At 57.0% G+C, this 115,343-nt stretch carries 94 protein-coding genes, 1 other RNA gene and 2 pseudogenes (1 of these 97 only partly in view); 56 read left to right on the forward strand and 41 right to left on the reverse strand.

Translation table 11 applies throughout. The features are described from left to right. Nucleotides 1–159: 159 nt before the first annotated feature. Nucleotides 160–1,089, forward strand: a complete 930-nt coding sequence (locus tag MUN82_RS13835; protein WP_245091327.1) for a ribose-phosphate pyrophosphokinase — start codon at nt 160–162, stop codon at nt 1,087–1,089. Between the two features lie 123 nt (nt 1,090–1,212). Here MUN82_RS13835 and MUN82_RS13840 read toward each other — a convergent pair whose 3' ends face one another. Next, nucleotides 1,213–3,084, reverse strand: coding sequence for a CocE/NonD family hydrolase (locus tag MUN82_RS13840; protein WP_375374075.1), 1,872 nt, complete (start codon nt 3,082–3,084; stop codon nt 1,213–1,215). A 255-nt stretch (nt 3,085–3,339) separates the two neighbouring features. On the opposite strand from MUN82_RS13840, the gene MUN82_RS13845 reads away from it, so the two are divergent. After that, nucleotides 3,340–3,912, forward strand: a complete 573-nt coding sequence (locus MUN82_RS13845) for a 50S ribosomal protein L25/general stress protein Ctc (RefSeq protein ID WP_245091328.1) — start codon at nt 3,340–3,342, stop codon at nt 3,910–3,912. A 175-nt stretch (nt 3,913–4,087) separates the two neighbouring features. Next, nucleotides 4,088–4,651, forward strand: coding sequence for an aminoacyl-tRNA hydrolase (gene pth, locus MUN82_RS13850; RefSeq protein WP_245091330.1), 564 nt, complete (start codon nt 4,088–4,090; stop codon nt 4,649–4,651). Nucleotides 4,652–4,833: 182 nt separating this feature from the next. On the opposite strand, the gene metG is transcribed toward pth, so the two are convergent. Next, complete coding sequence (gene metG / locus MUN82_RS13855) at nt 4,834–6,882, reverse strand: methionine--tRNA ligase (RefSeq protein WP_245091331.1); 2,049 nt, start codon at nt 6,880–6,882, stop codon at nt 4,834–4,836. A gap of 215 nt (nt 6,883–7,097) precedes the next feature. On the opposite strand from metG, the gene MUN82_RS13860 reads away from it, so the two are divergent. Continuing rightward, the gene (locus MUN82_RS13860) at nt 7,098–7,655 is read left to right on the forward strand and encodes a hypothetical protein (protein WP_245091332.1); all 558 of its coding nucleotides are present in this window, start codon (nt 7,098–7,100) and stop codon (nt 7,653–7,655) included. Between the two features lie 9 nt (nt 7,656–7,664). On the opposite strand, the gene MUN82_RS13865 is transcribed toward MUN82_RS13860, so the two are convergent. From MUN82_RS13865 to msrB, 3 genes are all read right to left on the reverse strand, one after another. After that, nucleotides 7,665–8,015, reverse strand: coding sequence for a hypothetical protein (locus MUN82_RS13865; protein WP_245091333.1), 351 nt, complete (start codon nt 8,013–8,015; stop codon nt 7,665–7,667). A gap of 75 nt (nt 8,016–8,090) precedes the next feature. Then, a complete protein-coding gene (locus tag MUN82_RS13870; protein ID WP_245091334.1) occupies nt 8,091–8,882 on the reverse strand; it encodes a DUF3050 domain-containing protein in 792 nt (263 codons plus the stop codon). Between the two features lie 67 nt (nt 8,883–8,949). Continuing rightward, nucleotides 8,950–9,513 (reverse strand): peptide-methionine (R)-S-oxide reductase MsrB, encoded by a 564-nt coding sequence (gene msrB, locus MUN82_RS13875; protein ID WP_245091335.1) that lies wholly within the window; start codon nt 9,511–9,513, stop codon nt 8,950–8,952. A gap of 189 nt (nt 9,514–9,702) precedes the next feature. On the opposite strand from msrB, the gene typA reads away from it, so the two are divergent. Beyond that, nucleotides 9,703–11,511, forward strand: coding sequence for a translational GTPase TypA (typA, locus tag MUN82_RS13880; RefSeq protein WP_245091336.1), 1,809 nt, complete (start codon nt 9,703–9,705; stop codon nt 11,509–11,511). Between the two features lie 88 nt (nt 11,512–11,599). Here the strand turns inward: typA and MUN82_RS13885 are convergent, their stop codons facing one another. Further along, nucleotides 11,600–11,875, reverse strand: coding sequence for an acylphosphatase (locus tag MUN82_RS13885; protein ID WP_245091337.1), 276 nt, complete (start codon nt 11,873–11,875; stop codon nt 11,600–11,602). A gap of 126 nt (nt 11,876–12,001) precedes the next feature. On the opposite strand from MUN82_RS13885, the gene nagA reads away from it, so the two are divergent. Continuing rightward, nucleotides 12,002–13,129, forward strand: a complete 1,128-nt coding sequence (gene nagA, locus MUN82_RS13890) for an N-acetylglucosamine-6-phosphate deacetylase (RefSeq protein WP_245091338.1) — start codon at nt 12,002–12,004, stop codon at nt 13,127–13,129. Between the two features lie 153 nt (nt 13,130–13,282). On the opposite strand, the gene MUN82_RS13895 is transcribed toward nagA, so the two are convergent. Further along, nucleotides 13,283–14,098: a TrmH family RNA methyltransferase gene (locus MUN82_RS13895; RefSeq protein WP_245091339.1), complete on the reverse strand. Its 816-nt coding sequence runs from the start codon at nt 14,096–14,098 to the stop codon at nt 13,283–13,285. 400 nt (nt 14,099–14,498) lie between these two features. On the opposite strand from MUN82_RS13895, the gene MUN82_RS13900 reads away from it, so the two are divergent. From MUN82_RS13900 to MUN82_RS13930, 7 genes are all read left to right on the forward strand, one after another. After that, nucleotides 14,499–15,272 carry a hypothetical protein gene (locus MUN82_RS13900; protein ID WP_245091341.1) on the forward strand — a complete coding sequence of 258 codons (774 nt, stop codon included), beginning with the start codon at nt 14,499–14,501 and terminating at the stop codon, nt 15,270–15,272. A gap of 47 nt (nt 15,273–15,319) precedes the next feature. Next, complete coding sequence (locus tag MUN82_RS13905; RefSeq protein ID WP_245091343.1) at nt 15,320–16,060, forward strand: endonuclease III domain-containing protein; 741 nt, start codon at nt 15,320–15,322, stop codon at nt 16,058–16,060. 112 nt (nt 16,061–16,172) lie between these two features. After that, entirely contained in the window at nt 16,173–16,373 is a 201-nt protein-coding gene (locus tag MUN82_RS13910) for a hypothetical protein (RefSeq protein WP_187319850.1), read from the forward strand. Nucleotides 16,374–16,383: 10 nt separating this feature from the next. Beyond that, the gene (locus MUN82_RS13915) at nt 16,384–16,656 is read left to right on the forward strand and encodes a DUF167 domain-containing protein (RefSeq protein ID WP_245091345.1); all 273 of its coding nucleotides are present in this window, start codon (nt 16,384–16,386) and stop codon (nt 16,654–16,656) included. A gap of 56 nt (nt 16,657–16,712) precedes the next feature. After that, the gene (locus MUN82_RS13920; protein WP_245091347.1) at nt 16,713–18,077 is read left to right on the forward strand and encodes an ATP-binding protein; all 1,365 of its coding nucleotides are present in this window, start codon (nt 16,713–16,715) and stop codon (nt 18,075–18,077) included. Between the two features lie 16 nt (nt 18,078–18,093). Continuing rightward, nucleotides 18,094–19,311: a tetratricopeptide repeat protein gene (locus MUN82_RS13925; RefSeq protein WP_245091349.1), complete on the forward strand. Its 1,218-nt coding sequence runs from the start codon at nt 18,094–18,096 to the stop codon at nt 19,309–19,311. 24 nt (nt 19,312–19,335) lie between these two features. Beyond that, complete coding sequence (locus MUN82_RS13930; protein ID WP_245091350.1) at nt 19,336–20,541, forward strand: tetratricopeptide repeat protein; 1,206 nt, start codon at nt 19,336–19,338, stop codon at nt 20,539–20,541. Nucleotides 20,542–20,722: 181 nt separating this feature from the next. On the opposite strand, the gene MUN82_RS13935 is transcribed toward MUN82_RS13930, so the two are convergent. The 3 genes from MUN82_RS13935 to MUN82_RS13945 all read right to left on the reverse strand — a co-directional run bounded on the left by MUN82_RS13935 (nt 20,723) and on the right by MUN82_RS13945 (nt 24,680). After that, nucleotides 20,723–22,129 (reverse strand): ammonium transporter, encoded by a 1,407-nt coding sequence (locus MUN82_RS13935; protein ID WP_375374076.1) that lies wholly within the window; start codon nt 22,127–22,129, stop codon nt 20,723–20,725. Between the two features lie 204 nt (nt 22,130–22,333). Continuing rightward, a complete protein-coding gene (locus tag MUN82_RS13940) occupies nt 22,334–23,536 on the reverse strand; it encodes a threonine synthase (RefSeq protein WP_245091351.1) in 1,203 nt (400 codons plus the stop codon). A 247-nt stretch (nt 23,537–23,783) separates the two neighbouring features. After that, nucleotides 23,784–24,680 (reverse strand): LysR family transcriptional regulator, encoded by an 897-nt coding sequence (locus tag MUN82_RS13945; protein ID WP_245091352.1) that lies wholly within the window; start codon nt 24,678–24,680, stop codon nt 23,784–23,786. A gap of 459 nt (nt 24,681–25,139) precedes the next feature. On the opposite strand from MUN82_RS13945, the gene MUN82_RS13950 reads away from it, so the two are divergent. The 10 genes from MUN82_RS13950 (at nt 25,140) to MUN82_RS13995 (ending at nt 38,162) form a co-directional block, all read left to right on the forward strand. After that, nucleotides 25,140–26,675: a SulP family inorganic anion transporter gene (locus MUN82_RS13950; protein WP_245091353.1), complete on the forward strand. Its 1,536-nt coding sequence runs from the start codon at nt 25,140–25,142 to the stop codon at nt 26,673–26,675. Nucleotides 26,676–26,759: 84 nt separating this feature from the next. Further along, a complete protein-coding gene (locus tag MUN82_RS13955) occupies nt 26,760–27,089 on the forward strand; it encodes a DMT family transporter (protein ID WP_245091354.1) in 330 nt (109 codons plus the stop codon). Nucleotides 27,090–27,200: 111 nt separating this feature from the next. After that, nucleotides 27,201–28,289 (forward strand): glutamate 5-kinase, encoded by a 1,089-nt coding sequence (proB, locus tag MUN82_RS13960; RefSeq protein WP_245091355.1) that lies wholly within the window; start codon nt 27,201–27,203, stop codon nt 28,287–28,289. A 352-nt stretch (nt 28,290–28,641) separates the two neighbouring features. Next, the gene (locus MUN82_RS13965) at nt 28,642–29,703 is read left to right on the forward strand and encodes an IS110 family RNA-guided transposase (protein WP_245091357.1); all 1,062 of its coding nucleotides are present in this window, start codon (nt 28,642–28,644) and stop codon (nt 29,701–29,703) included. 137 nt (nt 29,704–29,840) lie between these two features. Further along, on the forward strand, nt 29,841–31,088 hold the full coding sequence (locus MUN82_RS13970) for a glutamate-5-semialdehyde dehydrogenase (protein WP_245091359.1): 1,248 nt from the start codon (nt 29,841–29,843) through the stop codon (nt 31,086–31,088). A 74-nt stretch (nt 31,089–31,162) separates the two neighbouring features. Beyond that, on the forward strand, nt 31,163–33,160 hold the full coding sequence (locus MUN82_RS13975) for a beta-L-arabinofuranosidase domain-containing protein (RefSeq protein WP_245091361.1): 1,998 nt from the start codon (nt 31,163–31,165) through the stop codon (nt 33,158–33,160). A gap of 137 nt (nt 33,161–33,297) precedes the next feature. Then, a complete protein-coding gene (locus MUN82_RS13980; RefSeq protein ID WP_245091363.1) occupies nt 33,298–34,353 on the forward strand; it encodes a sensor histidine kinase in 1,056 nt (351 codons plus the stop codon). 29 nt (nt 34,354–34,382) lie between these two features. Next, nucleotides 34,383–35,168: a LytR/AlgR family response regulator transcription factor gene (locus tag MUN82_RS13985; protein WP_245091365.1), complete on the forward strand. Its 786-nt coding sequence runs from the start codon at nt 34,383–34,385 to the stop codon at nt 35,166–35,168. Nucleotides 35,169–35,370: 202 nt separating this feature from the next. Next, complete coding sequence (locus tag MUN82_RS13990) at nt 35,371–36,495, forward strand: alpha/beta hydrolase (RefSeq protein WP_245091367.1); 1,125 nt, start codon at nt 35,371–35,373, stop codon at nt 36,493–36,495. A 440-nt stretch (nt 36,496–36,935) separates the two neighbouring features. After that, nucleotides 36,936–38,162: a multidrug effflux MFS transporter gene (locus MUN82_RS13995; protein WP_245091369.1), complete on the forward strand. Its 1,227-nt coding sequence runs from the start codon at nt 36,936–36,938 to the stop codon at nt 38,160–38,162. Between the two features lie 309 nt (nt 38,163–38,471). Here the strand turns inward: MUN82_RS13995 and MUN82_RS14000 are convergent, their stop codons facing one another. The 5 genes and pseudogenes from MUN82_RS14000 to MUN82_RS14020 form a co-directional block, all read right to left on the reverse strand. Further along, nucleotides 38,472–39,338: a M28 family peptidase gene (locus tag MUN82_RS14000; protein WP_245091371.1), complete on the reverse strand. Its 867-nt coding sequence runs from the start codon at nt 39,336–39,338 to the stop codon at nt 38,472–38,474. Nucleotides 39,339–39,459: 121 nt separating this feature from the next. Beyond that, nucleotides 39,460–39,987: an RBBP9/YdeN family alpha/beta hydrolase gene (locus tag MUN82_RS14005; protein WP_245091373.1), complete on the reverse strand. Its 528-nt coding sequence runs from the start codon at nt 39,985–39,987 to the stop codon at nt 39,460–39,462. 148 nt (nt 39,988–40,135) lie between these two features. After that, nucleotides 40,136–40,881: pseudogene (locus tag MUN82_RS14010) on the reverse strand (IS5 family transposase). 122 nt (nt 40,882–41,003) lie between these two features. After that, a complete protein-coding gene (locus tag MUN82_RS14015; protein WP_245091375.1) occupies nt 41,004–41,453 on the reverse strand; it encodes a hypothetical protein in 450 nt (149 codons plus the stop codon). 1 nt (nt 41,454) lies between these two features. Continuing rightward, nucleotides 41,455–41,913 carry a hypothetical protein gene (locus MUN82_RS14020; RefSeq protein WP_245091376.1) on the reverse strand — a complete coding sequence of 153 codons (459 nt, stop codon included), beginning with the start codon at nt 41,911–41,913 and terminating at the stop codon, nt 41,455–41,457. A gap of 99 nt (nt 41,914–42,012) precedes the next feature. On the opposite strand from MUN82_RS14020, the gene MUN82_RS14025 reads away from it, so the two are divergent. Continuing rightward, nucleotides 42,013–47,556 (forward strand): alpha-2-macroglobulin family protein, encoded by a 5,544-nt coding sequence (locus tag MUN82_RS14025; RefSeq protein ID WP_245091377.1) that lies wholly within the window; start codon nt 42,013–42,015, stop codon nt 47,554–47,556. Here the strand turns inward: MUN82_RS14025 and MUN82_RS14030 are convergent. Next, on the reverse strand, nt 47,517–49,004 hold the full coding sequence (locus MUN82_RS14030; RefSeq protein WP_245091378.1) for a glycosyltransferase family protein: 1,488 nt from the start codon (nt 49,002–49,004) through the stop codon (nt 47,517–47,519). The genes MUN82_RS14025 and MUN82_RS14030 overlap by 40 nt on opposite strands. A gap of 126 nt (nt 49,005–49,130) precedes the next feature. Here MUN82_RS14030 and MUN82_RS14035 point away from each other — a divergent pair, with 126 nt between their 5' ends. Together MUN82_RS14035 and MUN82_RS14040 are read left to right on the forward strand one after the other, a co-directional pair. Continuing rightward, nucleotides 49,131–49,394, forward strand: coding sequence for an alpha-2-macroglobulin family protein (locus tag MUN82_RS14035; protein WP_245091379.1), 264 nt, complete (start codon nt 49,131–49,133; stop codon nt 49,392–49,394). Nucleotides 49,395–49,498: 104 nt separating this feature from the next. Further along, nucleotides 49,499–50,296: an FkbM family methyltransferase gene (locus tag MUN82_RS14040; protein WP_245091380.1), complete on the forward strand. Its 798-nt coding sequence runs from the start codon at nt 49,499–49,501 to the stop codon at nt 50,294–50,296. Nucleotides 50,297–50,553: 257 nt separating this feature from the next. On the opposite strand, the gene MUN82_RS14045 is transcribed toward MUN82_RS14040, so the two are convergent. After that, on the reverse strand, nt 50,554–51,150 hold the full coding sequence (locus MUN82_RS14045) for a Uma2 family endonuclease (RefSeq protein WP_245091381.1): 597 nt from the start codon (nt 51,148–51,150) through the stop codon (nt 50,554–50,556). A gap of 79 nt (nt 51,151–51,229) precedes the next feature. Between MUN82_RS14045 and pbpC the strand changes: the two genes are divergently transcribed. The 7 genes from pbpC (at nt 51,230) to MUN82_RS14080 (ending at nt 62,119) form a co-directional block, all read left to right on the forward strand. Next, on the forward strand, nt 51,230–53,545 hold the full coding sequence (pbpC, locus tag MUN82_RS14050; RefSeq protein ID WP_245091383.1) for a penicillin-binding protein 1C: 2,316 nt from the start codon (nt 51,230–51,232) through the stop codon (nt 53,543–53,545). Between the two features lie 220 nt (nt 53,546–53,765). Next, nucleotides 53,766–55,184, forward strand: coding sequence for a TolC family protein (locus tag MUN82_RS14055; RefSeq protein ID WP_245091385.1), 1,419 nt, complete (start codon nt 53,766–53,768; stop codon nt 55,182–55,184). 12 nt (nt 55,185–55,196) lie between these two features. Then, on the forward strand, nt 55,197–56,372 hold the full coding sequence (locus MUN82_RS14060) for an efflux RND transporter periplasmic adaptor subunit (protein ID WP_245091387.1): 1,176 nt from the start codon (nt 55,197–55,199) through the stop codon (nt 56,370–56,372). Between the two features lie 150 nt (nt 56,373–56,522). Then, nucleotides 56,523–59,819, forward strand: a complete 3,297-nt coding sequence (locus MUN82_RS14065; protein WP_245091389.1) for an efflux RND transporter permease subunit — start codon at nt 56,523–56,525, stop codon at nt 59,817–59,819. Nucleotides 59,820–59,962: 143 nt separating this feature from the next. Further along, nucleotides 59,963–60,883 (forward strand): alpha/beta hydrolase, encoded by a 921-nt coding sequence (locus MUN82_RS14070; protein ID WP_245091391.1) that lies wholly within the window; start codon nt 59,963–59,965, stop codon nt 60,881–60,883. 202 nt (nt 60,884–61,085) lie between these two features. Continuing rightward, nucleotides 61,086–61,583, forward strand: coding sequence for a YMGG-like glycine zipper-containing protein (locus tag MUN82_RS14075; protein WP_245091393.1), 498 nt, complete (start codon nt 61,086–61,088; stop codon nt 61,581–61,583). 80 nt (nt 61,584–61,663) lie between these two features. Further along, a complete protein-coding gene (locus tag MUN82_RS14080) occupies nt 61,664–62,119 on the forward strand; it encodes a YybH family protein (protein ID WP_245091395.1) in 456 nt (151 codons plus the stop codon). Nucleotides 62,120–62,210: 91 nt separating this feature from the next. Here the strand turns inward: MUN82_RS14080 and MUN82_RS14085 are convergent, their stop codons facing one another. The 4 genes from MUN82_RS14085 to MUN82_RS14100 all read right to left on the reverse strand — a co-directional run bounded on the left by MUN82_RS14085 (nt 62,211) and on the right by MUN82_RS14100 (nt 65,735). Continuing rightward, complete coding sequence (locus tag MUN82_RS14085) at nt 62,211–63,080, reverse strand: manganese catalase (protein WP_245091397.1); 870 nt, start codon at nt 63,078–63,080, stop codon at nt 62,211–62,213. A gap of 164 nt (nt 63,081–63,244) precedes the next feature. Continuing rightward, the gene (locus MUN82_RS14090) at nt 63,245–63,649 is read right to left on the reverse strand and encodes a DUF779 domain-containing protein (RefSeq protein WP_245091399.1); all 405 of its coding nucleotides are present in this window, start codon (nt 63,647–63,649) and stop codon (nt 63,245–63,247) included. A gap of 27 nt (nt 63,650–63,676) precedes the next feature. Then, entirely contained in the window at nt 63,677–64,024 is a 348-nt protein-coding gene (locus tag MUN82_RS14095; protein ID WP_245091401.1) for a hypothetical protein, read from the reverse strand. A gap of 184 nt (nt 64,025–64,208) precedes the next feature. Next, complete coding sequence (locus MUN82_RS14100; protein WP_245091403.1) at nt 64,209–65,735, reverse strand: aldehyde dehydrogenase family protein; 1,527 nt, start codon at nt 65,733–65,735, stop codon at nt 64,209–64,211. A gap of 178 nt (nt 65,736–65,913) precedes the next feature. Here MUN82_RS14100 and MUN82_RS14105 point away from each other — a divergent pair, with 178 nt between their 5' ends. From MUN82_RS14105 to MUN82_RS14125, 5 genes are all read left to right on the forward strand, one after another. Next, on the forward strand, nt 65,914–66,831 hold the full coding sequence (locus MUN82_RS14105) for an AraC family transcriptional regulator (protein ID WP_245091405.1): 918 nt from the start codon (nt 65,914–65,916) through the stop codon (nt 66,829–66,831). Between the two features lie 81 nt (nt 66,832–66,912). Continuing rightward, a complete protein-coding gene (locus MUN82_RS14110) occupies nt 66,913–68,133 on the forward strand; it encodes an MFS transporter (protein ID WP_245091407.1) in 1,221 nt (406 codons plus the stop codon). Between the two features lie 334 nt (nt 68,134–68,467). Further along, entirely contained in the window at nt 68,468–68,635 is a 168-nt protein-coding gene (locus MUN82_RS14115) for a hypothetical protein (RefSeq protein ID WP_245091409.1), read from the forward strand. Nucleotides 68,636–68,749: 114 nt separating this feature from the next. Further along, entirely contained in the window at nt 68,750–70,414 is a 1,665-nt protein-coding gene (locus MUN82_RS14120; protein ID WP_245091411.1) for a BCCT family transporter, read from the forward strand. After that, complete coding sequence (locus MUN82_RS14125) at nt 70,411–71,286, forward strand: universal stress protein (protein ID WP_245091413.1); 876 nt, start codon at nt 70,411–70,413, stop codon at nt 71,284–71,286. The genes MUN82_RS14120 and MUN82_RS14125 overlap by 4 nt, the downstream gene beginning before the upstream one ends. 6 nt (nt 71,287–71,292) lie before the next feature. On the opposite strand, the gene MUN82_RS14130 is transcribed toward MUN82_RS14125, so the two are convergent. The 8 genes from MUN82_RS14130 to MUN82_RS14165 form a co-directional block, all read right to left on the reverse strand. Then, nucleotides 71,293–71,913 carry a MarC family protein gene (locus tag MUN82_RS14130; protein WP_262922820.1) on the reverse strand — a complete coding sequence of 207 codons (621 nt, stop codon included), beginning with the start codon at nt 71,911–71,913 and terminating at the stop codon, nt 71,293–71,295. A 90-nt stretch (nt 71,914–72,003) separates the two neighbouring features. After that, entirely contained in the window at nt 72,004–72,684 is a 681-nt protein-coding gene (locus MUN82_RS14135) for a site-2 protease family protein (RefSeq protein WP_245091417.1), read from the reverse strand. Between the two features lie 104 nt (nt 72,685–72,788). Then, nucleotides 72,789–73,583, reverse strand: coding sequence for an alpha/beta fold hydrolase (locus tag MUN82_RS14140; RefSeq protein ID WP_245091419.1), 795 nt, complete (start codon nt 73,581–73,583; stop codon nt 72,789–72,791). A 62-nt stretch (nt 73,584–73,645) separates the two neighbouring features. Next, nucleotides 73,646–74,245, reverse strand: coding sequence for a DUF502 domain-containing protein (locus MUN82_RS14145; RefSeq protein ID WP_245091421.1), 600 nt, complete (start codon nt 74,243–74,245; stop codon nt 73,646–73,648). A gap of 131 nt (nt 74,246–74,376) precedes the next feature. Continuing rightward, a complete protein-coding gene (locus MUN82_RS14150; RefSeq protein ID WP_245091423.1) occupies nt 74,377–75,258 on the reverse strand; it encodes a 4-hydroxy-3-methylbut-2-enyl diphosphate reductase in 882 nt (293 codons plus the stop codon). A gap of 66 nt (nt 75,259–75,324) precedes the next feature. Beyond that, entirely contained in the window at nt 75,325–76,038 is a 714-nt protein-coding gene (gene cmk, locus MUN82_RS14155) for a (d)CMP kinase (RefSeq protein ID WP_245097575.1), read from the reverse strand. A 32-nt stretch (nt 76,039–76,070) separates the two neighbouring features. Continuing rightward, a complete protein-coding gene (locus tag MUN82_RS14160) occupies nt 76,071–76,466 on the reverse strand; it encodes a hypothetical protein (protein ID WP_245091425.1) in 396 nt (131 codons plus the stop codon). A 50-nt stretch (nt 76,467–76,516) separates the two neighbouring features. After that, complete coding sequence (locus MUN82_RS14165; RefSeq protein ID WP_245091427.1) at nt 76,517–77,122, reverse strand: hypothetical protein; 606 nt, start codon at nt 77,120–77,122, stop codon at nt 76,517–76,519. Between the two features lie 420 nt (nt 77,123–77,542). Here MUN82_RS14165 and ade point away from each other — a divergent pair, with 420 nt between their 5' ends. Next, complete coding sequence (gene ade, locus MUN82_RS14170; RefSeq protein ID WP_245091429.1) at nt 77,543–79,195, forward strand: adenine deaminase; 1,653 nt, start codon at nt 77,543–77,545, stop codon at nt 79,193–79,195. 155 nt (nt 79,196–79,350) lie between these two features. Here the strand turns inward: ade and MUN82_RS14175 are convergent, their stop codons facing one another. Together MUN82_RS14175 and MUN82_RS14180 are read right to left on the reverse strand one after the other, a co-directional pair. Continuing rightward, nucleotides 79,351–79,752, reverse strand: a complete 402-nt coding sequence (locus MUN82_RS14175; protein ID WP_245091431.1) for a response regulator — start codon at nt 79,750–79,752, stop codon at nt 79,351–79,353. A gap of 60 nt (nt 79,753–79,812) precedes the next feature. Then, a pseudogene (locus tag MUN82_RS14180) lies at nt 79,813–80,787 on the reverse strand (PLP-dependent cysteine synthase family protein); the annotation flags it as partial. A 225-nt stretch (nt 80,788–81,012) separates the two neighbouring features. Here MUN82_RS14180 and sucD point away from each other — a divergent pair. Continuing rightward, a complete protein-coding gene (sucD, locus tag MUN82_RS14185) occupies nt 81,013–81,906 on the forward strand; it encodes a succinate--CoA ligase subunit alpha (RefSeq protein WP_185282589.1) in 894 nt (297 codons plus the stop codon). 117 nt (nt 81,907–82,023) lie between these two features. Next, the gene (locus tag MUN82_RS14190) at nt 82,024–83,148 is read left to right on the forward strand and encodes a hypothetical protein (protein WP_245091433.1); all 1,125 of its coding nucleotides are present in this window, start codon (nt 82,024–82,026) and stop codon (nt 83,146–83,148) included. 26 nt (nt 83,149–83,174) lie between these two features. Here the strand turns inward: MUN82_RS14190 and MUN82_RS14195 are convergent, their stop codons facing one another. Further along, nucleotides 83,175–83,906 carry a putative outer membrane beta-barrel protein gene (locus MUN82_RS14195; protein ID WP_245091435.1) on the reverse strand — a complete coding sequence of 244 codons (732 nt, stop codon included), beginning with the start codon at nt 83,904–83,906 and terminating at the stop codon, nt 83,175–83,177. 151 nt (nt 83,907–84,057) lie between these two features. On the opposite strand from MUN82_RS14195, the gene MUN82_RS14200 reads away from it, so the two are divergent. From MUN82_RS14200 to MUN82_RS14220, 5 genes are all read left to right on the forward strand, one after another. Beyond that, on the forward strand, nt 84,058–85,461 hold the full coding sequence (locus MUN82_RS14200; protein WP_245091437.1) for a mercuric reductase: 1,404 nt from the start codon (nt 84,058–84,060) through the stop codon (nt 85,459–85,461). Nucleotides 85,462–85,822: 361 nt separating this feature from the next. Then, on the forward strand, nt 85,823–86,908 hold the full coding sequence (locus MUN82_RS14205; protein ID WP_245091439.1) for an efflux RND transporter periplasmic adaptor subunit: 1,086 nt from the start codon (nt 85,823–85,825) through the stop codon (nt 86,906–86,908). Between the two features lie 122 nt (nt 86,909–87,030). Next, nucleotides 87,031–90,222, forward strand: a complete 3,192-nt coding sequence (locus MUN82_RS14210; protein ID WP_245091441.1) for an efflux RND transporter permease subunit — start codon at nt 87,031–87,033, stop codon at nt 90,220–90,222. Continuing rightward, nucleotides 90,215–91,654, forward strand: coding sequence for a TolC family protein (locus MUN82_RS14215; protein ID WP_245091443.1), 1,440 nt, complete (start codon nt 90,215–90,217; stop codon nt 91,652–91,654). The genes MUN82_RS14210 and MUN82_RS14215 overlap by 8 nt, the downstream gene beginning before the upstream one ends. 104 nt (nt 91,655–91,758) lie before the next feature. After that, nucleotides 91,759–92,517, forward strand: coding sequence for an acyloxyacyl hydrolase (locus MUN82_RS14220; RefSeq protein WP_245091445.1), 759 nt, complete (start codon nt 91,759–91,761; stop codon nt 92,515–92,517). Between the two features lie 290 nt (nt 92,518–92,807). On the opposite strand, the gene rny is transcribed toward MUN82_RS14220, so the two are convergent. The 6 genes from rny to radC form a co-directional block, all read right to left on the reverse strand. Beyond that, nucleotides 92,808–94,472, reverse strand: a complete 1,665-nt coding sequence (gene rny / locus MUN82_RS14225; protein ID WP_245091447.1) for a ribonuclease Y — start codon at nt 94,470–94,472, stop codon at nt 92,808–92,810. 125 nt (nt 94,473–94,597) lie between these two features. Then, complete coding sequence (locus tag MUN82_RS14230; protein WP_185282561.1) at nt 94,598–94,888, reverse strand: cell division protein ZapA; 291 nt, start codon at nt 94,886–94,888, stop codon at nt 94,598–94,600. Between the two features lie 37 nt (nt 94,889–94,925). Further along, nucleotides 94,926–95,222, reverse strand: coding sequence for a hypothetical protein (locus tag MUN82_RS14235; protein ID WP_245091449.1), 297 nt, complete (start codon nt 95,220–95,222; stop codon nt 94,926–94,928). Nucleotides 95,223–95,337: 115 nt separating this feature from the next. Further along, nucleotides 95,338–97,845 carry a phenylalanine--tRNA ligase subunit beta gene (gene pheT / locus MUN82_RS14240; RefSeq protein ID WP_245091451.1) on the reverse strand — a complete coding sequence of 836 codons (2,508 nt, stop codon included), beginning with the start codon at nt 97,843–97,845 and terminating at the stop codon, nt 95,338–95,340. Nucleotides 97,846–98,191: 346 nt separating this feature from the next. Then, nucleotides 98,192–98,809: a DUF1684 domain-containing protein gene (locus tag MUN82_RS14245; protein WP_245091453.1), complete on the reverse strand. Its 618-nt coding sequence runs from the start codon at nt 98,807–98,809 to the stop codon at nt 98,192–98,194. A gap of 59 nt (nt 98,810–98,868) precedes the next feature. Beyond that, nucleotides 98,869–99,612: a RadC family protein gene (gene radC, locus MUN82_RS14250; protein WP_245091455.1), complete on the reverse strand. Its 744-nt coding sequence runs from the start codon at nt 99,610–99,612 to the stop codon at nt 98,869–98,871. A gap of 116 nt (nt 99,613–99,728) precedes the next feature. Here radC and MUN82_RS14255 point away from each other — a divergent pair, with 116 nt between their 5' ends. From MUN82_RS14255 to MUN82_RS14280, 6 genes are all read left to right on the forward strand, one after another. Next, on the forward strand, nt 99,729–100,955 hold the full coding sequence (locus tag MUN82_RS14255; protein ID WP_245091457.1) for a metallophosphoesterase: 1,227 nt from the start codon (nt 99,729–99,731) through the stop codon (nt 100,953–100,955). A gap of 104 nt (nt 100,956–101,059) precedes the next feature. Then, complete coding sequence (locus MUN82_RS14260) at nt 101,060–101,713, forward strand: hypothetical protein (protein WP_245091459.1); 654 nt, start codon at nt 101,060–101,062, stop codon at nt 101,711–101,713. Nucleotides 101,714–101,828: 115 nt separating this feature from the next. Beyond that, nucleotides 101,829–102,272 carry a carboxypeptidase-like regulatory domain-containing protein gene (locus MUN82_RS14265; RefSeq protein WP_245091461.1) on the forward strand — a complete coding sequence of 148 codons (444 nt, stop codon included), beginning with the start codon at nt 101,829–101,831 and terminating at the stop codon, nt 102,270–102,272. Then, on the forward strand, nt 102,269–102,505 hold the full coding sequence (locus tag MUN82_RS14270; RefSeq protein ID WP_245091463.1) for a hypothetical protein: 237 nt from the start codon (nt 102,269–102,271) through the stop codon (nt 102,503–102,505). Before MUN82_RS14265 ends, MUN82_RS14270 begins: the two co-directional genes overlap by 4 nt. Nucleotides 102,506–102,657: 152 nt before the next feature. Further along, on the forward strand, nt 102,658–103,560 hold the full coding sequence (gene uvsE, locus MUN82_RS14275; RefSeq protein WP_245091465.1) for a UV DNA damage repair endonuclease UvsE: 903 nt from the start codon (nt 102,658–102,660) through the stop codon (nt 103,558–103,560). Between the two features lie 28 nt (nt 103,561–103,588). Continuing rightward, on the forward strand, nt 103,589–103,966 hold the full coding sequence (locus tag MUN82_RS14280) for a hypothetical protein (RefSeq protein ID WP_245091467.1): 378 nt from the start codon (nt 103,589–103,591) through the stop codon (nt 103,964–103,966). A gap of 815 nt (nt 103,967–104,781) precedes the next feature. Here the strand turns inward: MUN82_RS14280 and MUN82_RS14285 are convergent. After that, nucleotides 104,782–105,360 (reverse strand): HPP family protein, encoded by a 579-nt coding sequence (locus MUN82_RS14285; protein ID WP_245091469.1) that lies wholly within the window; start codon nt 105,358–105,360, stop codon nt 104,782–104,784. Between the two features lie 280 nt (nt 105,361–105,640). On the opposite strand from MUN82_RS14285, the gene MUN82_RS14290 reads away from it, so the two are divergent. After that, nucleotides 105,641–106,882 carry a BamA/TamA family outer membrane protein gene (locus tag MUN82_RS14290; protein WP_245091471.1) on the forward strand — a complete coding sequence of 414 codons (1,242 nt, stop codon included), beginning with the start codon at nt 105,641–105,643 and terminating at the stop codon, nt 106,880–106,882. 166 nt (nt 106,883–107,048) lie between these two features. Here the strand turns inward: MUN82_RS14290 and ssrA are convergent. Then, nucleotides 107,049–107,421, reverse strand: a transfer-messenger RNA (tmRNA) gene (ssrA, locus tag MUN82_RS14295). Between the two features lie 233 nt (nt 107,422–107,654). Here ssrA and dnaX point away from each other — a divergent pair. The 3 genes from dnaX to icd all read left to right on the forward strand — a co-directional run bounded on the left by dnaX (nt 107,655) and on the right by icd (nt 114,524). Then, nucleotides 107,655–109,790, forward strand: a complete 2,136-nt coding sequence (gene dnaX / locus MUN82_RS14300) for a DNA polymerase III subunit gamma/tau (protein ID WP_245091473.1) — start codon at nt 107,655–107,657, stop codon at nt 109,788–109,790. Nucleotides 109,791–110,133: 343 nt separating this feature from the next. Then, entirely contained in the window at nt 110,134–113,097 is a 2,964-nt protein-coding gene (locus MUN82_RS14305) for a M16 family metallopeptidase (protein WP_245091475.1), read from the forward strand. A gap of 161 nt (nt 113,098–113,258) precedes the next feature. Then, nucleotides 113,259–114,524 carry an NADP-dependent isocitrate dehydrogenase gene (gene icd / locus MUN82_RS14310; protein WP_245091477.1) on the forward strand — a complete coding sequence of 422 codons (1,266 nt, stop codon included), beginning with the start codon at nt 113,259–113,261 and terminating at the stop codon, nt 114,522–114,524. Between the two features lie 699 nt (nt 114,525–115,223). Here icd and MUN82_RS14315 read toward each other — a convergent pair. Beyond that, on the reverse strand, nt 115,224–115,343 hold the end of the coding sequence (locus MUN82_RS14315; RefSeq protein ID WP_245091479.1) for an ATP-binding cassette domain-containing protein. It continues 1,389 nt past the right edge of the window; 120 of the gene's 1,509 nt are visible here — the last part of the coding sequence; the start codon falls outside the window, past its right edge; it ends in the stop codon at nt 115,224–115,226.

Raw genomic sequence — 115,343 nt, forward strand, 5'->3', positions numbered from 1 at the left:
AACTACCGCGAAAGGCGCTGCATCTTCCTGCTCAGGAAGGCAGCGCCTTTCGCTTTTTCTGGTTTTTCCGGAACGCTGGCTTTATTCTAGTCAGCGCTTGGCGCTTTCTACTTGCTGCCCGTTCTTTGTCGTCTTCATCAGTACTCCTACCTTTTACTCATGGCACAACAGGTTAAAATCTTTACGGGTAATGCCTCCCACGACCTTGGTGAGCAAATAGCGGCCGCCTACGGTATGCCGCTGGGCGACCTAAGCATCCAGCGCTTCGCCGATGCGGAATTGGGGCCGAGCTTCAACGAGAGCGTGCGCGGCTGTGCGGTTTTTCTGATCCAGAGCACCAACCCGCCCGCCGAAAACCTGATGGAGCTGGCTTTGATGGTAGATGCTGCCAAGCGCGCTTCGGCCTATAAAGTAAATATCGTGATGCCCTATATGGGCTACGCCCGCCAAGACCGCAAAGACAAACCGCGCGTGAGCATTGGTGCCAAAGTGGTAGCCAACATGATTCAGAGTGTGGGGGCCGACCGCCTGATGACCTGTGACCTGCACGCAGGCCAGATTCAGGGGTTCTTCGATATTCCAGTAGACCACCTCGACGGTGCAGCCGTGACGGTTCCTTACATCAAGTCGCTGAACCTCGACAACCTGCTATTTGCCTCTCCCGACGTAGGCGGGGTAGTGCGTACGCGGGCTTACGCCAAGCGCTTCGGCGCCGAGATTGTGGTGTGCGACAAAATGCGCCTGCGGGCCAACGAAATTGCCTCCATGCAAGTGATTGGCGACGTAGCTGGCCACAACGTGGTGTTGGTAGACGACATCGTAGACACGGCCGGTACTATCTGCAAAGCCGCCGATTTGCTGATGGAGCGCGGCGCCAAATCGGTACGAGCAGTCATCACGCACCCCGTCCTCAGTGGCCCCGCCCACGACCGTATCCGCAACTCAGCTCTGGAAGAGCTGATCGTGACGGATACCATTCCGTTGCGCGAGGAGAACAAGAAAATTAAGGTAGTGTCGGTTGCAGCGCTGTTCGCGCAGGCCATGCACAACGTCGTTTCGCACGAGTCGATTAGCTCGCTGTTTATATAGAATACTTTTCTGCCCTCCTGAACGCAGTGAAGGACCTTCATAGGTAGGAACGATACTCATAATAGCGAGTCGTTCCTACCTGTGAAGGTCCTTCACTGCGTCTGGGGAATAGTGTTTTAGGTCTTATTTTAGTACCTCCACATCCAGAAAACTGTCGCCATATACCGTATGCGTGGCTTTCACATAGTCGCTGGCGTCGGCTTTGTAGGGGTTGGGGACGAACTTCTGTGGGTTGCGAGCGATGAATGGGAACCACGTGCTTTGCACCTGCACCATAATGCGGTGGCCCTTCTTAAAGGTGTGCAATACATCCTGCAATCGGAAATCGACGGCGGTTTTCTGGTTGGCTACCATCGCCTCGGGCTTCTCGAAGCTGTTGCGGAAGCGGGCCGGCATCACCTCCGAGCGCACCATCTGCCAGTAGTTGCTGAGCATGACGTTTTTGTTGGGCATGTAAGCGTTGTTGGCCTCGTCGCCTGGGTATACGTCGATGAGCTTCACCACCCAGTCGGCGTCGGTGCTGGAGGTGGCTACTTGCAGCTTGGCCATAATTTCGCCGCCTAGGGTCACGTCCTCCGTCAGCACATCGGTTTGAAATACTACTACGTCAGGCCGGCGGCCGGCAAAGCGCTGATCCTCGCTCATGTAGTTATGCGGGGTGAAGCCCATCGTGGTGGTCAGGTCCTCGGTGTAGGGCACAGGCTTCAGCGGGTCGCTGATAAAGGTAGTGGTACCGGGGGTAGGGGCTGTTTGCTGCGTGAGCTTGCCATCGGCGGCTAGGTAGAGCTTCTGGTGGGTAGCGTTGGCCGCGGGCCACTTAGCAAAGGTTTCCCACTGCTTTTTGCCCGTATCATACATGTAGGCTTCAGGTAGGCCGGAGTTCTTGTTGCCGTCTTCTTTCAGGAAGTGACGGAAGAACTTGGCCTCAATGTTCTTCTGGTAAAACGTAGCAATGCTGTCGCCAAAATACACGTTGCTGTGCATAGTGTGGCCGGTTTCGCGGCTCCAGCGCCCGTGCCCAAACGGCCCCATCACAAGGGTGTTGTAGGCATTGGGGTCTTTCTTTTCGATGGTCTTGTAAATGGTGAGCGGGCCGCGCAAATCCTCAGCGTCGAACCAGCCGCCTACCGTCATCACGGCCGGCTTGATGCCGGCTTTGTAGTGCTGGGGTAGGCCGCGCTTCTGCCAAAATTCATCGTAGTTGGGGTGGTTAATGGTTTCCTGCCAGAAGAAGTTGTTGGCGTAGTACTGATCGGCATTTTTCAGCGGGCCGAGGTCCAGTAGAAACTGGTAACCATCCTTAGTATTGGTCTTGATGTTCTGCGCCGTGTACCACGCGCGGCTGGTGGTGTCCTGCTTCTGCACCCCAAACACCGGGAACGTGAAGATGTACGACTCCAGAAACGCCCCATTGTGGTGAAAATCGTCGTAGAAAAAGTCCGAAATAGGTGCCTGCGGCGAAGAAGCTTTCAGCGCCGGATGGTCTGACAGAATACCGGCCGCCGTGTAGAAACCGGGGTAGGAAATACCCCACTGCCCTACCCTACCGTTGTTGTTAGCCGCTTTCTTGGTCAGCCATTCAATGGTATCGTAGGTATCCGAACCCTCATCGACATCTTTTTTGCCCTTCTTATTGTCAATAACAGGCGTCATGTTGGTCCAGGTGCCTTCGCTTTTGTAGCGCCCGCGCACATCCTGATATACAAAGATGTAGCCCTCTTTCATCATCGTTTCCGAAGGTCCCAGGCGCGCCGGATACTTGCCCTCGCCATAGGGTGCGATGCTGTAACAGGTGCGCTGCATCATCATGGGGTATTTGTGCTGCTTACTGGCATCTTTGGGCGTGTAAATGGCCGTAAACAGCTTGGTGCCGTCGCGCATCGGTATATACACTTCCTGCTTAGTGTAATGGGCTTTGGCGTAGCTATCGGCTTGCTGGGCCAGTGCCGGGGCGGTGCACCACGCCAGTAGGCTGAGCATCACTGCTTGTTTCATGGAGGAGGGATTGAGAATAAGTGCCTCAAAGTACAGAATTGACTGCGGAGGCCAGTGCTAAAGTCTGCGGTTTGACCAGCAGGTTGCGCGTTGTCATTCCGAGCGCCGCGAGGAATCTGAGTGAACAAGAACTTTCACTCAGATTCCTCGCGGCGCTCGGAATAACAATATGTAAAAACCTAAATTATTCACTACCTTTGCGGCCCGTTTACCCATGTAGGGTAGACGTTCTATTTCTCTCAACCACACGTTTTTATGAAAAGCCTCGAGATTGTAGGGTTTAAAAGAGCGAATCTCGGTAAGAAAGATGCCAAGGCGTTGCGCCTGGAGTCGTATGTACCGTGCGTACTGTACGGCGGCGACGAGCAAGTGCATTTTTCCGCTCCGGCCATCCTGTTCCGCGAACTGCTGTACACCCCCGAAGTACACATTGTAGACCTCAACGTAGAAGGTACTACCTACCGTGCTATCGTACAGGACGCGCAGTTCCACCCCGTAAACGAAATGCTGCTGCACGTTGACTTCCTGTTGCTGCAAGACGGCAAAGAAGTGAAAATGGAAGTACCCGTGCAGTATGTAGGCGTTTCGCCGGGCGTACTGGCCGGTGGCAAACTGGTAAGCAAGCTGCGCAAGCTGAAAGTGAAAGCCCTTCCCGAAAACCTGCCCGATTCCGTGAAAGTGGATATTTCGGACCTGGGCCTCGGCAAGTCGATCAAGGTAAGCAAGGTAGAGCCTGAGAACTACACCATCCTGACCAACCCGCTGGCTCCTATCGCCACTGTGGCCATCCCACGTGCGCTGAAAGGCCAAATGGCCAACGAGAAATAAATCACAGATTTTGTAGAGTAAGCCGGGTTATGTCAATTCGGTGCCGGCTTTCTACCTGCAATTTCACTCTAAGAAGCCGCTCCCTTTCGGAGCGGCTTTTTTGTGTCAGCTACCTGTTCAGTAGCTTGCCGCTTCTACTGCATCTGCCAAGTTCTTTCACCCTGCACCATCTGCGATGAAGTTTTTAGTTATGGCTCTGGGCAATATTGGCCCCGAGTATGCCGACACGCGCCACAACATTGGCTTTATGGTGGCCGATTACCTGGCGCAGAAAAACGACGCCCGGTTTGAGTTAGGCCGTCATGCCTTTGTCACCGAAATAAAGCACAAGGGCAAAACCTTTGTGCTGGTAAAGCCCACCACCTATATGAACCTAAGTGGCAAGGCTGCCGTGCATTACCTCACTAGCCTGAAAATTCCGAAGGAAAATATGGTTGTGGTAACCGACGACTTGGCTCTACCCTATGGCAAGCTGCGCCTGAAGGGCAAAGGCTCAGCCGGCGGACACAACGGCTTGAAGAGCATTCAGGAAAGCATCGGTTCTGACGAATATGCCCGTCTGCGCTTCGGTGTCGATGCCAACTTCTCGAAGGGTAGACAGGTAGATTACGTACTCAATCCTTTCACCGCCGATGAGCAAATCGACCTTTCCACCCACATCGAGCGGGCAGCGGAGGCGATTCTGTCATTTGGAACAATTGGGCTGGAGCGCACGATGAACGTAGTGAACACGAAGTAGAGTCACCTTGCATTCGCCCATGGACGGGCAATACAACGCAAAAAGCGTCTGTCATCCTGAGCAGAGCGAAGGACCTTCTCACGCTAGAACGAGTCGTTGATACGATTGTCGTTCTAGCGTGAGAAGGTCCTTCGCTCTGCTCAGGATGACAGACGCTTTTTGCGAACTGCTGTTGACTCAATTTACGCTACGCCACTCCCCGGCAACACATGGCTGCTCGGCTGCATCAGCGACAACACCCCATCGGCGTTTTCGGCCATCAACAGCATGCCCTGGCTCTGGATGCCTTTGATTTCACGGGGCGCCAAGTTCAACAGCACCTGCACTTGCTGGCCAATGAGAGCTTCGGGTAGGAAATGCTCGGCGATGCCCGACACGATGGTGCGCGGCTCGGGCAGGCCTAGATCGACGGTCAGTTTCAGCAGCTTCTTGGTCTTGGCTACCTTCTCAGCCGCCGTGATGGTGCCGATGCGCAGGTCCATTTGCTGGAACTGCTCGAACGATACGTCTGGCTTGGCGGGAGCGGCCACGGCGGCGGCTAGTTCATTGGCTTTCTTGGTGTCGAGCAGCTTCTGTACCTGGGCCTCTACCGTAGCATCCTCGATTTTGTCAAAGAGCAGGGCAGCGGGCTGGAGCTGGTGGCCAGCGGGTAGGGCATCGGGCTGGCCGGCTTGCTGCCAGTTGCCTTTCTCCAGATTCAGCATCTGGCCTAGCTTTTCAGCCGAAGCGGGTAGGAACGGCTCTAACAGCGTCACCAAACCAGCGGCCAGTTGCAGAGCCACGTGCAGCACGGTGCCGGTGCGGGCTTGGTCGGTTTTGATGAGCTTCCAAGGCTCCATATCGGCCAGGTACTTGTTGCCGAGGCGTGTGAGGTTCATCAGCTCATTCAGCGCGTCGCGGAAACGGTATGCTTCAATCAGGTCGCCTACCCGTTGCGGAAACTCTGCGAGTTGGCGCAGCACGTCTTCGTCCTCAGTTGCGAAACCGACAGCTTCGGGCACTTTACCCTCGAAAAACTTGTGCGTAAGCACCACAGCGCGGTTCACGAAGTTGCCGAGGTTGGCCACCAGCTCGTTGTTGTTGCGCGCCTGAAAGTCCTTCCAAGTGAAGTCGTTGTCCTTGGTTTCGGGGGCGTTGGCGCAGAGCACGTAGCGCAGCACATCAGCCTTGCCGGGGAAATCCTGAAGATACTCGTGCAGCCACACGGCCCAGTTGCGCGAGGTAGAGATTTTGTCGCCTTCCAGGTTCAGGAACTCGTTGGCAGGCACGTTGTCGGGCAGGATGTAGTCGCCGTGGGCCTTCAGCATCGCAGGGAAGATGATGCAGTGGAACACGATGTTGTCCTTACCAATGAAGTGCACCAGCTTGGTGCCGGCATCCTGCCAATACGGTTTCCAAGCGTCGCCGGGCAGCAGGTCTTTGGTAGCAGAGATGTAGCCAATGGGTGCATCAAACCATACGTAGAGCACTTTGCCCTCGGCGCCGGCCACTGGCACAGGCACGCCCCAATCTAGGTCGCGGGTCACGGCGCGGGGATGCAGGCCCTGGTCGAGCCAGGATTTGCATTGGCCGTACACATTAGTTTTCCAGTCCTGCTTGTGGCCTTCCACAATCCACTCGCGCAGCCAGGGTTCGTACTGATCGAGGGGTAGGTACCAGTGCTTGGTTTCGCGCAGCACCGGCTGGTTGCCGGAGAGCATGGAACGCGGATTGATCAGCTCGCTGGGGCTCAGCGACGACCCGCACTTCTCGCACTGGTCGCCGTAGGCGTTTTCGTTGCCGCAATGCGGGCAGGTGCCCACAATGTAGCGGTCAGCCAAAAACTGCCCGGCTTTTTCATCATAATACTGCTCCGAAACCTGCTCAATAAACTTGTTATCGTCGTAGAGTTTGCGGAAGAAACCGCTGGCGGTTTCGGCGTGTGTTTCGGAAGAAGTGCGCGAATAAATATCGAACGACACGCCAAATTCCTGGAAAGAATCTTTGATGATGGCGTGGTATTTATCAACTACTTGCTGAGGCGCGACGCCTTCCTTCTGGGCGCGAATGGTGATGGGCACGCCGTGCTCATCGGAACCGCAAATGAACTTCACGTCGCGCTGCTGGGCACGTAGGTAGCGCACGTAAATATCGGCCGGCAGATACACGCCCGCCAGGTGACCAATGTGCACGGGGCCGTTGGCGTAGGGTAGGGCCGCCGTAACGGTATAGCGTTGGGGAAGAGTTTGCATAGAAAAAGAAACCAAAAACAGTCGTCACTGAGTGCAAACGGCGCGTAGAAGCGCGCCAATTTTCCGGCAAAGGAACGAGTAAAAAACAGGAGTTGCGGTAGTAACAAATTCTTAATGAATTTCTCCCCGCCGCACACACTACCTTTCGCCACAACAGTCGAGCCGCGTGCGCGTATCTTCACTCAACAGCATTTACTCTTTTCGCCTCCCTACCCATGAAAAAACTGGAGAAAAAACAGAAGTCAGCCAAAGCTGACCTGATCAATACCAAAGCCGCTGCTATTGACACCGGCAAAGACGAAAGCAAGGCTAAGAAAAGCAGCCCCAAAGCCAAGGACCTAGTAACCGACAACCGCGCTGAGAAGAAAAGCAATCAGAAGAAAGCGCTGAAAGCCGCTGCCAAAGAGCTGCAAAAGGAGCTAGACAAGCGTATGAACGAGGTGGTGAAGCGCATCCGCAAGGAAACCAAAGCCAAGCTGAAGGAAGTAGTGCGCGAGGCCACCAACCGCCTCGACGCCGACACGGAGCGGATGTTTGAGCAGGCACTACATACGATAGTGCGCCATTACGACACGCCTACCCTCGCCGCTTCTGATAGCGTAGACACGGAAGAACTGACCCCAGCCGACGCAGAAGAAACCTCTGCCCCGAAACCCGCTGCTAAGTCACGCCGACCGTCGTCTGCTACCACAGCTACCCGCAGCCGGCCTTCGCGCGCCAGAAAACCAGCCGCTCCCGCCTCCTCATCGGAGAATTCCGCCGATACGCAGTAATTACCGACTTTACCGCGGCAGCCGCAGCGTATCTACCGGTGCTCCACGCAGGCGGCTGAGGCGGGTTTCGGTAGGTGTATTGTTGGGCAGATTGGTATTCAGGCTTTCCGGACGCTTACGGGAGTTTACATCACTGGCCAACTGCCCAGGCTGCACCCTACCCGGCGTAGCATCGGGTGCGGTACCACTGCCGAAGCCTGCGTTACTGTTATATGCCGCTTGGCGGTCGGCATCCGTCAGGATTTCGGCGGGCACAGCTGGGCGAGCTACCTCCGCATTTTGCTCTTGCGAGATGGTACAAGCCGCGCTGCTGAACAGCAACGAGGCACTGAGAAACGAAAGTAAAAATCGGGCTGACATATAAAACGGGCGCGTTGTGGAAGGACTTTTCTTCTACAACGCGCCCGTCGTCCGTTAAGTTAGCACCGGCTGCTATTAACTGGAAACCACCACGCCTAAGTCGGCCTGAATACCATTCCAGAGGGCTACACGGGCCTGCATGCAGTCGGCGGCTACGGTGGCGGCTTCCTGCCATTTCTGGGCATCATCGCCACACAGCTCGCGTACCATCTGTTGGGCCAGGGGCGTGTGCACTTCCTCATCCAGCTCGATGTGGCGGTTGAGGTAGTAGGCAAACGTATCGAGCTGGCCAGGAAAACGGCGCTGCAAATCGGCTACCAAATGGCGAAACATATCTGGAATCACGTCTTCGCGGCCAAAGGTGAAGGCAGCGGCCACGGCGTGCGGCTTGCCCGAGTCGATAATGGCAAACGTGCTCAGCACAAACTCCCGCACCGAGGTCGGTACCTGCGCAGCGTGCAGGGCCTCAGCTACAGTTTTACCTTCGGCCAGCGCTACCAATAAGCGCTCTACTGGCTCGGTATCGGCGCCGCACTCCTGCATAGAACGCAGGTACAGCTCAAAGTGGCTGCTGGAGCGACCTTCGGGGTCTACATCGGTTTCTTCTTCCAGCACGATATCGTTGATGAGGCGGCGGGTCGCAGGATTTCCCTTGGGCACCCAGGGTAGGGTCACGCAGGTCAGCTCGCGTTGCAAGGCCTTCAGCAACGACATAAAATCCCACACGGCAAAAACGTGGTGCTGCATAAACGTGCGCAAATCGTCGAGCGATGTGAGGGCGTGGTATATGCCGTGGTCAACGAGCTGTTGGCGAGCGGGGGCCAGCTTCTGTTGCAGGCCTTCTATTGAATTGGGAGAAGCGGACATAGGTAGGAGAAATGAAAAGTGCCGCCAAGCCGAAGCTCAGCAGCACAAAAATACGGTTCAGCTTACGTTACTTGGCTTTCTCGAAGGTCATACCATACGAGTCCATACAGTAGCGCAAGCCCGTGGGCTTGGGACCGTCGTCGAAGACGTGGCCGAGATGGCCGCCGCACGTAGCGCACACAATCTCGTCGCGGCTCATGCCGAAGCTTTCGTCACTGGCTACCTTCAAACTGTTGTCGGTGGCTGGCGCCCAGAAGCTCGGCCAACCCGTGCCCGATTCAAACTTGGTGCTGGAGTTGAATAGCAGGTTGTGACAGCCAGCGCAGTAGTATGTGCCCTTGGCGTGGTTGTCCCAATACGGATTGTTGAAGGCGCGCTCAGTGCCTTTTTCGCGCAGAATGTAAAACTGCTCCTCGGTGAGCTGCTTTTCCCATTCGGCGGTGGTTTTCTGCACCGGAAACTCACCGGGCTTGCCCGTTACAGGTTTGGGGGCAGCGTATTTCTTGTCCACCGCATGCACAGTGCGGGCGGGCACATCGGGGCCGTTGGGAATGGTTTTGGGTTTGTTTTGGGAACACGCCGTGGAGCTGATGCCGAGAGCTAACAGCAAAGCCAGCAAGGAAGTACGCATGCGGGTAGGAAACAAAAGGCTGGATGAGAAGATGGGTACCAAGCCCATCGGTAGCAAAACGTACGCAACTGGCTTTGCGTTCGGTTCTGCCACGCGGCGCGGCTCTTTCAGTCCCAGCGAGTTATCTTTTTGTTGCTGTGCGTTTTTGCCGCCGAAAATGCGTACCTTTGCACCCGCAAAACCCTTTGTATGCAGAACATTCGGAATATCGCAATTATTGCGCACGTTGACCACGGCAAGACTACGCTGGTGGACAAAATCATCCACGCCTCGAAAATCTTCGACGAACACCAGCAGTTCGACGACCTGATTCTCGACAACAACGACCTGGAGCGCGAGCGGGGTATCACCATCGTTTCCAAGAACGTATCCGTCCGCTATAAGGACGTTAAAATCAACATCATCGACACCCCTGGTCACGCCGACTTTGGTGGTGAGGTAGAGCGCGTACTGAAAATGGCCGACGGCGTACTGCTGCTAGTGGATGCCTTCGAAGGCGCCATGCCGCAGACGCGTTTCGTGTTGGGCAAAGCCATCGACCTGGGCTTGAAGCCTATCGTGGTGGTAAACAAGGTAGACAAGGAAAACTGCCGTCCCGACGAGGTGCACGAGCAAGTATTCGACCTTATGTTCAACCTGGGTGCCTCGGAAGACCAGTTGGATTTCGTGACCCTGTACGGCTCGTCGAAGCAAGGCTGGATGTCGCGCGACTGGAAAGAGCAGACCGACAACATCACGCCCCTACTCGACGCCATTATCGAGGTGATTCCGCCCGCACCGGTCAACGAAGGCACTCCGCAGATGCAGGTGACCTCGCTCGACTATTCGTCATTCGTAGGCCGTATCGCCATCGGACGCGTGCAGCGTGGCACCCTGAGAGAAGGTGCTAACATGAGCTTGTGCAAGGCTGATGGCAGCATCAAGAAAGTAAAGATCAAAGAACTACAGGTGTTCGAAGGCCTCGGCCGCGCCAAGGTTTCGGAGGTTAGCGCCGGCGAAATCTGCGCCGTAACAGGTATTGAAGGCTTCGACATCGGCGACACTATTGCCGACGCTGACAACCCGGAAGCCTTACCCCGCATCAGCATCGACGAGCCGACGATGAACATGCTGTTCACCATCAACAACTCGCCGTTCTTTGGCAAGGAAGGTAAGTTCGTGACGTCGCGTCACTTACGCGACCGTCTGTACAAGGAAACCGAGAAAAACCTGGCCCTGCGCGTGAAAGACACCGATAAGGAAGACTCCTTCTTGGTGTATGGTCGCGGTATTCTTCACTTGTCGGTACTCATCGAAACGATGCGCCGCGAAGGCTATGAATTGCAGGTAGGCCAGCCTCAGGTATTGTTCCAGGAAGACGAGAGCGGCCACCGTTTGGAGCCCATCGAGCACTTGGTAGTAGATGTACCCGAGGAAACTGCCGGCAAGGTGATTGAGCTGGTGACCATGCGCAAAGGCGAGTTGACCATCATGGAGCCGAAAGGCGACTTGCAGCACCTGGAGTTCAACATTCCGTCGCGCGGGCTGATTGGCTTGCGCAACAACGTGCTGACTGCCACCGCTGGTGAGGCCATCATGAACCACCGCTTCGTGAAATATGAGGCCCACAAAGGCAACATCCCTGGCCGTATTTCCGGCTCGCTGATTTCGCTGGAAACGGGTCCCGGTACCGCCTACACCATCGACAAGATGCAGGACCGCGGCGAATTCTTCGTAGATCCGGGCGAGGAAGTGTACGCTGGCCAGGTTATCGGCGAGCATACCCGTCCCAACGACTTGACCATCAACATCCAGAAGGGCAAGAAGCTCACCAACATGCGCGCTTCGGGCTCCGACGAAAACGCGAAGATTGTTCCGAAGCGTCAGTTCTCGCTGGAAGAAGCTATGGAATACATCCAGAAGGATGAGTACCTAGAGGTAACGCCGAAATCGGTACGGATGCGCAAGATCTACCTCGACGAAAACGAGCGTCTGCGCTATGCCAAGCAGGCTGACTAATTCAGTATAGTCTTACTTAAGTTGAAAAAGCCCGACGGACGTCGGGCTTTTTTTATGTGTATATCTGTTTAAAATAGGTATTTCTATTTTACCGTTGCACTTCAAACTCGGTGTACCCCTGCACCTCCCCTACCTTCTCTTCTACCCGCTCTACCCTGGCGGTGCTGGGGCCGTGCTGACACCAGGCGGCTAGCTTATCCAGTGCCTCGGCCGGTCCTTCGGCTTCGATGGTAACAGTGCTGTCCTCGTTGTTGCGGGCGTAGCCGGTGAGGCCAAGTAAGCGGGCTTCCTGTTTTGCGCTTTGCCGAAAAAAGACGCCTTGTACGTGACCGTGAATGCGAAATGTGCGGTGTTCTTGTGCCATAACGTATGCCTACGCCAAGGCAACGAGACAGGTTGAGTGTGAGAACATTGACTGCTTTCAGTACTCTACCTGCTCATCGCCGTTTAGTAGCTTATCACCACACTTCTCTACATCTGACTACTACGTATGTCCTACCTGCTCACTAACTGCATCATTTACAGCGGCACCACCGTTTTGCACGACCATGCCATTCTGATTAAAGGCAACCATGTAGCAGCCATTGTACCCGAAGTAGCGGCTCCTGCCGATGTGGACCGCGTAGACGGGCGCGGCTGCAATGTGAGTCCCGGCTTTATTGATTTGCAGATTTATGGTGGCGGCGGCGCGCTGTTTTCGGTTGATCCTACGGTCGAATCGTTGCAGAAACTACAGGCCCATGTGCGCCGCCACGGCACGACTAGCTTTCAGGCTACCATGCCCACCAACTCGATGGAGATGATGCGGGCAGCACTGCAAGCCGGCCGCGACTATCAGCAAGCTGGGCACCCCTGTTTATTAGGTATCCACCTCGAAGGGCCCTATATCAACCCCCTCAAAAAAGGTGCGCACCAACAAGAATTCATCCAGCAACCCACTACCGACTCGGTAGCGGAGCTGCTGGCGCTGGGCGAAGGCACCCTGCGCATGATGACGCTGGCGCCCGAAGTAACCACGTCGGAAATAGTAGCCCTGCTGCGCCGGGCGGAGGTGGTGCTGTCAGCGGGACACTCCAACGCTACGTACGCGCAGGGCGCAACGGCATTCAAGCAGGGCTTCACAGCGGCCACCCACTTATTCAATGCCATGTCGGCGCTGGAAAGCCGGGCGCCGGGCCTGGTAGGTGCCATCTACGATGCCGACTCGGCCCACGCCAGCATCATTGCCGACGGCGTGCACTGCGACTTTGCAGCCGTACGCATCAGCCACAAAATGTTGGGCAAACGGCTATTCCTGATAACCGATGCCGTGGAAGCCGGCACGCACGGCGCCTACCGCTTCCGTCGGGCCGAGAATTGCTTTGTGGATGAAAACGGCACGCTGGCCGGCTCGGCGCTCAGCATGATGGATGCCGTGCGCAACTGTGTGCAAGAGGTGCGGCTACCATTGGAAGAAGCCCTGCGTATGGCCACGCTCTACCCCGCCCAAGTCCTCGCTCTCGACGATGAGCTAGGCCTCATTCAACCCAGCTACCGCGCTGATTTGTGCCTGTTCAATGCTGATTTCGAGGTGCAAGGCACCGTATTAGCGGGGGAGTTGGCTTGGAATGAGTCATGAAGTGGTGATTTTGTGAGTAGTAAATGAAAAAAGCGGCTGTCATCCTGAGCTTGCGAAGGACCTTCTCACGACAGAATGATTAGCGTAACAACGACTCGTTCATGCGTGAGAAGGTCCTTCGCTGCGCTCAGGATGACACTGCACTTCATACCCTCACAACCCTACCATCTCATCTCTCTGCCGTACGGCTTCGAAGGTCAGTATGGCGGTAGCCGTGCTCACGTTGAGGGAGTCGATGGCGCCGCGCATGGGGATGATGATGGTTTCGTCGCAGGCTTGGCGTAGCTCGGGGGTGAGGCCGTCGGCTTCGGTGCCCATGACGAGGGCCGTGGGGCCGCGGAAGTCGCGGGTGGTATAGGGTAGGGCCGCATCGGTGAGGGCGGCAGCGTAAGTACGGATGCCGTGCTCCTTGCACCACGCCAGCAACTCAGGCCGCGAGGTAGCTACTGTGGGCACTGTGAAGATGCAGCCAATGCTGCTGCGGATAGCGTTGGGGTTGTACAGGTCGGTGCGCGGGTCGCAGACGATAACGGCCGTAGCCTGGGCGGCGTCGGCGGTGCGCAGGATGGCGCCCAAGTTGCCGGGCTTTTCTACGGCTTCCAGCACCAGCAGTAACGGGTTGGAGGGTAGGCGAAGGTCGGGAAGCGTGCGGTGAGGTGGGCGCACCAAGGCCAGCACACCATCGGACCCTTCGCGGTAAGCCACGCGCTCAAACACGGCTTTCGATACCGTTACCCACTCCGTGCTTTTGTCGAGTGCTGCGACAAGGCTAGGCGGCTGCGCCGCACCGGCCAGTTCAGGACAGATAAATACGGTGGGCACGGCTACCCCCGCCTGCCGGGCCACCGTCAGTTCGCGCAGGCCTTCTACAATGGTCAGGCCCTGTTGGCGTCGCTCCGACGACTTTTGCTGCAGCCGCAACAAGGCTTTGATACGTGGATTCTGGGGGCTAGTGATGAGGTCAGACATGGTAGGCAAAGATACAGGCTGGCCGCCGCCAACAGGTAATAAGTTGAGCGGTTTCGGTTGGCTCAAACTCATACCATACCCGAACTTTTTGACGTTATGCAACCATTAGCTAGTTAGTGGTCATCCGTGTATTAATGGTTTGGTCCCTTCCTGCAATTTTCGGCTACCAGCGTAGCAAAATTAATTCTACCTTCATGCCAACCCCGTTTTCTTGGGCTTTCCTCTTTTCTCTACGTCCCATGACTTGCCGCTCCGTTCTCTTCGCCGTACTCTTGCTGGGCGCGCCCGCCGCATGGGCGCAGCAAGAGGGACCTCGCCAGCTCAACACCTTGCCGCAGGCAGCGCCCACGCCTGTAGCCATGCCCGATACGGTGCGCCCCCAACTGGCAGCCCCCCCGCGTTGTCGGAGGCTGAAATACGCCAGCAACAGCAGCAGCGCCAAATGCAGAGCCTACCCCCGGCCAATACCACGCGCTACGCGGTAGGCCTGAAAGGTGGGCAGGTATACCGCGCCTACGATGTTGAAATCAAGCAGCCCGTATTTGGCCGCAACTTCCTGCTGCTAGACGGCCAACAACGCATCGACTTCGATCAGGTGCGCTATTACGAGGATGAAACCGGGTTCTACGTGCGTACTACCCTGCCTAAGTCGCGCCGCGAGGCTACCCTGCGCCGCGACCGGGTAGGGCGCCTCAGCCTCTACTCTATCACGCGCACGCAGTACGCCGGCGGCAGCCCCTTCGGATATAGTCCCTTCGGCTACGGCTATGGAGGCTTTGGTATGCCCTATGGCGGCGGCTTTGGGGGCTACCCCTATGGTGGCTACCGCACCGTGAGGACCTCCTACTTCAGCAAGGAAAATGGCCCTGTGCAGGACCTAAACGTGCGCAACCTCAGCGCGGCCGTCTCCGACAATGCCGGCGCCAGCGCCCTAATGGCCCAAGCGCGCCGCTACCAGACAATTACTACCCTCAGTTACGTGGCTGCTGGTGGCCTAATGGTGGCCGGACTGGTATCGTCGTTCAATCCTAATCCCGGTAGACCCACTGTTTCGCCGCTGGTATATGCCGGCATCCCGCTACTGATTGTGCCGCTGGTATTGCAGGGTAAGCAGCAGAACAACATCCGGCAAGCCATTACACTCTACAACAGCGGCAACAACGCCGGCCGCTAACGGCAGCGTGGGCAACCCTGCAACCGGCGCTTTGCGTAGGCAAATGGGTGAAACCCTCCCCTACCGCCCCCGACTCTCCCACCTTCGAAGCTCGCCAGGAAAAGGCGCTGCTGGTACACGAGCGCCTCTGCGCCGCGTACGGCGCGCCTTTTCCCTTTTTCAGCGAGAAAGACCCACTTAGTGAGCTGATTAGCTCCTTGCTTTCGCACCGCACCAAGAACCAGGACTCGCACCGCGCCTACCAGCAGCTGCGCGCCCGTTTTCCGACCTGGGACGCCGTACGCGACGCTCCCACCGCCGAGGTAGAGGCCGCCATTAACCCCTGCACCTGGCCCGAGCAAAAGGCACCGCGCCTGCAAGCCGTGCTGCGCGAGGTGAGCACCCGCTGCGACGGCCCCTGCCACCTAGAGTTTCTGGCCGATATGCCCATTCCCGAAGCTCGGGCTTGGCTGGAACAGTTGCCGGGGGTAGGCCCTAAAACCAGCGCTGCCGTACTGCTGTTCAGCACGTTGCACCGACCCGCTATGCCCGTCGATAGCCACCACCACCGCGTGGCCCAGCGCCTGGACCTCATTGGCCCGAAGGTAGGCGAAGGGCCCGCACACGCCTTACTGGCTGCCCTTCTACCCCCCGACTGGACCGCCCAACAAGTCTACGACCACCATGAAGCCCTCATGTTTCATGGGCAAAAATGCTGCTACTACGCCGCTCCAGCCTGCGGGCGCTGCGTGGTGCTCGACCAATGCCCATTCGGGCAAGCGCGGTTAGGAGGAGTGGGTAGTCAATAAGTTGATGCTGTTGATTGTGCACAGTGCCCTATCACTCCAACCATCCGACAGAAACAGCGTTTCAATCAGATACTACACGACAGAATCACTACTCCGAACAACTAACTCAAAAATGAAACAGACCTACGGCGTTCCAGCCCTTGCTTCCATCTTCTTGCCCGGTTTGGGCCAACTGATCAAAGGTCAGATTTTGAAGGCGCTGTTTATTTGGGTGATTAGCGGCTTGGTTGGCTTTTTTCTGTGGTGGACGTTTATTGTACCTTTCCTGGTGTGGGCCTGGAACGTGTACGATGCTTACAACGACCCCGCTTAAATAAGCTATTTTGGCCATTCTGCACCTCAAAGCCAAACCCAACGCTCGCCGTAACCAGCTACTAGTAGCCTCTGATGGCACCGTGACGGTGCGCCTACAAGCACCCGCCCAAGACGGTAAAGCCAACGCCTGTTTGGTAGCCTATCTGGCCGAGGTATTCGGTGTAGCCAAGGCAAGCGTTGAGCTACTGAGTGGCCACACGGCCCCTTTCAAAAAAGTAGCTCTTAATGGCGTGTCAGAAATTGACTTACAGACAGTTTTGCAGCAATATATAGTTGATTAGTTAGCACAAAACCGCGAAAGACCGTAGCTTGCAAGTACAACGATTCGTGCTTACTTATGGCTGCTTTACCCGATCCATCCGCTATCCAGCCGCTGCTAGAGGCGCTTACTTTCTCGCCCGATAATTTACCGCTTCGTAAGCACGTGGCCGGCCTGCTCGTGCAAGCTCAGCGCCTACCCGAAGCCGAAGAGTTGTACCGCACCGGCCTGCGCCAAGCCCCCACCGACACAGACTTGCAGTTGGGTCTGGCCGAAGTGTACACGGGGTTGCACAAGACCTCGGCGGCGTTTGTAGTGGTAGAGGAACTGCTAGCTGGCGCCCCCGAACACGCCCGCGCCCACTTGCTGCACGCGCGCTTGCTGGCCCAAACCGGCCAGCTAGAACCCGCCCGCGAGGCCTACGCAACCGCTCTGCACCACAACCCTACCCTGGAAGATGCTGCTCTCGCGGCTCAGCTGCGCGAGTCGGCTACGCCCGTGCCGGCACAAGGCCCACGCCCCACCGACACCACGCCGGTGGTAGACGAGCAGGCGCTGTTTGCAGGCCTCGAAAAGCCAAAAATTAACTTTGCCGATGTGGGCGGTATGGAAGCGGTGAAAGAGGAAATCCGTCTCAAGATCATTCACCCGCTGCAATTCCCGGACCTCTACAAAGCCTATGGCAAAGCCACTGGCGGCGGCCTGCTGCTGTACGGCCCACCCGGCTGCGGCAAAACCCACTTGGCCCGCGCCACGGCCGGCGAGGTGCAGGCGTCGTTTATCAACGTCGGCATCAATGATATTCTGGATATGTGGCTGGGCAACAGCGAAAAAAACTTGCACCAGCTATTCCAGATGGCCCGGTTGCAGGCGCCCTGCGTGTTATTTTTTGACGAGGTAGACGCCCTGGCCGCCAACCGCCACGATCTACGCCAGAGTGCGGGCCGCACCGTTATCAACCAGTTTTTGGCTGAGTTGGATGGGGCCGTCAGTGCCAACGACGGCGTGCTCATCATGGCTGCTACCAATGCGCCCTGGCACTTGGATGCTGCATTCCGTCGCCCTGGCCGCTTTGACCGCATTGTGCTGGTGACGCCTCCCGATGAGGCTGCTCGCCAAGCGGTGCTGGAGGTGATGCTGCGCGATAAGCCGCTGGCGGCCAATGTGCAGATGGCCACCCTAGCCGCCAAAACCGCTGGCTTCTCCGGCGCCGATTTGAAGGCGCTGGTCGATGTGGCTATTGAAACCCGGCTGCGCGAATCGATGAAGCAGGGTCGCCCCCTACCCCTGGAGCAGGCCGATTTCCTTCAGGCTGTTGGGCAGGTGCGCCCCAGCACCAAGGAGTGGTTTGCCACAGCCAAAAACTACGCGCTCTACTCCAACGAAGGCGGCGTGTACGATGATATCCTGACGTATCTGGGCATCAAGAAACCGCGCGACTAGGCAAACGGCTTGTGTGATGAGGCAGGAAGAAGAATGGTTTGCCCGGGCAGCGCTCCTGCTTCAACACCACCGCCCCGCCGATGCGGCACAACTCGCCATGCACCGGCTCCGGCAAGAGCCGTATGATGTGCAGGCTCATCTTACCCTCACGGAGGCCCTGCTACGGCAACGTCGACTGGCTGAAGCGTTGGAGATGAGCCGCACCACCATTGCGCTAGCCCCCGAGGAGCCCAGCGCGTTCTTCCTCCTGGCCCAGGTGCAACACTTGCTCAGCCGCTACCTGGCCGCCGACGAAGCCATCATTCAGGCCCTGCGCCTGCGGCCCGATATGGTGCGCTACTATGCGTTGCGAAGTCAGATTTTGTGGTTTGCGGGCTTGTATGCTGCGGCTATTGAGACGGCCTACGCAGGGCTGAACTTGGAGCCCCAGCACGCGGGCAACCTGCTGTGGCTGGGCATGGGCCTCAACAAGCTACACGACTATACCACCGCCGACGCCGTGTTTACGCAACTGCTGGTGCTGGCGCCCAGCACGGCCATTGTGCGGCTCAACGTGGGCTCAGCGCTTCTGGAACGGCAGCAGGCAGCCGCGGCCCTACCCCACCTGCGCGAAGCCCTGCGCCTCGACCCTACCCTGCAAGTGGCGCACCGCCTGTTGCAGCGTGCTACCCGCGATACGCGCTGGTGGCGGCGGCCCGTGGTGTGGGCTACCGCGCAAAAACAAGAGATTCAACATCACTGGCGAGCACCGCAATTGCGGAGCAAGCTGTGGGCCGTTTGCCTGGTGCTGTGTGGCCTCGTGCTGCTCCTACCGTTGGCCGGCGCGTGGCTGCTGAGCGCCGTGCTGGAATGGCGGCACCAGCAGCAGGAGCGTGCCCCTACCCCCACCGACGCTTGGTTTTATGGTGGGCTGCTGTGGGGAGCCGTTACCATTGCCAGCGCCGCCTTGTTGCCATCCTCTCTACCCCTTACCTGGGCGCTGGTAGGAGGCGGGCTGATTTTCCCGTTGCGCAATGCGTGGCGGCGCTTCCGCGAGGGCGACAAGCGCCTACCCTTAGGCTTTATGCTGTTGCTCTCGCCGGGCAGTTGTGCCTTGTACTTACTGTATGGTCTGTTGCTGAATCCTGACCCTGCGACCGAAAGCCGGCGTTTCTTGGCTATTTTTGGCCTTTTCCTGCTGATCTACCAAGTATTTCGGCCCGCTAAGCCATACCAGCAGCCAGAACAGGCTTAACGGTACTCAGCCATTTTCTACGCCATGCCCGTCACCCACTGGACCGAACGCATCTTGTTGCTGCTACGTCAGGAGCGCGCCCCACAGGCCGAGCAGGAGTTGCGCCAGATGCTGCACCACGACCCCAACGACGCGCTGGCCCACGGTTGGCTGGGCATGGCCTTGCTGGAGCAGAACAAGCTGGAGGAGGGTCAGCAGGAAGCAGAGCTGGCCGTTCATCTGGCGCCGGAATACGATTTTGCGTATTACTTGCTCAGCCTGGCCCATCTGCGTCAGCACCGCCCACAGGAAGCGCAGCAGGCCATTGAACAAGCTCTGGCCTTGGATCCCGCTGACCCCAACTACCACCACACGCTGGGCATCATCCGGTTTCGGCGGGGACAGTGGGAGGCAGCCCTACGCGCCGCCGAAACTGGCTTGCGCTTCGACCCTACCCACATCGACTGCCTGGGGCTGCGCGGCCGAGCACTAGCCCGCCTGGGCCGCCGCTCCGACGCCGCCGACACCCTCCAGGAAGCTCTACGCCACGACCCCGACGCGGCCGGCACCCACGCCGATGCCGGCTGGGTGGCCTTGGAAGCCGGCCGGCCGAAACAGGCACTGGGGTATTTCCGCGAAGCCCTGCGCCTGCACCCTACCTCCGACTACGCCCGCGAAGGGCTGGTAGAAGCCCTAAAATCTCGCTACTGGTTGTACCGCGGCTTCCTCAAGTTTGCCTATTGGTCTACCACGCTGGGCGACGGCGCCCGTCGGGTGCTGTTTATCGGGCTGTGGGTGCTGGCGCGGTTCGTGCCGCTGCTGCTGCCCCTGTATTTGTTGCTGGTGTTCATGAGCTGGTTTGCCGATCCGCTGTTCAACTCTCTGCTGCGTCTCAATAGCTACGGCCGCCACGCCCTTAGCCCCGACCAAATACGCCTATCGAATCAGTTTTTGGTGCTGTTGCTGGGCGGAACGGCGGCCGTGGTGGGCGGCTTGCTAGGGCAGTTGCCAGCCGTAGAACTCCTGGGCATTGTCACGCTGGGGCTGCTGTTTCCGGTGGTAGGCGCGTGGCGTCTGCTATTGCCCAAGCGTCAGCGTCAGTCGATGTGGTTTGCAGGTGGCCTGGCGGTGGTAGGACTTATAGCCGTTGGGCTCGTGGCCCTCGGCCTACCCCAAACCTACGTTACCCCTGCGCTGGCCTTATATTTCGGCGGCTTGGTGGTGTACGTGTGGACGTATGCGTTACGGTAGTTGGAAAAGCTGCAACGGTGTAGAGACGCATACTTGCGTCTCGCCGTGACACCGGATTTTGTTTAACGGCGAGACGCAAGAATGTGTCTCTACACCGATTAGATACTATGAGCAGGTTCTAAACACAAACGGCCCGCCTTTGAAGGCGGGCCGTTTGTGTTTACGGCGTGTTTCTTCGCGTTTACCGAGAAATCAGCTCCCGTTCCGGCTCCGGCTCATGCTGCGCCGACGCTTTGCGATAGGTACGCTCATATTCCTCATCCACATGGTAGGTGGATTCTTCGTGCTGGCTTAGGTCGAGGCCCAGCTCTTCGTCGGCAGGCTTCACACGCAGCCCGAAGATGGCAGCCGTTATTTTCAATAGAATCCAGGAACCCACAAAGGTGAAGGCAACGACGATAGCCAGCGCCAGCACGTGGTAGCCAAACGTGGTAGCCGACCCGTGAATCAGCCCTACCTTATCGGCAAACACACCTGTGAGCAGCATGCCCACAATACCGCCTAAGCCGTGGCAGGGGAACACGTCGAGCGTGTCGTCGAGGGTAGTGCGGCTGTTCTTCCAGTGCACGGCAGCGTAGCTGATCAGCGAAGAGACAACACCGATAAAGATGCTGTGTCCGCTCTGCACGTAGCCGGCAGCGGGCGTAATGGCCACCAGACCAACCACCGCCCCAATGCAGGCACCCAGCGCTGTGGGCTTGCCGCCCCAAAGGGTTTCAATCAGCATCCAGGCAATAAGAGCCGCACCCGAAGCCAGCGTAGTATTCACAAAGGAAAGAGCGGCTATGTCGTTGGCACCCAGCGAGGAACCAGCATTAAAGCCAAACCAGCCAAACCACAACAGACCAGTGCCCAGCATCACGTAGGGTACATTAGGTGTCGAGAAGGAGCTTTGACGCACGTGCGTAGAGCGGCGCCCCAGCACCATGGCCCCGGCCAGGGCCGCAATACCGGCCGAGATGTGCACTACGGTACCCCCAGCAAAGTCGAGCACGCCCCACTGCCGCAGGAAGCCTTCGGGGTGCCAGGTCCAGTGAGCCAACGGGCAGTAGATAAATAAGCTAAACAGCACCATAAACGCCAGATACCCCTTGAAGCGCACGCGCTCGGCAAACGAGCCGGTAATGAGTGCCGGAGTGATGACGGCAAACTTCAATTGAAACGCGAAGAATAGCACAAACGGAATGGTAGCCGCAAACGCCGGGTTGGGCGCAGTGCCTACGTTGCGGAGGGCCATAAAGGTGAAGGGGTTACCAATCAGCCCGTGCCAGGAGTCGCCGTAGGCCAGTGAAAAACCTACTAGATAGAAAAGCACCGTGATAACGCCCATCGCCACGAAGCTCTGGAGCATGGTGCTGATAATGTTCTTGGGGCGCACCATACCACCGTAGAAAAACGACAGGCCCGGCGTCATGATCAATACGAGGGCGGTGGCGGTGAGCATCCAGGCCACATCGGCGCCGTTCAGCGAGTCGGGCGCAGCGGCGGGGTGCTCCATGGGCACCAGCGCTACCACTAAACTAATGGCTACCAACGCAAACAGCGAAAACAGGGTGTAGCTTGGTCGCAGAGTAGAGGGGGAAGACATACGTAAGGGGTTATGAGGGGACCGGGGGTATAGTTTCCAAGGGCAATATACACTTGAAACCTATTTTCCACTCTAACACCCTATAATTTTTACCCCCTTTCTCTAATAAAACATCATACAAATCCTGATTGCACCTATATAATTTATAGTAAACAGCGCATAACGCTGCTATTTCCATGTTTGCGGTCTAGCCAACGATTTATCTTACTCTTTGGCTCTGCCGAGAACATTATCCAGGTACTTCTGACCGGAGCCGGTATTGAGCAATAGGATTTGCTCGTCGGAGCTGATGCTGCCAGCAGTTAGCAACTGACGTGCAGCCATCCACACGGCGGCACCTTCGGGAGCCACGAACAAGCCTTCCAATTGACCCAACTCGCGCATGCCTGCCAGCATGTCGTCGTCGGAAACGCTTACCACGGTGCCGCCCGACTCTTGCAGTACCTGCAGCATCATTTGCTCTCCTAAGGGGCGCGGTACGGCGAGGCCGTTGGCAATAGTGGGCTGCCCCACGTACGCGGCGCAGTTGGCCTGACGGCCGAAATACGTTTCGGCCAGCGGCTGGCAATTTTCAGCTTGCACGGCTACCATGCGGGGTAGCTTCGCGCTTTCGGGTAGCCAACCGAGCGCCTGCATTTCTCGGAAGGCTTTCCAGATGCCAATGAGGCCGGTGCCGCCGCCAGCAGGGTAGAGCAACACGTCGGGCAGTTGCCAGTCGAGTTGCTCAGCTACTTCATAGCCCATAGTTTTTTTGCCTTCGAGGCGGTAGGGCTCCTTCAACGTAGACACGTCTAGCAGCTCGTTGCGGCTGTTCAGCTCCCGCACGCGGGCGGCGCAGTCGTTGATGAGGCCATCTACCAGATGCACCTCGGCGCCGTACCAGTAACACTCTTCCTTGAAGGCGGTGGGCGTGTGGCGCGGCATCACGACCACGGCGCGCAGTCCGGCGCGGGCGCAGTAGGCCGCCATCGCCACGCCGGCGTTGCCGGCTGTTGGGATGATGCAGCCCGTACTTCCCAGTTCCTTCGCCTTCGATACGGCCATGCTCAGGCCCCGAGCTTTGAAAGAGCCGGTCGGGTTTTGGCCTTCATCTTTGAGCAACAATTCGCGTAGGTTGTAGCGGCCTGCCAACTGCCGCAGGGGCAAAATGGGCGTGAAGCCTTCGCCTAGGGTCACCTTGTTTTCGTCGTCGAGTAGAGGGAGCATGGCCCGATAGCGCCACATGGAGGCATCGTGCACGTTGATGGCCGCGGCGCGGGTCAGGCGGGGGCGCTGGTCGTACACCGCCACCAGCGGTGCCGCGTGGCACTCTGATACGGTTTGCAACAGGTAGGCTGTATGGGCCTGGCCGCACACCGAGCAATGCAGCTCGTGCAGGCGTGAAATGGGTTCAACGGAAGTCAGCATAGCGGGAAAGTCTACGCAAAACTTCACCCTACCCATTCCTGAACCTAACAGCTATTTGGAATAGGCTATGCCAGTTTGGAATGAGGGTAGGAAGTGAGAGGGAAGGAGGGTGTGAGGGTAGGAAGTATGTCATCCTGAGCGCAGCGAAGGACCTTATCACGCAAAAACGACAGGCGTACCAACGACTCGTTCAACTGGCAGAAGGTCCTTCGCTGCGCTCAGGATGACACACTTCATACCCTCAAAACTACCGATAATACCGCCGTGCAAACTGCACGAAGTTTTTATAGGGCAGGTTGTTTTCGGTGCCTTTGCGCTGCACGAAGTCGAAGTGGCGTACCAGGTTTAGGTCGCGCACAGGCACTTCTACCAGCTCGCCGGCGGCTAGCTCTTTGGTCACGGCCTGGCGGGGTAGGAAGGCCAGGCAGGTATCTACGCGCACGAAGTTCTTGAGGGCCTCGGTACCGCCCAAGCGCACCTTCACGGGCAGGTCGGTCAGCTTGATGCCCTTTTCAGCCAGGGCCTCTTCCAGCACCGCTAGCGTACCCGAACCCGTTTCGCGCAGCGCTATGGGCACCCGCAGCAAGTCCTTCGCCACCAACTCGTGCTGCCGAAACGGGTTGCGGGCCGAGCACACCGCCACTACCTCGTCGGTCAGCAGCGGCGTGTAGGTGACGTTGCTGACTTTGTGAATACCTTCAATAATCCCTAAGTCGATTTCGTGGTCGAGCAGGGCTTTGAGGATGTTCTCGCTGTTGCGGTTTTTAAGCGTGAGCTGGGTGTTCGGAAATTTGCTGAGGTAGGCCGAGAGCACTGGCGGAATTACGTAGAGCGAAATGGTAGTGCTGGCCCCAATGACCATGTGCACTTGCGGCGAAAACGCCTCGCTGAGCGCAGCCATGCCGCGGTGCAGCTCGTGCTGAAGCTGCCGGGCCAGCAGCAGCTTTTGATACAGCAACTCGCCAGCGGGCGTCAGCTTCACCGTGTTGCCGAGGCGCTCGAACAAGCCCGTTTTGTAGTGCTCTTCCAGGGCCTTCACCTGCTTGCTCACCGCCGACTGTGTTACGAACAGCGTTTGGCTGGCCTTGGTAAAGCTCAGCTGTCGGGCTACTTCCAGAAAGACTTCGTGCGGGTAGGAAAGCATCTTGCGGAAGCGTGGTATTGTAGTGCGCTTAGTTACTGCTGTTGAAACTATGTAGGAAGTCGGCAGGCCGTCATGCTGAGCTTATCGAATCATTACCGCTTCGATAGGTGTGTTCAACGAAGCGGTAGAGATGCTTCGACAGGCTCAGCATGACGGATGCGAAACAATATTTCAACATCCAAAGCAACTCCTGCTGTCAATGCCCTGTACCTCAACATTACGCATTAAACGCGAATCATAAAGCTCGCTGCCGTACCTTTGCAGCATCGTTATGACGATCTATCTTCTCGCGCCCATTCCTACTCCACCCTGAGCAGCTTTGACTCAGTTCTCTGGCCCCTACCTACCGTAGCTGCCTTTTCGCGCGTTTCTATTTTTCTGATTTTTCAACACACAGACTAGCCTTTCTGCGGCTTCTCTGCCCGACGGCGTATGCTGGTCGGGACACCCCTCCTGTACATGATTCTGCTTGATAAGTTACCCCAGGGCTACAGCCCGAAGGACGAAGTATTGGCCGGCCTCACCACTGCCCTGGCACTGGTGCCCGAAGTGGTGGCCTTCGCCCTGTTGGCCCACGTTAGTCCGCTGGTGGGCATCGGTTCGGCCTTTGTTATTTGTTTGATTACTAGTATCCTGGGTGGCCGACCCGGCATGATTTCGGGGGCAGCCGGCTCGGTGGCCGTGGTCATTGTGAGCCTGGTGCAGCAGCATGGCGTAGAGTATCTGTTTGCGGCCGTGGTACTCATGGGCATCATTCAGATTGGGGTAGGGCTATTGCGGTTGGGCAAGTTTATCCGGCTGGTGCCGCAGTCTGTGGTGTTTGGCTTTGTCAATGGCCTGGCTATCATCATTTTCATGGCGCAGCTGGAGCAGTTTAAGACCGAAGACGCTGGCGGCGTTACGCACTGGCTAACGGGTTCTTCGCTGTGGCTGATGCTGAGCTTGGTGCTGCTGACCATGGCCATCGTGTACTTCCTACCCAAGCTCACGAAAGCGGTACCGTCGTCGCTGGTAGCTATTCTGGTGGTGTCGGCGCTGGTGATTTTCGGCAACCTGCCTACCAAGTCGGTGGGCGATATTGCCTCTATCAGCGGCGGCCTACCCCTACCTCACCTGCCGGCCATCCCCTTCACCTGGGATACGCTGGCGCTGGTGTTTCCCTACTCCGTCATCATGGCGCTGGTGGGCCTGACGGAAAGCCTGTTGACCCTGACGGTAGTAGACGAACTGACCGACACCCGCGGACGGGGCAACAAAGATTGTGTGGCCCAGGGCCTCGCCAATATGGCTTCGGGCCTGACGGGTGGCATGGGCGGCTGCGCCATGATTGGGCAAACGATGGTGAACATTGAGTCGCGGGGGCGGCACCGGCTGTCGGGCATTGTGGCGGCGGTGGCGCTGGCGCTGTTCGTGCTGGTAGGCTCGTCGCTGATTGAGCGGCTGCCGCTGGCGGCACTGGTAGGCGTGATGTTTATGGTAGTCATTGGCACGTTTGAGTGGGCCAGCCTGCGCATCATCGGCCGCATGCCCCTCACCGACGTGGTAGTGATGGCGCTGGTAACGCTCATCACGGCCATTTCGCAAAATCTGGCGCTGGCCGTACTCGTTGGCGTCGTTGTTTCGGCACTGGCCTTTGCCTGGGAAAACGCCCTGCGCATCCGCGCCCGCAAGCACACCGACGAGCAGGGCCGCAAGCACTACGAGATTTTCGGGCCGCTGTTCTTTGGCTCCGTAGTGGCCTTCAACGAGAAGTTTGACCCGGCCAATGATCCGCAGGAAGTTATCATTGATTTCCGCGAAAGCCGCGTGACCGACTTATCGGCCATTGAGGCCCTCAACAAGCTCACGGAGCGTTACGCCAAGCTCGGCAAAACCCTACACCTGCGCCACCTCAGCCCCGATTCCCGCCGCCTACTCACCAACGCCCAGGCCCTTATCGACGTGAATTACTGGGAAGACCCCACCTATAAGGTAGTGGCCGACGCGGTAGAGTAAAGCGTAATCAGAACGTCATGCTCCGCTTCGCTCAGCATGACGTTCCTTTTAACTCTCTTTTCACTTCTTTTTCGCCTCTACCCTATGCCTTGGCTTCTCTTATTTATTGCGGGTTTGTGTGAGGTAGGCTTTGCAGCCTGCCTGGGCAAGATGAAAGAAACTACCGGCACTACGGCTACGCTGTGGTTGCTGGGGTTCTTTGCCTTTCTCGCGCTCAGCATGACGCTCCTTTACCGCGCCACCCAAACCCTACCCATCGGCACGGCCTACGCCGTCTGGACCGGCATTGGGGCCGTGGGCACGGTGCTGGTAGGCATTGTGGTGTTCCGCGAGCCGGCTGATTTTTGGCGGGTGTTCTTTCTTGTTACTCTCATTGCGTCCATCATCGGGCTGAAGTTCGTCTCGAACGGGTAATTAGTTAAGCTACTAGCGGATGGCTAGTAGCTGTTAGCTTTTCATTGCCCATATTTGAAGCCATTAGCTGCTAGCTATCAGCTAACAGCTATTCGCTAATAGCTCAAAAAAATGCCCCTACCCTACCATCGTCTCGTCGTCAAGATTGGCTCCAACGTACTGACCCAGGCCGATGGCACGCCCGATTTGGCCCGCATAGCCCACTTGGTAGAGCAGATTGCTGCCCTGAAACAGCCGGGCCGCGAGGTAATTGTGGTATCGTCGGGGGCAGTGGCGGCGGGCCGCAGCCTAGTGCAGGTACCCGAAAAGGCCGACGCCGTGAGCAGCCGCCAGCTGCTGGCCGCCGTGGGGCAGGTGAAGCTGCTGACCACCTACGCCGAGCTGCTGGCGCGCTATCAGCTCACGTGTGCGCAGGTGCTGGTAACAAAAGAGGATTTCCGCGACCGGCAGCACTACCGCAACATGCAGAACTGCTTCCGGGCGCTGCTCCAAAACAACATCATCCCCATTGTGAATGAGAATGATGTGATATCGGTAACGGAGCTGATGTTTACCGACAACGACGAGCTGGCCGGCCTGCTTGCCGCCATGCTCGATGCCGATGCCCTGCTGATTCTCAGCAACGTAGACGGCATCTACAACGGCGACCCGAAAGACGCATCTTCCCACGTTATCCGTGAAATTGGCCCCGACACACCCGATTTTTCGGCCTTTGTGACCACGCAACGCTCCCAGTTTGGGCGCGGCGGCATGATTACCAAGTGCCACATGGCGCACAAAGTGGCGCAATTGGGCATTGCGGTACATATTGCCAACGGCAAAACTGAGAACGTGCTACCCCGCGTGCTGAGCGGCGAGGTGGTGAACACGCGCTTCCTACCCAGCCGTACGGCCTCGGGCCGCAAGAAGTGGCTGGCCCACGCCGAACCGGCTGCCAAAGGTACGGTGCGCCTCAACGCGGGCGCCTGTGCAGCCCTCACCACGCCGGGCAAGGCCACTAGTTTGCTACCTGTAGGCGTGGTGGCGGTGGAAGGTGAGTTTGAGAAAGGCGACATTATCCGGCTACTGGCCGAAGATGGCCGCGCCGTGGGCCTGGGTATGGCCGAATACGATGCCACCAAAGCCCGCGAGCGGCTGGGCCAGCAGCAGCAGAAGCCTCTGGTACACTACGATTATCTGTTTTTGAACGCTGATATTTAGCATTGGTAGCCCTACTGCTTAGGGCAGGAGGGTGTGAGGGTAGGAAGGTATGAGTTGTTAGGGGATGATTCGCTCACGTACTTCTTCCCGCCCTCCTACCCTTGTATGATTGTACTACCCTAACTTAAGGGTAGCTAGAAAAGGAAACGGGGACACCATCCATCCCTAAATGCGGTGCTTTGGCGTCGACGTTGCGTGTGAGAATCTGTGCCCCGTTTCCCGTTTTTGCCTGAAGACTGCACAGTATGGAGGGAGCCCCGCCCTGGCGCGGATGGCATCCCGCATTTGTACAAGGAGAGTTGCGGTGAAAACCTTGCTGGCTGGTTGCTTTCCACCTTTTTACCCCGTGCCGATGCCCCGCGTCCCTTCCCCCACCGCCCCGCTGAAATACGTTGTGGGCATTGACATTGCCAAAGACACCTTCGTGGCCTGCTTCGGCCGCATCGAGGCCAGCCAGCAGCTGCGTTTTGGTAAAGAAACCACGTTTGCCAACACGCTGGCCGGCTTCACGGCCCTGCTGGCCTGGACGGCCAAGCAACAGGCGCCCGCCGCCCCATTGTGGTTCGTGGTCGAAGCCACTGGGGTCTACTACGAAGCCTTAGCCTATTTTCTCTCCGATAACGCACAGGCCCTGAGCGTGCTACTGCCCAACAAAGTCAAGCACTTTGCCCAGAGCACCGAGCTCAAGAGCAAAACCGATCAACTCGATGCCCGCCTGCTTTGCCGCCTGGGCCTGGAGCGGGCCTTGCCCGCCTGGCAACCACCAACGCCCGCTCTGCGCCAGCTGCGGGCCCTGGCCCGCGAGCGTCAGCGCCTAAGCGAGCAGGGCGGACAGCTCAAAACCCGGTGCCACGCCTACCAGCACAGCTACCAGCCCGACGCCCGCACCCTCGAGCGCTTGGCCGCTCAGCAGCAACTCGTTGCCCAACAGCTAAAAGCCGTCGACCAAGACCTCTCGCTGCTGCTCGACGCGGAGCCGGAGTTGGCCCGCAAACTGGCCCACCTGACCAGCATCCCCGGCATCGGTCTGACCACGGCCATCGTGGTGGTGGCCGAAACCAACGGCTTCATCCTGGTGGAAAACGAGCGCCAGCTCGCCTCCTACGCCGGCCTAGACGTGGTGCAGCGCCAAAGCGGCCTCTCTTCCCAAGCCACGCGCATTTCCCGCCGAGGGAACGTGCGCCTGCGTACGGCGCTCTACCTGCCAGCCGTGAGCAGCCTGCGCTATAATCCGCAGCAAAAAGCCTTCTATGCCCGCTTGCGCGCCCGCCAGCCCAGCGGCAAGCCCGGCGTCATTGCCGTCATGCGCAAGCTCTTGCTGCTCTGCTATTCGCTCTGGAAAAACGACCGCCCCTACGACCCGCAGTTCCACCCGGCCCACATGGCCGAAAAAGAAGTAGCCCCGGCCGATTAATGGGCCGAGGCTACACAGGATGAACCCGAAGGCTCTCCTTGAAGGAGCCTAAAGATAAAAAACTTGCCCAAGTTCTTGCTCTTTATCACAGTATCTCACACCCTCCTACCCTCCTGGGGCTCCGCAACTCCACGCCTATGAACCTCACGCCTACCTTCGACGCCACGCAGCAAGCCAGCCGCACCCTCGCGCAAGTCTCCCCCGACACCATCAACGCGGTGTTGCTGGCGGTGGCCGAGGCGGCCGTGCAACACACGGAGTTCATTCTGACCGAAAACGCGAAGGATCTGGCGCGCATGGCGCCCGACGACCCCAAGTACGACCGGCTTCAACTCTCGGCGGCGCGAATCCAAAGCATTGCCGACGACCTACGCAGCGTGGCCTCCCTACCCTCGCCGCTGGGCACCGTGCTCACCGAAACCGACCTCGCCAACGGCCTGCTCCTGCGCAAAGTGCGCGTGCCGCTGGGCGTGGTGGGCATCATCTACGAAGCCCGGCCCAACGTGACCTTCGACGTGGTGGCGCTGTGCCTAAAAACCGGTAACGCCTGCGTGCTGAAAGGCGGCTCCGACGCCGACTTTTCCAACCGCGCCATCATTTCCGTTATCCATGAAGTGCTACGCCAGCACGGCCTCGACCCAGCCGTAGCTACCCTCCTCCCCGCCGAACGCGAAGCCACCGCCGCCCTGCTGCAAGCCGTGGGTTATGTAGACGTGCTGATTCCGCGCGGCAGCCAGCAGCTGATTGATTTCGTGCGCGACAACGCCCGCGTGCCCGTCATTGAAACAGGCGCGGGCATCGTGCACACCTACTTCGACGAATCCGGCGACCTAGCGAAGGGCCGCGCCATCATCAACAACGCCAAAACGCGCCGCGTGAGCGTGTGCAACTCGCTAGACTGCCTGCTCCTGCACGAAAGCCGCCTCATCGACCTGCCTACCCTACTCGCCCCCCTAGCCACCGCAGGCGTGCTCCTGCATGCCGACGAACGTGCCTACCCTGCCCTGCGCGGCGTGTACCCCGCCGAACTGCTGCAACCCGCCCGGCCCGAGGATTTTGGTACCGAGTTCCTGTCGTTGCAGTTGGCCGTGAAAACCGTGGCCAGTTTGGATGAAGCACTGGACCATATTGCCCGCCACGGTTCCAAGCACAGCGAGGCTATCGTGTCGGAAGAGGCGGCCCATATCGAGCGGTTTTTGAATGTCGTGGACGCTGCCGCCGTGTACGCCAATGCTTCTACCGCCTTCACCGACGGCGCGCAGTTTGGACTGGGCGCCGAAATCGGCATCAGTACGCAGAAGCTGCATGCCCGTGGCCCTATGGGCTTAGAGGAGCTAACCAGCTACAAATGGCAGGTGCGCGGCAATGGCCAGGTACGCGCCTAACCGCTTCATTCACCAGACCAACGAGTGCCGTTCTGCGTCGAGCTGGCATCCCGCCCGTCCCATCCTCGCTTGCTATGCTTACCTCTATGCGTTGCGTGTTTCCGCTGGCGTTCCTGCTCCTACCGCTGGGTAGCAGAGAGCAGACACTTGCCAAACCCATTGCCCCCGCAACAGCGGCCTTTCAGCCGGGTGCGTTTCAACTGCTGCCGCTGGGGACGGTGCGGCCCGCAGGCTGGCTTCAGCGCCAGCTGCGCATCCAGGCCGATGGGCTGACGGGCCATCTGGACGAGTTTTGGCCCGACCTCGGCCCCAACAGCGCCTGGCTGGGCGGCTCGGGCGAGGGCTGGGAACGGGGCCCCTACTACCTCGATGGCCTCCTACCCCTGGCCTACCTCCTCAACGATCCTACCCTGAAAGCCAAGGCGCAGAAGTGGATTGACTGGACCTTGCAAAGTCAGCGGCCCGACGGTGCCATTGGCCCCGCCAAAAATAAAGACTGGTGGCCCAATATGCTGGTACTCAAAAGCCTGATGCAGTACCAGGAAGCCACTGGCGACCCGCGCGTGGTGCCGTTTATGGAGAAGTACTTCGCCTACCAGAGCAGCCAGCTGGCGGCTAATCCGTTGCAGGTATGGGCTCGGTATCGTTGGGCTGAGGAGCTGCTACCCATCCGTTGGCTATATGAAAAAACGAAGAACCCTCAACTCCTAACCTTGGCCCAGCAGCTAGCTGGGCAAGGCTACAACTGGCAGCAGCTCTACGCGCAGTTTCCCTTCACCAAGCCCACCAGCTGGGCCACCATGAGCCTACCCGACGGTAGCCACGACGAAGATCTTGCCCTGAAAGCCCACGGTGTGAATAATGCCATGGCCCTGAAGATGCCCGTGCTCTGGGGCATGACCGGCGGCACCACCGCTGACCGTCAGAGCATCTACCAGCAGCTGAAAATGCTGGATCAGTACCATGGCCTGCCCAACGGTATGTACAGTGGCGACGAGCATTTCTCGGGCCGCAACCCCTCGCAAGGCATTGAGCTGTGCGCGGTGGTGGAGGCGCAGTATTCCTACGAGCAACTGCTGGCCTTGCTCGGCGACCCTGCCTTTGGCGACCGGCTCGAAAAAATCACCTTTAACGCTCTACCCGCCACCTTCGACCCTACCATGTGGGCGCACCAGTACGACCAGCAGCCCAACCAGGTGCTGGTGAATAAGGCTAAAAGGCAATGGTCCACCAACGGCGACGACTCCAATGTGTATGGCCTGGAGCCGTGGTTTGGATGCTGCACGGCCAACATGCACCAGGGCTGGCCCAAGTTTGCGGCCAACCTCTGGATGGCCTCGCCCGATGGCGGCCTGGTGGCCGCGGCCTACGCACCCAGCGAGCTAACCACCAGGGTAGGCAAAGCGGACGTCACCATCCGCGAGGAAACCGACTACCCCTTCCGCGACAACATCCGGTTTGTGGTGGCGAAATCCAGCAAGAAAATGGCCTTTCCACTGCGTCTGCGCATTCCGGCCTGGGCCGATAAAGCCACGGTGACGGTGAATGGCAAACCCGTGGCCGACGCTCCCAAAGCCGGCACGTTCTACCAGCTAAAGCGCCGCTGGCAGCAGGGCGACGTGGTGGAGCTGCGCCTACCGATGGAGGTGCGCGTGCAGCCGGGCTACCAGCAGTCGGTATCGGTAGAGCGTGGGCCGCTGGTGTATGGGCTGAAGCTGGGCGAGCAGTGGGACAAGCTGCGCGACCGGCCCAACCAAGCCGACGACTACGCCGTGCGGGCCACTACCCCCTGGAACTACGGCCTGCTCCTACCCCAGGCCGACGCCACCGTCGCGTTCCAAGTGCAAGAGCGCCCGACTACCGGCATCGTATTTTCGCCCGACGGTGCGCCCGTGGAGCTGCGCGTGCAGGGCATCCGCCTACCCGAGTGGCAACTGGAGCAGAACTCGGCTGGTCCGCCGCCGGCCAGTCCGGTAGCCCGGCCCGCTGGGGCCACTCCCGAAACGCTGACACTTATTCCGTACGGCGCTACTAATCTACGCATTACGTCCTTTCCAGTGGTGCGGCCGTAGCTCAGCGCACACCACCATTGCATAGCTCGTCAAAACCACTTGTTAGCATGAGCAGAGTCTACTGGCCGCTACAGCCATCAGGCCCAACTTAGCCGGGGATAGTTACGTTGGAGTAGACCTATTTTGGTTTCTTCTGCATGCTATTACTGCACCGCCTTACCTGGTTTCGGGTAGCCCTGGCCTGGGGTGTGTTCACGCTGTTCATGATTTTGCTCGTGTATGGGCAGGCCCTCACCAGTGGCTTGTCGGTGCATTGGCGCACGGCGGTGCTGGGGCCGCTGGTCTATGGCATTATTGGAACCCTGCTCACGCCGGTGGTCTTTGAGCTGGCTACGCGCTTCAATCTTACCGCAGGTCGGCGGCGGTGGTTGGCCTACCTGTTGGTGCACGCTGTGGCGAGTGTGCTCATTACGGTGCTCTACCGGGCTTCCTACCTCACGCTGCTCTATTTAATGGCCGTACCGGGTGTCCGGCTTTCCTGGGCGGCTATTCTGGGCTCGGTCAACGTCTGGATTCCGATTTACTGGATGGTGCTGTTTGTGGCCTATGCTCTGGACTTTTACCACAAGTGGCAGCACCGCAGCCTGGAGGCCGCCCGCCTGGAAACCCAGTTGGTGCAGGCCCAATTGCACGCGCTGAAGCAGCAGCTCAATCCGCATTTTCTTTTCAATACCCTCAACGCCCTTTCTACGCTGATTGAGGACGAGCCGCGCACAGCCCAGCGCATGACTGCCAAGCTCGGCGAGTTTTTGCGCCTGGTGCTCGACCACACCGAGGCCCAGCAAGTGCCTCTGGCCGAGGAACTGCATTTCGTGCAGCTCTACCTCGACATCGAGCAGGTACGCTTCTCCAATCGCCTCACCTTCACGCACCACGTAGTACCCGCCGCCCTACCTGCCCTGGTGCCGCACCTGCTGTTGCAGCCTCTCATCGAAAATGCTGTGCGGCACGGACTGGCGGCAGTAGGCGGCGGTAGCATTCATCTGCAAGCGCATCGGCAGGGCGAACAGCTTATGCTGGAAGTGCACAACAGCGGCAGCAGCCCCCACGCCGATAGTGTGCGTGGGGTAGGCCTGGCCAATACCGAGCAGCGGCTGCGCACCTTGTATGGCAGCCGCTACGTACTTACCCTACGCTCGGGTGCGGAGCAGGGCACGGTGGTTCGCCTGGAGCTACCCTTCCAGACAAAGTAATCCTACGCTATTCTTGGTTTGCTATTCCTATGTCGTCGATTCGCACATTGATTGTTGATGATGAACCGCTTGCTCGCCGACGCATCACTCAGCTCCTGGCCCATGCTCCCGACTTCACGGTGCAGGGCCAGTGCAGCAACGGCGCCGAGGCCCTGGCTGCCCTCTCTGGCGATGCAGAAGTAGACCTGGTGTTTATGGACGTGCAGATGCCCGACTTTACGGGCTTGCAGGTGCTCCAGCAACTCCAGGAGCAACCGATGCCGCTGGTGGTTTTCGTGACGGCCTACGACCGCTACACTCTGCAGGCTTTCGAAGCGCACGCGCTCGACTACCTGCTCAAGCCCCTCGACCCCGACCGCTTTATTCGCTGCCTGGCCCACGTGCGCCAGCGCATAGCCCAGCACCAAGCCAAGCAGTTGCACCAGCAACTCACCTCCTTCCTGAGCACCCTACCCAGCCCTGCCGCTCCGCCCACGTTTCCTACCCAGTTGCTGGTGAAGCAGCCAGGACTGCTCTATTTTGTGCCCACGGCGCAGGTGCATTACCTAGAGGCTACGGGCAACTACGTAACCGTGTACGCTCAAGGTCAGCCCCATGTGCTGCGCTCTACCCTCAGCCAGCTAGAGCGCCAACTCGACCCCAGCGTATTTCTACGCATTCACCGTTCGCTTATCGTGAACACCCAGCAGGTGAAAGAACTGCGGCCCTGGGCCCACGGCGAGTACCTGCTTACACTGCACGATGGCCAGCACCTCACCTCTTCGCGCAGCTACAACGACGCCATTCAGCAGTTTCTGAAACAGTTTATTTCTTGAATTACTTCTCGGCAGCCTAGCTAGCTGAGCAGGCGAATCGGGCCGGCTACCCCTTTTGTAGTGCAGCTTGTCCCTGGGCGTAGCCAGCTCGTCCCTACTAGGAGGCGGGTGTGCATCAGCGGTGCGTATGAGGGGTGACTTGAGTAGCCAGCGGTTTTAACTGGCTTACTGGGTTCCACCCCTCACCCTCATGATGAACTCCATGAACAATCATCTTTCCTCTTTGGCCACTGCACGGACTTGGTCTCGGCGCGTAGTTTCTGCGCTTTTCCTGGCTGGTGTGCTGGCCGGCGCCACTTCCTGCAACGACGATTCTGACTCCGATAGCACTAGCATCAAGCTCGCCGGCCCGAAGCCCGAGTGGGGCCCAACCATTCACCCGGAGATGCAAACCGTTATCGAAAAGCTTGACCAGCTCAGCGGAGGCGTACCGCTCAATACCCTCACCCCGCAGCAAGCCCGCATGGCTCCCTCGGCTACTGATGCGGTTATGGCCGTGATGCGTGACTATAATATCCCCGCGCCCGTGCCGCAGGTAGACACCACAGGGCAGCGTATTCCGGTGTCGGGTGGTACAATTCGCGTACGCATCTACCGTCCGAAGAACGCTACGGGCAACCTGCCAGCCATTGTGTACTACCACGGCGGCGGCTGGGTTATTGCCAACTTGAATACGTATGACCCATCGGCGCGGGCCTTGTCAGAGCAGACGGGCGCCGTGGTAGTATCGGTAGCCTACCGGCAGGCCCCGGAGTTTAAGTTTCCCACGGCTCACAACGACTCGTTTGCGGCCTACCGCTGGGTGCGCGACAACGCTACTACCCTCAACATTAACGCCCAACGCATTGCAGTGGCCGGTGAAAGCGCCGGTGGCAACCTTGCAGGGGCGGTGTGTCTAATGGCTCGTAGCGCCTCGGTGCCACTGCCCGTGCACCAACTGCTGGTGTACCCCATTGCCCGCTACGACATGAACACCACCTCCTATACGCAATACGCCAACGCCAAACCCCTAAGCAAGCCGCTAATGCAGTGGTTCTACGACAAATACCTGACAAGTTCTGCTGACGGTACCAACCCACTGATTTCACTGGTGAATGCTACCAACCTAGGCAGCCTACCCCCAGCTACGGTCATCAATGCTGAAATTGACCCGCTGCAAAGCGAAGGTCAAGAGTACGCCAGCAAGCTGAAAGCCGCCGGTGTATCCGTAACATCGAAGGTGTATGAGGGCGTGACGCACGAGTTCTTCGGTATGGCCACGGTAGTACCCGAGGCCCGCGAAGCGCAAGCCCTAGCTGCCTCAGAATTGAAAAAGAGCTTGCAGTAGCCTTTTGCTACTTCGATAGTAGCTTTTTATCAAAGCAACACGGCACGGCGTCTACAAGACACCGTGCCGTGTTGCTTTGATACAGGCTGATAGCGTGGAGCTGCGCTACAATAAGCGCCGTGGCGTTCTGTATCAGCTTACTGGCGGATGATGGCGCGGGGCTGTTCCCTATGTCATCAAGCCAAAAACCGTCTGTCATGCTGAGCTTGTCGAAGCATGACAGACGGTTTGCTTCTTATTGTTCAGGAATAAGCCTGATGTCCATAAGCAAGTAGGCCGTTACATTTGTTGTAGCAACTAGCCACTCGACAGGAAGGGCCAGAAGGCAATCTGCGCGCGCAGATTGCCTTCTGGCCCTTCCTGTCGGAGCTGCACCCGTATTCCTTTCTTGTTCTCGTATCCTGCTGGCGGCGCTTCCGGCAGTGTTTTCCGGCTGTTTCATGACCAATCAACGGTATTTCTTTCTCATCCTCATCCTGGGTGCCCTCACGGCTTTAGGGCCTTTCTCCATTGATATGTATCTGCCGGGATTTCCGGCTATTGCGCAAGATCTGCATACAAGTGTGTCGCAGGTAGCACTTTCGTTATCGAGCTTCTTCATCGGTATTTCGGCGGGGCAGCTTCTCTATGGCCCGCTGCTGGACCGGTTTGGGCGCAAAAAACCGCTCTATTTTGGGCTGGCGCTCTACGTAGTGGCCTCGCTGAGCTGCTTGGCGGTGCACCGTATTGAAACGCTCATTGCCTTGCGCTTCATCCAGGCCATTGGCAGTTGCTCGGCAGCCGTGGCGTCGGTAGCGATGGTGCGGGACTTATTTCCCGTGAAAGAAAACGCCAAGGTTTTTGCCCTGCTGATGCTGGTTTTGAGTGTTTCGCCGCTGTTAGCGCCTACCCTTGGCGGCTACGTGACGGCGGCCTACGGCTGGCAGGCCGTATTCCTGGCGCTGGGTGTGCTGGGTGGTCTGCTGTTGCTAGCCTCGTTCCTGTGGCTACCCAACGGCTATACGCCCGACACCACGCTCTCGCTACGGCCCCGGCCCATCCTCACCAACTTCTGGACCGTACTGCGTGAACCCCAGTTTGCCACGTACGCGCTGACCGGGGCCGTCTCGTTTAGCGGTCTGTTTGCCTACGTGTCGGGCTCTCCCTTGGTGTTCATGGACCTCTACCACGTAGAGGGGAAGGTATACGGGTGGATTTTCGCTTTTCTCTCTATCGGGCTTATCGGGGCCAGTCAGGTTAACAGCCTGCTGTTGCGCCGCTACCAGAGCGAGCAGATTGTGCTGGTTGCTCTGAGCTGTCAGTTGCTGACCACGGTGGTATTGCTAGGCCTAACTAGCGCGGGCGTATTGGGCTTGGGCGGCATGGTCGCTTTGCTATTCGTCTTTTTGAGCTGCCTGGGTTTCACCAGCCCCAACACGTCGGCTTTGTCCTTGGCCCCGTTCACGCGCCATGCAGGCAGTGCCGCTGCCCTGATGGGCGCCCTACAAATGGGCGCGGGTGCCCTCGCATCGCTGGGCGTGAGTCTGTTCGACGCTCGCTCTGCAGTCCCGATGGTGGCTCTCATGGCCGGTGCTTCTTTGCTGGCGCTGCTCCTACTACTGGTAGGCCGGCAGCGGGTGACGCACCTCGTGGCTGCTGCGCCCGGCGTGGGCGGAGCTATGCATTAACGGTGTAGTTTCATCGTGGGGTAGGAGGTCAGGTAGGAGTAAGGCTCTTTTGCCACTGAGCTGAGCCTACACGAATTCGCATGGAGTCAGGCCACACAGGGTCTTCAGGCGCTTGGCTTGGTTATAGTGTTGAGGTAGGCTGCTAGCGTTTATAAGGTTTCCCAACTTCGTTGATTACAGAAAAGGGCCATAACTGGACCCCGATTGGGCAAAACGACGCGAGTACGCGACCAGACTCTATTGGCTTATTTCGGCGTAAAACCCTAGCGGCGGTAGAAAAGCACATGGCTTGGCTGGCCGGGAACGGCGTCACTTCAAATCTACTAAGGCACCGTACACGCCATCGACTACCTGCGCCATGCGGTGAAAATCGAGTGTATCGATGGTATCGGAGGTCTGGTGATAGTTCGGGTTGCGCAAGAACGACGTGTCGTTGATCATGACGGCATCATGGCCGTAGCGCCAGTAGTTGCGGTGGTCGGAAAGCCCTGCCAGTGCCACAGACGCAGGCATATTGATGCGCTGCACATCCAGTGAGCCAGAATGGGCCTGCATTAATTGCTGCACTTGCTGGGTGAAACCCTCCTGCCCCTCCCGGCCTACCACTGTAATAAAGTTGCCGGTATTTGGATATAGCGCCGCCAGTGCTGGGTTCGGGAATTGCTGGGAGCCGGGCTCATCGCTAAAGTACCCGATCATCTCGTAGCAGATCATAGCCCGCACTACTGCACCCGCTTCCTGCAACGACTTGGCGTGCACGGCGCTGCCCATGTTATCGGTGGCGAAGTAGGGTGGCTCTTCTAGGCAATACGCTACCAGGTCGAGACGGTAGAGCAGGGCGGGGCGCTGCTCGTGCAGTAGGCGGGCGGTTTCGAGTAAGCCGGCCACGGCACTGGCGTTGTCGTCGGCACCGGGCTGGTCGCCGCACACGTCGTAGTGTGCCCCTACTACAATACGCGGGGCATCGGGCGGCCCGTAGGAGGCGATGATGTTGCGATATTCCCGGCCATCGACGCGGAATACCTGGTCCTGTGGCTGGCCGCCAGCTTGGTGTAGCGCCTCCCGAATGTAGTCGGCCGCTTGGTTGAGCGAAGCCAAGTTGCGGTAGTTGCGCGCCGGTTGCAGCTCGGTCAGGAACTGCACATCGGCATAGAGTCGGGTGTGATTAGCAGCCATAGGAAGGAGCGCGGGCGTAGTTGAGTATCAGATACTATACGAATAGCAAGGCTTTGCCTGCCTAAAAATCACTCTTTTATCTGGGTAGCTGAGCAGCACTTGAGCACCTAAATGCTTACTCCTACCCCAACAGCTCTAGAAGTAGCTGGTGCCCCTGCGGCCACAGCCCCAACCCCGATTCGGCGTTTAGATGCCCGAGCGCACCCATGTTTACAAACCGGCTACCCCAGGCTTCCGCAAACTGTTGGGCTCTAGCTAGGCTGACGTACTGATCATTGGTGCTGGCTACCACGATGCTAGGAAACGGTAGGCGCGCCAGTGGCATGGGCGCAAAGCCCACCACTTCGGGCGGAAAGTCGGGCCGGTCTACATCGGCGGGCGCTACGAATAGAACGCCTTGCAGTTGGTGGCGGGTGGTAGCGGCCCAGTGCGCCACCGTAGCGCAAGCCAGGCTGTGCGCCACCAGCACTACCTGCGGGCCGGCAGCAGCTATGGCAGCTTCCAAAGCTTGTACCCAATCGGTGCAAACGGGGTGGTCCCAATCGTGCTGCTGCACGCGCTGGTAACTGTACTGTTGCTCCCACTGTGTTTGCCAGTGCGCTGAGCCGGAGCCGCCTAGTCCAGGTGCGGTGAGGATGGTAGTGGGCATAAGGAAAAGGTTATCCTGCGAATGTAAGCGCTTGTTGCTGCGTATGCTACGCCAACGCGTAGCAAGGTAGCTGGCGCGAGTTTAGCGCAGCATAACTCGTACTGCCGATGCTGGGAGGCACAGCCTCCCAGCTAGGCTGTGTGGACATCTAGCGCATCCAATCGAGGGCAGCGAGCAAGTGGGCCACGGCTAAAAAGGAGGTAGCCGTTTTCTCGTAACGGGTCGCAAAGCCGCGGGCTTCTTTGAGGCGGCCGAAGAAGCGCTCCACCTTGTTGCGGTCGGCGTATAGGTTTTCGTCATAGGCGCGTTGGTCGAGGCGGTTGGCTTTGGGCGGGATGACGGCTTCGATTTCGCCTTGGGCCAACGTCTTGAGCACGTGATTGGTATCATACGCCTTGCCGGCGACTACCGCGCCGGGTTGTTGCGGTAAGGCCGCCAACAGGCCGGGCAATTGGGGGCGGTCGGCGGCTTCGCCCGGCGTCAGGGCCAAGTGCAGGCAATTGCCTAATGCGTCCACCACCGCATGCACTTTGGTGCCGAAACCACCGCGCGAGCGGCCGAGGGCTTCGTTGGCCGGCGTGCTTTTTTTTGTCCGGCCGCCGCTTTGTGCGCCTTGGCCGTGGTCGAGTCGACCAGCACCCAGGCATAATCCGGTTCCTGCACGGCCTGAAACAACGCGGCCCACACGCCCGCATGTGCCCAGCGGCGGAAACGCCGCGCCACGGTGTTCCATGGACCGAACCGCTCGGGCAAGTCGCGCCACGCCACGCCCGTGCGCACCCGGTACAGCACGGCGTTGACGAACAGGCGGTTATCGCGCCCTGTGCCCAGCCGGCCGAGGGCGTGTGGTTCGACCATTTTCCATTCGCGTTCGGTTAATTCATGACGGCGCATGGCGTAAAAATACTCTCCTTGCTGTCCACACACTCTAGAACGATGACGTTTGAATAGCACGGTTCCGCGTCGCCGCTGCGCGGCAGATGAGGTGCAAGCTCATCGTTAGTACTGAGTGCGAGTTACCGTAACTTCCACCATGGTTTCTTCAAACCTGGGTTCTGCTGGTCGACTTCCTCTATTAGTCCCAAGTCGCCGTTTTCAGGAAGTAATATAGGTCCTTCGAAACTAGGGTCATAAAAGCCAACTTGATATTTTCGAGCCAGTCGGTGAGCCGTCTCGTGCGCTTCCTTTGCCAATGACCAGCTAAAGGCGGCATAGATTACTACACGGCCAATGCTGTAGTCTGTTTCGTAATCACTCTTGTGGCCATCGGTCGTGTTAGGACCGTTCATATCAGGAAATGTTTGCTCCATTTCCATTAACCAGGCCCGAAGTTCATGAGTGGTAATAGCTGGGTCACTGTATATGTGCTCCTCTTTCCATTCTGTTTGGGCATCATACCATCCCATAAATTCAGTCCGCGTTTTTGGGGCGGCCTCCTTGCTGAAAACTAGTAGGTCGTAGCTCATGCTAGTTAACTTTATCTATACTACTACCATTCCAAATAGCATATCCTCCTTCCGTCTGCGCAATAATGAGCGTACCGTCTTCATCTACAGGCAATCCGTCTGAGAGTTGCCAAGGTTCATTGCCATCTTCTGATGTACCTGAAATTCTAAACCAAGATCCATCTTCAAAATATACCTCCAAGTCTGACGCAGCAGTACAAGTCGCGTCAACTACCATCTTCAAATTTACCCGGTTCATTCCTATGAGCAAATACTCATTGGAATCAGTACACGGTCCGTGTTCAGGATGAAATAGGATGGGCGAATCAAAACATAACACCATATCATTTCCATGTTCATTACGAAAATGAACAAGAGGCATCTGATGCATAATCCCAAAGCTCTCCACACTGGTATTCAATAATAACTTTCTAACTAATCTATTCGCAGTTGCATTAACTGCCTCTTCATGAAGCGCCATTTTATTATCTAATTATTTAAGCAAAACATTGCGCATACAAAATACTATATAGCGCCCGTTTTCTATACCTTACCTCCTCTATCTCAACTATACCCGATAATGCCCCGCCTACCCCGTCTGCCGCTGCTGTGGCTGCTACTATTCCTGTGCGCTTGCACAAAAACCACCTCCACTACCGACCCCAACGGCGAGGAAATCGATCCCTATCAGAACCTGATATTTGAGTTCGACCAGGCGATGGTAGGCCCCGAACAGCAGGACCATTGGGATACCACGCAGGTAGTGACCTTTGAACCAGCCGTGCGGGGCAAGTTTAAGTGGGCTAACGACCGGGAGTTGATTTTCTCCCCTCTCACACCCTTTCGGCCCAGCACTACCTTCCGGGCTACGCTGCGGCCGCAGGCCCTACCCGCCGACAAGCGCGACGTAGAGCTACCAGAAAACCGCCGCGTATTTCACACACCCTACCTCCAGCCGGGCACGGTGCAGGCCTTTTGGGGCCGCTCGCGGCGGGCGGCGGGCACTGCCGAACTGCGCTTAGATGTGCCGTTCAACTACGCCGTGCGCTCCGCCGATGTGCGCCCGCTGCTGCGCCTCACGCAGGACGGGCAGCCAGTGGCCTTCGAGGTGCTGAATACTGAGCCCGACCAAACTATACAGCTTGGCCTCACGCAGGACGTGCGGCCCGGCTCCCCGCTCACGGTAGCGCTGGCGGCCGGTCTGCGCGCCGCTGGCGGCGACCAGCCTACCACGCAGGATTTCACCCTACCCGTAGACGTGCCCGATCCGCAGGCCCTGGCTGTGAGCAGCGTATCGGGCACGGTGCAGGGCACCGACCCGGTGGTGACGGTGCGCACCAACCAGCCCGTAGCCGAAGGCGACCTGACCAGCACGGTGGCTGTGTCGCCGCAGGTGCCGTTTGCGGTGGAAACGCAGGAAGGCGGCTTCACGCTGAAGGGCGGTTTTGAGGTCGGAAAAAGCTACCAAGTGCGTATTGGCAGCGGCTTGCGCGGGACATTGGGCGGACAGCTAGACGAGGACGTGACCCAAACCGTAAGCTTCGGCGACGAGCGGCCGACCATCAGCTTCGCCAGTGGTGAGAAAGCCATGTACCTCGACGCGCTGGGTGCCCGCAACCTGGGCGTGCGCATCAACGAGGTAGCGCAAGTAAAGGTGACCATTGCAAAAGTCTACGCCAACAATTTGCAGCAACTATTGCGGAGCGGCACCCAATACGGCTACCCCGAGTACGACCCCGATTCTGAAGAAGACAACACGGACGACAACGGCGAGTACATCGACCGTTCGTTTCAGTACTACGACGTAGAGAACCTGGGCAATGTGCTGTCGGAGCGCACTTATACGGTAGCTGGGCTGCCTAAGCAACAGGGCCTGCGCCTACTCAACCTCAGCCTGAAAGAGCTAGAGTTTACCGACGACCTGAAAGGCCTTTATATCATCAAGATACAGGACACTGAGCGGCAGTGGCTGCAAGTGAGCAAGCTGGTAGCCGTGACGGACATCGGCCTGATTGTGAAGCAGGGCGCGGCGGGTAGCACGCTGGTATTTGCCAACTCCATCCGCGACGCGAAACCGCTGTCGGGCGTGTCGGTGCGCTTCGTGAGTAGCAACAACCAGGTGATGGGCACCGGCACCACCAACGCTGACGGCGTGGCAAAATTCGATAGCACAACCGCGACTAGCCGGTTCCGGCTGGGTATGGTGATGGCGCAGCGCCAATCGGATTTTACGTTTCTGGACCTGAGCCGCAGCCGCGTGGAAACGTCGCGGTTTGAGGTAGGCGGCTTGCAACGCAACGCGGCCCGCTACCAGGCTTTCCTGTACGGCGACCGGGACCTGTACCGCCCCGGCGACACCATCCGCACGAACACCATCATCCGCACCGAGAACTGGCAAGCGCCGCCTAAAAATCTACCTGTCAAGATTCGCTTGCTCCTACCCACGGGTAAGGAATACGCCAGCTTGCGCAAGCAACTGTCGGCGGCGGGGGCGTTTGAGGCGCAGTTTATCCTGCCGCCCAGCATCATGACCGGCCTCTATACGTTGGAAGTCCTCACCGGCAACGATGTGCTGCTGACCTCACGCCAACTCAGCGTAGAGGAGTTCATTCCCGATAGACTGAAGGTGACGGTGAAAGCCTCGCGGGCCGTCGTGAAGCCGGGCCAGCCGGTTTCGGCCCAGATTATGGCCCAAAACCTGTTCGGTCCGCCCGCCGCCGACCGCAAGTTTGAGGTGGAGTTTTCGCTGAAAGAGAAACCCTTCACCCCCAAAAACTACCCCGACTATACTTTCGCCATCAACAGCGGCGAGAAGCGGCGCGGCAACTACGGCTACCAGGAGCAAACGCCGATTTCGGCCCGCTTCGAGAAGACGTTGCGCGAAGGCACCACCGACGCCGACGGCCGCGGTACTGCCACCTACCAAGTGCCCGATTACACTGACCTGGGCACGCTGGAAGGTGCGGCCTTCGCTACAGTATTCGACGAAACCGGCCGCCCGGTGAACCGTCTGGCTACGTTCGAGGTGCAGACGCAGCCAGTGCTGTTCGGTATTCGGGCGTTGCCGGAGCTGGTGAGCACCCGCGAAAAGGTGCCGGTGCAGGTGGTGGCTCTCACGCCCGCCGGTCAGCCCACCAGCGCTCCGGCGCGGGTGCAGGTGGTGCGCCTACTCTGGGAAACCGTGATTGAGCGCCAGGGCGGCCGCTACATCTACAACTCGCAGAAGCGCGAGCAAGTGGTATCTAGTCAGCAGGTTACTGTGGGCGCGGGTGGCGGCGCGGCGGTGCAGTTTGCGCCTACCTACTCCGGCGAGTACGAAATCAGGGTAGCGCGGCCGGGCGCGGTTACCTACGTGGCTCAGCAGGTGTACGCCTACGGCTACGGCGACACGCAGGCCAACAGCTTCGAGGTGAACAACGAGGGCGAGGTAACTATCGAACCCGACAAAGCGAAATACGCACCCGGCGAAACGGCCCACCTGCTGCTGAAAACACCCTTCCCCGGCCGCGTGCTCGTGACGGTGGAGCGGGACCGGGTGCTGAACAGCTTCTACGTGACTACCGACGAGAAATCGGCGAAGGTAGACGTGCCGATTCGCGCCGGGCACGTGCCCAACGTGTATGTGACGGCCACAGCTATCCGCGAGATTTGCGACAACCGCCTACCTCTTACGGTGGCCCGCGGCTTCATGCCATTGCTCGTGGAGAGGCCTAATTCGAAGCTGACCGTCAGCATCAAAGCGCCCGCGCAGAGTCGTTCCCAAACCTTCCAGACCATCGAGGTGAGCACCGCGCCCAAGGCCCAGGTAACGCTGGCCGTGGTGGACGAGGGCATTTTGCAGATGAAGGACTACCGTACGCCCGACCCGCACGGCTACTTCTACCAAAAACGCGCCCTGGAAGTGCAGGCCTACGATGTGTATCCCTTCCTGCTCCCCGAACTCGGCACCAGCAGCAGCGGCGGCGACGCCGCCGACCTCTCCCGCCGCACCACGCCCGTACCCTCGCGCCGCGTGAAGCTCCTCGCCAAATGGAGCGGCGTGCTTACAGCCGATGCCAGCGGAAAAGTGCGCTACCGCGTACGGATTCCGCAGTTTTCGGGAGCCGTGCGCGTCATGGCCGTGGCCTACAAAGACGACGCATTCGGCGCGGCCGAGCACACCATGCGCGTCGCCGACCCGGTGGTCATCAGCACTGCCCTACCCCGCTTCCTCAGCCCCGGCGACACGATTGACGTGCCCGTGACGCTGACGAATACGACAGGGAAAAGTACCGGTGTTTCGGAAGTTAAGATAGAAACGACAGGACCAGTTCTTCCGATTCGGCCAACTCGAACAAGCGACGCTATGACCGATTATTTGCGTTTTGTCGAGCTACAGCCGAATCAGGAAAGGCAAGTAGTATTCAAGGTTGTAGCCGGTTCTGGTTATGACCCTAAACTAGTTTTCGCCAAAGATGCTATAGGTAATGCTACAGTGAAAGTTACTGTTACTCCCGGAAAAGGAGGGGGAAGCTTCACCGAAACCATCGAACTCCCCGTCCGGCCGGCCTCACCCTTGCAGAAGCGCAACGGTTCCGGCGAAGTAGCGGGCGGCGTGACGCAGCCGCTGAAGCTGCAAACGGATTTCATTCCGTCTTCGCTGCGGAGCCAGCTGGTGGTGAGCCGCTCGCCAATGACGGTGTTTGCCAAGGACTTGCGCTACCTGTTGCAGTATCCGTACGGATGCTTAGAGCAAACCGTGTCGGCGGCTTTCCCGCAACTGTATTATGGTGATTTGGCGGCCACGCTGGGGCAGCAAACCGGCAAGGCCGTGAAGACGAGTCCGTATAACCCCAACTACCACGTGCAGGAGGCCATCCGCAAGGTAGAGGCCCAGCAGATGTACAATGGCAGCCTCAGCTACTGGCCCGGCGGCGACTACGACAACTGGTGGGCCACGGCCTACGCTGCTCACTTCCTACTCGAAGCCCAGCAAGCTGGCTTCCAAGTCAACAAAACCGTGCTCGACCGGGTGCTTCGCTACCTACAAGCGCGGGTGCGCAAGCGTGAAACCGATACCTACAACATCATTCAAACGGGAGGAGCCATCCAGCCCGTCACGCGGGCTAAGCGCGAAACTGCCTACTCGCTCTACGTGCTGGCCCTGGCCGGTCAGCCCGACGCAGTGGCGCTGAACTATTACAAAGCCAACCGCGCCCTGCTCACTGAGGATGCACGCTGGGTGCTGGCCTGCACCTTTGCCGTGGCCGGCAACCAGCGCAGCTTCCAGCAGCTCCTACCCGCCCGCTTCGCCCCCAAGACCACCGACGTGCGTGAGCTATCCGGCTCGTTCTCCTCGCCCATCCGCGACGAGGCGCTGGTACTCAACGCCCTCCTCGCCGCCGACGCCGACCACCCACAGGTTGCCCCGCTGGCCCGGCAACTCAGCCGGCAGGTGCAGCAAGCGAGTTGGCTGAACACGCAGGAACGGGCGTTTTCCCTGCTCGCGCTGGGCAAGCTGGCGCGCCGTAACGCCGCCAGCACCGTTACGGCTGCACTGCTGGCCGATAGTAAGGTGGTAGGGCAGTTCTCGGGTAAGGATGTGTCGGTGACGAACGTGGCCAACCGCCCGCTGATGCTGCGCACGCAGGGTAGCGGCAAGCTGTACTACTTCTGGGAGATGGAGGGCATCTCGCCCACCGGCCGCGTGCCCGAGGAAGACCAGTACCTGCGCATCCGCCGCGAGTTCCTGGACCGTAACGGGCAGTTTTTCGCTACCACTTCCTTCAAACAAAACGACCTAGTGGTAGTCCGCCTGACGCTACAAGCCGCCGAAACGGCTGGCGAGGTAGAGAACGTAGCCGTTACAGACTTGCTGCCCGCCGGCCTGGAAATTGAAAACCCGCGTATCGGCACCGTGCGCGACCTTGCTTGGGTGAAAGACGCCGCCCAACCCGACTACCTCGACGTGCGCGATGACCGGTTGAATCTGTTCACCACCGCCACGGCTCAACCCAAGGTGTTCTACTACCTGGCGCGAGCCGTGAGCAAGGGCACGTTCAAGCTAGGCCCGGTGAGTGCTGATGCGATGTACAATGCGGCGTATCATTCGTATTCGGGCGCGGGCGTGGTGCGGGTACGGTAGGCCTGTTCTCTGGCTTCTCTAGGCTGCCAGGCATACACGCTATGCCACTGGTCCTTGTATACTCTGCGGTAGGGACCAACGCGGGTAGGCGTATCTGGTTTGATGTAGTTTATTTTATTCGATTTACGGAAATCAGAAATAATGTAGCGAACTGTATCGCGGGCTGCTAAATCAAAAAATTGTTTTGTAGTTAGCTGCTTGTTATAATAATCCTGATCGATGAAAGAATAATAGGTAAGTGATTTTATGTGGTAATTATCCATTTGCCCAAAGAAGAAACTCATGGGCGCAATAATTTTTGTATTTTTTTGAGGCATACGAGAAGCCAAACGAGCATTTTCCGTAGCTACGGGGGGGTAGGTGTAATTTTCTCTTAAGAGATTATAGGCGCGAGTCGCGCTTCCCAATGGATACAGCGCTATCAGAGCGGCTATTGCGTAACGACGTAGCTTTGGTAATTCGACAGTTGAAACAGCTTCCGTAATTATTACAATAAAGAACGGTACGAACAAGATGTAGTAATACGCATTGTGACTTTTAGTCAGAAGCCAAAACACCACTAGCAGCCATACCAGATAGCGCGCAGCCGGGGTGAACATTTTTTGTATTGGCCGCCCCCAGCTAGTGATAAGTATTACCATAATAAGCAAGACAGTCAATGGTGCTTCGCCTTCACTATGAAAAAATATCCGGTCATATCGAGCCATTGTGTGCAGTTTCAACAGCACATCATGGTTATTTTGGTTGACCGGGTAGTGTGTGAACTGATATAGCAAAAGCGGCAACTGATCATCAATAAGTGCATCTGCTAAAAATAGGCCTGCGACTAGGCTACCCGCGGCGCTAAACAAAATGACCCCTCGCCAGCCGCTGCGTGGTAGCAGCCAAAACGTACCAGCTCCTATATAGATTAATCCATTAAGATGAGTAAGAGCAGCAAAACCGGCTAGTGCTCCAGCCAACAATAATCGTCTGGGAGAAAGTATTCCCTTTTGTAGCAGCAAAAAGGAAGCAAAGCCGAAGGTCGCCACCATCGTTTCTGGGCGGCTATCGACACCAAACAGCCACAGAGAACCACAACCCACATAAAGCAGCGCAGCTAGTAGCTGCTGTTCTTTCCTGGGCCGGAAGTAAACCAGCAGCAAGAGTAGGCAACTACCGGTAAACAGTAGAGTAGTTGCCCGTGCAGCCCATATATCAAATCCTATAAAATATAAGATACCTGCCTGTACATATACAAAGGCTTTATGGTACATATATAAGTGTTCATCCCACTGCTGATAATTGCCAAATAAGCTTGAGCGAACAAAGCCATCCTTTAATAACTGATAGGAAAGCTCTGTACTCCAGGCATCATCAAAATGCGAAATACGGTGCCATAAAGTGGTAGCAAATAGCAGAAGTAGAGCACAAAGAATTACGTAATACGTAGTGCGCGGCAGCAGCATTTTGAGTTCGTTGAAGTAGCTTCAAAGCTACGTTTTTTGCAAGTGTCCAATCGGGCGTCGTTTGCTACACTCCTTCACCTCCGCCCAATCTAGCGTGAAGCTGGGTAGGGTGCACACGGGGCCGGTTTGGTAGCACTCGCCGTGCGCGACCTAACTTGGGCCACCAACGCCGCCCACCCCGACTACCTCGCCGTGCGCGATGACCGCCTGAACCTGTTCGCCACCGGCACCGCTCGGCCGAAGGCGTTCTACTACTTGGCGCGGGCCGTGAGCACAGGCACGTTCAAGCTAGGCCCGGTAACGATGCTATATACAACGCGGCGTATCACTCATATTTGGGCGTGGTGCGGGGGCGGTGAAATTCCTTACCTTAGCCCGCACAATCTCTGAAAGCGTCCGTGAGCGGATACTGGCTCGGATTGGATGATAATTCGTTAAGCAATAAGTAATTAATGAATACAGCGTCCTATTACCTGAATTCTACCTATTATTTCATGATGCGATGGGTTTTCCATAGGCAGTATCTAATTGCTCCGGTACCCGATTATAATTTAAGCTTTAAGTTTAAAACCGAGGATGTGGTCGGTAGGCGGATGCTTAAGACCGGCTTATGTGAACCCGGCATTACCCGCTGCTTTTTAAACAATGTGCATTTAGAAGAGCATGATATAATGCTCGACATTGGGGCCAATATTGGTTGGTACTCAATGCTATTTGACCGGCATTCGCCTGCTTCGGCACGTATTTATGCCTTTGAGCCGGACCCCCTCAATTACGGCTTGTTAACTAATAACGCGCAGAGAAACAACGCGCGGAAGGTCATATGCATCCCTCAGGCGCTTTCCGACCGGCAGGAGAACAAGACACTATATCTATATCCCGATAAAAACCGCGGCCGTCATTCACTGCTGCCCCTGCATACTGGCGAACAGATAGAAGTTTCTACCACCACGGTAGACGATTTTATGCGCGATAAGCAACTGGACCCGCGGCGAATTAAATTCGTTAAGATAGATGTTGAGGGCTACGAATATTTTGTGCTCAAAGGAGCGAAGACTCTGCTCCCTCACCTGCCGATTCTGCACACCGAATACTCTTTGGAGATGATGAAAAAAGGCGGAATCGACCCTCAAGAATTTCTTGATCTGATTGTGAGCTATGGGTTTCAACCCTTCATCATCGATGCACAGGGAGAGTTAAAAGCTTCATCCAGCGAACAACTTATGACTATAGAAAAAGGAATTGATATTTTATGGAAGAAGGTCACCACTGCCGAAGCAACTGCTGAGTGAAGCTAAAACTCAACACAGTGCTTTCTTGTGGTTTATGAGTAGTCCTTCGCCCCCATTAAAGTTAGGGGTGTTTCGACCGATAAGCAATCGGTCTTCCAATTAAGCATGAACTGAATGCTGTGCCTGCCTACTCGGTGCGCCAATTGTAAAAAGACCGGATTAATGATGGCTGTTACGCATCAGCAGTTCACATCGGCGGGCACCGCTTACGGGCCCGACTGGGACGGGCGATGGTGAGAGCCGCAAAAGGCGTAATTTCAGAGCCCCTCAAACACCTCTGCCCATTCTAGCGTGAGGCTTTGCAACGTACGTACCGGAATGGGGCCGGGCTGATAGAACTCGCCCTGCAGCTGATACTGCCCGTTTTCCAGCACGTATACAATTACGTTTTTCAGGCCAGGATCGACCATCCAGTACTCTCCTACCTCGTTTTCCTCGTAGAGGTCGAACTTAGTTTTGCTGTCGTGCGCCATGCTGCCGGGGCTCAGGATTTCGATGATCCAGTCGGGGGCGCCCACGCAATCAAACTCATCGAGCTTAGCCGGGTCGCAGACGACACAGATATCGGGCTGCACGACCGTGCGGATGGCTGTATCGCCGTTGGGGGTAGCTTTAGTAAGGCGCACATCGAGAGGCGCGGCAAAGCCTCGGCACTGCTTTCCGCGTAATGCTACGCCCAAAGCCGTATTCAGATTGAAGGAAATAGTCTGGTGGCGTACCCGTGGCGCAGGACTCATACGCCAAATTTTCCCTCTGATTAGCTCAACAAACTCGCCGAGCCGCCACGTAAGGTAGTCGACGTAGGTGTACGTTTTGGTAAAGTCGAGCTGAGAAATATCCGTGATAGTCGGCATGGCGAAGTGAGGTTGCGCTGATAACGAAGATACGAGGCTTTGCGCTACACTTGCCCCCTCAACCCTGTATCTTGCAGCCATGAAACGGCGCATCAGCATACGGTTCCTCGCGACACTAGGGCTGCTACTGTTGCTGCTGTTCAGCCTCGATTGGGCGTTTCCCCTGCCCCCTACCCCGCGCTACTCGCCTCTGGTGCTGGCGGCCGATGGCTCGGTGCTGCACGCCTACCTCAACCCTACTCAGAAGTGGCGGATGAAGTCGGAGCTGCAAGACATTACGCCGGCCTTGCGGGCGGCTATACTTGAGAAAGAAGACAGATACTTCCGCTACCATTTTGGGGTGAACCCCGTGGCGGTGGTGCAGGCCGCTGGGCGCAACCTACTGGGCCGCGGCCGCACCACCGGGGCTAGCACCATTACCATGCAGGTAGCGCGGTTGCTGGAACCCAAAGAGCGCACTTTTGGCAACAAGCTGCTGGAAATGCTGCGCGCCATGCAGTTGGAAGCGCATTTCAGCAAAGATGAAATCCTACAGCTTTACCTCAACCTAGTGCCCTATGGTGGCAACATTGAGGGCGTGAAGTCGGCGGCGTTGCTTTACTTTCAACAGCCCCCACACTACCTCTCGCTGGCTCAGACGGTAACGCTGGCCATCATCCCGAACCGTCCTACCAGCCTGGTGCTGGGCCGCGACAACGTCCGCATCATGCAGGAACGCAACCGTTGGCTCCGGCGCTTCGGCCGCGAGGGGTTGTTTCCGCAGAAAGATATAGCCGACGCCCTGCTGGAGCCGCTCGACGCCCACCGCCACGCTGCCCCTACCCTGGCGCCACACCTAGCGCGCCGGCTGGTGCAACAGTATCCGCGGGAGGCTATTATCCGGAGCACCCTGCAGCGCAGCCAGCAGGCTCGCGCCGAGGACCTGACGCGCAACTACGTGCGCCGCCTGCACGAACTGGGCATCACGCAGGCCGCCGTACTGGTGGTGAACAACCGCACCCGGCAGGTAGCGGCCTACGTGGGCTCGGCCGATTTTCGGGACTTTGCCAGCCAGGGCCAGAACGACGGCATCACGGCCGTACGCTCGCCGGGCAGCACGCTCAAACCGTTTCTCTACGCGCTGGCCCTCGACCGCGGCCTGGTCACGCCCAAGCTGCTGCTGCCCGATGTGCCCACCAATTTCCAGGGCTACCGCCCCGAGAACTTCGACAAGCATTGCCAGGGCGAAGTGACGCTAGAACGTGCCCTGGCCTACTCCCTCAACATCCCGGCTGTGCGCGTGCTACAGGAAGTAGGCGTGCCCACCTTCACGGAGCAGCTGCAGCGGGCGGGCTTCCGCAGCATCACCCGTAACCGGGCGCACCTGGGCTTGAGCAGCATTCTGGGTGGCTGTGGGGCCAGTTTGGAGGAGTTGACGGGACTGTACGCGGCGCTGGCCAATGGGGGGCGGTATGCGGAACTACGCTTACGAGCACCTTACCTCCCGGAGGGGAGGGGGCCGGGGGGTGGGGTGCTCGTCTCCCCCGCGGCCGCCTTCCTCGTCACCGACATCCTCTCCCAGCTCACCCGCCCCGACCTACCCATCAACGCCACCAGCAGCCTGCGCCTACCCAAGATTGCCTGGAAAACCGGCACTAGCTACGGCCGCCGCGACGCTTGGAGCATTGGGTATAATAAGGAGTACACCATTGGCGTATGGGTAGGCAACTTCAGCGGGCAGGGGGCACCTACCCTTACGGGCGCCGATGTAGCCACGCCTCTGCTCTTCGACCTGTTCAATACCCTGGCGTACAACTCGCCTAACAACTGGTTCGCCCCGCCCGCGGCGCTGGACTTCCGGCTGGTATGCGCCGAAACCGGCCTAGTACCAGGCGAGAATTGTCCTAACCAAATCATCGACTATTTTCTGCCCAGCGTGAGCAGCGGGCGGCGCTGCCAGCACCAACGCGAAGTGCTGGTATCGGAAGATGGGGCAATGGCCTACTGCCGGGCGTGTGCGCCGGCTGCGGGCTACCGGCGCGTGCTCTACCCTAATATGCTGCCCGAGGTGGCGGCCTACAAAGAGGCCCAGGGCATTCCGTACCGCCGCCTACCCCCGCACAACCCGCAGTGCCAGTTGGTGCGCGGCGGTGCCGAGCGGGCGCCCACCATCACCTCGCCCCTACCCAACACGGAGTATGTGCTCGACCACCACGAGCACCAGCAGCTCCTGCTCAGCTGCACTACCGATAGTGAGGTGCGCCAGGTATACTGGTACGTGAACGACCAATTTCTGCGCGCTGCCGGCGCAACCGAGCGGGTGTTCTTTCGTCCTTCGCCGGGTCCGCTGAAAATTTCTTGTGCCGACGACCACGGCCGCAACGTGGACGTGCAGGTGCTGGTGACGGAGCTCTAAAACCCCACGCCTGCAACCGCCAGGTAGTTGCTAACGCAAAAAATATCAAACTGTAACCACCTGTATTACAGATGTAAACCATTGGAATACAGTAGTATTTGCAAGCTAAAAACTCCATTGGCTAAAACATTCTGTATTCCAAATAGGTAGATAACGGGCTTGTGCTCTGCCGAAATCAGTTTTGAGTAGGCTGCGCAGCTCGGCAAAACGATTGCATTACATGATACAAGACGTACTAGGGATAATGCCCCGGCCCCTCCACCGGCTTCGCGTTAGCCCCCGGCACTGGCTGGCTGCCTTGGCCATGCTGCTAGTGCTGCACGGCGCCTCGGCCCAACCGACAACCGCCCCCGTAGGCCAGCCCCTACCCCCCAACGCTACCCTCGACCAGTGCGTAGAGTTTGCCCTGCGCAACCAGCCCCTTGTGCGGCAGTCGCAGCTAGACGAGCGTATTGCCGACCGCAACGTACGCATCGGGCTTTCCTATTGGCTGCCGCAAATCAATGGTACGGGTGCTTACACGCGCAACATTCAGCTGCAGGCATCGGTACTCCCAAACTTTGCTGACCCCTCGGCGGGGCAGCAAATCATTCGGATCGGTCTGAAAAACGTATCGACGCTGGGTTTGCAGGCCACCCAGCTGCTGTACAGCAACGATGTGCTGCGCGCCGCCCGCTCGGTGCGCGCTACCCGCCTGAACTACGCGCAAACCACAGCTCTCAACAAGATTGATGTGGTGACCAATGTAAGCAAAGCGTTTTACGACATTTTGCTGACCGAAGAGCAGCTGCGGATTCTGCTGGAAGTGCTGCAGCGCCAGGAACGCCAGGTGCGCGATGCCAAGGCACAGTACGAGGTAGGCATTGCCGATAAAACCGACTTTCTGCGGGCTGATATTTCGCTGAAGAATGCCGTTGCGCAGCGGCGTAGCTTGGCGGCCGCGCTACCCGGCAAGTATGCTACCCTAAAGCAGCTGATGGGCATTGAATCGGGCAACAAGCTGGCGCTTCGCTACGACACGCTGGAAATGGTTCGCCAAACCCTGCTGGATACTACGGTGCAGCTGGCTTACGAAAAGCGCGTGGAGATTCAGCAGCTCCAGACGCAGAAGCAGCTCCAGCGCTACAACATCGACTACTACCGCTACGGCTTCCTACCCTCGCTGTCGAGTTTTTACAACTACAACCGGGTGTACCAGAACAACGAGTTTTCGGAGCTATATAAACGTGCCTTCCCCAACCAGCAGGCGGGCTTGCAGCTGGCCCTACCCATTTTCACGGGCACGCGGCGCTTGCAGAACCTGAAGATTGCGGAGTTGCAGGACGAGCAGCTGGACCTGACCATCTTCGATACTAAAAACCAGATCAACAGCGAGTTTGAGCAAGCGATGGGCGCCTACAAAGGCTCTCTCAACGAGCTCTATACCATAGAGCAAAACGTGGCAGAGGCCAAGGAAGTGTACCGCATCCTGAACCTGCAATACCGTGAGGGTCTGCGCACGTTCCTGGACGTGATTATCGCCGAAACCGACCTGCGCACGGCCCAGCTCAACTACTACAACGCGCTCTTCAACGTGCTATCCACCAAGCTGGACGTGCAGCGCGCCCTGGGCAACATTACCTTCAATCAGAATCAGTAAAAGACGAATCCCATGACGTGGAATTCTAAGCGAGTGTGGCCCGTGTTTGTCAGCAGTGCGCTGCTACTAGCCAGCTGCGGCTCCAAAGACGAAGCAGCACAACAGCAGCAAGGCCCGCCGCCGGCTGTGCCAGTGGCTGTATACAAAGTGCAAAGCGAAGACGTAGTGAGCACAGATACCTACCCCGGCACGGTAGTACCCCTGAACGAGGTGCAGCTATTGGCCGAGGTAACGGGCTTCCTGACCAACATCTACGTGCAGGACGGCCAGCACGTGACCAAAGGCCAGAAGCTGTATACCATTGACCGCACTCGCTACGCCGCCGCCGCCAACGAGGCCCAGGCCCAACTGGACGTGGCTAAAACCAACTACGACCGCGCCGTGCAGGACGCCCAGCGTTACGAGCGCCTCGACCAGCTCGATGCCGTGGCCAAGCAGCAGGTGGATATTGCGAAGGCTGGCCGCGCCAACGCGGCCTCGCAGGTAGAGGCGGCCCGCGCCAACCTACGCAGCGTGAACCTCGATTTGCTCCACGCCACCATTACGGCCCCCCTCACGGGCACTATTGGTATTGCGCAGGTAAAGCTGGGTGCGCTGGTTACGCAGGGCCAGACGCTCATCAACACCGTATCGGCTGAAGACCCGATTGCGGTGGATGTGAACATTGGCGAAGCTGACATTACCCGTTTTCTGGAGCTACAGCGCAACTCTAGCGCCGCCCAGGATTCGGTGTTTACGCTGATGCTGCCCGGTAATCAGGAATACCCGCTGCCCGGCAAGATTGTGACGGTAGACCGCGCTGTGGATCCACAAACCGGTACTCTGCGCGTCCGCATTCAATTTCCGAACCCGAAAAAGCTGCTGAAAGCTGGCCTAAACGTATCGGTGCGCGTGCGTAACCAAGACAACGGCAACCAGCTCGTGATTCCGACCAAGGCGCTTACCGAGCAGCTGGGCGAGTTCTACGTGTATGTGGTGGGCGACAGCAACAAGGTAGCCCAGCAGAAAGTAGCCACCGGTGCCAAGATACAAGGCAAAACCGTGGTGCGCCAGGGCCTGAAAGAAGGCCAGACCATTGTGAGCGACGGCGTGCAGAACCTGCGCCAGGGCGCCGTGGTGCAGGTAGGCGACCCCAGCAAGCCTGCAGCGGCCCAGGGCCAAGGCCAGCCCGCCGCTTCGGGCAAGTAAGAACATACTAGCCCGTCATGTTGAGCTTGTCGAAGCATCTCTACCGCTTCGTTGAATACCATCTGCCGAAGCGGTAGAGATGCTTCGACAAGCTCAGCATGACGAGCACATCAGCAACGATACGCGCGTTTTTCCTCCGCGCTTCCTTTTATGATATCAGACGTATTTATCCGGCGCCCCGTCACGGCCATTGTGGTGTCCATCGTGATTGTGCTGGTGGGGGTGCTGGCCATTCTGAACCTGCCCATCAGTCAATATCCCAATATCTCGCCGCCGGTGGTGCAGATTTCGGGAAGCTTCACGGGGGCCGATGCCCTCACGGTGGAGCAAACGGTGATGACACCCATCGAAACGCAGGTGAACGGTACGCCCGGCATGGCCTACCTGCAAAGCAACGCCACCAGCGACGGCAACCTGTCGTCGAACGTGACGTTCGAAATCGGTACCGACATCGACATTGCGACCCTGGACGTGCAGAACCGCGTGAGCGTGGCGCAGCCCCAGCTCCCCGACGAGGTGAAACGCCTAGGCCTCACGGTGAAAAAGCGTAACCCCACCATTCTGATGGTAGTGGGCCTGTATTCGCCCAAGGGCACGCACAACGTGCAGTTTCTCGACAACTACACCAACATCTACGTGCGCGACGCCCTATTGCGCGTGAAGGGGGTAGGCGACGTGACCAGCATCGGGCAGGACTTCTCGATGCGCGTGTGGCTGAACCCCGATAAGATGTCGCAGCTGGGCTTGACGGCTACGGATGTGACCAATGCCCTGCGCGAGCAGAACATTCAGGTGGCTGCGGGCTCGGTGGGCTCGGCGCCGCAATATGGCTCGCAGGCGTTTGAGTATACCATCTTCGTGAATGGTCGCCTGAGTACGGAGGAGCAGTTTGGCGACGTGATTATTCGCACCGACCCACAGACCGGCTCCCTGGTGTACCTGCGTGATATTGCCCGCATTCAGCTGGGCAGCTTCAGTTACTCCCGCGCCGCCACCGTGAACGGCCAGCCCGCTACCCTGCTGCTGGTGAACCAGGTACCGGGCGGCAACGCCCTGGAAACCGCCGACGGCGTGAACGAGGCCTTGGAAGAGCTAGCGAAAAAATTCCCGCCAGACGTGGCCTACCGCGTGCCGTTTGAATCGGTAACGGTGGTGCGCGTATCGATTGAGGAAGTGCTGCATACGCTGGCAGAAGCGCTGGTGCTGGTAACGGTGGTGGTATTCGTGTTCCTGCAAAGCTGGCGCGCTACCCTCATCCCCATCCTGGCCGTGCCGGTAGCTATTGTGGGCACGTTTATCCTGTTCATTCCGCTGGGCTTCACCATCAACACGCTCACGCTCTTTGGCTTCGTGTTGGCGATTGGTATTGTGGTGGATGATGCCATTGTGGTGGTAGAGGCTGTGCAGCACTACATCGACACGGAAAAGCTTTCAGCGCGCGAGGCCACCGAGAAGGCCATGAAGGACATTACGGCCCCGGTTATCGCCATTGCCCTGATCCTGGCAGCGGTGTTCGTGCCGGTAGGCTTTATTCCGGGTATCGTGGGACGCTTGTATCAGCAGTTCGCCATCACCATTGCCATTTCGGTGGTACTGTCGGCCTTCATTGCGTTGTCGCTCACGCCGGCGCTGTGCTCCTTGCTAATGCGGCCTTCGGAGCAGAATGCCGATGCCAAAGGCATCAATAAGCTGTTCTATAAGTTCAACCAATGGTTTGCCCGCGTCACGCATTCCTACTCTAATGGCGTAAAGCGCAGCCTGAAGTTCACGCCGCTAGTGGTTATTTTGCTGGTGCTGGTATATGCCGGCACGTTTGGTCTGTTCCGCGCCAAGCCCGGCGGGTTTATCCCGACCGAAGATGAAGGCCGCTTGTATGTTTCTATTGAGCTACCGGCCGGCGCGGCCAGCGCACGTACTCGCGCTGTGATGGCGCAGATGTCGAAAATTTTCAAGGAGAAAGCACCGGCCGTGAACAACTACTCCGGCATTGCGGGCCTGAATGCGTTGAACTTCTCCTTTAAGCCCAGCAGCGGTACCTACTTCGTGCAGCTCAAGCCCTGGGACGAGCGCAAAGACAAAGCCTTGCAGCTGCAAGGGGTAGTGGAGTCTCTGCAGAAAGAGTTTGCGGCTATCAAGGGGGCCAACATCCGGGTGGTGCCGCCACCGGCTATTCCGGGCTTGGGCAACACGGGCGGTTTCAGCTTCCAGTTGGAGCAGCGGGAGGCTAGCACTGATATCAAAGAGTTTGAGGCCAACATCAACAAGTTTGTGGCCGCTGCCAACCAGCGCCCCGAAATTGCGCGGGCCTATACGTTCTTCACGGCCCAAACCCCTGGCTACCAGGTTACGGTGAACCGCGAGCAGGCCAAGAAGCTGGGCGTGCCGCTCACGAACATCTTCAACACGATGTCGACGTTCATGGGCTCGGCCTACATCAACGACTTCACCAAGTACGGCCGCAACTTCCGGGTAGTGGCCCAGGCCGATACCGCCTACCGGCAGAACATCGACGACCTGAATGGCTTCTATGTGCAGAACGCGCAGGGGCAACAAGTTCCGCTAAGCTCGCTTATCACCTACAAGCTGGTAGAAAACGCCCCGCTGATTTCGCACTTCAACCTGTTCCGCTCGGCCGAAATTAACGGCGACGCCAAGGAGGGCTATAGCTCCGGTCAGGCCATTGCGGCCTTGCAGGAAGTAGCGGCCAAAACCCTACCCGCCGACTACGGCTTCGACTTCTCGGGTCTGAGCCGCGAGGAAATCAGTGCCGGCAACAGCACCATCATCATCTTTGGCCTGTCGATTTTGTTTGTGTTTTTGCTGCTGGCGGCGCTGTATGAGAGCTGGTCGATACCGTTCTCGGTGCTGCTGTCGGTGCCGCTGGGGGCGTTTGGCGCCATTGTGGCCCTCACGCTTATTCCGCGCCTCACCAACAACGTGTACGCGCAGATTGGTCTGATTACGCTGATTGGTCTGGCTGCCAAAAACGCCATTCTGATTGTGGAATTTGCCAAGGAGCGCCTGGATAGTGGGGTACCGGTGATGGAGGCCACCATTGAAGCCGTAGAGCTGCGCCTGCGCCCCATCATCATGACTTCGCTGGCCTTTATATTAGGTGTGCTACCCTTGGCCTTTGCCTCGGGCGCGGGTGCCGTATCACGCCAGACTATTGGCTGGACCGTGACGGGCGGTATGCTGGCGGCTACTTTCCTGGCCATCTTTGCCGTGCCAGTGCTGTTCCTGAACATCACCAAGCTGGCCTATGGCAAGGAAAAGCTGGCCGAGATGTCGAAGGACTACAACCCCGAGGAGCACGGCCATGCCCAGCACGGCTCACAGGAGCCCAATACGCCACCTGAAGGCCCATCGGAAGAAGGCAAACAGAACGACAAGGCAACCGAAAAGCGGAAGCGCGACGAGCAAACGCCGCCGGAATTGGGCACATAATTCATTGCCTTTTCCCGCTCATTTCCTGTCATCCTGAGCTTGCGAAGGACCTTTTCACGTAAAAACAAGTCGTTGCCACGGCTGTCGTTCTACGCGAAGAGGTCCTTCACTGCGTTCAAGAGGACACTGTATCTTAGCAACCGATGAAACACCTTGCTCTCACTACCTTGCTCCTACTTGGCACTGCTTCCATGCTCCGCGCCCAACAGGTTTTGCCGCTCTACAAGGGAAATATTCCCGATTCTAAACCCAGTGAGGTGAAGGAAACGAGCATTACGCTGGCTAACGGTGGCGTGCGCATCAGCAACGTGGTGCAGCCTACCCTCACGGTGTTCTTAGCTCCGGCCGATAAGGCCACCGGCACGGCGGTTATCATTTGCCCCGGCGGAGGCTACGCGCGCCTTTCCATCGACCACGAGGGCTACAATGTGGCCAAGCGCCTAAACGAAATGGGCGTGACGGCCTTTGTGCTGAAGTACCGCCTCCCCAACGACCAAAGTCAGCCCGACAAAACTACCGCTCCGCTGCTCGATGCCCAGCAAGCTATTCGGATGGTGCGCGAGCAGGCCACCGCGTTCAGAGTAAACCCTAACCGGATTGGGCTGATGGGCTTTTCGGCGGGTGGCCACCTAGCCAGCACGGCCGGCACGCACTTCGCCCATCCCGTGAACAGCAAAGCCGGCGCTACCTCGGTGCGCCCCGATTTTCTGATGCTGCTCTACCCGGTGGTCAGCTTCTCGGATAGCCTGGCGCACGCGGGCTCGCGGGATAACCTGCTGGGTAAAAATGCGTCGGCTGCGCAACTGCATCTGTATTCCAACGAGTTGCGCGTGACAGCCCAAACGCCGCCTACCTTCCTGGTGCACGCCCAAGACGATAAGACCGTGCCCGTGCTGAACAGCCTAGTATTCTACCAGGCCCTTACGCATCACAAAGTGCCCGCCGAAATGCACCTCTACCCCAAGGGCGGCCACGGCTTCGGCCTGCACAACCAAACCACCCAGGATGACTGGACCGAACGACTGCGCAACTGGCTGGCAGCTAATGGCTGGCTGAGCCGGTAAGCAAAGACTATCCTGTTACAATCCAAAGTCCCCGGCAGCCGCTACCGGGGACTTTGGCTTTTATAAAACAAAAAAATCCAGTTAGCAGTATGGGCCGTATATGCCTTCTGTGCCCACATAAGCTATAAAAATGGTATGGCACAATGCTTGCAAAAACTTGTCAGAATCAAATACTGACTTCTCACCTTAACGATCTACCATCATGAAAAAGGCCAGTTATGTCTTCTTGCTCGTGCTCTTCTTATTTGCGGCAGTGCGGCCCGAGGCTCATGCTCAGAAGAAAATCAGCACGCAGGCCAAAGGCACCATCATTGGTGCGGGCGCGGGTGCTTTGGGCGGCGCCCTGATTCATAAGCGCAACCGGGCCGCAGGTGGGGTAGTAGGGGGCGTGGTAGGCGCCGGCGCCGGCTATGCCGTGGGCAAGCACATCGACAACAAGCAGAAAGAGCGTGCCCGCATTGCGGCAGCCAACCGCGCAGCAGCCCAACGCGCCGCCGCCGCTCGTGCCGCTGCCGCGCGCAAGGCTTCTGCTCCCAGCGGGGTGGCCGCTGCTCCCGCTGCTATGGCGCTTACTTCGGCTTCGGCGGCTCAGCCAGCGGCGGCTGGCGCCGTATTGGCCAATGGCTATCTGGTGAATACCACGTACGGGGAGCGGGATACGCCTTATCCCACTTCTGAGTATCGTCGCAAGAGCTGGTAACTCGGACTGGTTTGCTTCGGAAAGCTCAGGCCAGTGCTTGTGCTTTCCGCCTTTTTTGTCTTCCCTACCTTCTACTTTTTATGAGAATTCTTTTTGGTCTGCTACTCGGGGGCGCGCTGGCGTCGTGCTCTTCCGATAAAGCCCCCGACACTGCAAATGTGCAAAGCCTCAATCAGCAGTTTATTGGTGCCTGGAACAGCAAGAACGCAGCGCAGCTTGATTCGCTTTTGGCCGATGACGTCCAGTTTGTGCAGGGCGAAACCCATTTCAAAGGCAAAGCCGAAGTATCTGATAAGTGGGTGAAAGCCACCATTGGTACCATTGCCAACCTCAAAACCTATACCGCCAGCTCCAGCGCCGACACGCAGCTTGCCTATGATGCGGGCACTTTCACGGCTGAGGTGCTACCCGAGGAGACTGGCGGCCCGGCAGGGGTAGGCGAAGGAAACTACATGCTACTCTGGAAAAAGGATGCTGCCAATAAATGGAAGCTCGGCTACGCCCAGCTCGAAGGACTACCCGTGCAAGTGAAATAGGTAGTTTTTATTGAGCGTCTATTTCCACCCAACACAAAAGCCCCGCTACCTATAGGTAGCGGGGCTTTTGTGTTGGGTGGATCAACGTTGTTTAGCTGAAAGCGTCTTTCACGTTACCAATGATGGTATCTGAGACAGTCATTTGCTCCGTTTGGGCGTGGCCCTCGGGTACGGGTGGCGCCAGTTTGGGCTCGTCGCCGTAGGGCTGGGCTTTCAGTACCGAGAACTGGCCGTTGCCGTCGATGCTGGTGCCATGCGTCCAGCGGCCTTCGGGCGTGCCAGTACCGTCGATGTTGGGTGTGATGAAGGCGTAGCTGAACTCTTGGTTTTCCTTGCTTTGCGGGAAGGAGTTGGGAATGGGTAGGCCTTTGGCGCCGCCTAGCTCCTCAATCACAGCCAGCCACTGCTGCTGGTGCATGGTGTCGCGGGCAATCATGAAGGACAGCATGTCTTTCATGCCGGGGTCGTCGGTGATTTCCCAAAGGCGGGTAGCTAGGGCACGGCCAGTGCTTTCGGCAGCCACGTTGGTGTACATGTCGGCCATCAGATTGCCGCTGCCTACCACGTAGGCTCCGCTAAATGGAACGCCTTCTGCGTCGTAGGCCAAGGCACCCAGACCAGCTGAAAGAAATTGACGCGGGTTCATGCCGCCCAATACTGCGCCAACTACGCCATCTTGCTTAATAGCCGATTCCTGCACGCTCAGCGGAGCGCCTTCCAGATTGAGTGCCACGGCTGTAGCCAGCATTTCAATGTGCGAGATTTCCTCCGTACCAGTGTCTAGCAGCATATCGCGGTACTTTACCGGGCCGCGGGCGTTCCACGCCTGAAACAGGTACTGCAAGCACACGCGCATTTCGCCTTCAATGCCGCCGATGGCTTGTTGTAGCATGCGCGCAAACGCTGGGTTAGGCTTCTCAACACGTACTTTGTACTGGGTTTTCTTATCGTGGTAGAACATACGAAAGGTGTAGGATGTGGAGGATAGAGTCACAGTCGTGCTGCGTCCCTATCTCTATACGCCTCCCTCTCCTGCTACAACGAATCAGAAAATACGGATTTTCGAAACACTATTTTGGTCTTACCGACTCCGTATAAATTCCCCGCTACCGTATTTATACGGGTTCAGGGTGCAACATTTGGGTATTCGTCGCCATCGAACACTGGCGTGAGGTTGTCGGCTTCTTCTGCTGTAAACATGCGCGAGCGAATTAAAAATCGCACGCCCAGCGGAATTTCCAGTGAGAAGCTAGCGCCCCTACCCTTCACTACATCCACGGTGAGCTGGGTATGTTTCCAGTACTCAAACTGACTTGCGCTCATAAAGAAGTCGCAGCCGTAAATACGCCCCAGCCACACATCGTTGGCCCCCACCCGAAACTCGCCCGCTGCAAAGCACATGGGCGAGGAACCGTCGCAACACCCACCACTCTGATGAAACATCAGTGGGCCATGCTCGTCGCGTAGCAGGTCAATAGTAGCTTCGGCAGCAGAAGTAATAAGGACGCGAGGGGTAGGGTCGGATGGCATGGGTAGGAAGTCAGGTTGAAACAGATGCTACTTTGCTTTGCGAGCATACGTGTAGACCGCGCCCGTGCGCTGCTCACGCACTAACACCAGCTTATCGGGTGCCATCTCATCGGGCCGGCTCATCCACTCGTATGCAAGCTGACGCTGCGCGTCCCACACGCGGCGGTGGTTACCAGCACTGGCAATGCTTTTTTGCATGGCATTCGGCATAGCATCGGTAGCAGGCGGCGGCGCAGCGGCAATACCTGCGCTATTTTGCGCCTCTACTTTCTGAAGCGTCCAGTCGGGGTTTTGCTGATGGGGCGTTGGAAGCAGCTGTGCCTGCGCAGCGGAAGCTATACCGAAGGCAGCAAGTATAAAGAGTAAACGTTTCATAGTGAAGTATATACTGGATGGATATACCAGAGACGCAACTCGCTGTGAAAAAGATGCTCACTTTCAAAAACGTCTGTCATCCTGAGCTTGCGAAGGACCTTCTCACATAACAACGATTCGTTCTCGCGTGAGAAGGTCCTTCACAAGCTCAGGATGACAGACGTTTTTGCCTATTCACCCATTGCTAGAAGAACCCTAGTTTCTGCTGGCTGTAGCTAATGAGCATGTTCTTGGTTTGGCGGTAGTGCTCCAGCATCATCTTGTGGTTCTCGCGGCCAAAGCCCGACTTTTTATAGCCGCCGAAGGGCGCGCCGGCGGGGTAGTCGTGGTAGCAGTTCACCCACACGCGGCCGGCCTGGATGGCGCGGGGCACCTGGTATAGCTCGTGCGCGTCGCGGGTCCAGACGCCGGCACCGAGGCCATAGAGTGTGTCGTTGGCCAGTTCAATGGCCTCGTCTACTGTTTTGAAGGTGGTGACGGAGAGTACCGGGCCAAAGATTTCCTCCTGGAAGATCCGCATCTTATTGTGGCCTCGGAACACCGTGGGCTGAATGTAGTAGCCCTCGGCCAGAGCGCCGTCTTGCTGCTGGTAGGCGTCGCCACCGGTCAGCACCTCGGCGCCTTCGTCCTTCCCGATTTCCAGGTAGCTCAGGATTTTTTCGAACTGGTCGTTGCTGGCCTGAGCGCCCATCATGGTTTCTTTATCGAGCGGGTTGCCAAGTTTGATGGCCTTCACGCGCTCAATCACGCGGGCAATGAATTCGTCGTAGATGTCTTCCTGCACCAGCATGCGTGAGGGGCACGTGCAGATTTCGCCCTGGTTCAGGGCAAACATCACGGCACCTTCAATGGCTTTGTCGAGGAAGTCGTCGTCGGCATCCAGCACGCTTTTAAAGAAGATATTCGGCGACTTGCCGCCCAGTTCCATCGTTACGGGAATGATGTTCTCGGAGGCGTACTGCATGATGAGGCGGCCGGTGGTGGTTTCGCCCGTAAACGATACTTTCTGAATGCGCGGCGACGAGGCCAACGGCTTGCCGGCTTCCAGCCCGAAGCCGTTCACCACGTTTACTACCCCAGCCGGAAGCAGGTCCTGAATCAACTCCATGAGCACCATAATGCTGGCGGGCGTTTGCTCGGCGGGTTTCATCACCACGCAGCAGCCGGCGGCCAGGGCGGGCGCCAGCTTCCAGGTAGCCATCAGCAGCGGGAAGTTCCAGGGAATGATTTGTCCCACCACGCCCAGCGGCTCGTTGATATTCAGCGACAACGTGGTTTCGTTTAGCTCGGTGGCGCTACCCTCCTCAGCCCGAATCACGCTGCCAAAGTAGCGGAAGTGGTCGATGACTAAGGGTAGGTCGGCGTTGAGGGTTTCGCGGATGGCTTTGCCGTTTTCCACGGTTTCTACAGCGGCCAAGTGCTCCAAGTTTTGCTCTATCACGTCGGCAATCTTCAGCAGCATGTTGCTGCGCGTGGTGGCCGACGCGTGTTTCCAGGTTTTGAAAGCCTCGTGGGCGGCATCCAGCGCCAGCTCTACATCCTCTTTGGTAGAGCGGGCCACCTTGGTAAAGGCCTTGCCATCAATGGGCGACGGGTTGTCGAAATACTGGCCTTTGGTGGGCGCTACCCACTTGCCGCCAATGAAGTTGTCGTAGTGTTCTTTGAAGGTAGGGCGCTCCACCAGCGTGGTGGTTTTTTCCATCGTTTCCATACAAGCGGGAGTTTTAAGAGTGTGTTCGGATAATGGCAAGCTACTTTTTACTCTGCCGAAAAAGATGTACTATTCTCGCAGTAAAGCGTTCTATTGTCGCAAGTTGCCTTGCCACCTCTTGTCCGCAAGCTGTTGCTTCGGCTGCTCTGCTTGCGCCCTACCCTTTTGCCCCGTTGCTATGCCCCACCCTACCCTAGCACACCCACTTCACACCCGCGAGCAGCTCACTACGCTGGTCGAAAACCGTACGGTATACTCGCTCGATGCCTTTGAGCTGAACGTGTTTGAAACCCACCGCGTGGCCGAGCAGGTGCCCCTGAGCATGGGCCACTTAGTACTTACCACCATGCTGCGCGGCAAAAAAGTCATGCACCTGCCCGGTCGCCCGGCCTTCGACTACCTGCCCGGCGAATCGGTGCTGGTGGGTGAAGATCAGACCATGGTCATCGACTTTCCGGAGGCCACCGAGGACGCCCCTACCCAGTGCCTAGCCGTGGCCATCCCTACTGATACCATTCGGCACACCGTAGACCTGCTGAACGAGGAATACCCGCATGCTGAGGCCCACCTACCCTGGCACCTGGATACCACCGAGCACGCTCACCTCACCAACTCACCAGAGCTGACTGGCACCCTGGAGCGCCTCGTGCAGCTCTCCCGCGACACGGGCCGCGTGAAGGACGTGCTAGCCAACTTCACCATACAAGAAATGCTGGTGCGGCTGATGCAGACCCAGGCCAGGCAGTTGCTTTTCCACAACTATGCCCGGCACGCTACCTCTCACCGCTTTGCAGCCGTAGTGCAGTATATCAAGCAGCACCTCGCCGACAAGCTCACCATCGACAAGCTCAGCAACCTGGCTTGCATGAGCAAGGCCACGTTTTTCCGGGTGTTTCGGCAGGAGCTGGGCATCACACCGGTGGAGTACATCAACCAGGAGCGCCTAGCCGAAGCCAAACGCCTGCTGCGTCAGCCCCTTACCTCGGTGGCCGATGTGTGCTACCGGGTAGGCTTTACCAGCACGGCCTACTTCCAACGGTTGTTCAAGCAGGCCGAAGGCCTCACGCCGGGTGCGTACCGCAAACGCTGCCTCTGAGGCACACCGTCACAACCATTACCAGCATTCGGCGGTTAGTACACCTAGCCCGGCTTTTCGGGTGCGTTTTGCTGTTGCCTTATGCCTACTTCACCGGCCGCTGTGCCGCTTGCTGTTGCTGCTTCCGAGCGGCCTGTTCCTACCACCCAGCCGCCCATTGCCCCGGCACTGGTATGGCTCATGGCCATTACCTGCGGACTGGTGGTGGCCAACCTCTACTACAACCAGCCACTGCTGGTTGAGATTAGTACGGCGTTTGGCATCACGGAGGGAAGAGCCAGTCTGGTGGCCACGGCTACACAAGTTGGCTACACGCTCGGTCTGCTGTTTATGGTGCCACTTGGCGACAAACTAGAACAGAAACGACTGATTATTCTGCAACTGCTGGGAGCAGCGGTCTGCCTGGTGGTGGTGGCCACGGCGCCTACCTTTGGTATACTACTGTTTGCCAGCTTACTTACTGGCATATTTTCTTCGGTGCCGCAGTTGCTGATGCCCCTGGCAGCCCACCTCGCCAACGACCAGGAGCGCGGCCGGGTAGTGGGCAAAGTAATGAGCGGCCTGCTGATTGGCATCTTGCTCTCGCGCACTATCAGTGGCTACGTAGGAGCACATTTTGGATGGCGCACCATGTTCTGGGCTGCTGCCGCTACTATGGTGGTGCTCGGCGGCATTCTGCTTCTGATGCTGCCCCGGCACCAGCCACTGTTCAGTGGCAGCTACAAAGACTTGCTTCGCTCCCTGGGCAACCTCACCCGCGAGCAGCCGCTGCTGCGCCGCTCGGCGCTGGTGGGTGCCTGCATGTTCGCCGGCTTCAGCGCGTTCTGGACTACCCTCGTCTTCTTCCTCGAAAGCCCGGCCTACGGCTACCATAGCGACACGGCCGGACTGTTTGGCCTGATTGGAGCATCGGGGGCGCTGGCGGCACCGCTGGCCGGCAAATCAGCCGATAAGCGCGGCGCACAGTATGCGCTGGGTGCTGGTATTCTGCTTTTCCTGGGGGCCTATGTGCTGTTGGCGCTGGGTGGGTACTACCTCATCGGGCTGATTATTGGGGTGGTTGTTCTCGACGTGGGGCAGCAGCTCACGCACATTTCTAATCAGTCGCAGGTGTTTGCGTTGGTGCCCGAGGCCCGCAGCCGCCTCAATACAGTATACATGACGGCCTGCTTCATTGGCGCCTCCCTGGGCTCCTACGCCGGTGGTCTGGCCTGGACGGCTTTTGGCTGGTTGGGCGTGTGCGGGGTAGGACTGGTGTTTGTGGGGTCTGCTTTCTTGGTGAATCGTTTCTACAACCGGTAGTTGTCGTATTTTTTCAGGCCACCCTCATTCTATTATCCTGATAGGAGGGGTGCCTCTTCGTTCCTGCTTAAACCGCTCCGGCGCCTGGGTGCAAGGCAGGCTTGCGTGCAACATTAGCACAAAGCGCAATGGTACCTAATATGGTGCACTACGAGTACATGCTCTTGTGTAGCCCTTGGAATCTGAAGCTGCAGGTCGTGTGCTACTATTTTAATCCGAAATAGGTCAACGGTACGGACATAAATTTCGTTGAGATGGGTGCTTATAGGGCAAATTATTAGCCTCCCAAAGCAAGCTGTATACTGCCAACGTAGCCTATCACCTGCCGGTGAAAATGCGCCTGTTACAAGGCATTACGTTCTACAACGACTACGGCTATTATCAAAAGCGCATCAGCGACCAACAGGTTCGAGAATTCGCGCACAAGCGTACTGGAGCGTTGTTTACAGCCGGCCCGATGTACATCTACACCGACGCGGCTGTCGGTTGCAACCACCCCTGACTGGGGCTTGAGTGAATAAATGTCTTTGCCGTGGATACCCCCGAAAACACGGACTAGCGCCTGCGCTTCGACATCAACACGGGGTATTGTTTCTAGATCTAAGAAGCACTGAACATGAGCAAAGTAAGGAGTGACACGAAAAAATCTTTCGGGCTGGAAGTCAATGGACCGGTGTTCTGGCCGTCCATCGTGATACTTGTGCTCAGCATCACATTGGTGCTCATCTTCCAGAAGGACGCCGAGGTGTTCTTCTCGCGGATTCAGACACTAGTCACGTCCAATATGGGGTGGCTGTTCATTCTGAGCGTGAACATTTTTGTAGCGTATTGTTTGTTTCTGGCCTTCGGCCGATTTGGCGGTATTCGGCTGGGTGGCCAAGATGCTCGGCCGGAGTTCAGCACCGGGTCATGGTTTGCCATGCTTTTCAGTACGGGCATGGGCATTGGTCTGCTCTTTTGGAGCGTGGCAGAACCGATCAACCATTTTCAGACGCCCCCACTCGGAGAGCCGGGCACACCGGCGGCGGCCCGGCAGGCCATGAACTTCACGTTCCTGCACTGGGGCTTGCACGCTTGGGCCATCTACGCGCTGGTAGGGCTGGCACTGGCCTTCTTCACGTACAACCGCCAGTTGCCTCTAACGGTCCGGTCTGCCTTCTACCCTTTCCTGGGCGAGCGAATTCACGGCATCAGCGGCCACGTTATCGACATTCTGGCGGTCATTGCTACCCTTTTCGGCCTGGCCACCTCGCTAGGCCTGGGGGTGAAGCAGGCGGCAGCAGGACTACACCACGTTTTTCCGGTCATCGTCAACGACGTCACGACACAGGTTATTCTCATTGTACTGATTACGGGCGTCACTACAGCATCGGTCGTGTCGGGGGTAGACAAAGGCGTGCGCATCCTTAGCGAGTGGAACGTTTGGATTGCGCTCCTGGTGCTGGTGGCGGTGCTGGTACTGGGACCTACTGTGTTTATTCTGGGCTCCTACGTGCAGAATACCGGCTACTACATCGGGAACTTTATGCAACTATCCTTCTGGAATGAGGCGTACAGCGACAGTAACTGGCAGGGTACCTGGACAGTGTTTTACTGGGCCTGGTGGGTATCGTGGGCGCCCTTTGTAGGCATATTCATCGCGCGTGTGTCAAAGGGACGCACCATCAAGGAGTTTGTGCTGGCCGTGCTGATTGTTCCTACCCTGCTTTCGTTTTTGTGGATGACAGTGTTTGGCAGCACCGCCCTGCGCGAAGTGCTGGCCGGCAATACGGCCGTGGCCGAAGCCGTAGCCACCGACGTATCGACGGCCCTGTTCATCTTTTTCGAGCAGTTGCCTTTCCCTACAGTGCTGTCGGTGATTGGCATTGTGCTCGTTATTGGTTTTTTCGTTACCTCTTCAGATTCTGGCTCGCTGGTGGTCGTCAGCCTCACGTCAGGCGGCCGACCCGACCCCTCGGTGGCAACGCGCATCTTCTGGGCACTTGCTGGTGGGGCCATTGCGGCGGTGCTGCTGCTGGGCGGCGGCTTGCAGGCCCTGCAAACGGCGGTTATCATCACAGGCCTTCCCTTCGACATTATTCTGCTGGTGATGTGCTATAGCCTCTACAAAGGGCTGAACGAAGAGCTGGAAGAAGAAACTAGGCTGCGTAGCACACAGCAACGGAAAGCCTACCAGCAACTAGTATCGGAGATGCTGGCCAAGCGGGTTCAGAAACAGGAGGCAAACGCCTCACCACCCACAACGGCTCCTCCCTCACCACCAACTGCAGCGACGCTATGACTACAATAGACGCGATGATGGTCTGCCTGGACCTAAGTGATATAGATGAAAAACTGGTGGACTTTGCCCGTTCCTTATGCGAGCGTCTACCGGTAGGCAAGGTGTATTTTGTGCACAACATTAAGGTAGCCGAGCTAAGCGACGACTTCCGGCAATGGTTTGGCAATCTGGATCTTGCCAGCGAGGTAGAAGGCAACATCAACGACATTATAGCCGAGCACTTCGGCAATGCCGTCGCGTATGAGGTACTGGTGGGCGAGGAGCCAAACACAGAGGTACTATTGGCTGATCTGGTAAAGCGCTACCGAATAAAGCTGGCTGTACTGGGCAAAAAAATGAGCCACAAGAGCACTGGCTCCCTCGGCACCAAGCTGCTCCAGGTGCTGCCTTGCAGCGTGCTTGTTTTCCCCGAAACGGCTTCGGTACAGATCAAAAAGGTGCTGCTGCCGCTGGATTTTTCGGCTACCTCGGTGCATGCCCTTCGGCTCAGCCAGAACCTGGCTAGTCATCTGGGGCTGCAGTTGGAAATACTGCACGTATACCGGCTCCCTACCCAGTATTTTCCGCTTATCTCGGAAGAAAGGGCCGTGAAGAAGGCAGAAGAAATTGTGAAAGAGCGGTTTGCCGCCTTGCAGCGCAAGCACCAGGAAACAGCTGGCGTGCCCTATACCCTGGTGCGGGCGGCCAATAAAAGTGTAGCGGAGCGCATTCGCCTGCACCTAGGCAAGGGAAACTACGACCTGCTGGTGCTGGGCCTGAAGGGAAGCAACCCCCTACTCTCTTTGCGCTTTGGCAGCGTACCGAAAGAAATCTACAACATGGACTTATCTATTCCGCTGTGGCTGGTCTACTCAGAGGAAGTGATAGGGTAGACCGCATTATGGCTGCGCTCGTCCGGCTGCCAGCAGCAAGTGACTGATACCGGTGGTAATCATGTCTACCCCAATGGCGCCCAGAAAAAACCCGTTGATGCGCAGCAGCAGTTCCATAATCTTGTCGAAGGCTATCTGAAAATTCTTGGAGCGCATGGTGCGGCGCATTTGCTTTAGCCCCATGATGATCAGATAGTTGATGACCATGATTAAAACAAGGGCCACTACCCCCTGCCACAGTTGCAACTGCTCCGACATTAGAACGGTAAGTGAGATGGTGCCGGCCCCCACCATGAAAGGCAGCGCGATTTCGGAAGCCAAATCGTGCAAATCTCCTTTTATCTGAATGAACGCCTTTTTCCCCTGCACAATAAAAATGTAGGCAAAGGAAAAGAGAACGATGCCGCCGAATATCCGAAACGACTCAAAATTGATGTTGAAGACTTTCTGAAAGACCAAGTCGCCGAACAGCAGGAAAACAAGGTAGATGCAGAACGAGATAATGCTAGCTTTCAGAAATACCGACCGAAAATCAGTTTCTGAAAGATCTTGCATAATCGGTTTTAGGTACAGAAACAGGGCAAACGGGTTTAGCATCACTAGGAAGCTGACTATAGCTGCTGTCATCGGCTTATAGCTTGTGAGTGTCTTTGGTAGGCGGCACCAAGAAGATGAATTTTCTGCTGTATAATGGCGTACGAGCAAGCAAGAGCGTTATTATAACGGTACTCGGGGGTAGTTGGCCACCTCTATATCCTGGCCGTCTTTGGTGCGCAGCAAGCGGCTGGGGCGGGTGCGCTGAGTTACCTCGTGCGCCTTCGCTAGGGCTTGCGCTTCATCGGCAAAGGCCTCGACAAGCTCGCGACTGTAGTTCAGCACCTCCCACTGCGTTTTCTCCTCATTCCAGTGCACGTAGTATATCTTCTCTACCGTACGCTCTCTGTTGCGAATCAGATCCAGAATAACCTTCCCGTCGCTGAAATTCCCGTCGGGGTAGGGCATGGGCAGCAGCGCGAAGAAGACGTAGTACAGCGAGAAATACGTAAACTGATAGGTAAGCATACCCTCTTCCAACGTATCTAGTTCGATCAGGTATACCACGGCTACCGCCGCCGCGGCGTTGAACAACGAGCCGCCCGCAAAGATGAGCGCATTCGCCAGACGATGATTGCGTCTTAGATTATCGAACGTGCATTGGCCGTACCAGAAGTAATATTGGCGCACCTCCAGCGCCCCCCAGCGAAACACCACATTGCCGGAACCCACGGTAACTTTGATGTTTTTAGCCCCCATCAGCCAGGCGAAGAACACGTGCCCGGTTTCGTGCAACAACGAAATAATCGGCATCACCAGAAAAAAGGCCAGGAAGAACTTCGGGATATCATGTACTCCAAACATAGCCTTATGGTGTACGGATAAACGAAAAGGAGTTACGCGCTTTTCTGGTTGTTCAGCCGCTATGGCTTGCGGCTCTTCGCGTCACTTTCTTCCTACCCTCACTCTCACCATTGCACTTCCGCATGGCGGCGCATATAGGCGGCCACCTCATAAATCAGCCCGGCGTGGCCGGTGTCGAGCAGCACGGTGCGGGCGTTGGTGAGGGAGGCAATAAACCGCTGCAGGCCCGCGTGCGGAATCACCTGGTCGTGGCGGCCCAGAAAGAACGTGACGGGGGTAGGCCGCTGGTTTAGCAGGCGGGCCAGGGCTTTCAGCGAAAACGTGAGCTCGCGAAACCCTACCCAGCTACGATAGATGCGCAGGCGTTTCTCGCGACTATCCAGCTGCCACTCGGCAAAGCGCACCAGACCGGCGTCTACCAGGCGCCGCTGCCGCAACGAGTCGATGAACCCCAGTAGGCGCTGCGGACGCAGCACGGTGCGGCCCAGCAAGTTGCGCATGAAGGGTGGCCTGGTAGCCAATGTGTACCAGAGTTGCCGCTGCAGGCCATCGGGCGCCAGCAGCCAGAGCTGCTCTACCTTGTCGGGGAAGCGCTCGGCTGCGGTGAGGGCAAACTTAGCGCCCATACTGAACGCCAGCAGGCCGAAGCTGTCGATTTGCTGCTCGCGGAGGAAATCAGCCAGCAGGTTGCCCAGGCGTTGCTTGGTAAGGGGGGCATCGGTGCGGCTAAGGCAGCTTTGGCCGTGGTAGAACAGGTCGAACGCGTACACGCTCACCCGCTGCTCACCCAGCACCGATACTAGGCTGCGCCAGTGTCCGTGCCCCTGCCCATAGCCGTGAAAAGCCAGCACTACCCGCGGCCCGGAGCCGTAGCGCTGGAAATGGAGTGTCGTTTTCAACTGCGGTATTCTACTGAGGAAATAGCTCTTTAGAACACTCCAACGCGTCAATACGTGCCCGTTTACCCTACTCCGGTATCGTTAAGACGTTCTTGCTCCGACTCGCGCGGCACTCCCCGGATGGAAGACACCCCACCCGATACAATGAACTTCATGGCCTCGCTGCTGGAGATATTTAGGTACGTGATGCTCTCCACGGGCACCAACTGCAGCTCGCCCGAGAAATTGTAGGAGTGCGGGTAATACACTGCCACCAGATGCGGCTGATCGAGGGCCACAATATTTTCCTGGGTCGCAAAGCCCATCCGATAAGCGGGCAGCTCAGAATTGGTGCGCACCAGCACCGGCCGGTTGAACTTTTGGTTATCACCGACAAAAGCAGCAAACAGATCCTTAATGCTGGAGTAGATGATGCCTACCAGCGGCATGCGGTGCAGCATTCGTTGCGTAATCGTGAGCCAGGGCCGCACCAGGAAAGTAGTGGCCAGAAACCCGATACTGGTTATCAGTACGGCCAGCAGCACTAGTCCTAATCCCGGTACTCCTTCCACGTAAAACAGGTGGTCGAGCCAAGTGAAGGCGGCTATCAGAATGTATACCGTGAGGGCAATGGGGGCCACTACCAGCAGCCCACTCAGAAAGTAATTCGCAAGGTTACGCATGCAACAAAATCAGCAGGTACTCCGGAGGCAGGGCGCAAATCATGCCATACCCCCTACCCTATTAGCGCGACTGCCCGGCTGGTAGGGTACCAGCCGGGCAGTTGTTTTACATAGTATTGCTAACAAGCAGCTTACACCAGTTCTCCAATCTCGGCAATGTGGTCAGCAACCTGTTGCATCAACCACATGGGTGTGCTGGTGGCACCACAAATCCCTACCGATTGTGCCTCGTGAAACCACTCGTCCTGCAATTCGGTCTCGTTTTCTACGAAGTAGCTGCGTGGATTGGTCTTGTTCACTACCCCAAACAGGGCCTTCCCATTGGAGCTTTTGCGGCCGCTCACAAACACAATCACGTCGTGCTGAGTGGCAAACTTAGCCAGAGCCGGCTCGCGGTTGCTCACCTGCCGGCAAATGCTGTCGTTAGCGTCGAAGGTGGCTACGTCGGCACCAGCGGCGGCAATGCGCTCCTCAATTACCTGTTTCATGTGGTAGAAACCGGCCGTGCTCTTGGTGGTTTGGCTAAACAGCGTGACGGGGCGCGAGAAGTCTACCTGATCCAAGTCCGACTCGTTCATCACGATGATGGCCTGGTTGCCGGTCTGGCCAGCCAAACCGGCTACTTCGGCGTGGCCGGGCTGGCCATAGATGACAATCTGTCCTTGCTGGCGGTTGCTGATGTCGAAGGCGTGCTTCACGCGGTTTTGCAGCTTCAGCACCACCGGGCACGAGGCATCAATTAGCTCCAAGTTGTTCTGCATGGCCAGCTGGTAGGTTTCCGGCGGCTCGCCGTGCGCCCGAATCAGCACTTTACAATCGTGGAGTGTGCCTAGCTGCTCACGGTCGATGATGCGCAGCCCCAAGGCGTGCAGACGTTCTACCTCCATCCGATTGTGCACAATGTCGCCCAGGCAATACAGGGTTTCCTCGTGCGCCAGTTCATCCTCGGCCATCTGAATGGCGAATTCAACGCCGAAACAGTAGCCCGAATTTTTGTCGATGGTGATGTTCATAGCTTTTCGTTCTGCAAACAGAGCGCCAATTGCCAACCGGCTGCGCAATTTTACTTGTATAACCGCTTAGCCGCCATTCCGTTCACTGCTAGCCGCCACGGGGGCAAACAATGCAGCCGAAACACGTTCCAGTACAAAATCCACTTGCTCGTCGATGGTCATGTGCGAGGTGTCGAGCAGCACGGCATCGGAGGCGCGGCGCAAGGGGCTTTCGGCGCGGGTAGAGTCGATGTGGTCGCGCTTTTCGAGGTTGTCGATGATGTCGGCCAGCTCTACTACTTCGTTTTTCACAGCCAACTCTTCCTGCCGGCGTGTGGCGCGGGTGTGGGTATCGGCTGTCATAAAAATCTTGACCTCAGCATCGGGAAACACGGTGGTGCCAATGTCGCGGCCATCCATCACAATACCGCGCTTACGGCCCATTTGCTGTTGCTGGCGCACTAGGGCGTGGCGCACAGCCGGAATCACCGACACCTCACTTACGGAGTTGGAAATACGCATTTGCCGAATTTCGTCCTCGCGCACTTTGCCATCGAGGCACAGCTCGTTGCGGCCAGTTTTGCGGTTGCGCTTAAAGGAAATCTGCATCTGGTGCAGGGCCTCCTCTATATGTGGTAGGTCGTCGAAGGCAATGCTGTGCTCCAGCAAGTAGAGCGTCACGGCCCGATACATGGCCCCAGTGTCGATGTACGCGTAGCCTAGCTCGGCAGCTACGGCCTTGGCCGTGGTACTCTTGCCACAGGAGGAGTGACCATCAATGGCAATAACGAGCTGGCGCATGGCGAAGGGGCTAGGCGAAGGAAGGGTATCCACTAAATCCAGTTTTTACGACGTTGAGCAGCTTGCAGATGCATAGGCACCTGCGCAAAAAATACGGCCACCGACTCGGGCAACCCGTGCGCCAATTGCTGCGACACGCGGTAGAAGGGGTTGAAGAAACTTTTGCCGCCGATGCCTACCCCCGTGGTATTATCGAGGCCGGCAGCCCACTCGCCCTGGTAGGTATGCACTAGGCACTGCCCCAGAAAACAGCCCAGCGCCATTACCACACCTTCCTGCTCAGCGGGCTTGATGGTAGGGCGCTGCTCTTCGATAAACGCAGCTAAACGCTCCACGGCGGCCACATCGTAGGCGTTCAGGCGCAACTGCTGACGCACCGCCTCGGCGGCACGGTGGAGGGAGGCAAGGGGCGATTCGGCTTCGGGCATGGCGTACAAAAGTACGAAGCTCCTCGGAAGTGGCCGCTCCGTGGGGTAGTTTATTGCCGGGGCGCTGCCGATTGTGCCTGCTGCCACTGCTGGTATTGCTCCAAAATAGCCGCAGCATCGCGGCGGCGGTAAGCACGGGCTTGCAAGCGCTTGGCCAGCTCCGGATCATCGCCCACCACGCTCAGCATCTGCCGGCTGAACGCGGCACGGCCGCTACGCAGCTTCACAACGGCTCCATCGGGGCGGCGTAGCCACCACTGCGTACCCAACAGCTGCCAGATAAAGCCCGCTTCCATATCCTGGTATTGATATAGCCCCAGCTTACTGCCTGCAAATAATTCCTGCGCAAAAAAGCGCCCTACCCCACCGTACGTGGCATCGGGCAGCACCACACGAATTACCTCGGTGGGCAGGTAGGAAATAGCTTGTTGGTACTCATTGACGAGGTAGACGCGCTCGGTCTTTAACCGGTGAAGCTGGCCGTCGTGCCACTTGCGGTCGGCGGTTTGGTAGCGTATCGGCTGGCTATTCCGCACGTTGGAGACGGTGCCGGGTAGTACGTTCGGATACATCGTGCGCTGAGCCGGCTCTTGAGGTCGGAGTTGGGCAGCGGCGGGTAGGGATAGAAAGAGTAATGGAAGTAGCGCTTGCTTCATCAGTTGATAAGGGTAATGTAGTAGAAATTGACTAGTGCTTTCCGGTCAAATATAAATATGTCATCCTGAGCGCAGTGAAGGACCTTCTCATGTGTGAACGACAGATGTAACAACGACTCGTTCTAACGTGAAAAAGTCCTTCGCTCCGCTCAGGATGACGAGAGGCTTGTAGAATACTTATTAACCCTAATTACTCTCGCACGGGCACGGAATCTTACCCTTCGACCGATGCTTATAGGCCGCCGTTTTTTTAGCCAGAGAAGAACGGTGGGCGCAGCCCGATGACAGGAGGCCGGTGCCCATGAGTAGCGCTGCTAGCGCAAGAGTTGTAATCTTTTTCACGCCTAAAGAAGTTTAGTCAAATATAAAGTTCTTTACCTAGCCGCCCATTGGGTTGGCTTTTTTGCCACTCTGTTGCTTATGGCTTCCTCTTTCACACGCACGGCCAACGTCGTCGATTTATTTGCCAACACCATATACCCTGCCATAATTCACGTGGCCGAAGGTCGTATTAGCCGCCTGGAGCCCACGGGCACTGTGCCCAATCCGGCCCTACCCTACGCCCTGCCGGGCTTCGTGGATGCCCACGTACACGTGGAAAGCTCGCTGCTGGCGCCCTCGGAGTTTGCCCGCCTGGCAGTGGTGCACGGCACAGTGGCTACCGTATCGGACCCGCACGAGATTGGCAACGTGCTGGGCGTGCAGGGCGTGGAATACATGCTAAAAAATGGTCGGCAGGTGCCGTTTAAGTTCTGCTTCGGGGCCCCCTCGTGCGTGCCAGCCACGCCGTTCGAAACAGCTGGGGCCATTATTTCGGCCACAGATATCGAGCAGCTATTTCAGCGCTACCCCGAAATTGGCTACTTGGCCGAGATGATGAATTGGCCCGGCGTGCTCAACCGTGATGCCGATGTGATGGAGAAAATTCGGCTGGCCCAGCAGTATAACCGCCCCGTAGACGGGCATGCGCCCGGCCTCACTGGCGCCGACGCCGTGCGCTATATCCAGGCCGGCATCAGCACCGACCACGAGTGCTTTATGGCCGGTGAGGCGCTGGATAAGCTGCAAGCCGGGATGAAGGTATTGATTCGGGAGGGCTCGGCGGCCCGCAACTTCGAAGCCCTCATCGACCTGCTGCCCGAGCACTACGAAAACATGATGTTCTGCTCCGACGACAAGCACCCCGATACGCTGGTGCTGGGCCACATCAACCAGCTGGTGCAGCGGGCCGTGGCGCGCGGCCAAGAGGTACTGAAGGTGCTACGCGTGGCCTGCCGCAACCCCGTGGAGCATTACCGCCTACCCGTAGGCTTACTGCGCGAAGGCGATGCCGCCGACTTCATTGTGGTGGATAATCTCCAGGATTTCAACGTTCAGCAAACCTACCTCAACGGCGAGCTAGTAGCCGAGAACGGCCGTACGCTGATTTCAGCCGTACCGGTAGAAGTGGTCAATAACTTCATAGCGCACCCGGTGCAGGCGCAGGACTTTCAGTTGTCGGCCCCTACCCCCCAGCCTACCCTGCGCGTGATGGAGTGCTTCGATGGTCAGCTTATCACTGCCCGTCACGACGTGCCCGCTCGCATTGAGAATGGTCTGGTGGTCCCCGACGTGGCGCAAGATGTGCTCAAGCTGACAGTAGTGAACCGCTACGCTGCGGCTTCGCCCGCCGTGGCCTTCATCAGAGGCTTTGGCCTGCAACGCGGCGCCCTGGCCAGCAGCGTGGGCCACGACTCGCACAACATCACCGCCATTGGCTGCGACGACGAGAGCCTGGCCCGCGCTGTGCAGCTGGTGATGGAGGCGAAAGGCGGTCTGGCCGCCGTAGGGCCCGATGGCCAAGAATTGCTTCTGCCCCTACCCGTAGCGGGCCTCATGTCGGACCAGGATGGCTACGCGGTAGCCGCGGCCTATACCGCCGTAGATGCCCTAGCCAAGGAGTTGGGCTCTACCCTACAAGCGCCCTTCATGACGCTTTCCTTTATGGCGTTGCTGGTTATTCCCAGCCTGAAGCTGAGCGACAAAGGCTTGTTTGATGGTGAGGCATTTCGGTTTGTGGAAGCAGTAATGTAAGGGTAGGCAAGTATCAATTAGAAAGAGCGTCTGTCATCCTGAGCGCAGCGAAGGACCTTCTCACACAAGAAAGACAAGCGTAAAAACGACTCGTTCTGGTGTAATAAGGTCCTTCGCTGCGCTCAGGATGACAGACGCTTTTTGTTCCGATTTCTCTAAAACCGCTTTTCCAGCAGCTTCTGCATTTTTTCTTCCGTCAAGGGCTTGGCCAAGTATTCTACCCCTTCATACTGCGCCACGCGGGCGGTGTCGGCAGCGTGCATAGAGGTGGTGAGGACGGTGAGGACAGTTTGCTGCTTCACGTCGCTGGGTAGCCGGTCGTACATGCGCAGGAACTCGAAGCCGTCGATGCCAGGCATTTTTAAGTCCACAAACACCAGTTCGGGAATAGGCTCGTCGCCGCGGCCGGCACCCCACAAGAACTCGTAGGCTGGCTCGGCCTGGGTGAAGGTGTGAATGGTTTCGGCAACTCCCAAACGGTTCAGCAGACGATTGTTTAGGAAGCTAGTGGTTTCATTATCGTCCACCAGAACGATATTGCGCAGTTTTTTCGACATAAATTTGGTGACTCGCTAGCAGCGGTATCTATCAAATATAGTGGATGGAAGCTTAGCTTACAGCCAGCCTTGCTCGCGCATCCAGTCGTCGTTGTATATTTTGGCCAGGTAGCGCGTGCCGTGGTCGGGTAGCACTATCACCATCGTGTCTTCTTCGGTAAGATGCTCGCGGGCGTATTCCAGCGCACCATATACTGCCGAGCCGCACGACCAACCTACAAACAGTCCTTCCTCGCGAGCCAGGCGGCGCGTCATCACGGCCGCATCTTTGTCGCCTACCTTGATAAACTGGTCAATCAGGTCGAAGTCGACGTTTTTCGGCAGAATATCCTCGCCAATTCCCTCAGTTTTGTAAGGATAAATCTCGTTTTCGTCGAAAATACCGGTTTCCTTGTACTTCTTGAAAACCGAGCCGTAGGTATCCAGACCAACAGTTACCACTTCGGGACGCTGCTCTTTCAGGTATTTGCTGATGCCGCTGATGGTGCCGCCCGTGCCTACACCAGCTGCAAAGTGCGTGATGCGGCCTTCGGTCTGTTGCCAGATTTCGGGGCCCGTGGTTTCGTAGTGGGCGGCGGTGTTGGAGAGGTTGTCGTACTGGTTGGGGTAGAACGAGTTCGGAATCTCCGCGTTCAGCTTGCGCGCCACCGAATAGTAGGAGCGCGGGTCGTCGGGTGCTACGTTGGTGGGGCAGATGATGATTTCGGCACCCACTGCCTTCAGAATATCCCGTTTTTCCTGACCCTGCTTGTCGCTCATGGTGAAGATGCAGCGGTAGCCTTTGGCAATAGCGGCCAGCGCCAGGCCCATGCCCGTGTTGCCGCTGGTGCCTTCGATGATGGTGCCGCCGGGCTTCAGAATGCCCGCTTTTTCGGCATCGTCAATCATTTTCACCGCCATACGGTCTTTCACCGAGTTGCCGGGGTTGAAATATTCTACCTTCGCCAGCACCGTGCCCCGGATACCTTCCGTGACTTTCTGGAGCTTAACGAGGGGGGTGTTACCGATAGCTTCGGTGATGTTATTCAGATACATAGCCTGAGGTGGGGTGGGCAATTGAGGCCGCAAAGGTACGGATTTTCGGCGGGCCTACCGGTGCTGACGCAACTTTCCTACCCTTGCCTGGGAGCAAAAGCCAGCTGCAACGGCACACATTGCGGCCGGCTTTGTGCCGCCTGTAAATAAAACCTACTTTTGTGCACGGTTGCCCCAGCGGGTAGCCGCCGTTCCAGCGAATATCTCCCTTAAACCCATTTCCTAATGAGTGTTCTGGTTAACAAGGATTCCAAAGTGATTGTGCAGGGCTTCACCGGCTCTGAAGGCTCCTTTCACGCGCAGCAAATGATTGAGTACGGCACCAACGTGGTGGGTGGCGTAACGCCCGGCAAAGGTGGTCAGCAGCACCTCGACCGGCCGGTGTTCAACACCGTAGCCGATGCCGTGCGCGAAACCGGCGCCGATGTGAGCATCATCTTCGTGCCCCCGGCTTTCGCCGCCGACGCTATCCTGGAAGCCGCTGATGCTGGCATCAAGGTGATTGTGACCATCACAGAAGGCATCCCGACCAAGGACATGATTGCCGTGAAGCACTACCTCAAAGACCGTGAGGGTGTGCGCATGATTGGTCCCAACTGCCCCGGTGTGATGACTGCCGGCGAGTGCAAAGTGGGTATCATGCCTGGCTTTATCTTCCAGAAAGGCAAAATTGGTATTGTATCGAAGTCGGGCACACTGACTTACGAAGCCGTTGACCAGCTCACCAAAGCCGGCCTGGGCCAGACCACGGCCATTGGCATCGGCGGTGACCCCATCATTGGCACCACCACCAAAGAAGCCGTGGAGCTGCTCATGAACGACCCCGAAACAGAGGGCATCGTGATGATTGGCGAAATCGGCGGTGGCATGGAAGCTGAAGCCGCTCGCTGGATCAAGGAAACCGGCAATAAGAAACCTGTTGTAGGCTTCATCGCCGGCCAAACTGCCCCTCCCGGCCGTCGCATGGGCCACGCCGGTGCCATCGTAGGTGGCGCCGACGACACAGCCGCAGCCAAAATGGCCATCATGCGCGAGTGCGGCATTCACGTGGTAGACTCGCCCGCTAACATCGGCGAAACCATGCTGAAGGTGCTGAACGGCGAGAAGGTAGAGGCATAAGCTGTATTAACTACCGACTAAAAACAGAAAAGCCTCAGCAACTGCTGAGGCTTTTCTGTTTTTAGTCGGTAATTTTCGCTTGAGTCTAATTAACTATTACTTGATCTTACCATTCATATGAAGTTTTATACCTTATCTATCCTCGTAGGAAGCATCTTAGCGGGGTGCACAAAGGATAACGATCCAGAGATTAAGGAGGTAGTAAGAGAAACCGCCTGGAAAGAAGTGACTACGCTGACCCGAACGGGACGCTTTATTCAGAATATGGCGAGCGATGGGCAAACTATTTTTCTACAGCAGCCTAACTCCTTTACCCCCATCACAGGCACCAACCGCATTCCAACGTTTTATTCAACCTATATAACAGATATTCAAATTCGTATTCCCATCGCGCCTAAGTTTTATGCTACGGCTTTTGATACGATAGTGACATTTCGTAAAACAGCTTCTCCACTATCTTCCGATGCCTACCCTGGTAAATCAGTGTTATCTGTGAAGAAGCTAGATCCAGCCGCAGTAAAAATAACGACTGTCTTAACTGGCTCACCATTTGAAGCCCCCGGTACCTTTAGCAGTGTTGTAATTAATAGAAACAACTATGTGTTGTTGCATTATTCTACAACAAATGCTCCTGCATTTCGCACTACATCTGCCAGCTTCATCCTTGCGGCTGTTGACCCTGACACACCGGAAGGGTATGCGCCCCGCCTACTATCTGCTCGGCGCATTACGCTACCCAATGTCAGTAGCGGTCATTCTACCTATATTTTTGACGCCATAGTAAGTATAAATGATTATTTTCTGGTGGCTTTTGAAGGTAAGCTATTTAAAATACAGCAAGATGGCACCGTAAGATCGGTGCTATCGATGTTTGCTAACAATTCCTCCGTTAGCGCACTTTATAAGTGGAAAGGCCGATTGTACTGTATTTCCGATCGGAACACATTTATGTCCGATGATGAAGGCGAAACGTGGCGGACGTTTGCTCCCGTACCACAAGATTTACAGAGACATCGCCCTTACCCAATAGGCGACAGTTTGATTTGCACGATTGGTAATAATTTGATTAGCTGGCATTGGCGGGAAGCCAATGCTTCCTTGCGTGTGCTGAATAATGAAGGATTGGATCGTAGTCTGATTAATGGAATCCAGGTTTTGCGCGACACTGTATACGTGGGCACCACCAATGGACTGTTCTTTAGACCATTAAATAAATTCTTTGAAAGCAAACCAGCCGAATAGTGCTACCGGGCGCGTGCAACGCGCCTCTACTTCCTACCCTCTTGCCCGCCCAGGTTCACGACTACCCCCAACTGAAACACAGCGTTGGCGGCCCGCAGATACTTGCGGTGCTTCAGGCCGAAGTTGCCGCCGCTGATGACTTGTAACTGCACAGGTCCCAGTATTTGCACGCGGGAGAAGGTGATGGGTTCCAGGAAAATATTGTCCTCGCCGGGTGCCGCTACCCCATTGAGTTTGAAATTACTCAGTTCTACATGGCTCAGGCGCAGGGCCGTGCCGTAGCTAAGCGGAAAATGATTGCCGAACAGGTGCAGGGTCTGGTGCTTTTTGGCACTGTAGTTTACCTGCAAAAACAACTTGTTCAGGTTGCCCTCCTGGCGCTGTTCTACTACTCCCTCGCGGGTGCGGTCGGTGCGGTCAGAAGAGCCCAGGCCGACGCCACCATAGATTTCCAGCACCCGATTGTCGGGTAAGCGAGTAAAGTAGCCCGCGCCGGCCTCAAAGAAATCAAAGTTGACAGCTTTCTTGGGTTTGTTGCTGTGCAGAAACGAGGCCGACCCCATCACCCCTAGCCCATTGGTGACAGCGTAGGCACCCTGCAAGGAGGTGTTGCCCCCAAAATTGGTATGCACCCCTCCACTGAACTCCCCCTGCTGTGTGAGCAGCGGCACCTGCGGCGGCGGCGGGAAATACAGCGAGGTACAACCAGAAAGCCCCAACAGGAGCACCAGAACAAGAAAACGAATGGAAAGCAGCATACAGCCGAAGGCGGGCGAAAATGAGGCCAAAACCAGCAAATTTTTACGGTATTCTGCCTAGCCCTTAGCGGCCGAGCTTCGTATAGCTGTCCAATGCAAGCGCACGGCTACAAGCCAGTTTGCTGGTTTTGTCGCCTAAAGTTCTGCTTTTATGCCCGAATCTTTCGATGTTATCATAATTGGCTCTGGCCAAGCCGGCAATCCGCTGGCAACTGCTTTTGCCCAAGAGGGTCGTCGCGTGGCCCTCATTGAGAAAAACCTGCTGGGTGGCTCCTGCATTAACTACGGTTGCGTGCCTACCAAAACCCTCCTGGCCTCGGCCGAGCGCGCGCACCATGCCTATACCGATGCGCAGTACGGGATTGAAGTAGAGTTGGAAGATATTGATCTGCCTACCATCGTGGAGCGCAAAGATGCGCTACTGGAAAAGCTGCGCCAGGGCATTCACGAAAACCTGACGGACCAGGAAAACCCCGTGCAGCTTTTTGATGGTCACGCTAGCTTCACGGCACCCCATACACTCAACGTAACCCTCAACACGGGCGGTACTGAAACCCTGACGGCTCCGCTTATTTTCATCAATACCGGCACGCGCGCCGCCATTCCTGAAATCGACGGTTTGGCGGACACCGACTTCCTGACGCCTACCACTATTCTGAATCTCAAGGATAAGCCTGAGCACCTGATTATCATTGGTGGCGGATATATTGGCTTGGAGTTCAGCCAGCTCTACCGCCGCCTGGGCTGCGAGGTAACCATTGTGGAAGAAAGCGCAGTAGTACTGGAGCGCGAGGACGACGACGTGTGCGAGGCGATGCAGCAGCTGTTGGAAGGCGAAGGTGTGCAGTTCCTGCTTGGCTCGCAGGCACACCGAGTTTCGCAGAACGCCGAGAAACAGTTTACGGTATCGGTGACTACCCCTGATGGGGAACGACGCCTGCGCGGCTCGCACGTGCTGGTAGCAGTAGGTAGGGAGCCCAACACCAAAGAGCTAGGCCTCGACAAAGCGGGGGTGGAAACCGATGACCGTGGCTTTGTGCTGGTCGATGACCAGTTTCATACCAACGTACGCGGCATCTATGCACTGGGCGATGTACATGGTGGCCCCCAGTTCACGCATATCAGCTACGACGACTACCGCATCGTGCGCGACAACATCCTGAAAGGCAAGAAACGCTCGAAGAAGGGCCGTGACGTGCCGTACGTGGTCTTTACAGAGCCGCAGCTCGGCCGTATCGGCCTCTCGGAACACGAGGCTCAAGAGCAAAAGCTGGACTATCGGGTAGCCAGCATGCCCGTCAAAACCATTGGCCGGGCGCAGCAAACGGGCCTTACCAAAGGCTTTATTAAGGTGCTGGTAGACGGCAAAACCGACTGCATCCTGGGCACGGCCGTGTTCTGCGAACAAGGCGGTGAGATTATGTCGATGCTCCAGCTGGCCATGCACGGCAACATCACCTGCGAGATGCTGCAGGATATGATTTTTGCCCACCCTACCTGGGCGGAAGCATTGAATAACCTATTCTCAAAGCTCGAAAATCCTAAGAAGAAATAACGTCAGGGCGAGCGAATCGCCACCTCCTCCGAGGCCTTCTTTTAGCGGTTATGCAGCATACAGCGCTGCGTAACCGCTTTTTTTATGCTATGCACCTCTATCACTTAAGTGAGGTAACGTGAAACCACAGACAAGTTAGGCACCATACCTGGGCAGGAGTAGTAAAATTTATTCGACGCCGGAAATGGCGCTTCATACCGGCTTCATGTAGCGCCACTTGCTTTGTAGCATCAAGCTCGCCTACCATACCCGGCGACGCCCCTTGCTAGCGCATTCTCACATCGCCCATCAGCTGCCCTACCCTACCCACCGCCATTAGTTCTGGCATCGTCAACTGTCTGTCATATTACCCCAAGTTCTTATGAAAAAAATGTTCCTGCTCGCGCTCGTGAGCTGGTGCGGCCTGTACGGTTTTACAAGCTGCGCGGACAAAAAAGAGGAAAAAGAAGAGAAAGTTAAATTCTTAGTTACCAGCCCTCTGCAAAAAGATACCACGATTACCAAGGAGTACGTGGCGCAGATCCATTCCATCCAGCACATTGAGCTGCGGGCCCTGGAAAAAGGCTACCTCCAGAAGATTTTCGTGGACGAGGGGCAAACCGTGAAGCAGGGGCAACTCATGTTTCAGATCATGCCCATGATCTACCAGGCAGAGCTGAAAAAATCACAGGCGGAGGCCAACTACGTGAACCTGGAATACCAGAACACCAAACGCCTGGCCGACAACAACGTGGTATCCAAAAGCGAGTTGGCACTGGCCGAAGCTAAGTACGATAAGGCCAAAGCCGAGGTGGCCCTGGCCCAAACGCACCTGGGCTTCACCACCATTCGGGCGCCGTTTGATGGCATCATGGACCACTTCCAGGCCCGGTTGGGTAGCTTGGTAGACGAAGGTGACCTGCTTACTACCTTGTCGGACAACAGCAAGATGTGGGTGTACTTCAACGTGCCGGAAGCCGAGTACCTGGCTTACAAAGAAGCCAAGACCAACAATCTGGAAAAGGTGAATCTGCTGATGGCCAACAACCAGGTATATCCCCAGCCTGGCGTAGTGCAAACCATTGAGGCTGATTTTAATAACGAAACCGGCAACATTGCCTTCCGAGCTACCTTCCCTAACCCTAACCGCCTATTGCGCAACGGTGAAACCGGTAGTGTGATGATGACGGTGCCGCTTAAAGATGCCCTCATCATTCCGCAGAAAGCCACTTTTGAGGTGCTAGAAAAGAAGTTTGTGTACGTGGTGGACAAGGACAAGCACGTGCACCAGCGCGAGGTGACGGTAGGCTCCGAAATGCCCGACCTCTACATCATCACCGATGGCCTGAAACCCGACGACCGGATTATGCTGGAAGGCATCCGCAAGGTGAAAGACGGCGAGAAAATCAAGTACGACTACGAGAAGCCGGAGAAGGTGATTTCACATCTGAAAGTGTACGCCGAGTAGCACGCATGATTCTGTAAAAGAACGTCATGCTGAGCGAAGCAGAAGCAGCTTTACCTCTGCTTTGCTATGGGTAGGGTGCTACTAGGCTTCGACTCCGCTCAGCACGACATTAGCCTTATTCTATGTTCAGTAAATTCATTCGTAGGCCAGTCTTTGCCATTGTTATTTCGGTGGTCATTGTGTTCATGGGCGTACTGGCCATCAAGACCCTGCCTACCTCCCAGTTCCCGGAGATTTCGCCGCCCATGGTGATGGTGTCGGCGGCCTACCCTGGTGCTAGTGCCAAGGTGCTTACGGAGTCGGTACTGATTCCGCTGGAGCAAGCCGTAAACGGCGTGCCCGGCATGAAGTATATGACCTCCGACGCCGTATCGGCCGGCGAGGCCAACATCCAGATTGTGTTCAACCTAGGCACCGACCCCGACCAAGCGGTGGTGAACGTGAACACGCGTATTGCACAGGTGCTCAACCGCTTGCCAATACTAGTACAGCGCGAAGGTGTGATTGTAAACCGCGTGGTACCCAACATGCTGATGTACGTGAACCTGTACAGCAAAGACAAGAACACGGACATGAAGTACCTGTTCAACTTTGCCGGGGTGAACATGATACCAGAAATCCAGCGCATCGACGGTATCGGGCGGGCCAGCATTCTGGGTAGCCGGCAGTATGCTATGCGTATCTGGCTGAAGCCCGACCGCATGCGCGCCTACAACGTATCGGCCGACGATGTGATGAAGGCCCTCGATGACCAGAGCGTAATTGGCTCGCCGGGCCGCATTGGCCGCTCCGACGGGGGTAGGGCCGAAGCCTTGGAGTATGTACTCACCTATCAAGGCCGTTTCAACGACGTTGATCAGTACAAAAACGTGATTATCAAGGCAAATCCTGACGGGGAAATCTTGCACCTGAAGGACATTGCCGATGTGCAGCTGGGCTCGGAGTTCTACGATATCTACTCCAACCTCGACGGCTACCCCTCGGCGGCTATTGTGCTGAAGCAAACCTATGGTAGCAACGCTACCGAGGTTATTAAATCGGTGAAAGCTAAGCTGGAAGAGCTGAAGAAAACGATGCCTCCCGGCATGGATTACAAAATCAGCTACGACGTATCGAACTTCCTCGACGCGTCGACCGAGAACGTAATCCACACCCTGCGCGACGCCTTTATTCTGGTGGCGCTGGTGGTGTTCCTGTTCCTCGGCGACTGGCGCTCTACCCTCATTCCCATTATTGCGGTGCCCGTGTCGTTGGTAGGCGCGTTCATTGCCATGCAGGCGTTTGGGCTCACCATCAACATGATAACGCTCTTTGCGCTGGTGTTGGCCATCGGTATTGTGGTCGACGACGCCATTGTGGTGGTGGAGGCCGTGCACGCCAAGATGGAGGAGAAGCACCTGTCGCCCTATGGGGCAGTACGCGAAGTAATCGGCGAAATCAGCGGTGCTATCATCGCCATTACCATCTTGATGACGGCCGTGTTCGTGCCGGTGGCCTTCATGAGCGGCCCGGTGGGTATCTTCTACCGGCAGTTTTCCATCACCATGGCTACTTCCATTGTGATTTCGGGTATTGTGGCTCTTACGCTCACGCCAGTGCTGTGCGCCATGATCTTGAAGAACAACCACGGCCAACCACGCAAGAAAACGCCTATCAACCGCTTTATCGACTGGTTTAACCGCGGCTTCGAGAAGCTAACCGGCCGCTACATTGGCGTACTGGAGAAAGTAGTCGACCGGCGCGTAGTGACGTTTGGCGTGCTGATTATATTCGGCTTAGGCATCTTCGGCATCTCCTCTACCCTACCCTCGGGCTTCATCCCGAGCGAGGACCAGGGCATGCTCTACGCAATCATTCAGACGCCCCCCGGCTCTACCCTGGAGCGCACCAACGCTATTTCGCAGCAACTGTACGAACTAGCGAAGGATGTGCCCGGTATTCAAAGCATCTCTACCCTTGCTGGCTATGAAGTACTGACAGAGGGTAGAGGCTCCAACGCCGGCACCTGTTTGATTAACCTCAAGCCGTGGTCGGAGCGCAAAGAGTCCATCCACGACATTGTGGAGGAGCTGGAGAAAAAGGCCAAGCAGATTCCCGGCGCGACGGTGGAATTCTTCGAGCCGCCAGCAGTACCAGGCTACGGCGCGGCAGGCGGTTTCCAGCTCCAACTGCTCGACAAAACCAACACCGGCGACTACAAAGCACTGGAAAAGGTGAACGAGGACTTCATGGCCGCGCTCAACAAGCGTAAGGAACTGGCCGGACTATTTACGTTCTACTCGGCCAACTATCCGCAGTACGAGCTGAAAATTGACAACCAGCTGGCTATGCAAAAGGGCGTGAGCATCGGCAACGCTATGAATACGCTCAGCATCATGATTGGCTCTACCTATGAGTTGGGCTTCATCAAATATCAGCGCTTCTTTAAGGTGTACGTGCAGGCCTCGCCGGAGTATCGTCGCCTACCCAAAGACGTGATGGATATGTGGGTGAAGAACGACCGAGGCGAGATGGTGCCGTTCTCGGCCTTCATGAAAATCGTGAAGACCCAGGGCGCCAACGAAATCAACCGCTACAACATGTACACCACCGCTTCCATTCGCGGCGATGCCGCTGCCGGCTACAGCTCGGGCGAGGCTATCAAAGCGGTGCAGGAAGTGGCCAAAGAAACCCTACCCCGCGGCTACGATATCGACTGGGGTGGGCTGTCGAAAGATGAAGTAGGCCGCGGCAGCGAGGCCATCTACATCTTCCTGGTAGTACTGGCCTTCGTGTACCTGGTGCTAGCTGCGCAGTATGAGAGCTTCCTACTGCCCTTAGCGGTGGTGCTGTCGCTGCCGGCCGGGATATTTGGGTCGTTCCTGTTCATCAAGATGCTGGGTTTGGCCAACAACATCTACGCCCAAGTAGGATTGGTGATGCTGGTAGGCTTGCTGGGCAAAAACGCCGTGCTGATTGTGGAGTTTGCGGTGCAGGAACATGAGCACGGCATGTCGGTGCGCGATGCGGCCATTGCCGGCGCCAAGGCTCGTTTCCGTCCCATCCTGATGACCTCTTTCGCCTTCATTGCAGGCTTGATTCCGCTGGTACTGGCTACGGGCGCGGGCGCCATTGGCAACCGCACCATTGGTACGGCGGCGCTGGGCGGCATGCTGTTCGGTACCGTGTTTGGGGTAGTGATTGTGCCCGGCCTGTACTATGTATTTGGCAAGCTGGCCGAAGGACGCAAGCTGATTCAGGACGAAAATGAATATCCGATAAGCGAAGGCGTAGAGCCTCGCGTGCTAGTTGAAGAAGTAGAAGTTCATGCTTAGAAAACGCATTTATCAGTATATAAGCGTAGCCTGTTTGTCGCTGGCAGTAGGAAGCTGCAAGATGCCCGAACTGGTGGTGAAAGACGCCAACCGGCGGGTTCCCGTCAGCTACAATAGCGCTACGGCCCAGGATACTGCCAGCGCCGCCCAGGTGCGGTGGCGGCAGTTCTTCACCGACCCCAACCTGGTAGCGCTGATTGACACGGCCCTGCAGCACAACCAGGAGCTGAACATTGCCTTACAGGAGATTCAGATTTCCCGCAACGAAGTTCAGATCCGCAAGGGGGAGTACCTCCCCTTTGTGGGCCTGGGGGCCAATGCGGAGGCCGAGCGCCCCGGCCGCTACACCCTGCGCGGTGCCACGGAAGAAGCCGTGAACATCAAGCCCGAGCGCCGCACGCCCGACCCGCTGCCCAACTACCGGGTAGGCGCGTTTGCGAGCTGGGAAGTGGATATCTGGCATAAGCTGCGCAACGCCCGCAAGTCGGCGGCCCTGCGCTACTTGTCGAGCGTGGAGGGTAGGAACTTCACTATTACCAACCTGATTGCCGAAATTGCCAACTCCTATTACGAGCTGTTGGCCCTCGACAACCAACTGGCGATTGTGCAGCAGAACATTGAGATTCAGACAAATGCGCTGAACCTGGTGCGGCTGCAAAAGGAATCGGCCCGAACGACGGAATTGGCTGTGCAACGCTTTGAAGCCCAGGTGCACAACACGCGTAGCCTGCAATACGGCATTCAGCAACGCATCATCGAAACCGAAAACCGGATCAACTTCCTGACTGGTCGCTACCCCCGCCCCATCGTGCGCGACGATGCCTCGTTCAACGACCTAGTGCCGACGGTTATCCAGACCGGCGTGCCCTCGCAGCTACTGCAAAACCGCCCCGACATCCGGCAGGCCGAGCAAAATCTGGCGGCGGCCAAGCTAGATGTGCAAGTAGCGCGCGCCAACTTCTACCCTTCGCTGCGCCTTACTGGCTCGGTGGGATTCGAGGCGTTCAAACCCGGCTTATTGTTCTCTACTCCTGAGTCGATGCTCTATAATCTGGCCGGGGAGCTAGTAGCGCCGCTGGTGAACCGCAACGGCATCAAGGCGGTGTACGGCAGCGCCAACGCCGTGCAAACTCAAGCGGCCTACAATTACGAGCGCACCGTGTTGAATGCCTACGTGGAGGTAGTAAACGAGCTGGCCAACATCCGCAACCTAGCTAACAGCTACAACGAAAAAGCACTGGAAGTAAAGTCGTTGAACCAGTCCGTCACCATTTCCAACAGCCTATTTCGTTCGGCCCGCGCTGAGTACACGGAAGTACTCTTCACCCAGCGCGACGCCCTGGAATCGAAGTTCGACCTGATCGAAACCAAGATGCAGCAGTTGAATGCCACCGTAAACGTGTACCGCGCCCTGGGCGGCGGCTGGAATTAACGGAGGCAGAAGCGCGTCCTAAACGGGGGCAAATCGAAAAACGGTCTGGTGGAGCTTACCCGGACCGTTGCACGGCTGGCAGAATGGGGGTAGCCCGCTGTCTGTTGCGCAACGGTCCGGAGAAGCTCCGCCAGACCGTTTTTCTTGAATTGTACTTCCGGTGGATTTGCTTCCCAGGCTGCTCCGCTACCTATCCGGCTTACTTGGTGCTGCTGGTAACTTCTGGCGTTAAGGCCCGTTATGGGAGTTCCTTTTCACCTTTTTACGCTCTGTTTATTATGAACGCGAAAGTCCTTTCTCTGCCGCTGCTGGCGGCTCTACTCTGTGCCGGTAGTGCGGCCCATGCCCAAACCGAACAAGGCACCCGGGTGCTGGGACTAAGCGGCGGCAACTTCACCTTCCAAAGCGACAGAAACGTAGCAAACTATGCAGGCTCGCTGACCCCTTCGGTTGGCACGTTCGTGGCCGACAACATAGCTTTGGGCGTAGCCGTACCCTTTGAACTTAGGCACAGTAAAATCAAGCGCGGCGTCAGTTCGAAAACCAATACCTACAGCCTTGGGGTAACGCCCTGGTTGCGCTACTACATCCCTTCGGAAAGCCGGCACCGGCTGTTTGGTGAGATAGGTGCGGGGGTCGCGTTTGAAAGGGCCGCAACTAAGATAGGAGGCGATAAAAACGGCGACACCAGCTTCCTTTTCCTGGGAAACATTGGAGCAGGCTACTCCTACTTCATCACGCCGCAGCTGGGCCTAGAGGGCGTGCTTTCCTACGGCCAGAACACCGCCGCCAAAGAAAGCCAGATCAGCCGCGGGACGCTCGGCCTTAACATCGGTTTCCGCTTCTATCTATCCCGTACGTAGCGGTAGCCTAGTTAACCTCCTTTTCAACTCCTTCTAAATAATCAGCCAAGAGTAGCTGTACTGTCCTAGCGTTTCACCTCCCCCGGGCGCGCCAGATGCGCTTACTTTCGCACGACTACTTAATTCTGTACGAACCTATCATAAAAGGGGTATTTCGTACAGAGTTACAAGGAGTTGAAAAGGGAGTTTTTCGAGGAGAAATGAGAACAGTAAGGCAAAGCTCCATCGCTTAAGCCAAAAAAGCCGCCGCAACGGGAGTTGCGGCGGCTTTTTTGGCTTGTTGCCCTACCCTACTTGGCGTAGGCTACGGCGCGCATTTCCCGAATCACGGTAATCTTGATCTGACCGGGATACTGCATTTCCTTCTCGATTTTCTGCGAAATCTCGTAGCTCAGTTCCTGGGCGCGGTCGTCGGTTACGTTTTCGGCATTCACCATCACGCGCAACTCGCGGCCCGCCTGGATGGCGTAGCACTGCAATACGCCATCAAATGACACAGCCGTTTCTTCCAGTTGCTTCAGGCGCTTGATGTAGCTTTCCATCATCTCGCGGCGGGCGCCGGGGCGCGAGCCCGAAATGGCGTCGCAGGCCTGCACCAGGGGCGCAATCATGGCCGTCATTTCCATCTCGTCGTGGTGGGCACCAATGGCGTTTACTACGTCGGGATGCTCTTTGTACTTCTTGGCCATCTCCATGCCTAGGATGGCGTGGGGCAGTTCGGGTTCCTCAGTGCTTACCTTGCCAATGTCATGCAGCAAGCCGGCGCGTTTGGCGTGCTTCACATTCAGGCCCAGCTCGGCGGCCATAGTGGCGCAAAGATTGGCTACCTCGCGGGAGTGCTGGAGTAGGTTTTGGCCGTACGACGAGCGGAAACGCATGCGCCCTACCATCTTCACCAGCTCGGGGTGCAGGCCGTGGATGCCCAGGTCGATGATGGTTTTCTCGCCGATTTCCACGATTTCCTCATCGATGTTCTTGCGGGTTTTGGCCACAATCTCCTCGATGCGGGCCGGGTGAATACGACCGTCTTTCACCAGCAAGTGCAGGCTCAAGCGAGCCACCTCGCGGCGCACCGGGTCAAAGCCCGAAATGATGATGGCCTCGGGCGTATCATCCACAATAATCTCAACGCCGGTAGCAGCTTCCAGGGCACGAATATTCCGACCCTCACGACCGATAATCTTGCCCTTCACGTCGTCCGACTCGATGTTGAACACCGACACGCAGTTCTCAATGGCGTGCTCGGCCGCGGTGCGCTGAATAGTTTCCAGCACCACCTTCTTGGCGTCTTTGGTGGCCGTGAGCTTGCTTTGCGCCACCACATCTTTAATGTAGGACGACGCCTGCAACTGCGCCTCGTTTTTCAACGATTCTACCAACTGCTCGCGCGCTTCGGCGGCCGTCAGGCCCGAAATGGTTTCGAGCTGATGCTGCACTTGGCGGGCTTTTTCTTCGGCCTCTGCCTCACGCTGTTGCAGCTTGGCTAGTTGAGCTTCGTGCGTGGTCTGGCGCTTTTCTTCCTGAGCATCCAGCCGGTCGCGCTGCTGTTGGGCGTCGTTTTGAAGCTTGTCGCGCAGGGTATCCAGCTCTTTTTCTTTGCGCTGAATCTGATCGAGCTGCTTTTGCGTGGTTTGGGTGAGCTGCTTGATGCTCTGCTCCTGCTCCACCACGGCCTGACGGCGCTGCGTTAGCTCGGTATCTAGCTCGGCTTTTTGGCGGCGGCTTTCCTGCTCAAACTCGTGCTTAAGCGTGCGGAATTTGTCTTTCGACTGTTGAATCCGCTCGTCGCGGATACGGTTGGCTTTCTCTTCTGCTTCTTGCAAAAGCTGTTGGGCACGGGCGCGGGCCTCGGCCTCTTGGTCCTGCCGGGCCTTACCGGCCAGCAGGCGGCCGACAAACACGCCGGCCACAAGGGCAACGACGGCAGCCAGCGCGATATAAACATAGGGTGACATGTGCTATGGTTTTTGGGGAAGGGGTATATAAAAACCATAACAAAAAAACTAGTCCAACGCGTGCCCACCCGCACGGCCGATTGCCATGGGGGTAGGATAAGCGTGAAACCGAAGCCGGGCTACGATTAGCCCAGCACCAGCGACGAAAGCAGCTCGTCCAAGCGCGCCAAGCGCTCGGTAAGGGCTGCATCGGTGCCGTCCTTCTCCTTGCCGACCTTCAGGCGGTCGACCATTGTGGTTAGGGCAATCATGGCCAATAGGTCTTGCTTGTCCTGGATGCCGTACTGGTCGCGGAACTCCTTAAGCTTTTCATTCAACAGCTTACCGGCCATGCGTAGGCGCTCCTCATCGGGAGCCGCGACGCGCATGGGATATTCCCGTTCAGCAATGCGAATTTTTATGGCTAAGTCGCTCATGCGAGCAGTGCGTTTTTAGGTGGATGGGGATAGGTCGTTACTCCTTCAAATAGGCAAGGCACTTATCTATTTCGCGGATGTATTCGTTGAGGCGCAGTTTCAGCTCGTTGACGTGGGCAGGTTTCTCTGCTACGGTATTGACAAGTTTAGCGATATTCTCCCGGTTCTGGAAATCCTTGAGCTGCCGGTCCCGGTCGCGCACGTCGGCGCGCAGCTGCTCAATAGTGGTTTGGGCATCGCTCAATTCCTCCCGCACTTGCTGATAAGCAGCCACTAAGCTGGTCACTTGCCGCTCCAGGCGGTCGAGTTGGGCTAGTTGCTGGGAGGAAGCCATTTTTGGTTGGTTTTTGGTTGTTAGTTGTTTGTTTTTGGTCGTTAGCTACTTTGCCAAGCGTATTTCTAGTGGGTGAAACAGCTAAAAACCAAAAACAAACAACCAAAAACCAGATTTACTTCCGAATCAGCGCACCGGCTTGCTTCTCAAACTGCTGAATGAGGCGCTGCATCACCTGGTCGATAGCTTGGTCGGTGAGGGTTTGGCTAGGGTCTTGCAGGGCGAAGCTCACGGAGTAGGACTTTTTGCCCGCCCCCAGGTTCTCGCCTTCATACACGTCAAACACATTCAGGCTTTGCAGAAGTTTCTTTTCGGTGCGGCGCGCAATCTGCTGCAACTGGTCGAACGTCACGGTCTTGTCTACCACCAGCGACAAGTCGCGGCGCACCTCCGGGAACTTGGGCAACTCGCGGGCCACCAGCGTGTTTTTGTACTTGCGCACCAGCCAATCCCAGTCCAGCTCGGCATACCACACGGGCTGGTTCACGTCGAGCTGCTTCAGCACGCCCGGCGACACGGCCCCCAGATGCACCACCGGCTGGTTCTGCACCAGCAGGGTAAGGCCGCCCGCAAGGTAGGGATGCTGCACCGGCTGGCTGGCATAGTTGCCGAAGCCCAACGAAGCCAATACCTGCTGTACTGCCCCGGCTAAGTCGTGGAAAGTTGTTTTCTCTGCCTTATGCTGCCAAGTTTCGGTCGAGGCATTACCAGTGAGCAGCAGCACCAGCTTGTTCTGCTCCTGGTGCTTGCCTGTCTCAGGCTTCTGGGAGTAGGCCTTGCCGAACTCGTAAAGCTTCAGGTCCTTCTGGCGGCGGTTGAGGTTGTAGCGCACCACTTCCAGGGCCGAGTGCAACACCGTGGGCCGCATGATGTCGAGGTCGGCGCTGTTGTAGTTGTGCACGCGCACCAGCGTAGCGTCCTGCTCGCCTTTCTTTTCGAAGTAGGCCGAGTTGGTGAGCGAGTTGGTGATAATCTCCGAATAGCCCTGCCCGCTGAGCAACCGTGCCGTGTTCTGGCGTAGCACTTCGGGGTCAGGATTCGGGAACTTGGCGAGGTAGGAAGCCGAGTTGAAGGGCCGCAGCGCCACGTTGTTGTAACCGTAGATGCGCAGAATTTCCTCAATCACATCGGCCTCGCGGGTCACGTCTACCTTATGCGGCGGAATTTTCAGGTACCATTCCGTTGCGGATAAGTCAGTGGCTGCTGGTTGAGCAGTGAGAAGCGTCAGATGCTCAGCCAAGTCCTGTCCTATTGCATTACCACCCAACGACGGTTGCTCTTGAATCTCAATATCTAAGTCCGTCAGGATCTGGCGGATGCGGTCTTCGCCTATCTCCTGCCCTACCAGCTGGGCCACGCGGGGTAGGCGCAGGCGTACTTCCGTGGGCTGGATGGGGGTAGGATACTGGTCGACCGCCGGCGCGGCAATGCGTGCCCCAGCCACTTCTTGCAGCAGCAGTGCCGCACGCTGGAGAGCTACAGGCACCATGTCGGGGTCGGTGCCGCGCTCGAAGCGGAAGGAAGCGTCGGTTTTGAGCTGGTGCGTCTGGCTGGTTTTGCGTACTACGGCGGGCGCGAAGTAGGCGCTTTCCAGCAGCACGCGGGTAGTGGCGTTGCTCACGCCCGACGTCTTGCCGCCAAACACGCCCGCCAGCGCCATGGGGGCGCCGTTGGCATCGGCAATAACCAGGTCGGCAGCTTGCAGGGTGCGCTCCACGCCGTCCAGCGTTACGAATTTCTCGCCGGCCTCGGCCCGCTTCACCCGAATCTGGTTGCCCGTAATCTGGTCGGCATCGAAGGCGTGCAGGGGGTTGCCCAGCTCGTGCAGCACGAAGTTGGTGACGTCCACCACGTTGTTGATGGGCGACAGTCCAATGCTGCGCAACCGGCGCTGCAACCACTCCGGCGACGGTCCTACCTGCACATTATCCAGTAGCAACCCAGCATAGCGTGGGCAAGCGGCTTCGTCTTCGATGGTGACGCTGATGGTGTTTTCGGCGGAGGCAGGCGCCTGGAAGCCGCTTACGTCGGGTAGGTGGCAGGGCTGACGCAGCAGGGCGCGCAGCTCGCGGGCCACGCCGTAGTGCGAAGCCGCGTCGGCGCGGTTGGGCGTCAGGCCAATCTCAAACACCGAATCAGAGCCCAGCCCAAAATACTCGGCGGCCGGCGTGCCGTTAGGCAAGTCGGTGTTTAGCACCATAATGCCGGCGTGCGACTCGCCCAACCCGATTTCATCCTCTGCGCAAATCATGCCTTCGGAGGCCGCCCCACGAATCTTAGACTTCTTGATTTTGAACGGCTCACCTTGAGTAGGGTGCAGCATAGCCCCTTCCAGAGCCACCACCACTTTTTGGCCGGCTGCCACGTTGGGCGCACCGCATACAATCTGGCGCGGGGTGCCGTCGCCCACGTCTACAGTAGTAAGGCTGAGCTTGTCGGCATCGGGATGCTTTTCGCAGATGAGCACGGTGCCCAGCACCACGCCGCGCAGGCCGCCGGGCACGCTCTCCAGCTCCTCAATACCTTCTACTTCCAGCCCGGAGCCGGTCAGCAGCTTCCCGATTTCCTCGGCCGATTGGGTGGTAGGGATGAGCGTACGGAGCCAGTCGTATGATATTTTCATGGGTAGTTGTCAGTTGTCAGTTGTCGGTTCATAGTTGTTAATTATCCGTTTTGAGTGACGTAGAAACCATCATCTAACCACGAACAACCAGCAACTGACAACTGAATGCTACCTGCAAAGGTAGGAATTTGGCAGGCTGCCCGAAACGTGACCTACCCTCGCTTTTCGCTTATTTATCCGAACTCACCCACAGCACCAAAGTACTTTCATCCACAACCCGCCCGTCATCCTGAGCGGAGCGAAGGACCTTAATGAATTGTTCATCGTGAGAAGGTCCTTCGCTCCGCTCAGGATGACAGGCGGGTTGTGGTTGAAAGGTGGGTTTCAGATGTACGCCCCCCTACCCCTACTCGTGAAACGTTTTCTCACCGGCCGGGATTTCTACGTTCAGACGGTTCTCGGCGGGCGGCAGGGGGCACACAAAGCTGCTGTTGTAGGCGCAGTAGGGGTTATAGGCCTTGTTGAAATCGAGGGTAATTTCGGTGGCGTCGGGGGCGGGTACGGCGGCATCGAGGTAGCGGCCACCGCCGTAGCTGCCCAGGCCGTTGGTGCGGTCGGCAAAGGGAATGAACAGCGTGGTATCGGGACCAAATGCCCGGCGGTAGAGCGTAAGCTTGTACTCTTGCTTGTCCAGAATAAATGTGGCCTGCCCCCAGCGCAGATAGGTTTCGGGCTGCGCGCCGGTGGTAGCCATGCGCGTGGTATCGCGCTTGGTAAACCCTTGGTACTGCGCATCGAGGCGGTAGGCGCGGTCGGGGGCGTAGTAGGGTAGGGTTTTGAAGGTGTCGCGCTGGGCCTGGTTGAGCGGCGAGCCATTCACCCGCCGAAACGAGTTGTCTTTCTCCAGACGCTCTTTCTGCAAGCCAATGATGTACTGATTGTCGCTCAGCACTAGATCTTGCAGAAAATAGCCCACGATCAGCAGCAGGCTCAGACCAATAAAGAATTTCGGGTTGATTTTCACAGGGGCAAAGGTAGAACGCTTCTGTTTGTTATCCTGAGTAAGCTCGGGACAACAAAACGTTACAGCATCCCTTCATCAGCGAAGCTATAATAGCCCAAGTCCGTGTAAATCAAATGGTCTAGAATAGGTAGATCCAGGAACTGGCCGGCTTCTTTGAGCTTACGGGTGAGGGCAATGTCGGCGGCGCTGGGGTTGCGGTTGCCGCTGGGGTGGTTGTGTACCAGAATGATACTGCTGGCTAGCTGCTCCAGAGCGTGCTTGAAGATGAGCTTGGGGTCGGCTACGGTGCCGGCCACGCCGCCGGTGCTCACGGGTTGCTTGCGCATCACTACGTTGGCGCGGTTGAGCAAGACCACCCAGAATTCCTCGTGCGGCAAGTCCTGCAAGTTGGGCCGGATGGTGTTGTAGATATCTGTGGAACAGGTGATGACCGTGCGCTGACTGGCAGCCACTTCTTTACGGCGCCTACCCAATTCCAGCGCCGCCACAATGGTAATGGCCTTGGCCTCGCCGATACCCTTGTGGCGCATCAGCTCTTTCACCGAGAGTTTGGCTAGCGCGTTCAAATCATTTTCCACGGCCTGTAAGATCAGCTTGGCCACGTCTACAGCCGAGAGCTTAGCCGTGCCTGAGCCTAGCAGAATAGCCATCAGCTCGGCGTCGGACAGGGCGGCGCGGCCTTTGGCCAGCAGCTTTTCGCGCGGGCGGTCTTCCTCAGCCCAGCTTTTGATGCTGAAAGAGGCAGGAGCCGAGTAGGCAGTGGCCGGCGACGTATCGTCGGGTAGGGCAGCAAATGAGGGCATTGCGCGTAGTCTTCCAGCAATTTATTTCTCTGAGATTAAAGCAAAATCTCTGCCCATTCGGTTACTATGCCTAGTATTACTCTTCCACCCCTTTTGCCTGTTTCCCGCCTTATCTTATGTCTCGCTTTATTTCCCTACCCTTTCTTCTTTTCTTACTGATACTGGAGTGGTACGGCCTGCAAGCCGTGCGCACCGCCCTGCAGCCCAGCACTCCTGGCGGCCGGCGCCTGATTATGGCAATCTATACTGTAGTAACCATTCTGGTGTGGGGGTTGGCTATCTGGGCCATCAGCACCCGCCGCGTGGCGCACCCGCACTACAAAGTGTATTTCATTGGTTTGTTGCTGGGCCTGATTGCCGCTAAGCTCCTCATTACCCTACCCTTGCTGCTAGAGGATATCACGCGTATTGGGCGCATTGTAGCACGGCAATTGAGTAGCAGCCCCGTGGCGGGCCAGCCCATTTCGCGTAGCGCCTTTTTGAGCCGGCTAGCGCTGGTGGTAGGCGCTATACCGCTGGTGGCGCTCATTTGGGGGGTAGTGCGCGGTGGCACCGACTACCAGGTGAAGCGCCGTGTCTTGCGCTTCCCCAATTTACCGGCGTCGTTTGATGGCTTCAAAATCCTGCAGATTTCGGATTTGCATACGGGGTCTTTCACCTCCAAAGAGCCCTTACAGCGTGCCGTGAAGCTCATCAACGCCCAGCAAGCCGACCTCATCTTCATGACTGGCGACTTGGTCAATAATGTGGCGACGGAAGTAGAAGAGCACATTGAAACACTGGCGGGTATCCGCTCGGAGCGGCCTATCTACTCCATCCTCGGCAACCACGATTACGGGGATTATGTGCAGTGGGAATCCCTGGAAGCCAAGCGCGCCAACCTGGAGCGCCTGATGCAGAACCACGCCAAGATTGGGTGGGAATTGCTGATGGATGAAAGCCGCACGGTGGAGCGCAACGGCGAGCAGATAGCCATCTTGGGCGTGCAGAACTGGGGAACCAAGTTTGTGCAGCACGGCAACCTGGCGAAAGCACACGCCGGCTCCGGCAATGCGCCCTTCAAAATTCTGCTCACCCACGACCCTACCCACTGGGACGCGCAAGTGCACAACTACCCCGATATCGACCTGACGCTCTCGGGCCACACGCACGGCGCACAATTCGGTGTAAATCTGCCACATATGAGATGGAGCCCCGTGCAGTATGTGTATAAGCAGTGGGCTGGCCTGTACCAACGTGGCAAGCAGCACCTGTACGTGAATGTAGGGCTGGGCTTTTTGGGCTACCCTGGCCGGGTAGGATTTTTACCCGAAATCACGGTGCTGGAGCTGCGCCGGGCATAAGCCTGAATGAGAGTCGGGGGAATGGGTAAAAATAACCTCCTGCCACTGGATGCGTATATGCCGCACATTCCATTTTTGCTCCTCCCCTTTTAAACTGACTCATCATGAAAAAGACTTTTTTGCTGCTCAGCTGCGCTGCCGCGCTGACTATGGCATCTTGCTCGGACAACAAAACCGAAACCGCTGCTACCACTGATACCATGAGCACGGCCGCGTCGACCACTACCACTGACGCGAATGACGCTACCTACCGCTCGCAAGCCGATGCCACTGCCCAACGCATGGCTACCGATCTGAACGTGACGGATACTGCTCTGGTATCGAAAGCCAGTGACGTGTACTACAACCGCGCCCGCAAGCTGGCCGATGTGCGTAGCCAATACACCAACGATACCACCGGCCTGGGTGCCGCCAAGCGCGCCGCCTACCTGGAGTCGAACGAAGAATTCCACGATTTCCTGACGCCTGAGCAATATACGGCCTACACTAGCAATCCCAGCCGTTATTACGAAGAGGTAGACATTGTGACCGTGACGCCTGCTCCGGCACCTCTTACCCCCGGCCAAAAGATTGAGCGCGCCGCTGCTAACGTAGCCCCTGGCACCACCGTGAAGGGAGCCGATGGCAGCAAAATCTCCGTTGACAAAGACGGCGACATTAAAATCAAAGACGCCCAAGGCAACAAAGCCAAGAAAGCCGGCGACGATGGTACTGTGAAGCTGAAACCCGAAAACGGCGACAAAGTAAAGATCAACTAGCCTCGTTTCTCTCGTATACAAAAGCCCGCCCGTGCAACGGAGCGGGCTTTTTTTGGCTCTATCCTTGGCGCCGGGCAATAGTGCCGAAAGTCTGCGTTAGCTTTGCTTTGTGAGTATGCATCGATTACTGGGTCTGAAAAATGCGTCTGTGGGACGGCTACTGGGGCTTCTGCTGCTGGTGTGGCTGAGCGCCGCCACGGCAGCCTATGCCCAAGTACGCGTGACGGGCACCGTATCAGACGCCGAAACGCGCAAGCCGGTGCCGCGCGTAACGGTGCTACTCCAGGGCAAAGGCCAGGGCGTGATTGCCTCCGACCAAGGGGACTTCAACCTGAACGCCACCGCCCGCGACACGCTGGTATTTCAGGCCCTGGGCTACCAAACTCAACGGCTAGTGGTTGGCAACAGCGGCTTGTCGCAGATTATTCTGCAAATTAAGCTGAAGCCTGCCAGCATAGAGCTGCAAAGCGTGGAGGTGCGCCAGGGCCGGCCTTCGGATGCGGTTATTAACCGGGCGATGCGCAACATGAAGCGCCCTACCCCCCCGACAACGCGGTGAAGCGCCCGGCTCCGCCCAAGCCCCTGTTCCCCATCGATAGCACAGCGCCGGCGTCGCCCACGGCCTCGGCTACCGTACAAAACCCCATAAGCTTGCTCTATGAGCAGTTCTCACGTGAGGGCAAGCAGCGGCAGAAGCTGGAAGAAATTCAGGCGCAGGAACGACTGCAAAAAGCCATCAAAGCCCGGCAGGAATACAACAAGTATTTCCGTGATAACCGGGGCTACGAGTAATCCCACCCGGCGTCAGCCCGTCTTTTTTTGGCCTTGCATAGTGTCCTGCTTACTGTGGTAGCCAGTTTATGCTCAAGACGGTAGAAAGACAAATATACGATTTTTACTATATATTCTAAAACTTCGCTCAGCGGCAACCGTACGAGTGCAGTATGAGAATAGGGTATCCTTGCGTCAACGAGTCACTTGACTGCTCCTCCGCTTCCACATTCCGACTGGCATCTTACTCCGATGAACGCGTAGAGCAAACCGTAGCCAGCAACCTGGCGTGCTTGCAGCGTATTCTGGCGTACAACGTAGAGCACGACTTGCTTTTCTTCCGGATTGGGTCAAACATTGTTCCGTTTGGTTCGCACGCCATCAACACCTACCCTTGGCAAACGCGGTTTGCGGCCGAGTTTCGGGCCATTGGCGACTATATCCGGCAGCACCACATGCGCGTGTCGCTGCACCCCGATCAGTTTGTAGTCCTGAACTCGCCCGATGCGGGTATTGTGGAGCGCAGTATTGCTGAGCTGGTGTACCAGGGCTCTATGCTGGACCTGATGGGCATGGACACCACTGCCAAACTGCAAATTCACGTAGGTGGCCTCTACAACAACCGGGAGCTGGCGCTCAACCGCTTCGAAGACACCTACCTTACCCTACCCGAGCAGGTACGCAGCCGGGTGGTTATCGAAAACGACGACCGGCTTTTCAGCCTGCGCGACTGCATGCGCCTGCACGAAGCCGTGGGTGTGCCTATCCTGTTCGATACGTTTCACCATGAGTGCCTGAACCATGGCGAGCCGATGGCAGAAGCTCTCCGCTTAGCTGCCTCTACCTGGCACCCTACCCGCGACGGCGTGATCATGCTGGATTATAGCTCACAGCAACCCGGTGAGCGCAAGGGCAAACACACCACCACACTGGTGGATGCCCTATTTCACGATTTGCTGCCGCACTTGCAGGGTCTTGATGCGGATATTATGCTCGAAATAAAAGATAAAGAGTCTAGTGCCCTGCGCGCGGCAACTATTCTACGCCAAGCGGGTCTTCTACGTACCGCTTCCTAACCCTACGCCCCTTCACCTTTCTTTAGCTATGGCAAACCTCCCCTCCGCTCACTCGAGCGACATACTTCTTACCCATACCATACAGGCGCTGCTGCAAGGCCCTACGGGCATGCCCGTCAGTACAGCGCTTACGCACATAGATCAGTGGTATCAGCTCCTACTTGACAGTGGCATTCCCGCTTTTCAGGATATTGCTCGCGAGCTAGGCAACCTACAATCTTTAATCAGCACAGATCTGAAGGCATTCGACGGTAAGTCCATCGGCAGTTCGCTCAGTATGCTGGGTGCGCAAACCATTCAAGCCGCCGACCAAGTAGAAGACGTGCTGAAAGCCGATCTGAGCAAGCTCGGCGACTTACTCATTAAGTTTGGCGGGGATTTGGAGAATCACGTTTCGACTCTGTAACCAGCCAAAACTCATTGATAAGCCCGTTTCCAGTAGTGGAAACGGGCTTTTGTCTGTTACGGACAGCGTATCAGATGCCTTCGACCACGTCTTTGTATATCCCAAGCACTACCTCTACCCAAAAACACTTCACTACCAGTTACATGCGAGATTATGTCATAATTATATTAGGTTTTGCAAAATCATAACAGATCATTATATTTCCAGAACCTTTCAACATTCTGGCCTTATGTACAGGGTGTTTTATCTGCTCCTTACACCTCCCACCTATGTACAATACTCCATTCGAAGAACTCGAACTGAACTGGTATGAGAAGCTGCTGATGTATGGCGCGCTGAGTTGGGCAAGCATAGCGGGCTATTGCCTTGTGCATATCCTTTCCTGATCTACCCAGCCTTTCAGCCAGCACAAGCAGTACATACAAAAGGCAGGAGGACGAAGCGGAGGCGCAGTATAGCTGCCTCCGCTTCGTCCTCCTGCCTTTTGCGTTGGCATGCCAGACTCTCGCCAGAAAGGTTTGCTGCTGGCAGGGGCCATCACGAATAACGATATCCGGTAGACTGCGAGCAAGGTAGCCCCGCCACACCTCTTAGCCGGAGACGGCCAGGAAAATAGACATTAAGTACCCTGCAGGAGCTAGTTGGCGCCACTGAAGCTGCCCTCTACGCCAGCAGCAATTAGGCAAGACTGGCTGGTGAAGCCAAACCGGCACCGTACGTTACGCTGAAATTTTCGACTACGTAAGCACGAATATGGGTGCCAAGTGCAGCAGGACCAGCGCAGCACGTGTGCATACCATTGCAGTATAGTAGCGCTAGGAATAGCGTCGCCAGACCTTGTACCAGTGCCGATTGGCCGGATAAGTGCGCGTGCGGGGCAAATTGTTAACGAGTAGGGCTACCAGCAACAAAATCAATACCCCCACAAATATGGGCACGAGTACGTACCAATAGCCCAAGGCTTTGAGTTGCGGCGAGCCAATGTTGGCAATCAGCGCTGTGGCTCCGCCAGGCGGGTGCAACGTTTTGGTAATCTGCATACCCACGATAGAGAGCGACACAGCCAGGGCCGACGCCAGCCATAGCTCGTGCGGCACTAGCTGATGGACGCTGACACCAATCAGGGCGCTGATGACGTGCCCCCCGAGCAGATTACGAGGCTGAGCCAGCGGGCTGTTGATCACGCCATATATCAACACGGAGGAGGCCCCAAACGAGCCTACCAGCAAAGGAGCATCCGTTAGCGCTAGCACGTACCGGCTGAGCAGCCCAACCAAAGCAATGCCCGCAAAAGAGCCTAGCAGTGTCCACAGATGCTCCTGGGCATCAAACAGGGTTTCTTGATAAGCAACCACACGAATGCGGCGAACGTGTCGCTGGAGTCGTTTACGCATGTAGGTAAGAAGGCAGCTATTGCTGCTCTGAGTAGTGGCCGGCAAAGATACTACTGTCCGACAGGCTAATAGAAACAGTATGCAATACGCAGCAGGAATATGCCGCCATTTGTGCGCCAGCAGGTTGGGCTTTTCATGTTAGGCGTGCGTAGGTTCCATATCAGCAAATTTGAGTTATGGAATGGGCGCCCGCACTGAAATCGGCCGGTGTTCAACCCAAGTTCCGCTCTGGATTTCCTTTTCGCCCTACCTTCGGGGCAAATTAGGTCGAACCAAGTGTATGAAAGTAGATGCGGGCGTACTCGGGGCAGCTTTGCTGGCAGTCGGAAGCATACTAGCCACTTTTCCGGCTGCGGCCCAGCAGTTACCAGCCGACTCGCTACGCGGCCGCACAGCAGACGGACAGGTAGCGGAAGCGGATACCAGTCGCTCGTTTCTCGACCGTGTACTTGATGTGTTTGAGTTTGACCTCAACGAGCCGGCGGTTAAGCAGCGCGGCGCCTACCCTACCCGGCTGGTGCTGGCCCCCATTCTCTCGTATGCCCCCGAAACCAGTTGGGGTGCGGGGGTAGGAGCCAAGTTTCTCTTCAAGCCTAAGGCGGCCGGAACCGATACCCGGACTTCCAATATTCCGGTCTCATTTCAGTATACTCTCAATAAGCAGTATATCCTGTACTCGGGCTACACCGTTTTTTTCAACCACGAAAATTACCTGCTGCGCGGCAACCTGCGACATTCCAGCTTTCCGCGGCTATTGTACGGTGTGGGCAACAACACGCCCAGCGCCAACGAGGAAATTTATGACTATCGCTACACAGTGATAGAGCCCCTGCTGCTGCGACGGGTGGTGGGGAGGCTATTTGTGGGTGGCGGCTTTCGCCACGTGCGGGTAAGCGATGTGCAATTGGCCCCGCAAAGTCAGCTGCTCGACGACACCGGTCAGCCGCGAGCAACTGGCGCGCTCGGCGCCGTTAGCTCAGGCCTGGAAACGGCCCTCACCTACGACACGCGCGACAACGTGCTCAATGCGCAGCGAGGCACACTAGCTCAAATCACTCATGGCTGGTATGGTCGGCAATTGGGAGGGCAGTTTCGTTACGAGTTGTCTAAACTCGACGTACGGCAATATTTTCAGCTTGCGGGCAGCCGTCAGCACGTACTAGCTTATCAGGTGTATGGCTATTTGACTTCTGGCAACGTGCCGCTACTGGAACAAGGGGCCTTAGGGGGGAGTGAATTGATGCGTGGATACTACGAAGGGCGTTATCTGGACCGTAACTACGCCGCCGTGCAGGTTGAATATCGCCTACCGCTTACTACCCGTTTAGGCCTAGTGGGTTTCGCCAGCGCCGGCAGGGTAGCCCCGCGCCTGCGCGACTTCAATCTTCGTGGCCTGCACCCGGCAGCGGGGGCAGGCTTGCGCTTCAAGCTGGTAAAGGCCGAAAACCTAAATCTGCGCTTCGACGCAGCCTTCGGCGACTCAGGCGGCACCTTTTACTTCAATGTAGCGGAGGCATTCTAAGCCTGTTCGCAGCTAGCCGCGCCTGTGTAGAGCGCCTAATCAGCAATATCGACTCAGCTACGCTACGTCTCGCAGCGATGAAGACTTAGCGCAAATGCAGATGATACTCGTACTACGCGTACTCCAAAAAACAAAAAGCCCGTTTCCATAATGGAAACGGGCTTTTCTGTGGAGTCGCAGGGATTCGAACCCTGGTCCAGACAAGGAAGGCGTCGGGCTTTCTACGTGTGTATCTATGCTTGGATTGTCGGGGTAGCCCGGGCGCACATCAGGCCTTTGGTCTACCCGTAGATGCAGTTGGGTTTCGCGACGTGGTCACACCTCCCACGTTGCTAGCTTTTACTTACGACGCCCCGAGCTCACCCGTGTAAAAGCAGACGGATGCGGGACGATGGCTAATGCTTAGTACCTAGACTAGGCAGCCATGGCGTAGGAATACTCGCCAGTTATTGTTCGGACGACTTTTTAACGGGAGATTCATCCAACTCCCGACACGCTTACTCGCGACTTGCACAAGCTGTCAATTCCATGTCGACCCCAGATTAGAAAGAACGGTATCCGCCGCAAGAGGCGGGGCGCAAATGTACGCGGATTAGTTAGAAAACGTTGTGACGGGGCAAATTTGTTCCCGTTTGTCATTCCGAGTGCAGCGAGGAATCTGAGTGAGACGTTACTATCTTCTGCCTCGGATTCCTCGCCGCGCTCGGAATGACAAACACCGCTTCCGACTTCCAAACCCCACCTTTTCGGGGTATCTTTGTAGGATAGCACTATGGAGAATTTCGTTGTTTCGGCCCGGAAATACCGTCCGGCCACGTTTCGGAGCGTGGTGGGGCAGCAGCACGTTACCACTACCTTACAAAATGCCATTGCTTCGCAGCATTTGGCGCAGGCCTTCCTGTTTTGCGGGCCGCGGGGGGTAGGCAAAACCACTTGCGCCCGCATCCTGGCCAAGACCATCAACTGCGAGTTTGTGGAGGAGCACGTCCGTAAGGGCCGCTCGGTGGCGGAGCTGGTGGCGGCTGGTCGGCAGGACATTATCCCCGACTCGGTGCTCAACTCCCCTACCCCCGATGCGCCCACCGAGCTGGAAGCCTGCGGCAAGTGCTCGTCGTGCCGGGCATTTCAGGAAAACGCTTCCTTCAACGTGCATGAGCTGGACGCGGCTTCCAACAACTCGGTGGAGGATATCCGCTCGCTGGTGGAGCAGGTGCGCTATGCGCCGCAGCAGGGCCGCTTCAAGGTGTACATCATCGACGAAGTGCACATGCTTTCGAATGCGGCCTTCAACGCGTTTCTGAAGACGCTGGAGGAGCCGCCGGGCTATGCCATCTTTATTCTGGCTACCACCGAGCGCCACAAGATTATCCCTACCATCCTGTCGCGTTGCCAGATCTTCGACTTCAACCGGATTCGGGTAGAGGACATTCGCGGGCATTTGCGTTACGTAGCCACTCAGGAGAAAATCCAGGCCGAAGACGACGCCCTGCATCTGCTGGCGCAAAAGGCCGATGGCGGTCTGCGCGATGCGCTGAGCATGTTTGACCAGATGGTGACCTTCGCCGGCCACGACCTAAGCTACAAGGACGTGGTGCAGAACCTGCACATTCTGGATTACGAGTACTATTTCCGGTTGGTAGACGCGCTCTTGAGTGAAAACCTATCGCAAACGCTGCTGCTGCTGGATGAGGTGATGCAAAACGGTTTCGACCTGCACAACTTTGTGGTGGGCGCGGCCGAGCACCTGCGCGGCCTGCTGGTATGCAAAGACCCCGTAACGGTGCAGTTGCTGGAAGTATCGGAAGGCATTCGGCAGAAGTATGTGCAGCAGGCCCAGGCCGCGCCGCTGGCGTTTCTGCTGTCGGCTCTAAACTTGGTGAGCCAATGCGACCGGGAGTTCAAGCAGGCCAAAAACCAGCGCCTGCACGTGGAGCTGACGCTGATGAAGCTGGCCTACCTCAACGGCGCCGTGCAGTTTGCCCGCGACTTGAGTGGCCCCGCCGCTAACGGTGAGGCGAAAAAAAAAAGTAGTGCCGCAGCCCCGCCTACCCCAGTAGCAACTGAAGGTTCCTTAGTCGCAACTGGCACCGCCGAAGCGCCCGCAGCATATGTTCAGGCCGTTGCGCCAACGACGCGCCCCCTACCCCCGCCTACCACAACTGCGGCCCATGCAGCGCCGCCTACCCCGGCAATCGTGTCTGGCCCTGCTGACCCGCAACCCATTGTGCCAGTGGAAAGCGGCGTGGAGGAGCTGCACGACACGCCTAGCATTGAGGACGAAACGGCTGATGTTCCCAACCCTACCCGTCAGTTTCGCGATACGCAGCCGCACGTGGAGGTAGGGCGCCCCAGCTTTGAGGGGCACGAACCCGCACCCGGCCTACCCCTCCCCCCGGTTACGCGCCCTAGCGGCCCAATTCAGTCGAAGGTACCCAGTTTGCCTAGCCTGTCGGCCTTGAAAGCAAAGGTAGCCCAACAGGCTAGCACTACGAAAGCAGCCCCTACCCTCGACGTAGAACCTACCGCCGTGGATGGCCTACCGCCAGTGGATGCCGAGGTGCTACACCGCGTGTGGAATGAGCTGAAGGAAGAGCGCAAGGCCCAGGAACGGATGAGCGAGTACATGGTGCTTAACCGCCCTGTGCAGGCCAATGAGCGGCACGTGATTGAGTTGATTGTGGATAATCCCGTGCAGGTGGACCAATTCAACGAGTTCCGGGCGGAGCTGCTCACGGAGCTACGGCGGCGCACGGGCTACCCCCGCCTCACGGTGCAGGTAGGCGTGGCCCCGCAAGCCCAGACGGCCCGCAAGCTCTACACCTCCTCCGATAAGTTTGAGTATCTGGCCGAGAAGTTTCCAATGCTGCACGAGATGAAGCAGCGCTTGGGTTTGGACACGGACTTTTGATCATGGATTCTGGTGGATTGGTCGGATTTTGTAGACGACACTATCTACTGTCATCCTGAGCGGAGCGAAGGACCTTCTCACGACAGAACGACAAGCGTATCAACGACTCGTTCACGCGTGGTAAGGTCCTTCGCTCTGCTCAGGATGACAGGTAGGGAAACACCATCCACAAAATCCGACCAATCCGGAAAATCAGCTCGAATCTGTGATCAGAAGCTCCTGGCTCTATACATAAAATTTCGCACTTCGCGGGCGCGGCAGGGTATTTCGGGGACGGTTGGGCTTTTTATTCCAAAACAGGCCCCCTATCTTTGATTTCTTAAGTCCTCCGCACCGTCTTCCTGTGAAAAAACCCCTTCTACTAGTACTTCCGGCCCTTGCTACCCTGGGTTTCACCCAATGCCAATCCAGCAAGCCGGCCACCACTGCCACCGCCACCGAAGCCCCCGCTACCACCGCGAAGCAGAAAGAGTACAAGTACGAAACGGTAGAAGGCGACCCGCTGAAAGCCCGTATTTACACCCTGGATAACGGCCTGACGGTCTACCTCTCCGACTACGACGACGCCCCGCGCATCCAGACCTATTTGGCCGTGCGTGCTGGCTCCAAAAATGACCCGCACAACGCTACCGGCCTGGCCCACTACCTGGAGCACATGGTGTTCAAGGGCACCTCTAAGCTGGGCACGCAAAACTGGCAGGCCGAAAAACCGGAGCTGGATAAGATTGAGGCCCTCTACGAGCAGTACCGTGCCACCCGCGACGCCGGCCAGCGCAAAAAACTCTACCACCAGATCGACTCCGTATCGAGCGTAGCGGCTAAGCTGGCCGTGGCTAATGAGTACGATAAAGTGATGGGCGCTATTGGCTCGAAGGGCTCCAACGCCTACACTTCGGTGGAGCAAACGGTGTATCAGGAAGACATTCCGAGCAACCAGATTGAGAAGTGGGCCGCCATCCAGAGCGAGCGACTAAAGGAGATGGTGCCGCGCCTGTTTCACACAGAGCTAGAGGCGGTATACGAGGAGAAAAACCGCACCCTCGACAACGATTTTTCCAAGGAGTACCAGGCGCTGAACGCCGGCCTTTACCAGAAGCACGAGTACGGTACCCAGACGACCATCGGCACGATTGAGCACTTGCAAAATCCGTCGATTACGGAGATTAAGAAGTATTTCGGGCAATACTACGTACCTAACAACGTAGCGCTGGCCTTGAGCGGCGACTTGGATTACGACCAGACCATCCGTCTAATCGATCAGTATTTTGGGCAGTTGGAGCGCAAGCCGGTGCCAGCGTTTGAGCCTGCGAAGGAAGCACCCATCACTACCCCACTGGTGAAGGAAGTGGTAGGGCCGTCGGCTGAAAACGTGATGCTGGGTTTCCGCTTTCCCGGTATTACGACCAACGACGCGCTGGTGCTGCGCATGATCGATAAGATCCTGACCAACGGCCAGGCCGGCCTCATCGACCTCGACCTGAATCAGCAGCAGAAAGTGTTGCAGGCCTCGTCGTTCACGGATTTGAACGATGACTATTCCTCGCACATCATGTATGCTACCCCGCGTCAGGGCCAGACGCTGGACCAGGTGAAGGCGCTGCTGCTAGGCGAGCTGATCAAGGTGAAGAAGGGCGACTTCCCCGAGTGGCTAATTCCGGCCATCATCAACAACGAGGAGCTGCAACGCACCAAGAGCTACGAGGACAACGAGGCTCGCGCTGGCGCTTTCGTGGCGGCATTCGTTGCTCGCCAAGATTGGAAAGACTACCTCAAGCAGTTCGACGATTTCGCCAAGATCAAGAAGGAAGACGTAGTGCGCGTGGCCAACCAATATTACCAGAACAACTACGTGGTAGTATACAAGCGCACTGGCCAGGACAAAACCACCGAGAAGGTAATAAAGCCATCCATTACGCCGGTACCCGTCAATCGCGACGCCGCTTCTGACTTCTATAAGCAAGTAACGGCCATGCAGTCGCCGGCACTGGAGCCGGTGTTTGTGGACTACAAGAAGGATATTCAGGAGGTGAAGCTCAACTCGGGCGTGCTGGTGTTCTACACCCGCAACGCCGAGAACAACCTCTTCAACCTGTACTACGTGCTCGACATGGGTACCAACGCCGACCCGCGCCTGGGCTTGGCTACCGACTACCTACAATACCTCGGCACCGATAAGTACACAGCCGCCCAGTTGCAGCAGGAGTTCTACAAGCTGGGCTGCTCGTTCTCGGTGAGCAGCGGGCAAGACCGCACATTTGTAAGCCTCTCCGGCCTCGACAGCAACATGGAGCCGGCTTTACAGCTGTTTGAGAGTCTGTTGCGCGCCCCCAAGGCCGATGCAGAAGCCCTGAAAAACATGGTAGCCGGCACGTTGAAAGCCCGTCAGGACGCCAAGCTGAACAAGAATGTGATTCTGCAACAGGCCATGGTGAACTACGCCAAGTATGGCCCCAAGAATCCGTTTACCACTCAGCTAAGCGAAAAGGAACTGAAGGCGCTGAAGCCACAGGATCTGATTAGCCGCATTCAGCAGTTGACCGGTTACCAGCACCGGGTATTGTACTACGGTCCACAGCCTACCGACAAGGTGGTAGCCGTATTGAACGCCGATCATAAAACGCCCGCTACCCTCAAGCCCGTACCAGCCGACAAGGACTTTGCGGAGCAGCCCATGAACCAGCGCCAAGTGTACTGGGTGGACTACAACATGGTGCAGGCCGAAATCCTGTTCCTGACCAAGGGCGACGCTTACGACAAAGCGCTGGTGCCCACGGTGAGCCTGTATAACGAGTATTTCGGTGGGTCGATGGGGAGCATTGTGTTTCAGGAGCTGCGCGAGAGCAAGGCGCTGGCATACTCGGCCTCGTCGCGCTATGCAAGTGCCGATAAGCTGGGCCGCTCCAACTACATCACCTCCTACATCGGCACGCAGAGCGACAAGCTGCCTGAGGCGATGGCCGGTATGGAAGTACTGCTGAACGACATGCCCGCAGCCGAAGCCAACTTGGTAATTGCCAAGAACGCCATTCGCAACAGCATTGCCACGGAGCGCATCACGAAGTCGAATATCCTGATGAGCTACGAGCGCGCCAAGCGCCTCGGTCTCGACTACGATGTGCGCCGCGACGTGTATGAGAAAACCTACAATATGAGCTTTGACGACTTGAAGAAGTTTCAGGAGGCCAAGGTGAAAGGCCAGAACCAAACCATTCTCGTTATCGGCTCCAAAGACCGTTTGAATTTCAAGGAGCTTGCTAAATACGGCAAGGTTCAACAACTTACCCTCAAAGAGATTTTTGGGTATTAATTCTGTCATCCCGAGCGGAGCGAAGGACCTTACCACGATAGAACGTGTATCGTGCAACAACGACGCTACCGTGCTAAGGTCCTTCGCTTCGCTCAGGATGACAGCCATTTACCAATCGTAACACTTTACAGACCGTCACCTAACAACTGACACTTTTCACAATGGCAGAACAAAAAATTACCATCCAGAACGGCAAACTGAATGTGCCGGACCAGCCCATCATCCCATTCATTGAAGGTGACGGTACGGGTCCCGATATCTGGGCGGCATCCGTAAAAGTATTCGACGCAGCAGTAGAAAAAGCCTATGGTGGCTCCAAGAAACTGGTGTGGAAAGAGGTTCTGGCCGGTGAGAAAGCATTCAAGCAAGTAAACAACTGGTTGCCCACCGAAACGCTGGACGCTTTCCGCGAGTACCTGGTAGGCATCAAAGGCCCCCTGACTACCCCCGTAGGCGGTGGCATTCGCTCGCTGAACGTGGCTTTGCGCCAGGAGCTGGACCTGTACGCTTGCGTGCGCCCAGTACGTTGGTTTGAAGGCGTGCCTTCTCCCGTGAAGCAGCCCAACCTGACCGACATGGTGATTTTCCGCGAAAACACGGAAGACATCTACGCCGGCATCGAGTACATGAACGGCACGCCCCAGGCTCAGAAAATGCTGGAATTCCTGCAAGACGAGATGGGCGTAAAGAAAATCCGCTTCCCTGAGTCGTCTTCGTTCGGCATCAAGCCGGTTTCGAAAGAGGGCACGGAGCGTTTGGTGCGCGCTGCCATCGAGTACGCCATCACGCACAAGAAGCCTTCGGTAACCATCGTGCACAAGGGCAACATCATGAAGTTCACTGAGGGTGCCTTCAAAACCTGGGGCTACGAGCTGGCTGAGCGCGAGTTTGGCGACAAAGTATACACCTGGGCTCAGTACGACAAAGTGATGGCCAAACAAGGTCAGGACGTTGCCGACGCACAGCAAAAGGCAGCTCTGGAAAGCGGCAAAATTCTCATTAAGGATAGCATTGCCGATGCGTTCTTGCAGCAGATCCTACTCCGCCCCGCTGAGTACTCAGTAGTAGCTACCCTGAACCTGAACGGCGACTACATCTCCGACGCACTGGCCGCCATCGTAGGTGGTATCGGCATTGCGCCGGGTGCCAACATCAACTACGTAACTGGTCACGCCATCTTCGAGGCTACCCACGGCACCGCGCCTAAGTATGCCAACCTCGACAAGGTGAACCCCGGTTCGGTTATCCTCTCGGGTGCCATGATGCTGGAGTACATGGGCTGGCAGGAAGCTGCCGACCTGATCTACAGCGGTCTGGAAGCTGCCATTGCCTCCAAGCGCGTAACCTACGACTTCGAGCGCCTCATGGACGGTGCTACACTGCTGAAGTGCAGCGAGTTCGGTGATGAAATTATCAACCGGATGTAGTAGCTTGGCAGTAGCCACTTAACAAGACCCCCGCGTTGGCTGAAAGGCTGGCGCGGGGGTTCTTATTTTATCAAGCAATAATAATGGAATCAAAAAGGTTACTTTTTCTTCTACTTAAAGGGTTTTCTGGATTTTATGGAACGCTGTCTTTCATACTCGGTATCTTTTCGATACTCGGAATAATCCCTGCAGAACTTAATGGTATTTCACACTATGGAGTTAAGGGGTTTGCTATCTATATATTATTCGCCCCGCTCGTTATATTCATAATGGCCATAACTAATTGGATCTTCTTAGCGCCTGGGTTGAGGATATACGACTACTTCTCTAAGCTATTAAAGTGACTATAGTAGTATCCTTTTCTAAAGCACTACCTGTCCTATGTCGGTTGAACATTATGATTGAAGAGTTGCGCCAACGTTTAGCAGACACAATGCAGCATAGCTGCTTAAACATAGGCCTCATTCGGTATAGCCAAACCATTGCGTCTACATCTTTTTTACCCCTCCACCCCCGCTCTCACTTGGCTATGATGAGTGAGCCCTGGGCTTGTGAAGCTATACCCCCAATCTGGCCGAGCCACTCGCATGAGGTTGCGCCAACATCATATCAGGCAGGCGCGCTCAATAGAGCTGCTTGGGCGTAGTCGTCACTCGGCATAGCCGAGCGACTGCGACGTGCACTCAGCATGACAGCCCCCTACCCCTCCACCCGCCTACCCTGCTCCAGCCGCAACACCTGCGTCACGCTTTGCGGGATTTCGTGGGGGTAGTGGCTCACGTAGATAAGCGTGACGTTGCTGACCTGGCAGATGCGGTC

This window comes from Hymenobacter aerilatus, assembly GCF_022921095.1.
GTDB classification, from domain to species: domain Bacteria; phylum Bacteroidota; class Bacteroidia; order Cytophagales; family Hymenobacteraceae; genus Hymenobacter; species Hymenobacter aerilatus.

What these genes read in the sequence shown, in the direction of transcription:
- rny (WP_245091447.1), bottom strand. Translation starts at nt 94,472, where the DNA reads ATGTCACCCTATGTTTATATCGCGCTGGCTGCCGTCGTTGCCCTTGTG.
- radC (WP_245091455.1), bottom strand. Translation starts at nt 99,612, where the DNA reads ATGCCCTCATTTGCTGCCCTACCCGACGATACGTCGCCGGCCACTGCC.
- MUN82_RS14210 (WP_245091441.1), top strand. Translation starts at nt 87,031, where the DNA reads ATGTTCAGTAAATTCATTCGTAGGCCAGTCTTTGCCATTGTTATTTCG.
- MUN82_RS14115 (WP_245091409.1), top strand. Translation starts at nt 68,468, where the DNA reads ATGCGCCTGTTACAAGGCATTACGTTCTACAACGACTACGGCTATTAT.
- MUN82_RS13935 (WP_375374076.1), bottom strand. Translation starts at nt 22,129, where the DNA reads ATGTCTTCCCCCTCTACTCTGCGACCAAGCTACACCCTGTTTTCGCTG.
- MUN82_RS13835 (WP_245091327.1), top strand. Translation starts at nt 160, where the DNA reads ATGGCACAACAGGTTAAAATCTTTACGGGTAATGCCTCCCACGACCTT.
- MUN82_RS14200 (WP_245091437.1), top strand. Translation starts at nt 84,058, where the DNA reads ATGCCCGAATCTTTCGATGTTATCATAATTGGCTCTGGCCAAGCCGGC.
- MUN82_RS13895 (WP_245091339.1), bottom strand. Translation starts at nt 14,098, where the DNA reads ATGTCTGACCTCATCACTAGCCCCCAGAATCCACGTATCAAAGCCTTG.
- MUN82_RS14020 (WP_245091376.1), bottom strand. Translation starts at nt 41,913, where the DNA reads ATGGCGCTTCATGAAGAGGCAGTTAATGCAACTGCGAATAGATTAGTT.
- MUN82_RS14005 (WP_245091373.1), bottom strand. Translation starts at nt 39,987, where the DNA reads ATGCCCACTACCATCCTCACCGCACCTGGACTAGGCGGCTCCGGCTCA.
- MUN82_RS14040 (WP_245091380.1), top strand. Translation starts at nt 49,499, where the DNA reads ATGATGCGATGGGTTTTCCATAGGCAGTATCTAATTGCTCCGGTACCC.
- MUN82_RS14100 (WP_245091403.1), bottom strand. Translation starts at nt 65,735, where the DNA reads ATGGAAACGATGGAAAAAACCACCACGCTGGTGGAGCGCCCTACCTTC.
- MUN82_RS13840 (WP_375374075.1), bottom strand. Translation starts at nt 3,084, where the DNA reads ATGAAACAAGCAGTGATGCTCAGCCTACTGGCGTGGTGCACCGCCCCG.
- MUN82_RS14235 (WP_245091449.1), bottom strand. Translation starts at nt 95,222, where the DNA reads ATGGCTTCCTCCCAGCAACTAGCCCAACTCGACCGCCTGGAGCGGCAA.
- MUN82_RS14255 (WP_245091457.1), top strand. Translation starts at nt 99,729, where the DNA reads ATGTCTCGCTTTATTTCCCTACCCTTTCTTCTTTTCTTACTGATACTG.
- msrB (WP_245091335.1), bottom strand. Translation starts at nt 9,513, where the DNA reads ATGCGTACTTCCTTGCTGGCTTTGCTGTTAGCTCTCGGCATCAGCTCC.
- MUN82_RS14290 (WP_245091471.1), top strand. Translation starts at nt 105,641, where the DNA reads ATGAAAGTAGATGCGGGCGTACTCGGGGCAGCTTTGCTGGCAGTCGGA.
- MUN82_RS14160 (WP_245091425.1), bottom strand. Translation starts at nt 76,466, where the DNA reads ATGCCCGAAGCCGAATCGCCCCTTGCCTCCCTCCACCGTGCCGCCGAG.
- MUN82_RS14165 (WP_245091427.1), bottom strand. Translation starts at nt 77,122, where the DNA reads ATGAAGCAAGCGCTACTTCCATTACTCTTTCTATCCCTACCCGCCGCT.
- MUN82_RS14150 (WP_245091423.1), bottom strand. Translation starts at nt 75,258, where the DNA reads ATGAACATCACCATCGACAAAAATTCGGGCTACTGTTTCGGCGTTGAA.
- MUN82_RS13845 (WP_245091328.1), top strand. Translation starts at nt 3,340, where the DNA reads ATGAAAAGCCTCGAGATTGTAGGGTTTAAAAGAGCGAATCTCGGTAAG.
- MUN82_RS13975 (WP_245091361.1), top strand. Translation starts at nt 31,163, where the DNA reads ATGCTTACCTCTATGCGTTGCGTGTTTCCGCTGGCGTTCCTGCTCCTA.
- MUN82_RS14075 (WP_245091393.1), top strand. Translation starts at nt 61,086, where the DNA reads ATGAAAAAGGCCAGTTATGTCTTCTTGCTCGTGCTCTTCTTATTTGCG.
- MUN82_RS14265 (WP_245091461.1), top strand. Translation starts at nt 101,829, where the DNA reads ATGCATCGATTACTGGGTCTGAAAAATGCGTCTGTGGGACGGCTACTG.
- MUN82_RS14080 (WP_245091395.1), top strand. Translation starts at nt 61,664, where the DNA reads ATGAGAATTCTTTTTGGTCTGCTACTCGGGGGCGCGCTGGCGTCGTGC.
- MUN82_RS13930 (WP_245091350.1), top strand. Translation starts at nt 19,336, where the DNA reads ATGCCCGTCACCCACTGGACCGAACGCATCTTGTTGCTGCTACGTCAG.
- MUN82_RS14125 (WP_245091413.1), top strand. Translation starts at nt 70,411, where the DNA reads ATGACTACAATAGACGCGATGATGGTCTGCCTGGACCTAAGTGATATA.
- MUN82_RS13970 (WP_245091359.1), top strand. Translation starts at nt 29,841, where the DNA reads ATGAACCTCACGCCTACCTTCGACGCCACGCAGCAAGCCAGCCGCACC.
- MUN82_RS14070 (WP_245091391.1), top strand. Translation starts at nt 59,963, where the DNA reads ATGAAACACCTTGCTCTCACTACCTTGCTCCTACTTGGCACTGCTTCC.
- MUN82_RS14025 (WP_245091377.1), top strand. Translation starts at nt 42,013, where the DNA reads ATGCCCCGCCTACCCCGTCTGCCGCTGCTGTGGCTGCTACTATTCCTG.
- MUN82_RS13920 (WP_245091347.1), top strand. Translation starts at nt 16,713, where the DNA reads ATGGCTGCTTTACCCGATCCATCCGCTATCCAGCCGCTGCTAGAGGCG.
- MUN82_RS13990 (WP_245091367.1), top strand. Translation starts at nt 35,371, where the DNA reads ATGAACAATCATCTTTCCTCTTTGGCCACTGCACGGACTTGGTCTCGG.
- MUN82_RS14190 (WP_245091433.1), top strand. Translation starts at nt 82,024, where the DNA reads ATGAAGTTTTATACCTTATCTATCCTCGTAGGAAGCATCTTAGCGGGG.
- MUN82_RS13865 (WP_245091333.1), bottom strand. Translation starts at nt 8,015, where the DNA reads ATGTCAGCCCGATTTTTACTTTCGTTTCTCAGTGCCTCGTTGCTGTTC.
- MUN82_RS14085 (WP_245091397.1), bottom strand. Translation starts at nt 63,080, where the DNA reads ATGTTCTACCACGATAAGAAAACCCAGTACAAAGTACGTGTTGAGAAG.
- MUN82_RS14095 (WP_245091401.1), bottom strand. Translation starts at nt 64,024, where the DNA reads ATGAAACGTTTACTCTTTATACTTGCTGCCTTCGGTATAGCTTCCGCT.
- MUN82_RS14195 (WP_245091435.1), bottom strand. Translation starts at nt 83,906, where the DNA reads ATGCTGCTTTCCATTCGTTTTCTTGTTCTGGTGCTCCTGTTGGGGCTT.
- MUN82_RS13950 (WP_245091353.1), top strand. Translation starts at nt 25,140, where the DNA reads ATGATTCTGCTTGATAAGTTACCCCAGGGCTACAGCCCGAAGGACGAA.
- MUN82_RS13885 (WP_245091337.1), bottom strand. Translation starts at nt 11,875, where the DNA reads ATGGCACAAGAACACCGCACATTTCGCATTCACGGTCACGTACAAGGC.
- pheT (WP_245091451.1), bottom strand. Translation starts at nt 97,845, where the DNA reads ATGAAAATATCATACGACTGGCTCCGTACGCTCATCCCTACCACCCAA.
- MUN82_RS13965 (WP_245091357.1), top strand. Translation starts at nt 28,642, where the DNA reads ATGCCCCGCGTCCCTTCCCCCACCGCCCCGCTGAAATACGTTGTGGGC.
- MUN82_RS14015 (WP_245091375.1), bottom strand. Translation starts at nt 41,453, where the DNA reads ATGAGCTACGACCTACTAGTTTTCAGCAAGGAGGCCGCCCCAAAAACG.
- pth (WP_245091330.1), top strand. Translation starts at nt 4,088, where the DNA reads ATGAAGTTTTTAGTTATGGCTCTGGGCAATATTGGCCCCGAGTATGCC.
- MUN82_RS14130 (WP_262922820.1), bottom strand. Translation starts at nt 71,913, where the DNA reads ATGACAGCAGCTATAGTCAGCTTCCTAGTGATGCTAAACCCGTTTGCC.
- MUN82_RS14260 (WP_245091459.1), top strand. Translation starts at nt 101,060, where the DNA reads ATGAAAAAGACTTTTTTGCTGCTCAGCTGCGCTGCCGCGCTGACTATG.
- cmk (WP_245097575.1), bottom strand. Translation starts at nt 76,038, where the DNA reads ATGCGCCAGCTCGTTATTGCCATTGATGGTCACTCCTCCTGTGGCAAG.
- uvsE (WP_245091465.1), top strand. Translation starts at nt 102,658, where the DNA reads ATGAGAATAGGGTATCCTTGCGTCAACGAGTCACTTGACTGCTCCTCC.
- MUN82_RS13910 (WP_187319850.1), top strand. Translation starts at nt 16,173, where the DNA reads ATGAAACAGACCTACGGCGTTCCAGCCCTTGCTTCCATCTTCTTGCCC.
- MUN82_RS14055 (WP_245091385.1), top strand. Translation starts at nt 53,766, where the DNA reads ATGATACAAGACGTACTAGGGATAATGCCCCGGCCCCTCCACCGGCTT.
- MUN82_RS13995 (WP_245091369.1), top strand. Translation starts at nt 36,936, where the DNA reads ATGACCAATCAACGGTATTTCTTTCTCATCCTCATCCTGGGTGCCCTC.
- MUN82_RS14135 (WP_245091417.1), bottom strand. Translation starts at nt 72,684, where the DNA reads ATGTTTGGAGTACATGATATCCCGAAGTTCTTCCTGGCCTTTTTTCTG.
- MUN82_RS14120 (WP_245091411.1), top strand. Translation starts at nt 68,750, where the DNA reads ATGAGCAAAGTAAGGAGTGACACGAAAAAATCTTTCGGGCTGGAAGTC.
- dnaX (WP_245091473.1), top strand. Translation starts at nt 107,655, where the DNA reads ATGGAGAATTTCGTTGTTTCGGCCCGGAAATACCGTCCGGCCACGTTT.
- MUN82_RS14175 (WP_245091431.1), bottom strand. Translation starts at nt 79,752, where the DNA reads ATGTCGAAAAAACTGCGCAATATCGTTCTGGTGGACGATAATGAAACC.
- MUN82_RS14065 (WP_245091389.1), top strand. Translation starts at nt 56,523, where the DNA reads ATGATATCAGACGTATTTATCCGGCGCCCCGTCACGGCCATTGTGGTG.
- MUN82_RS13945 (WP_245091352.1), bottom strand. Translation starts at nt 24,680, where the DNA reads ATGCTTTCCTACCCGCACGAAGTCTTTCTGGAAGTAGCCCGACAGCTG.
- MUN82_RS13870 (WP_245091334.1), bottom strand. Translation starts at nt 8,882, where the DNA reads ATGTCCGCTTCTCCCAATTCAATAGAAGGCCTGCAACAGAAGCTGGCC.
- nagA (WP_245091338.1), top strand. Translation starts at nt 12,002, where the DNA reads ATGTCCTACCTGCTCACTAACTGCATCATTTACAGCGGCACCACCGTT.
- MUN82_RS13860 (WP_245091332.1), top strand. Translation starts at nt 7,098, where the DNA reads ATGAAAAAACTGGAGAAAAAACAGAAGTCAGCCAAAGCTGACCTGATC.
- MUN82_RS14230 (WP_185282561.1), bottom strand. Translation starts at nt 94,888, where the DNA reads ATGAGCGACTTAGCCATAAAAATTCGCATTGCTGAACGGGAATATCCC.
- MUN82_RS14000 (WP_245091371.1), bottom strand. Translation starts at nt 39,338, where the DNA reads ATGGCTGCTAATCACACCCGACTCTATGCCGATGTGCAGTTCCTGACC.
- icd (WP_245091477.1), top strand. Translation starts at nt 113,259, where the DNA reads ATGGCAGAACAAAAAATTACCATCCAGAACGGCAAACTGAATGTGCCG.
- MUN82_RS14285 (WP_245091469.1), bottom strand. Translation starts at nt 105,360, where the DNA reads ATGCGTAAACGACTCCAGCGACACGTTCGCCGCATTCGTGTGGTTGCT.
- typA (WP_245091336.1), top strand. Translation starts at nt 9,703, where the DNA reads ATGCAGAACATTCGGAATATCGCAATTATTGCGCACGTTGACCACGGC.
- ade (WP_245091429.1), top strand. Translation starts at nt 77,543, where the DNA reads ATGGCTTCCTCTTTCACACGCACGGCCAACGTCGTCGATTTATTTGCC.
- MUN82_RS13940 (WP_245091351.1), bottom strand. Translation starts at nt 23,536, where the DNA reads ATGCTGACTTCCGTTGAACCCATTTCACGCCTGCACGAGCTGCATTGC.
- proB (WP_245091355.1), top strand. Translation starts at nt 27,201, where the DNA reads ATGCCCCTACCCTACCATCGTCTCGTCGTCAAGATTGGCTCCAACGTA.
- MUN82_RS14110 (WP_245091407.1), top strand. Translation starts at nt 66,913, where the DNA reads ATGCCTACTTCACCGGCCGCTGTGCCGCTTGCTGTTGCTGCTTCCGAG.
- MUN82_RS14030 (WP_245091378.1), bottom strand. Translation starts at nt 49,004, where the DNA reads ATGCTGCTGCCGCGCACTACGTATTACGTAATTCTTTGTGCTCTACTT.
- MUN82_RS13985 (WP_245091365.1), top strand. Translation starts at nt 34,383, where the DNA reads ATGTCGTCGATTCGCACATTGATTGTTGATGATGAACCGCTTGCTCGC.
- MUN82_RS14105 (WP_245091405.1), top strand. Translation starts at nt 65,914, where the DNA reads ATGCCCCACCCTACCCTAGCACACCCACTTCACACCCGCGAGCAGCTC.
- MUN82_RS13980 (WP_245091363.1), top strand. Translation starts at nt 33,298, where the DNA reads ATGCTATTACTGCACCGCCTTACCTGGTTTCGGGTAGCCCTGGCCTGG.
- MUN82_RS14205 (WP_245091439.1), top strand. Translation starts at nt 85,823, where the DNA reads ATGAAAAAAATGTTCCTGCTCGCGCTCGTGAGCTGGTGCGGCCTGTAC.
- pbpC (WP_245091383.1), top strand. Translation starts at nt 51,230, where the DNA reads ATGAAACGGCGCATCAGCATACGGTTCCTCGCGACACTAGGGCTGCTA.
- MUN82_RS14060 (WP_245091387.1), top strand. Translation starts at nt 55,197, where the DNA reads ATGACGTGGAATTCTAAGCGAGTGTGGCCCGTGTTTGTCAGCAGTGCG.
- MUN82_RS13925 (WP_245091349.1), top strand. Translation starts at nt 18,094, where the DNA reads ATGAGGCAGGAAGAAGAATGGTTTGCCCGGGCAGCGCTCCTGCTTCAA.
- MUN82_RS14280 (WP_245091467.1), top strand. Translation starts at nt 103,589, where the DNA reads ATGGCAAACCTCCCCTCCGCTCACTCGAGCGACATACTTCTTACCCAT.
- MUN82_RS14045 (WP_245091381.1), bottom strand. Translation starts at nt 51,150, where the DNA reads ATGCCGACTATCACGGATATTTCTCAGCTCGACTTTACCAAAACGTAC.
- MUN82_RS14145 (WP_245091421.1), bottom strand. Translation starts at nt 74,245, where the DNA reads ATGCGTAACCTTGCGAATTACTTTCTGAGTGGGCTGCTGGTAGTGGCC.
- sucD (WP_185282589.1), top strand. Translation starts at nt 81,013, where the DNA reads ATGAGTGTTCTGGTTAACAAGGATTCCAAAGTGATTGTGCAGGGCTTC.
- MUN82_RS14215 (WP_245091443.1), top strand. Translation starts at nt 90,215, where the DNA reads ATGCTTAGAAAACGCATTTATCAGTATATAAGCGTAGCCTGTTTGTCG.
- MUN82_RS14090 (WP_245091399.1), bottom strand. Translation starts at nt 63,649, where the DNA reads ATGCCATCCGACCCTACCCCTCGCGTCCTTATTACTTCTGCTGCCGAA.
- metG (WP_245091331.1), bottom strand. Translation starts at nt 6,882, where the DNA reads ATGCAAACTCTTCCCCAACGCTATACCGTTACGGCGGCCCTACCCTAC.
- MUN82_RS13955 (WP_245091354.1), top strand. Translation starts at nt 26,760, where the DNA reads ATGCCTTGGCTTCTCTTATTTATTGCGGGTTTGTGTGAGGTAGGCTTT.